Genomic DNA, 100,943 nt, shown 5'->3' on the forward strand with positions numbered 1-100,943 from the left:
AATGACGGAGCCTGCCGGGGCGACTAGCCCGCGCCCCGAGTCGCCGGTCGAGATGAACAGCATCGTCGCGAACGCGAGGAGCCCGATAGTTGCCAACACGACCACCACAACGCGGCTTCGTGTCAGAGACAACATTCCCCTCAATCTGCCGGGTGCGGTTCGCAAGCAGGATAAGACACACCGCAAAAGTAGTTGTGCAAATTTGCTTACCTGTTTCTCGGCCATTACGGCGCTGAACGGGAGCAGGACACCGCACCAGGTCCAATGGCCAGGGAAGCCTCCCTTTGAGAGGGTGGGCGTATGAACGAGACCCGAAACCGCGTACTCCTGCCCACTTTCGCCGCATTGCGGTTTGCGACAGGCCTGAGCGCATGGCTTGCTCCCAAAAAGACAGCGGCTCTGATCGGCCTGGGTTCTGACCGTCAACAGCCGCTGACCACTCAACTGTTCGGTTCTCGCGAACTAACGCTGGCCATTGCCATCATGGACACCGCCTCACCTCGGCTGCGCACGCGCGCTCTGCAACTGGGCCTTTTAGTCGACACCTTGGACGTCGTCGCAGCCGTCCACGGCCTGCGGCGCCAGACGTTGTCGCCGGCTGGCGCGATCGCATGCGGGGGTGGCGCGGCGCTCTTCGCCGGTCTCGGTGTGGCTGCGCTGACCGGCTAAAGACGGCAAGCGCGACAGTGACTGAGAACGCGGACCCGCCCTCGGGGTTTTCGCTATTGTTCATGTCTGCGGCCGTGCTACCGCCAAGAAGAATGGAAGGGAATCGAATGCCCTCACCTCGTTGGCTGGCCACCCTCACCATCCCCGTGATGGCCGGAGCTGCCCTGGTTAGCAGCGCCGCACTTGCGGCTGCCACCCCACAAGACGACGCATACCTCGCACAACTGCGCGCCGTCGGGCTCAGCTGGCCGCCCCAGACGGAAGAGGCGCTCATCGGGGAGGCGCACCTCATCTGCTACGACCTCACCTGGGGTTGGACGCCACAACAAATTGCCGACGACGTTCACGCCCACTTGAACGCGAGGGGCGTGACGTTGTTGGACGTCGGCACCATGGTCGACGCTGCGCACTCGACCTATTGCCCCGGCAACGTGTGCGACGCCCCCAGCCTCTGCACCTGACGGGTAGGCGCAGGGCTACCGCCGAGGGACAAGTCAACTGGCTGTAGCGTGACGGCCGTGAAGTCCTCCCTGGTGTATTCCTCCGTCGCGGCCTGCGTCGCGGCAACCGTTGTGACCCTCGTCGGATCCGGCACGGCAACCGCGGCCGGCTCGTGCCCGACAGCACCCGCACAGAATGGTGGAACGCCGGACTGGACGCTGGCGGGAAGCACCGGCAGCGTGGCGGTTACCGGATCCACGGATACGACGGCACCGCGCGTGGACGTGACGGTACCGTTCAGCGTGACCCAGACCCAGGTCCACACGCTGCACGCGGGAGACGGACCTGTGGTCCCCGCCGCGGCCAGGGTTTCCGTCTGCTACATGGGCGTCAACGGACGTGATGGGTCGGTGTTCGACAACAGCTACGAACGGGGCGCCCCGGTTGACTTCCCGCTCAACGGCGTCGTGCCCGGATTCCAGAAGGCCATCGCGGGGCAAAAGGTCGGATCGACGGTGGGCGTCGCGATGACTTCCGCGGATGGATACCCCAACGGCCAACCCAGCGCTGGAATCCGGCCGGGCGACTCGCTCGTGTTCGCGATCAAGATCCTCAGCGCATCCGGCTAGCTCCGCGCACCAAATCCCCTGTCGCTCAACTGCTCAGCGGCACAAACATGAGCGCCGGATCAATGCCGAGCTGCTGAGCGACATGGGTGGTATCCCAATACTCGCGCCAGGAAGTGATCGAGCCGTCGCGGACACCGAAGAACGCCGTGACGTAGAACGTGACGGCGACACCGTTCATGGCATTCACATCGACGCGCTCGACGACGACGGTGTCACCGTCGGACAAGACGGTGTGGATCTCGCTCGGCGTTGACGCCCGGCACCCGTCGTCGCCGTCGCGCGAAGCGGCCTACATGGGTCCGGGAAGCTCGCCAAGGTCGGAGAGTTCGGCGTGGACAGAGGTGATAGCCGCCCGGTACTGCTCCTCGGTCAGCGTTTTGGCGTAGTAGCGGTTCATCCGCAGCTGGTATTGCAGATCCCGCAGTTGCCGGACGCGGTTCAGCCTGGCGATGTCGCCCTGGGAGAACTTCAATTGCTCAGCCGTGATCTGGCCGGCCATGACTTGTTCGATCGGCGAGAGCCGATAACCGCAGCCGGCGAGGTATTCGAAGTAGGGCTTGAGATATGGGCGTCCGCCGGCCTGCCAGCTGCCGTAGGCCGTATGCCATTCGAACGCCGCAACCACCATCGCCAGGGTCACCATCGCCGGGCGGGCGTCGATATCGATTGTCGAGCTGAGGCTTTCGTATCGCGCTTCGTCGGACCCCAGCAGTTGCGCGGCCACATCCATGCTGGCTGGGCAGTGTAGGTCGGCCAAGTAGTGGAAATTGCGGGCAATGAAAATGTCGGTCCCGGCGGGTGGCGTGCTCCCCGCGATGATGTTTGCGCGAATCCAGTTGCGGCGAGCCGCAGCGACCTCGGCGGCGCGACGATCCAGCTCGCGCGTGAAGACCCAGTCCGTATTGGCTTGTGCCTCGGCCTCGGATTGCAGCTTGGTCGGCTGGGCGCCGGTATAGGCGGGGCCGGCCGTCACCTCGCTCAGCGCGAGCGGCCGTCCCATGTCCCGGGTCAGGTACCGGGCGTACACATCAAGATCGGGCACCTTTGCCAACCGGGCAAGATCGCCCAATGTTGTGTTACCGGCCGTCAATCGGCAGATCTGATCCTCTTGCCTGAGGTCATCGCGCGTGTAGATAATGCCGAGGTCGCGTCGGCGTACCCGGTCACCGGTATTGACGTCGACAAGCCACCCGGCCGGTCCGGCAATCCCCGGCACGTAGCGGGAGACTTCGACGAGCAAATCGTCGACGGTGGCCGAGTCGGGGAAGACCCAGAAGACGCGATGGGACTCGACGTCGTCGCCCATCGCCACGCTGGCGCGATCCAACGTGATTTTTACCGTGTCGGCCATGCTGGGGATTATGTCCCGAGGTCAGGCGCGCACGCCATTCACTAGAAGTTGAGCCCCGAGAACATGATTCGGCTGGGATCGTACTTCTGGCGCACGGCGGTCAGCCGGGACAGGTTCGAGCTGAAGTATCGCGAGGCCGGTTGGTTCGCCTCGATGTAGTTCACGTAGCCGCCGACCGAGTACGGCTGAACGGCCTGGTGTGCAGTGTTGAGCCAGTTGGTCGCCGCCGCCGCGTCGCCGGTTTCGACGTACCACTGCACCAGCGCGTACTGGCGACGCCACGGGAAGGCGGTTGCCCCAGGCGCCACATCGGCGAGGGCGCCGTCCAGCGCATGCATGATGGCCAACATGCGGCCGGCTCCACGCGGAAAGGTGTCGACCGCCTTGGCGATGCCCTGGGCGGTGGCCGCGTTGACGACGGGCAGCACGTCGGATCCGCCGACGTATCCGAGCGGTGACGGGTTGAGGTTCCCGACGGCCAGGTACCGCACCAGGTCGAGATAGTTGAAGGTGTGGTTCTCGGTCCCAGTCGGTTGCACCCCAACGGCTTTGGTGATGGCCGCCCCTACGCTGCCCCCCGATCCGACCGGGCAGGTCGCCATGATGCGGCAATGCGTGCCCATTCCATCGACGGTGGCGTCCGCCAGCGCCCAGCTGTTCCGGTCGGCGGTGCGCAGCCAGTTCTGCCAGCCGACCAGTACTTGCGCTAACGCCTCGGGGGGAAAGTTGAGGTTCACCACGTCAAGATCCGTGGTGGGAAAGGTGGCGAAGGTCAGCGAAGTGGTCACGCCGAAGTTGCCGCCGCCACCACCGCGCAACGCCCAGAACAGGTCGGGATTGCTGGCGCTGGACGCGGTCACGGCCTGACCGCCGGGCAGCACTACCGACGCCGACAGCAATTGGTCACAGAGCAGCCCCGCGTGGCGCGAATTGGCGCCCAATCCCCCGCCCAGGGCGTGCCCGGACGCCCCGACCGACGGGCAGGTACCCGTCGGGATGCCGCGGCCGGCGCCTGCCAACGTCTGGTGCATCGCGTACAAGCTGGTCGCGGGCGTCACCGTGATGTTCCCCGTACCGGCGTCGTAATTGATTCCTCCGGGCAGCTGACGCAGGTCGAGCACCATGACGCCGTTCGCCGTGGAGGCGCCGATGTAGGAATGCCCGCCGCTGCGCGGCGCCACCTTCAGGTTGTGAGCGGCGGCGAACGCCATGGCCTTCTGCACGTCAGCCGGCGACGTCGGGGTCACGATGGCAGCGGGCGTCGAGCCGTTGTAGTTGGTGTTGAAAACCTGCTTGGCCGACCCGAAAGCGCCGTTGTCCGGTAGCAGCACTTGTCCACCGATGGCGGTGGACAGACCCTCCCACCCGGTGGGGTTGGGGGCGGCGGTGGCCCGGGCGGAGCCGAAAACCGCACCCGCGGCCAACGCTCCGGCGGTCCCCCGCAGGAACGTCTGGCGTGAGATTTCACGCGCCACCGTCGGGCTCCCGCGTCTGCCTCATGTCCGGCATTGTCAAACGCCTGACAACCAAAACCTCGGTGCCCCATGCCGTGTGACCGGATCGAAACCGATACGAGCCGCCCCGGTGATGCACCCGCCGAGTACGGCGGGCGCCGCCTCAAACGGACACGCCGCTCTGCGGCTCGTATTGTCTGCAGCATGATCGCCGCTTTGATGTGCACGCCCGGCCAGTCCAGTCGGTAGCCGGGGTTCAGGCGCGTGGGTCCTCTTGTGCTGGCGCTTGCGGGCCTGGCGTTTCTCGATTCGTTGAACGTCCTCAATCTGGGCGTCGTCTCGGCCGTCATTTTCGACAGCCGGTTGAATCGCCGGTCGCCGATTCCGGGTGCCCTGAGCTTCATCGCGGGCGTGTTCGCCGTCACAACCACATTCGGGCTGTGCACGGTACTGGGCCTCAGCTTCTTGACCCATGTCGTCCATTTCCACGTGACGCCGGCCATCCGTTTTCGAGGCGAGCTGGTGCTCGGCCTCGTGCTGACCGGCCTGGCGTACTTCCCGTTGACCGCCCAATCATCGGCTCCGGGCTGGGCGCTGGCGGCGATGCGCGAACGGCCATGGCTGCTCGGGTTTCTCGGATTGGCCGTCGGTAGCGGGCAGGCGCCAACCGCAATCCCCTATCTCACGGGCCTGGCCATGCTCGCCGCCCTGCACCCGAGGCCACCGTTCTGGCCCTTGGCGATCGTCGCCTATTGGGCGATCGCACTTTCCCCACCATTGCTGATCCTTGCCCTTTCGATGCGACGAACCATGCGCGCCAAGCGCATTCAGCGCAGGCTTGTCCGCGCCCTGACCCGCTACGGCCCGATGTCGGTCCGGCTGTTGTTCCTGGTCTTCGGAATCGGACTGGTGGCCGACGCGCTCGTCAATCACAGCGCCCTGTGGTGACGCGGCACTCTTTCTCATCTCTTGCATAGCGAGCCGCAATATCTTGTTGCGTGTGACTGATCGCCAAGAGCGCGCGACTTCCTTCGGCTCGATCGCCGAGCACTATGACGGGTTGCGCCCGCACCCCCCGCAGCAAGCCGTGGACTGGCTGGTGCCACCCCATTGCGGGGTGGCTGTCGACGTGGGCGCGGGCACCGGGCTGTTCACCCGCACACTCGTGGACAGGGTAGCGACGGTCATCGCCGTGGAACCCGATGCGCGCATGCGGGCCGTACTCACCGAGCGGTCTCCCGGGGTTCGTGCCATCGAAGGCACTGGGGAGTCGATTCCGCTTCCCGACCTTTCCGCCGACGCGGTGTTTGTTTCGTCGGCGTGGCACTGGATGGATCCCAACCGGGCCGTTCCGGAGATCGGCCGGGTACTGCGCGACGGCGGGCGGTTCGGCCTGATCTGGACCAGTCGAGATCGTGACGTGGATTGGGTGCGCGACCTCGACCTGCTGCCGGGCGAAGACACACCCGAGGCTGAATCGCCCGACCGCTTCCGCCGGCGCCACGAAAACGTTGTGCTCCCCGACCCGCAGATCTTCCACAACCTCGCCCGCGAAACATTCACGTTCGCGCGGACGATGAGCATCGACGACGTCGTCGCAATGGTGGGCACCTACAGCCGGGTGATCATCGCGTCTGCGGATGAGCGCGCCGAGCGACTCGCCAATGCCCGCGCTGCCCTGACTGAGCGATTCCCCCGGGCCGAAGCGATCGAGGTCCCGATGAAGTCCCGGTGCTGGCGCGCCGACCGGATCCCCCGCGGTGTCGGACGCTAGGCGCTACGCCTCAGGCCTGCGGGCCCTCCGACGGCGGCCAGTGCGATCCCGGCGACGCCTCGCCTGGTCCCTCGTATTCGCCACGTGCGAGCGGCACCCACCGCTCGCTCGGGGCGGGCTGCTCGGACGATGGGAAGTCCCGCAGCTGGCCCGACGGCTTGGCATCCCATTTAGCGAAGGTCAACGGCGTCTGCAGCCAGGTGTGCAGCAGGCAGTACGCCGCCTGCAGCGAATCCAGATGAGTGCGCTCCCAACCGTGGCTGCCGTCGAGCCCGAAGCCGACGAGCGCCGCGCGAGTGCCCGCGCCCGCCTCGATCGCCGCGGCGGCGTCGGAGCGGTAGAAGCGGAACACGTCCCGCGCACATGGGATTTCCTGCTCCTGCGCGAGCCGGCACAGCTTCCGGGTCAGGTGGTAATCGAACGGACCGTGCAGATCGGCCATCGGTATAGTCACGCCGTCCTCGATGGAGTGCTGGCCGGGTGCACACACCGCGTTGTCCACCGAGACCAATTCGGCGACGTCGGCGGGCAAGCCATGGCTCGCGCCGTGGCCGACCTCCTCGGTGATGGTGATCATGACCATGGTGCGGTGCGGCAGCACTAATTTGTTCTCGGCGAAATTCTTGGCAAGGGCCAGCGCGATCGCGACGCCGGCCTTACCGTCCAGGTGGCGGGAAACGATGTAGCCGTCGGCGGTCAGCTCGGGGCTGGCGATGAAGGCGACGAAGTCACCGATCTGCAGGCCCAGCCGGACCAAGTCCTCCCGCGAGGACACCTTGCGGTCGACGCGGACCTCGACGTGTTCCCAGTCGGTGGGCTGCAGGTCGATCTCGTCACCGAAGGCGTGCCCACTGGCCTTGAGCGGCATGACTGTGCCGGTGATGAATTCGTCGGGATCGTCGGAAAAGATCCGCACCCGGGCGCCCGCCGCGAACCGGGCCGAGAACGTGCCGACCGGAATGACCTCGAGACGGCCATTGTCTTTGAGCCGACGCACCATGCAGCCGATGGTGTCGGCGTGAACGACAAGCGCGCGGTCGATAGTCGCGGAGTCCCCTGGGAGTTCGGCGGTCAACGCGCCGCGGCGCGTCAACGAGAACGGCACCCCGAAGTCATCGAAGATGTCGCCGATCAGCTGCATCACCGCATCCGTGCGCCCCGCCGGACTCGGCGTCTGCAGCAGCGCGAGCAGCGTGTCAACCATCCACGTGCGGTCGGCCTCGGCCATGGCCGCGCTGTGACGCACGGTGTCTCCTCTCGAGTCGTCCGGAACCGCGTTCAACCTACCGCGTGGTCACCGTCGACTCACCGGTACGGGCGGGCGCCCGCGCCGAAACCGGGCACCCCTGTCCCCCCGCCATCACGGTAGAGCACGTGGTGTCCGGACGCCCGTTGGCGCAACCGGATTCGCTCGCGCAAAGGCGACGGGCTTAGCTGATCCAATGTTACGGGTTGACGTTGGGACACACCTGCTTGATCCAGGCGGTAAGCGCGTCCCGGTTGGCGTTGAGGTCGGGATCGTTGGGCTGCGCGCCGACGGTGGTGACGAAGTGCTCGATCGCGGCCTTGACCGATTCGGGCGGCCCGTACTTTTCCAGCGTGTCGGCGAACCTGCGCGCATCCTCGGGTTTCTGGGTCACCATCAAGTTGTCTTTGGTGAACGAAATGTCCAAGCAGGTGGATTGATCGAAGGAGCCGCCTTGCGTGGAGGACGAGGGTGGTGTCGTCGTCGGCGGTGCCGAGCTGGGCGCCTGGGAGCCCGAGGCCGCCGACGGGCTTGACGACGAGCCCGACGATGACGTGCCGTTCGAGCATCCCGCTGCGACGATCGCGATGGCGACGACTCCCGCGATCTTGGTTCGGTCCAGCCGCATCGGAGGCTCCTCTGTTCCAAGAATGGCGTTTGCTGAATGCACCTTACCGGCAACTGGCATACCCCCGGCGCGGTTTTAATTCGCATTTGAATCCGAGACGCGCTGCGGCGCCTGCGTCGGTGGACGGCACCGCCCGATTTTGTTGCCCTAGGAAACCCTTGATCTGCGAATGATTCCCGGTTGCGGGCCGCCGAGCGGGCCGATCCGTCGGTCTTGGCCCGGTCGGCGCGCTACGCGAGCGACATGAATCCCGAGTTTCGAACGACGGTTCATCGAACACTTTGCGACGAATCACGCAATTTGCTGTCCGAGCGGTTATGCTTCCGTCCACCTCGTTAGCTTGGTCGTGGATGCGTCTGGTCGCGCGGAGGCTTGCAGAGCTGAACGCGACCGTGAAAGGTGAGCAATACATGCGCCGACTGTCAGCCGCGATCTCGTTCGCGACCATCGGATTACTGGTTGCCGCGTGCGGCGGTAGCAATGAAGGTGGCCCCGGCTCGTCGACGACGACCTCGACGCGTCCGCCGGTCGCGCAGGCGGCGCTGTCGGGGCTCTTGCTCGGTTCGGCGGAGATCGACAGCGCGCTGGGTGTGACCGGATCGAAGAGCAAAGAAAAGAACGACAAGCTCCAAGACGACAACGCGAAGCAGCCTTGGCCCGCGGGCTGGAAATTCCCCGACGACTGCATCTATGCCATCGGCCCCGGTCAGGCTCCCGTCTATGCGGGTAGCGGTTACACCGCGGTCAGCGGCGACGACGAGGTCGCGTCCCTTCCCCCGAATTCCAATGAGCCGGATCCCGAGGTGGGCCAGGTACTGGTGCTGTTCCCGTCTCCCAAAGAGGCGAACGCCTTCTTCAGTAGCTCGGCGCAGCGCTGGCCGGCCTGCGCGAACCGCCAATTCACCACTCCCGCCGGACAGGACACCCCCGAGACGGGGTGGCAGGTGGGACCGGTCTCCAACGCCAACGGGATGTTGAGCACCACCCTGACGATGACAGTGCGCGACAACGGCAACGTCCTGCTGACCATGACCTGCCAGCGCGCGCTGACCGTGCGCAACAACGTGGCGATCGATGTCGGTGTGGTCCGCAAGGAACCGGCGGACTTGGCGGTCAAACTCGCCGGCCAGATCGCCGGCCGAGTCGACAAGCAATGAGCCCGTACGTCTAGGAGGCGGACGCCAGTTCCGCGATGAGGTCCGCGAGCGCGAGGATGCGCTCGGCGTTGCGGACGTGCAGGCTCTCGACCATCCGACCGTCCACCGTGATGACACTGGTCCCCGCGGCCCGCGCTTCCTCATAGGCCGCGACAACCTTGCGGGCGTCGGCGACTTCCTGCTCCGACGGACCGAACAGGTCGTTGGCTGGGCCGATCTGAGACGGATGGATCAAAGTCTTGCCGTCGAAACCCATTTCGCGGCCCTGCCGAGCCTCGGCGCGAAATCCGTCTTCATCGGTGATGTCGTTGAACACGCCGTCCAAAATCACCTTTCCGGCCGCCCTGGCTCCCAGCACCGCCAACGACAACGCGGGCACGACCGGCGTGCGGCCAGGCACGTGCAACGCGTGCAGATCGTTCACCAGGTCGTTGGTGCCGATCACCAGCGCGGCCAGTCGGTCACTGGCCGAAGCGATCTCCTCGACCCTCAGGAAGGAGCGCGGCGTTTCGATCATCACCCACAGCCGCAACGACTCCGGGGCGTCGAGCTTGGCCAGCGTCGCGGCCAGCGCTCGGACCTGATCGCCCGACTCGACTTTCGGCACCAGCACGCCGTGGGCGGCCGAACCCGCCACCGCGGCCAAGTCCTCGTCGTGCCACTCGGTGTCCAAGCCGTTGATGCGCACCACGACCTCCCGGGGCCCGTAGCTGTCCGGGGAGATCGCGTCGCACACCGCGGCCCGCGAATCGGCTTTGGCGTCGGGTCCTACGGCGTCCTCGAGGTCGAGGATGACCACGTCCGCGGGCAGCGATTTACCCTTCTCCAATGCGCGGGTCTTGTTGCCGGGCAGATACAACGCCGAGCGGCGCGGGCGCAGAGTCGGTGCCATCCAGTGATTCGCTTCCTGTCTCGAGCTCAGCGGGGGCTTGGTGAGCGCGGCTTAGGCAGAAAGTACCCTTCGATCTCAGGTGGTATGGCCGCACAGTCCGTTGGCGGCGAACATCCGGACTCCTGCCGCCGCGGCGGGCGAATCAAAGGAGGGAGCGGCGAGTGTCATCACTTGGTTCGGCGCGCACCGAGGGCGACAGCTGGGATTTGGCTTCCAGTGTTGGGGCTACCGCGACGATGGTCGCCGCGTCCCGGGCGCTGGCCTCCCGCGAGCCCGATCCGCTGCTGGATGACCGGTTCGCCGAGCCGTTGGTGCGCGCGGTCGGGCACCCGTTCTTCGTCCGCATGCTCGACGGCCAGATCCCGCTCGAAAACGACGACATGCCCGTGACCCTGCAGCAGCGTCGCGAGCAGATCGCCGTACGCACCAGGTTTTTCGATGATTTCCTCACATCGGCGTCCAGCGCCGGGATACGTCAGGCCGTGATCTTGGCCGCCGGGCTCGACGCCCGGGCCTATCGCTTGGCCTGGACGGCGGGCACGGTGGTTTACGAGGTTGATCAGCCCGAGGTCATCGCCTTCAAAAGCGAAACGCTGGCCCGGATCGGTGCCGAACCGACCGCCGAACGCCGAACGGTAGGCATCGACCTGCGCGAGGATTGGCCAACCGCGCTGCGTGGCACGGGTTTTGACCCGACGGCACCGACGGCCTGGATCGCCGAAGGCCTGCTCCCCTACCTGCCGCCGCAGGCACAGGACCGCCTCCTGGACAACATCACCGCGCTCAGCGCACCGGGCAGCCGGCTGGCCACCGAGAACATCACCGACATGGCCGTGTTCACCAACGAGCGCGCCCGGGCGATGCGCACCACGTGGCGTAAGCACGGACTGGACATCGACGTCGCCGATCTGGTGTGGGAGGGGGTGCGCCAACCCGCCGGAGAGCACCTGGCCGCGACCGGCTGGATCGTCGCCCCCCACCCCACCGACCAGCTATACGCCGAGCACGGCTTCGTCGTTCCTGACAACGAAATGCTCAAGGAATTTCGGCACGCCATCACCTACATCAGCGCCGAACTGGGCTGACCGCGCCGGCTAGGAGTCAGGCCTGGCGTCGCGCCATTCCCGCTCGAAGGGCAACCGCCACGCATTGGGTGCGATCAGTTGATGGATGGCGTTGGGACCCCAGGTGCCCGGCTGGTACATCTTCGCCGGCGGGGGGTCGTCGAGCAGCTCCTGCGAACGCTCCCACAACGATTCGATGCCCTCCGCGGTGTTGAAGAGCGTGTGGTCACCCCGCATGGCGTCGAGGATGAGCCGTTCGTAGGCCTCCAGCACGTCCACGACGGTGTCGATCTCCTGCGAGGAGAACTGCATGGACAACTTGTCCAGCTTCATGCCGGGGCCCGGCCGCTTGCCGTAGAAGGACAGCGAAACCTTCGAGTTGTCGGCGAGGTCGAACGTCAGGTGGTCGGGACCCTGAGTCCCGACCCCCGAGCCGGGCGGAAACATCGTCCGGGGCGCCTCCCGGAATGCGATCGAGATGATGCGGATGCCCTCGGCCATCTTCTTGCCGGTACGCAGATAGATGGGCACGCCCGCCCAGCGCCAGTTGTCGATGCCGACCTTGAGGGCGATGAACGTCTCGGTGTCGGAATCCTTTGCCACGCCTTTCTCTTCGCGGTAGCCGTTGTATTGGCCGCGCACCACGTTGGAGGGTTTGACCGGCAGCATCGAGCGGAACACCTTGTTCTTTTCTTCGCTGATGGCAAAAGGTTCGAGCGCCGTGGGCGGCTCCATGACGACGAACGCCATCACCTGGAACAGGTGGGTCACGACCATGTCCTTGTAGGCGCCGGTCTCCTCGTAGAAGTTCGCCCGCTGATCCAGGCCGAGAGCCTCGGGGATGTCGATCTGGATATGGTCGATGAAGTTGCGATTCCAGATCGGCTCGAACAGTCCGTTGGCGAAGCGGAACGCCAGAATGTTCTGTGCTGCCTCCTTGCCGAGGAAGTGGTCGATACGGAAAATCTGGGATTCCTCGAACGTTTCGTGCACGAAGTCGTTGAGCGCCACCGCGCTGGCCAGGTCGGTTCCGAACGGCTTCTCCATCACCACCCGCGAGCGCTCGACGAGCTTGGCGTCGCTCAGCATGGTGATGACTTCGCGCGCGGCTTTGGGGGGCACCGACAGGTAATGCAGCCGCTTGACGTTGGAGCCCAGCTCGGCTTCGGCTTCGGCGACCGCCGCCGCCAGCGCTTCCGGTCCCTTCCCCTGCGGGACGTAGGTGATGATCTTCGCGAAATTGGCCCACTGTTCGGACGTGAGCTTGTGCCTGCCGAACGACTCGATGGCATCTTTGGCGATATCGCGGAAATCGTCATCACTGAGGTCTTCCAGCGACGTCGCGACGATCTGGATGTCGGGCGCAAGCTCGGACTGGTCCAGATAGGCCAAGCCGGGGATCAGCCTGCGTTTCGCCAGATCCCCGGTCGCACCGAACAGAACGATGACGTGGGGATCGAGCGGCTCGGTTTCGTGGCGGCGCGGACGCCTGTCGGCCGCCGGGTACGAGATGGTCTGCGGTTTCTTATCGGCCACCCCTGCGATACTTCCACCGCTGCGGCGTAATGTCGCGTCCGTCACTGCTAGCTCGGCCAACGCGGCCACTTCACCGCCATGTTGAGGATCACAAGACCCGGCCGGTTACCAGCCGGCGGATGGGGTACTGGAAAGCGACGGGCGCTGCCCGACCACAGTCGATGGAAAGTGATATGACGAAACCCGACAAAGATCTCCGGGGCCACTCTCAGGAGCTGGAAGACATCGTCGACCAGCTCGAGGAGAAGGTCGCCGACGACCGGGAGGCCGAAGGCGTTGCCGGCAAGCCCAGCGACCGGAAACGCGCCCCCACCCTCGGCTCGGGCGACGAACCGCCGGATTAGCCCCTAAGGGCCGGGCGGGGCGCCGCACCACGCCGTGAGCGCGTCGCCCAAGCCGTCACTCGTGCCAATTCCGACCCAGGCCACGTGCCCGTCCGGACGAATCAATACCGCGTCGGGAGCCGTTACCCTGCCGACTGCCGGAAGTTCCCAGTTACCTCCGTATTCCGCGTCGACCAGCTGGACCCTGTCCGCCCGGGAAGCCAGGTTGAATCGGCCCGCTTCGCCGAGGTTGAGCAGCACCGGTCGGGCCTGGTGTAGCAGCGTGAAAACCCGCAGCGGCCCCTCGGCGGTGACCAGGTCAAGGTCGGGCATGCGCCGTCCGAGCAGCGGGTGTGCGTCGCCCAGGTCGTAGCGGATGTCCAGGCCGGACATCATGGCGGCGAACCGTTGGCGAGGTTCTTCCATGGCGAGCAGGTCGCCAATCGTGTCGCGCAAGGCCTTGGTTCGGTCGTCGGGGCGAAGAAGCGCCATCTGCGCCATCGCGTTGCGCAGCACGCGCGCGGCGACCGGGTGCCGTTCGGTGTGATAGCTGTCGAGCAGGCTGCCGGGCGACGTGCCGTTGACCACTTGTCCCAGCTTCCACCCCAGATTGACCGCATCCTGCACGCCGGTGTTGAGCCCCTGGCCGCCCACCGGGTGGTGGACATGCGCGGCGTCCCCGGCCAGCAGGACGCGCCGGTCGCGATAGGTTGCGGCTTGCCGCGCCGTGTCGGTAAATCGGGAAAGCCAAGCGGGACTGTGTATCCCGTAGTCCGTTCCGTATACGGCGATCAGCGCCTCACTCAGGTCGCCTAACGTGGGTTCGCTGCTTGGCCCGAGACGCCGCTCGGTGACCATGACTCGCACCGGCCCGCCCTCCTCAAACGCGGAAAGGGAATGCACCCCGAGTGCATCGTGGCGGATGCCCCATACCGGCGAATCCCCTGTGCCGAAATCCATTTGGACCTCGCCGAGCAGGTAACTGGTTGTCGGCTCCCAGCCGGGGAAATCGATGCCGGCGGCTTTACGGACCACGCTGCGCCCGCCGTCGCAGCCGACGACGTATGCCCCTCGCAGGGATCGGCCATCGGACAACGCCACGTCGACACCCCTGCGGTCCTGGGCGATGCCAATCGCCTCATGTTCGCGATAGAACCGCACCTCCAACTCGTCCACCCAGTCGGCGAGTATGCGTTCGATCTCGTTCTGCCACAACGCGAGACCGTAGGGATGCCGGGTGGGAAAGTCGCTGATGTCGAGCCGAATCTGGGAGAACCCGGCGACCTGGGCAACCTCGCCCCGGGCAAGAAACCGATCGGCGATGCCCCGCTGATCGAGGACCTCGATGGTGCGCGCGTGCAGACCCCCGGCGCGCGCACCGATGAGGTCCTGGCCGGCGCGCCGCTCGACTATCGCCACATCGACCCCCGCCAACGCCAATTCACCGGCCAACATCAGGCCCGTCGGGCCTCCTCCGGCGATCAGCACCGCGTGGTCGACGTTCTCGTGTGATAACACTCCCAACCCCCTGATAAGAGCGAAAATCGGCTTCGGCCAGCGATTGTGCGGCATCACCCCGCCCTTGCCGCAAGCCCCCCGGTGCGCTATACGTTGAGAGTGGGAGGGCAATAATTCACGTACGGTCGCGTAGCGCGTCGATCGCTCGGTAGATCCGCTGCTCGCTAACCGGCCGCGGGGTGCCCAGCTGCTGGGCCCAAAGGCTCACCCGTAATTCCTCGATCTGCCACCCAAGTTCGCGGACGTCGGACGCCGCCTGCCGCGCTGGTGGCAGCGACTGTGTCAGATCGTCGTAGGCGCGCTGCACGGCGCGCACCCGCTGCATTCGCTCCCGGTCCCCGTCGATCCCGTGCGGCAGCCTCTCGAGGCGCCGGCGGATTGCGCTCAGGTAGCGGATGAGATCGCCCAGGTGGGCAGTTCCGGTGGCGGCGACGAACCCCGGCACCAACAGTCGATCCAGCTGAGCGCGAACGTCGGCGATCGCCTCGGACTGCGCGGGCGGCGGCCGGCCGGGCAGGGCGAGTTGCACGTCCTGCGCGGCGTCCAACACTTGCTCCACGCGGGCCACGATGTCGGCGGTCGCGGACACGAGCGCCTCGCCCACCCGCTCGCGTAGCGCGGCGAACTCGTCGTGGGTCCACACCGGCCCGGGCGCCAGCGCGCCCGTCGCGGCATCGGCGCAGTCCTCGAGCAGCGCGGTCAGCGAGCCGTCCGGGTTCGCGCCGAGCGCCAGGCGGGTTCGTGAGCTCAGTTGTCGCTCAACCGCTTTGACCGGCGACGCCACGCTCAGCCCGACCAATCGCCGCATTCCCGGCCCCAGCGCGTTGTCCCGCTCCGCCTGCGTCGCAAAGACCCGCAGGTCGACCGCGCTGCCCGCGTCGACGAAGCCCGGAAAGCCGCGCACGGCGCGGCCGTCGACCGTTCGCTCGACGACACGCGGCAGCGCGTCGAGGTCGTCGGGCCAGGTGCGCAGGCCCGTCCGTTCCAGCCCGCCGGCGACCGCCCCCGCCACGGCCTGACGAGCGGGCGCGGCCAGCCGTAGTTGCAACGCGTCGAGGTCCTTTCCGCGGGCGACCTCGGTACCGTCGGGGGACTCGACGGCGAAGGTCACCCGCAGATGCGCCGGTAACTTGTCGAGGTCGAATGCTTCGACGGGCACCAGAATGCCGGTGCGACGGCGCAATTCGCGCTGCAGCGCCTCCAGCAACGACTCCTCCGCCGCGTCGATCCCCGTCAGCACGGCTCGGGCGGTGTCGGGGGCGGGAACGAAGTTGCGGCGCAAGTCTTTTGGCAGTGAGCGGATGAGCGCGGTCACCAGCTCCTCGCGCATCGCCGGCACCTGCCAGGCGAACTCGTCACCGCCCAACCGCGCGAGCACGTCGATCGGCACGTGCACCGTGACGCCGTCGTCGGGGGCACCCGGCTCGAACCGGTAGGTCAGCGGCAGCGTGACGTCGCCCGAATGCCAGGCGGTCGGCCGCTCGGCGTCGGCGGTGTCGGCGGTGCGCAACAGATCGTCCCGAGTGAAGGTCAGCAACTCCGGTGTCTTGTGTCGCTGCTTCTTCCACCACCCGTCGAAGTGCCGCGCGGAGACGACTTGGGCCGGAATGCGGGCATCGTAGAGCGCGTAGACCTCGTCGTCACCGACGAGGAGGTCGCGGCGGCGGGCACGCTCCTCCAGCTCCTCGAGGTCGGCGCGCAGCCGCGCGTTGTCGCGAAAGAAGTGGTGGCGGGTCTGCCAGTCGCCCTCCACCAGCGCGTGCCGGATGAACAACTCCCGCGCCACCGTCGGCTCCACCCCGGCGTAACCGACGCGGCGGCGCGCAACCAGCGGCAGGCCGTAGAGCGTCGCCCGCTCGTAGGCCATCACCTCGCCGCGCCTGGCGTCCCAGTGCGGTTCGCTGTAGGTGCGCTGCACGAGGTCGCCCGCGATCCGCTCGACCGCCTCGGGCTGGATGCGCGCGGCGGTGCGCCCGTACAGGCGGCTGGTTTCGACCAGCTCGGCCACGACCACCCAGCGGGGTGGGCTTTTGGTGAGCGCTGAGCCCGGTGCGAGGACGAAGTGCGAGTTGCGCGCGCCTAGAAACTCACGGCCGTATTCGCGTCCGCCCTCGCGGCGCATGCCTACGTGCGACAGCAGCCCGGCCAACAGCGCCGCGTGCACCTGCTCCGGGTCGGCGGGCGCATCGGATGCGGCACCTTCAACGATGCCCAGGTCGCGCGCGATGCCACGGAGTTGCCCGACCAGGTCCTGCCACTCGCGGATGCGCAGGTAGTGCAGAAACTCATCTCGGCACATGCGGCGAAATCCGTTGCCCGTCAGGGTATTCCGCTGTTCGCTTAGGTAGCGCCAGAGGTTGAGGTAGGTAAGGAAGTCGGAGTTCTCGTCGGCGAAGCGAGCATGCTTCTGACGGGCGGCCTCCTCGCGGTCGGTGGGCCGCTCCCGCGGGTCGTGGATGGTCAGCGCCGCGGCCAGCACCAGCACCTCCCGCACGCATCCCTCGGTGTGAGCCCGCAGGATCATCCGGCCCAGGCGGGGGTCGACCGGCAGGCGGGCCAGGCGGCGGCCGAGGTCGGTGATGGTGCCCTGGGCGTCGAAAGCTCCCAACTCCTGCAGCAGCTGCACGCCGTCGCGGACACTGCGCCGGTCCGGCGGGTCGAGAAATGGAAAGTTCTCCACCTCGCCGAGCCGCAGCGCGGCCATCTGCAACAGCACCGCGGCGAGGTTGGTCCGCAAGATCTCGGGCTCGGTGTAGCGCGGACGGGCCGCGAAGTCCTCCTCGGAGTACAGGCGGATGCACACGCCGGCCGCGACCCGGCCGCAGCGGCCCGCCCGTTGGGCGGCGGAGGCCTGCGAGATCGGTTCGATCGGCAGCCGTTGAACCTTCAAGCGGCGGCTGTAGCGCGAGATACGGGCGTTGCCGGGGTCGACGACGTAGCGAATACCCGGCACCGTCAGCGACGTCTCGGCGACGTTGGTTGCCAGCACGACCCGGCGCCCGGTGTGGGGCGCGAACACCTTCTGCTGCTCAGCGGTCGGCAACCGGGCGTACAGCGGAAGCACCTCGGTGTTTCTCAATCCGCCCAAAGCCTCGGCGGTATCCCGGATTTCGCGTTCGCCCGAGAGGAACACCAGGACGTCCCCGGCTTGTTCGGCCTCGAGCTCAGCGATCGCGTCGACGATCGCCTCGACCTCGTCACGGGTCTCGGTGCGCACGATCTCGTGATCTGGGTCGTCGGGATCATCCTCCCGGCCGCTTGACACGGGGAGTTCCAGCGGCCGGTAGCGGATCTCTACCGGGTGCGTCCGCCCGGACACTTCGAGGATCGGCGCACCGCCGAAGTGGTCCGCGAACCGTTGCGGCTCGATGGTCGCCGAGGTGACGATCACCTTCAGGTCGGGGCGGCGCGGCAGCAGCTCGCGCAGGTAACCCAGTAGGAAGTCGATGTTCAGGCTGCGCTCGTGGGCCTCGTCGAGGATCAGTGTGTCGTAGCGCAGCAGCCGGCGGTCCCGCTGAATCTCGGCGAGCAGGATGCCGTCGGTCATCAGCTTCACCAGGGTGCGGTCGCTGACCTGATCGGTGAACCGGACCGTGAAGCCGACGGTCTCGCCGAGCGGGCCGCCCAATTCGTCGGCGATGCGTTGCGCGACCGTGCGGGCGGCCAGCCTCCGGGGCTGGGTGTGCCCGATGGTTCCGCGGACGCCCCGGCCGGCGTCGAGACAGATCTTGGGCAGTTGGGTGGTCTTGCCCGAACCAGTTTCACCGGCGACGACGACGACCTGGTTGTCCCGAATCGCGTCGGCGATCTCCCGCCGCTGCGCGCTGACCGGGAGATCGGGATAGCTGATGGCCGGCACCGCGGCTTGCCGCGCGGCGACGAGCGCTTCGGCCTGCGTGATCTGCTCGGCGAGCTGCCGCAGCTGGTCGGGTTTGGCTCCGCGCAGATTCTTCAGGCGCCTGCCGAGGCGTGCGGCGTCGCGGGTTGTCAGACCGTCGAGTCGGGTGCGCAGTTCCGCGACGGACAGTTCGGCCACTCGGGCCAGGGTAGGCGTGCCCGCTCGCGGACATCATCGGGTCGGGCGACGGTGATTCGCGCGCAATCGGCCCGGGTAATCCACGGCGGCGTCCGGAATATCCGAAGCCGGCAGCGTTTTCGCGTCTCGCGCAGGCGGCCGACTACACCAATCCCCTGTGGCGGATCTCGTTGATGCGGGGCGCCATCCCGATCGCCGTCGAGCTGCTCACCGTCGTGGCGTTGGTTTACGCGATCGGATGGCGAGGGCGCCGCTGGCGGGTGTTGTCGGTGCCGGCGGGGGCGGTTATGGGCGTCCTGTTCGGCGCGCTCATTCACTGGCATTACGAAACGCTCGGTCTGGCCAGCGAGCCGGCGCCGTGGCCGATGTGGCTGTGGGTCTCGCTCACGGGATTCTCCGTGGTGATCGCGGTAGTCGGCTGGCATGGCGCCGGCTGGTGGCGGCGCAACGCCGCTGTGTTCGCGGCGTCGTTTTGCCTGCTGAGCACGGGATTGACGATCAACGGCTGGCTGGGTTACTTCCCCACTGTCTACGCCGCCTGGGGCCAACTGACCAATGCGCCGTTGCCGGGCCAAGCCGACTGGGATGCCGTTGCGGCGATGCGGCACAAAGGCGTCAAGCCGTCACGCGGCGTGGTCGTCGCGGTGGACTCCGGCGACCAAGCGTCGGGTTTTCGCCACCGCGGCGAATGGGTCTACCTGCCACCGGCCTGGTTCAGCAGCACACCACCAGCGCGGCTGCCGGCGGTGCTCATGCTCGGCGGGGAATTCAACACACCGGCCGACTGGATTCGCGCCGGCGAGGCCGTCAGCACCCTCGACGCCTTTGCCGCGACGCACGCCGGCAACGCGCCCATCGCCGTCTTCGCCGACGCGACCGGCGGATTCGGCGTCGACACCGAGTGTGTGAACGGGTCGCGCGGCAACGCCGCCGACCACCTGACCGCCGATGTCGTTCCCGCGATCAATGCCCAATTCGCGGCGGCGAGGTGGGGCGTCGTCGGCTTCTCCTCCGGCGGTACCTGCGCGGTCGATTTGGCCGTCATGCATCCCGGCACGTTCGGCGCCTTCGTCGACGTCGGCGGTGACCTCGCGCCCAACGCGGGCACGCGATCCCAAACCGTCGACCGGTTGTTTGGCGGCGACTCGGAGGCCTGGTCGTCGTTCGACCCCAGCACGGTCATCGCGCGCCACGGCGCCTACTCCGATCTGTCCGGTCTGTTCGCGGTTCCGGGTGGGCATGGCGGCCGGTCGCAGGCGGTCGGTCAGGCCGCCGCGGAATCGCTCTGCGGTCTCGGTGCCGCCCATGGCATCGACTGCAGCATCGTCGAACTGCCCGGGAAGCACGACTGGCCCTCTGCCGCAACAGCATTCGCCGCAACGCTGCCCTGGCTTGCCGGACGGCTGCAAACCCCAGGTGTCACCGCGACCTGCCGTACTTAGGGGGTCGGGCCGTGGGCCGTTCGCCGAGCGTGGGGCCGATGGACGAATTCGAGTCAGTTTTCATCCGTAGGGCCCACACTCGGCGCCCTAGGGTGAACCCATGAGTCTCGTCACGTATGAGCTGGACGACCACGTCGCTACCATCACCCTCAACCGCCCCGAGGCTCGTAACGCCATCAACGGGCCTCTCCGTCAAGACTTGAACGCGGCGTGGGAGCGGTTCCGCGACGACCTGGACGCGTGGGTCGCGATCCTGACCGCCAACGGCAGCGTCTACTGCGCCGGCGGCGACCTCAAGGACGGCGAGGGCTCGGTGGGCACCTTCGGCGGCACCTTCTGGGAGAAGCCGACGATCAACTCCTTCGAGTCGGGGATGGAGCTGTTCAAGCCGACCATCGCCGCCGTGCACGGGCCCTGCATCGGCTATGGAGTGACCGGCGCGCTCTTCTGCGACTTCGTCATCGCCAGCACCGAGGCGACGTTCTGTTTTCCCGAGGTGTCGATCGGCGTGCCCACCATCGTCGGGGCCATCCGGCTACCCCAGCGGGTGGGCTGGGCCCACGCCATGGAACTGCTCCTGACCGGCAAGCCCATGAGCGCCGTGCGGGCCAAGGAAATCGGTCTGGTGTGGAAGCTCGTCGAGCCGGACGACTTGCAGGCCGAGGCCCGGGCCTGGGCCCGGACCCTGACCGAGGCCGCTCCCCTGGCCCAGCGGGCGACCAAGGAAGTGGCGTGGCGGACGGCGGACATGGGCTGGATCGAGGCCGTTCGCTTCGGGGAGACCATGCGCAAGGTGGCCGGGGCGACCGAGGACGTCGCCGAGGGCCTCCGGGCGTGGGCCGAGAAGCGCAAGCCCCAGTGGCGCGGCCGCTAGGAATGGGTGGGCGATTGCGTGCCGAGCTGGGCCGGGTCCGTGACGGCGGCGGGCCCGGCGCCGACTATGCCGAGATCGCGCTCGGGGACGGGCCGATCAGGCGGCGACTCGAATCGTCGATCCGCGCGCTGGCCGAGCACCGCGGCTCGCGGAGCAGCATCTGCCCGTCGGACGCGGCCCGGGCCGTGGGTGGCGAGAACTGGCGCGCGCTGATGCCCGAAGCACGCGACGTCGCGCGGCAGCTCGCCAGATCGGGCGACGTGGAGATCACGCAGCGCGGCTCCGCTGTCGATCCCGAGGGCGACTGGACCGGCCCCATTCGCATCCGGACTACCGCCGACTGAGAGCTTCCGTTGCGCCGCAATATGATTCGGCTGTATGCGTTCGCTTCCCCGACCCAGCGTCAACCGGCAGGACCGCCGCGGTCGATGATGTGACAGGATTTCGGCATGAGTGCACGCAGATTTGGTCGCATAGTTGGTGTGTCGGTGGCGACGACCTGGGCTGCGCTGAGCATCCCCGTCTGGGACTCGTCAGCCCTGCCCTCCGCTGCCGCCGACGCATGCTCCGACGTCTCGGTGGTGTTCGCCCGCGGCACTCATCAGGAGCCCGGTCTGGGCAACATCGGGCAGGCGTTCGTGGACTCGCTCACCTCGCAGCTCGGAGGCAAGTCCGTCGACGTCTACGCCGTCAACTACCCGGCCAACGACGACTACCACAACAGCGCCAACGCCGGATCCAATGACGCAAGCACACATATTCAAGACACGGTGGCCAGCTGCCCGAACTCGAGGATCGTCCTCGGCGGATACTCGCAGGGCTCGACGGTGATCGATCTGGCGACCAACGCGATGGCGCCCTCGGTCGCCGACCACGTCGCCGCGGTGGCCCTCTTCGGCGAGCCCAGCAGCGGATTCTCATCCATGTTGTGGGGCGGACAACCGCTACCGACGATCAACCCGGCGTACGGATCCAAGACCATCAGCCTGTGCGCCCCCGACGACCCGATCTGCTCCGGAGGCGGCAACATCATGGCGCACGTCTCCTATATCGACGCCGGAATGACCGCCCAGGCCGCGACGTTCGCGGCCAACAAGATCAACCAGGGGCCGGCGCCGCGCGTCTGAGGCGCGCGGCCGTCAGTCGTTCGCGCGTTCTTCTTGCCGCTGCCGCTTCTCGGCGGCCGCCAGTTGCGCGACGCGGTCCGCCTCGGAGCGCTTTTCGGCGGCGTCGCCCAGCTTGTCCTCGGCCTCGTCGATCTTCGCCGCCGCGGCCTTGGAGGCGGCCTTCTCGGCGGCCTGAGTCCTGGTCTCCACCTGGCGTTTGGCCGACTCGACCGTCCGCTTCTGCCTCTCCGCCGCCTCGTCGGCGCGCCGCTTCGCCGCGGCGCTCTGCTGCTGGGCCGATTGCGCGGCTTCGCGTTTGCGTTGCTCGGCGGCGTTGCGGGCCTCGGTGATCTCCTGCTGCGTGGCCGCCTGCGCTTCCTGCCGGTCCGCGATCGCCTCGTCGCGGGCGCCCTTCAGCTTCGCGTCGGCCTGCTCCTTCCTGGCTACGGCCTTCGCGTCCAGCTGCGCCGCGCGGCCCAGCGCGTCGCTGCGTTCAACGAGTGCCGTCCCCCGCTCGACCAGCTTCGGATCATCGAGCACATTGCCGACCGTGGTGTCCAGCATGCCGAGCGAGCGCTCGAACAGCAGCCGCGCGGGCGCTTCGGTCGGGATTCGGGTGACAACCCGATCCTCGATGACCTGCAATGGGAAACGGGCCAGCTGGTAGTGGAACCGCAGAACGGCGAACGGGACTTCGGATATTCTCATCAACTTCTCCTGTGTGTGACCCGCCGTCAGGGCAGGTCGGCTTCGTCGGTGACGTTCTGGGCTTGACGTCGCAGGCGGTCGGCCTCCGACGCCTCGTTGTGCGCCACCTGGACCGAGGTCTGGTGCTCGGCGACGGCGTCGATGATGTCCTCCGACGCTTCACGGATCTCGGCGCGCTCTTCGGCTTTCGCTCGCTGCGCTTCACGCTGCGCGTCCAGCTCGGCCTGGGTCTTCTCGGCGGTCGCCCGCTGCCGCGCGGCCTCCTCGGCGGCCCGTTTCTGAGCCGCCTCCTGGGCTTCGATCGATTCTTCGGCGGCGACGGCTTGCGCGTTCGCCGCGACCCGCTGTTGGGCGCCCTGGACCCTGGCTTCGGCCGCGGCGTCCTGCGCCTGCTTGGCCTGCGCCTCGGCGACGGCCTCCATCGCGTTCGCTTCCTTGCGCTCGTGCGCCTGGGTCTGCTCGAGTTGCCCCTCGGCGGTCAGCGATTCGTTGCCGGTAACAGCCCCGAACACCTCTTTGGCTTTGCCTTTCACCGAATCGATCAGGCCCCGCCGGGCCTCGTCGGCTTTGTTCTGCTCGCTCATCGAAAATCTCCTTGCGGCGGTTAGCCAAGAATTGCGTTCGCTCGTGTACGCCCAGTGATTCCACCGATGAGGGCGATCAAACCCGCATGTGACCTGCGTCACCCACGCGTCGGACCGGATCGATGTACCGGGGGTGAATCAATTCGCCAGCGCTGCAGAGTAATTCGCGTGCAATGCGGTCGTCGAGGATGGGCGACTGTCATCGTGACACCGGCGCGGCCGCGCCATCGGCTACCGTCGACCGTATGTCCAAAGCCTCCGGCAACGACCTCATCGACGACGTCACCCCTGGCGACATCATCGCCGTCGACCGTGGCTCGGGCGAACAGCCCTACAAGGTGGTGTTCAAAGACTCCACCGACACCGGTTACACCGTCACCTTCCAGGACGACGACGGGGAGACCTTCCAGCTCGACCTGCCCGCCGGCACCACGGTGAGCAGGTCGCTGGAGTCGAAGTGGGAATCCGCACAAAGCCCCACTCCGCACGCGGAATCCTAGACACCGGCTTCCAGCCGCCTGATGCCGCTCATTTGCCGGGCGGACGCTGGCTGATCGGGCCGTAATCGCAGCACCCCGTTTGGGCGCGTTCTGGGCGGGAATGCAACGGCGCAATGGCGTGCGCGGGTGGCGAAGCGACCCGGGACGGACGCCGGCGCGAGCGAGACACCGAAAGCCCAGGAAAGGACGGGCGTCAGCGATGACAGCACAACCCCCTAATCCCGACCCGGTGCAAACGCCCGGGCTCGAGGCCGGTGGCGGCGTCCCCCCGGGATCCACTCCCCCCGCGGCACCGCAGACGTCGGGCGTGGGCGAGCGCCAACCGCCGGCGACCGGGCGATTCACCCCCAGCTCCGTACTCACGGTGACCGCCGTTTGCGTCTTCGTCGTGGTCTTCCTCGCGGTAGCGGTGCTGCTCGTCATGAAAATGGTTGGGGCGACTTAGGATGACCGTCACCGCTGACGATGTCCGGCGGCTACTCGACTGCCAGGATGAGCACGCCGCGCTGGTCGCGATCGAGGGCCGCATCGACGTCGCCTCGCCGGCAGAGTTGGATGCACCGGATTACCGTGGCGCACTGCAGATCGCGACGCGCCGAGAGGTGCTGGACCGGGCCGGGGGCAGGCAGCTGTCGGAACGTGAGCTGGCCGAACAGGCCGAGGAGCTCGACACTGCGCTCCGCAACTTGGGTGCCTGATATCCCTGCGCTGCGACCGCTGCGCAGCGAATCTCCGTGATCTTTCGTAGCCGACAGCCGCGGCGAAGTAGTCTGCCCGCAAGGGGGCTGGTAGCCGACGGGCGGAAGGTCGGAGTATGCGGCTGGTCGTCGATCTCAACAAGTGTCAGGGCTACGCGCAGTGTGTCCCTCTGGCGCCCGACGTGCTGCGGCTTGTCGGCGAAGAAGCGTTAGCGTACGACCCCAACCCGGACGATTCCCAGCGTCTGCGCGTATTGCGCGCGGCGGCCTCCTGCCCGGTGCAGGCGATCATCCTCGAAGTGGATCCGCCCGCCGACCGGGACACCCCGTGAGCACCGCTTCCCTCGTCGGCCAGCTCGTCGAATCGTTCAAGTCCGACGGCCGAATCGTCATCGTCGGCGCCTCACTGGCCGGCCTGCGCGCCGCGGAAACGCTGCGGCACAAAGGGTTTCGCGGCTCGCTCACCATCGTCGGTGATGAGCCGCACGAGCCCTACGATCGGCCGCCCCTGTCCAAGCAGGTATTGAAGGGTTGGGTGCCCGCCGACCACACGAAGCTGCCCCGCCTGCAACCCGTCGACGCGGACTGGCGACTGGGCGTCGCGGCGGTGGGATTGGACCGGTCCAACCGTCAAGTGTTGCTGGCCAACGGCGAGAGGCTCGACTACGACCGGCTGCTGATCGCCACCGGGACCAGGGCCCGCCCGTGGTTCAATTCGGATGAGGCCGCCCTGGCCGGGTTATTCACGGTGCGCACGTGTGACGATGCCGCGAGATTGGCCGCCGCGCTGAAGGACCGACCCCGCCGGGTCCTCATCGTCGGGTCCGGTTTCGTGGGTTCCGAGATCGCGTCGGTGTGCCGGGACCTCGGCCTGCCGGTGACCGTCGCCGAACGTGGCAAGGCTCCGCTGGTCGGCGCGCTCGGCGGCGTGATCGGCGATATCGCCGCACGGATGCAGATCGAGGCCGGCGTCGACCTGCGTACCGGTGTGGCGGTCGACGGCCTCGACGGCGACGCCGACGGCCGCGTCCGCGCCGCCCGCCTTTCGGATGGCACCGTGCTCGACGTCGATGTGGTGGTCGCCTCGCTGGGCTCGATCCGCAACGTGGAATGGCTGGACGGCGCTCAGCTGGCGAGTGGGTTCTGGGGAGTGGCGTGTGACGCCGGCTGCCGCGCCTTCGACATCAATGGCGTGGTGACCGACAACATCTTCGTCGCCGGCGACGTGGCCCGCGCCCCGCACGTCCTCTACGAATACCAGTTCATGTCCCAAGAGCATTGGGACAATGCCGCTTTCGGCGCCGAGGTGGCGGCCAACAATATGATCAGCCTCGAGCTGGGGCGTCGACCGCACCTGCCGCTGCCCTCTTTCTGGTCCGGCCAGTTCGGCGTGAACATCAAGAGCGTCGGGGTGTGTTCGTTCGGCGACGAGATCGTCTTCACCCAAGGTTCGATCACGGAACGCCGCTTCGCGGCCGCCTACGGCTACCGGGGCCGAATCGTGGGGGCGGTGACGTTCAACCATGGCAAGTGGTTGCCGTATTACGCCTCCCTCATCGAGCGGTCGGCGCCCTTCCCCCCGCCCCCGCCGGGATACGACCGTCCGGTCATCTTCGAGCCGATGCCGGCCCGGTTCCCCGATCCCCGCGAACCGACCGCCATGCCCGACGTGGTGCTGACCGGACACGACCCGACCTCACGTGGCGCCGAATTCCGGCCCCGGGTCCGCTGACGGTAGGAGACGACGATGGACGCCGCAACCGCTTGGGCCGAAGCGATGAAGTTCGGGAACCGCCCGAACCCCTACCCGTATTTCGAGGAGCTGCGCAGGACGCCGGTGGCCAAGGTCGCCGACAACACCTACGTCGTCACCGGCTATCCGGAGTTGCTTGCGCTGGCCCACGACCCGCGGATCAGCTCCGACATCAGCCGAAGCCCAGCAGGCCTCGGCGGCGGCAAAAGCGAGCCCGAACCCGGCGGCGAGCACATGCAGGCCTACGGGCGCGAGGCCAGCATCATCGTCACCGACCCGCCCGACCACGACCGCGCCCGCCGCCAGGTGATGCGCCACTTCGGCCCGCCGCACTCCCCCGACCTAATCCCGAGCATGGAGCCGTTCGTCGTGCGACTGGCCGGTGACCTGCTTGACAGGGTCAGGGCCCGCGGCGGCACCCGCCTGGACGTCGTGGAGGACTTCGCGTACCCGATCCCCGTGGCGGTCATCTGCAAGATCCTGGGCGTGCCAGTCGAACACGAGCAGATGTTCCACGCATGGATCTTCGACTTCATGATGGGCACGGACCTGGGGCCCGAGGGTGATACCGACGAGGGGCGCGCCCTGGCCGAGAAGGGCCGCGCAAGCACCGCGGCGTTGCTTGACTACCTCGGTGGCCTCGTGGACGGGTACGCGAAGGCCCCCGGCGACGGGCTGCTGTCCAAGCTGCTGCATGACGACGGACCCGACGGGCCCATGTCGATCAAGCAGGCCACGTCCAACGCCATGCTCTTGCTGGTCGCGGGCCACGACTCCACCGTCAACACCATCACCAACTGCGTGATGACACTGCTGCGCAACCCCGGCTCATGGGATCTGATGCGCGACCGACCCGAGTTGATCCCGCGCACTATCGAGGAAGTGCAGCGGCTGCAGTCAGCGGTGCAGTTCTTCCCCAGCCGCAGCGCCACCGCTGACATCGAGGTCGGCGGAACCGTGATCCCGGCGGGGTCGGCGGTGCACCTCGTTTACGCGGCGGCCAACCGGGACCCGCGCCGGTTCGAGAGTCCCGATCGCTTCGACCCGCTCCGCGACGACAACGAGCACTTCGGTTGGGGCAGCGGCATCCACACCTGCATGGGTGGGCCGTTGGCCCGCCTGGAGGTCAACCTGGCCCTCGAGACGTTCCTACGGCGCGTCGATTCTCCGGAGTTGGTGGTCGACCCGCCGCCCTACCGGCACAATCAGGTGTTCCGCGGGCCGCGCCATCTCTGGGTGGATTTCGCGGCGATCGCCGATTGAGCCCTCACCGACCGAGGGTGACGCGGTCACCCACGCGAATGACGCCTTCTGTCACCACCGCGAGATAAGCGCCCGCGCACGGCTGAGCACCGTGACCGCCTGTGTCCCAACGGTTCTCGGCTGCGGGGGTGCGGAGCGCCTGCGGAGCCCGCGGCAGTGGGCCGTGTTCGAGCGTCGGCACGACGCACCGTGATGTGGCGGTCAGCACCCGCAGACGCGCGTCGCCGACGGCGATTTCCCCGCCGACCCAATCGTTTTCGCCGTAGGGCGGGTAGCCCGGCGGCGTCGTGATCACCAGGTTGGGCCGGTACCGTAGCGCCTCGACGCCGATGTGCTCGAGCGTGGCGGTGGTGATCGCGTGCAGTGGCGCCTCGTCGGTGAACGCGTCGCCCGGGGTCGCCTTTGCGATCTCGAGAATGCGGCCGCTGACCTCGGCGTCCAAGCCCAGCTCGAGCAACTTCTCCGGGTCCGGGCGAACCAGCGTGGCACCCTCTGGGCGCTGGGCGATCAATCGAACCGGTCGCCCCATCAGCCGCGAAAGCAGATCGTCGATGCCCGGGTCGTCGGCCGTCACACTGGTGCCGTCGGGCAGCCCGATGCTCACCCGACCGGCGTCTGCATTCGCGGTGCACTTCAGCAGACCTCGCCACAACCGGGCGTTCTTGGCACTGGCTACATGCCCGGTCGTGGCGTCGAGCAACGCCAGCCGCCGGTCGCTTTCGGCGCCGTGCTCGTCGACGAACATGCTGGGCACGGCTTCCCCGAGCATCGACTTCACCGGGTAGCGGAGCAGGCTGTGCACCTGCATGTCCACCGCGGCGAAATCTGAAAAGGCCGTCGATTCCTCCACTGCTCATCCCCACTCGGCGAGACCGCACCAACTATCCCGCAAAGCGTATGCGGGAGGGGCGCGAAAACCGATGGTGGGTCAGGGAGCGGTCAGCCCGGGCAGTAGGTCGACTCCGCCGCACTGACCCAGCCGGTCATATCCGCGAACGAGAAGCCCTTCGAGCTCATGCTGGAGTGCAAATCGGCGGCGATCGCATCGGGAGTTTTTCCCGCCATCCGGTCGGCGCAGACCGCGTGTCCCATTGCGATCATGTCGGAGTCACTCCCCGACGGCCAGCTGAATCCCAGGTTGTGCAGTTTTGCGATGTACGCGTCGTCCGTGCTGTCGGCCGAGGCAATCGCGGTGGTTGCGGTGAGGGCAGCGCCAACCATGACGGGAATTGTCAGTTTGGCCAGCCAACGCGGTGCAAGCATTTCGTGCCCTTCTTTTCTTGTCGGTGTCGAGGTGGGGCCAGTATATGAGTGAGCGATGCCGCGAATATTAAAACTAGGAAAATTGCTGCGGTCTGTGGTAATCGGCGGCGGGGATCCATTTCCGCGAGGTCGATGTGAGTATTGATCGCACCCGCAGGGCCGGCCCGTCTGCCCGGGAAAGCCGGCACTCAGCCAGGACTCGCGGTGACCACAATCGATTCCTGTCCGGTTTGCCAGCCGGTCACGAAGGTCGGGATGGTGACCTGTTCGTCGGGGTGATCGGCGCCGGGGTCGTTGAGGTGGACGATCTCCCTATTGGTATCGATACCGGTGACGACCAGGAAGTGATCGGCCTTGGTCCGCTGATCGCTGGTGTTCCAGATGACGGCGGAGTTGACCCAGGCGATCACTTTGCGATTACCGGCGAGGTACCGCTCCAATGCAGGCATACCGGTCTGTTCCGGATGGGCCGCGTAAGTCACCTCCGATTTGATGCCGTAGTGGTCGAGTAGCACTACCGCATCGGCCATTTCGATGCCGCCGTCGCCGTTGGCGTGGCTCGGGTCGTCGCGCGGTGCGTAGATGGGCCCCGGATTGGTTTGTGAGGGCGTCGACTCCGCCAGCTTGATCATCTGCTGTTCCGTAGGTGCGTGGCCGGTGATCTCGCCGACCACGTCGGCCACCGAGATCAGCCCGCAGTTGTCCTCCAGGGACTGTGGCTGCCAATACTTTGCGGCCGCGACGGGATCGCCGTAGATGCCGTCTTCGATCGGCGGATGCGCGCCGGCCGCCTGCGTCGGCGTGGGGTTGCTGGGGGCGCTGCTGACGATTGCCGACGACGCGTTCGCCTGCGGCGCCGACGGCGGCGCCGGGCGGCACGATGAAACCAGGCAAACACCGACGACGCCGACGCACGCGGCCACCAGTGCGGCCCGGGGCATGGACGCCGTCGTGGAAGTGAACATGGGCGCTCGCGAAGTTCGATCAAAAAAGCTTGGCAGCGTGCAAACGGTAACACTTCCGCTCGCCCTTATAGGCGACTAATGCCGCGCCGCTACGTACTCAGCAATTCAAAGGTTTCGGTCGATATCAATCGCGAAATGTCGCCCCAACATACAAAAATCATACGAAACAATTGCCTGCGACATCTGTCGATATTGGACGCCTTTCTGAGAGCGCCAGTGAACGGAATGCGATCAGCTATCTCCATTTTCTGGGAGTCAGTGTGGGAGCAGGCGTTGCTTTTGCTCGTTGAATTCGTCCTCAGTGATGATTCCCGCGTCGCGCAGGGATGCCAGCTCGCGCAGCTCGGCGGCGATGCTGGTGATCGGGCCACCCGCCGGAACCTGCGGCGCCGCGGTGCCATCCTGCGTCGCCTTTTGCGTTGCGGCCCTGAGCCGTTCCGCGCGGCCGGCAACGCCCGCGCCTGCCGTACCGGCCATGGCGCGCCCGGCCATGCTCGCCGCGGCCATTTCCCCGAACAGGCTTCCGGAGCCGCTGGACGAGGCCTGCGCGGCGGCGCCGACCGTGGTGGCGGGCAAGGCCAGGGCGGCGGGGCGTACCGCAGGGGCGGCCGCCGCCCAGCCAGGCGGAACCGACAAACCGCCGACCGTGTTCGCCTGGCCCAGGCTCGCCGTCGCGGCCGACCCGCCCGCCAGGTTGGTGATCACCGGGAAGGGCGTGGGGGGCACGGGCGCCGACCCGGGCCAGGCCTGGATGCCCGCCCAACCGCTGACAATGTCATCGGTGTGGAAACCGGTCAGGGCGCCGGAAACGTCGTAGGGCAGCGCAACGACGGCGGCGGCGAGCCCCGCCGTCCCGACTTCTGGGTCGACGAACACCGCGCTCAGGTCGGCGGCCAGGCCCAGCAGGTCGCGTCCGCCGAAGCCAAGGTCGAGGGGGCTTGCGAGGTTGAGCAGCGCGTCGGGCGTCGCGTTGAAGGCCTGCTGGGTCGGCGAGAGGGCGCTTTGCACCTTGCCGGCCGAGGTGGTGGCGGCCTGGTTCAGGGCGGCCGCTTGCCGTACCGACCCGCCCGAATCACTGCTCTCTTGCGGCGAGGCGAACGGTGTCAGCCGTGCCGCCGCCGCCGACGACGCCGCGTAGCCGTACATGGCCCCGGCATCCTGGGCCCACATCTCCGAGTACTGCGCCTCGGTGGTCGCGATCGCCGGCGTGTTCTGCCCCAGGATGTTCGTCGCGATCAGGGACATCAGGAGGCTGCGGTTGGCCGCGATGACGGGCGGCGGTACGGACTCCGCGAACGCCGCCTCGTAGGCTGCGGCCGCGGCTTTGGCCTGGCCGGCGGTCTGTTCGGCCTGCGCGGCGGCGGTCCGTGTCCACGCGACGTACTCGGCGGCCGCGGCCGACATCGCCGCCGCCGATGGCCCCAGCCAGGGCCCGCCCGTCAACGCCGTCACCTCCGCCTGATACGAGTCCGCCGCTGAATGCAACGCGACGGCCAGCGCGTCCCAGGCCATCGCGGCGGCCAGCATCGGCGCCGCCCCTGGCCCGGTATACATCCGCCCGGAGTTGATCTCCGGAGGTAGTGCTGCGAAATCCATGAGTCGTCTCCTCGGACGGTTCAACGGTGGCCACAGTGTTAACGGCTCGTTGCTGGCCGTAGTGGGATTGCCCAACGGACAGCAAACAAATCTCGATCCTTTAAGTAGTACAGGTACCGCGACGACCGACAACCGAGCCCTGCCCCCTGGCCGCGGAGCTTTCGCGGCAGGCGCTCGAGCATCGGCGGTGACCAGGGATTCAACGACATAGGGATGTCCCAGAGCACCGATAAGTTACCTCCGCATCACGGCGAAACCCGTCAACCGCACCGGACGCGCCATGCCTGAATCGCGCGGTGCCGGCGGGGTCCCGCCCGGCGGTCCCGACCTGGCAGGTCTGCTTGGATCGATACCGTCACCGCGAGTTAGGTCGGAGTGGATGAAATTCGTACTGGCAAGCTACGGGGGGCGGGGCGACATCGAGCCCTGCGCCGCCCTCGGCCGGGAGTTGTCGCGCCGGGGTCACGACGTGCGCCTGGCAGTCCCGCCGGACAAGGTCGGCTTCGTCGAGTCGGCGGGGCTGCCCGCGGTCGCCTACGGGCCGGATACGCAACGCTCGATGAATGCGGCCTCGGAATTTCTTGGCCGCTTTCAAAACGGGCTCGGCGCGCTTTCTCAAGCCACCGAGCGTGTTAGCCGGATCTGGGCGGAGAAGAGCGCGACGCTGACATCGCTGGCCAAGGAGGCCGACCTGCTCCTGGCGCACATGAACGACCAGGCGCTCGCGGCCAATGTCGCCGAATATCACGGGATTCCGCTCGCCGCGCTGCACGTCTTCCCGGCGCGGATCATGCCGTCGAGCGAGTTGTATTCGGGCATCACCAGGGAGGCCGGAGCCGCCCAACGCCGTGCGCTTGGCCTGCCCGAGGTGGCCGCATCGGCGGGGCACGAAGACGGATCGCTCGAACTCCAGACTTACGACGAGATCTGCTTGCCCGGGCCGGCCGCCGAATGGGTGGAGCCGGGCGGTCGACGTCCCTTTGTCGGGTCGCTGACCTTGGAGTTGCCGACGGATGCCGACGATGACGTCTTGTCCTGGATTGCGGCCGGCACGCCGCCGATCTACTTCGGGTTCGGCAGCACACCGATCGACTCTCCCGCCGAGACCGTCGCCGTCATCAGCGCCGCCTGCGCGCGGTTGGGTGAGCGGGCGTTGATCTGCGCCGGCGCGAACGACTTCGGCGGCGTTCCACGGTTCGACCATGTCAAGGTGGTGGATGCGCTGAATTACGCGGCCGTCTTCCCCGCCTGCCGCGCTGTGGTCCACCATGGTGGCTCGGGCACCACCGCGGCGGGCCTGCGCGCAGGAGTTCCCACGCTCATCCTCTGGACGGTATGGGATCAGCCGATGTGGGCGGAGGCCGTCGACCGTCTGAAACTCGGTGCGGGACGGCGCTTTTTGGACAGCACCTTGGACTCGTTGGTCGCGGACCTGCGTTCCATCCTGACTCCGGAATGCGCCGCCCGCGCCCGCGAGGTCGCCGCACAGATGAGCAAGCCCGCCGAGAGCGTCGCCAAGGCCGCCGACCTCCTGGAAGACGCCGCCCGCTCGGACTGATCGACGCATTGGTCCGATCAGTGGTGCAAAGCGGCCGGGTCGTGTAGAAGGTTCTGGTGCAAGATCCGCCTCCTGGCCCTTTCGACCCGCCGATGCTCTACGAAGCGATGGTTAGGCGGTGGTATCGCCGGACGTCGGCCGAGGGGCACATCAGGGTGCCGGCCGTCCCGAGCCTGATCGACGAATACGTACAGTTGTGCGGCAACCTCTGCGCCACGCTGGGTGTCTGGCACACGCCCGAACAGTCCGCGCAGCTGCGGATCTCGCTCGAGACCGAGCTGGCGAAGGGCTTCAAGGCCTCTCCCCGCTCGGACATCCTCATCTCGTTCAACGCGTACTTCGGGACGAGCGTCAACATCCGCGTCAAGGCCGAGTGGCGGACGCTCGAGGCGGACTACGACGAATGGGTGGCCGTGCGCCCGGCGCCGCTGTTCGGCACCGAGCCCGACGCGCGGGTGTTGGCGCTGGCCGCCGAAGCGGCCGACCCGACGACCTACCGCGTGCTGGATGTCGGAGCGGGAACCGGGCGCAACGCCCTGGCCCTGGCCCGCCGCGGCCACCCGGTGGACGCGGTGGAGATGGCGGCCAAGCTCGCCGACGTCATGCGCTCGGAGGCGGAGAGCGAATCGCTGGGTGTGCACGTGATTCAGAGCGATGTCTTCACCGCGATGGAAAGCGTGCACGAGGAATACCAGCTGATGGTGCTCTCCGAGGTGGTCCCCGACTTCCGAACGACCCGCGAGTTGCGCGGCGTGTTCGAGCTCGCCGCCGAATGCCTGGCTCCCGGCGGGCGTTTGTTGTTCAACGCGTTCTTGCCCCGCGAAGGCTACGTCCCCGACGACGCTGCGCTGCAACTCGGTCAGCAGTGCAACACGATGATCTACACGCGCGATCAGATGGCGACCGCGGCCGCGGGGCTGTCCCTCGAGCTGGTTGCCGACGATTCCGCCTACGAATACGAGAAGGCTCACCTGCCCCAGGACGCCTGGCCGCCAACGGGCTGGTTCGAGGGGTGGGCCAACGGCCTCGACGTGTTCGACGTCGACCGTGAGCATTCGCCGGTCGAGTTGCGCTGGCTGGTCTACCGGAAGACGGAGTGAGCCCTTCGTGCCGAACGTGCGTTGACAGCGAGAGTTCGGCCGATTTTCCGCGTCGAGTGCACGCTCGGCGCGGGATCTAGGCGGTCAGATCGCGGGTGGCCGGCCCCTCGAGGAGGGTGCCGTCCGGGGCGAAGCGCGACCCGTGCAGCGGGCATTCCCACGCCTGGTCGGCGTCGTTCCAGTTCACGATTCCCCCGAGGTGGGGGCACACCGGCGACACTCGATGCTCGGTGCCGTTGACGCGGCAGCGTGCTTCCAGGTGCCACGGCGGCCCGCTGACCACACCGCCCTCGTCGGTCCCGGGGCTGCGCCGACCGGTGCGCAGCAGCGGGGTGACCCAGCCCTTGGCCAGGTCGAAGCCCACCTCCAGGTTGGCCTGCATGGCGGTCGGCAGGCCGGACAACTCGTGCGGGCTCCAGCTGGCGAACGCGTTGGCCCAGTCCATCCGTCCACCCAGGATGCGGCTGGACAGCGCCAGCGCCGCGGCGGCGCCGTTCGTCATTCCCCACTTGTTGAATCCCGTTGCCACGAAAATGGTTTCGCTCCTGGGCAGGATGGGCCCGACGTAGGGCAGCTGGTCGATGGGCGTGTAATCCTGCGCCGACCAGAAGTGCGTCTGCTCGGCGCCCGGATAGTGCTTGCGGGCCCACGACGCCAGTTCCTCGAGCGCCTTCGACGGGCTCTTCTTGCGTCCCACGGTGTGGCCGGCCCCGCCAACGATCAGCCGTTCGCCGTCCGCGACGGGCGCGTAGCGTACCGAGCGGGTCGGCGAGTCGGTCGAGATCATCATCGGCCGCGTGATGTTGCCGGGGACCTTGAAGGCCATGCAGTAGGACCGGCTCGGCTTGACGCGCGCGAAATATCCGCCGCGATCCAGGATCGGGATGCCGGTGGCGAGAATCAGTTGCCCGGCTAGGAGCTCGACGTCGCGCTGGGCGGCGTCGTTGACGTGTACGCGCACGCGTTCGCCGCGGCTCGACACCCGCCGGACCCGCGTGTGCTCGACCAGCCGCCCGCCGCGGTTGAGCAGCTCGGTGGCCAGCGCGTCCAGGAACGGCATGGGGTCGAACTGCGCCTGGTCGGGAAGCCGCACCCCGCCGTGATACGGGAACGGCACGCCGGCGTCGTCGTCCCAGACGGCGGGCAGCCCCACTGCCTGGCACGCTTTGAGCTCCAGGCGCGCGGACGGCACCCCTTTGGGGGATTGGGCATAGGTGTAGGCGTCCTCGCGCTGCACCGGTATGCCGTGCGACTCGCAGTATTCGAGCACCCAGTCCTGGCCTTCGCGATTCCCGTCGACGTAGGCGCGGGCCAATTCCCTGCCATGCCTGGGCAGGATCTTCGACAGGTGGGTGCTCTGCAGCAGGCTGATCTTCGCGGTGGTGTTCCCGGTCGCGCAGGCTCCCACCGTGCGCGCTTCGAGCACCAGTACGTCCTTGCCGGCGCGGGCCAGCAGAACCGCGGTCATCAGCCCGGTGATGCCGGCGCCCACCACGATGACATCGGCCGACCGGGAACCCTCGTCAAGCTTGCTTGCGGCCCAAGGCTGTTCGGCCCGATCGGCCAACCATAAAGACGTCACGGGGGGCTTAATACCCCGGCTGGACTCAGGGAAACACCGACGCGGCCCGACGGATGCTGTCAGCCCCGCTTCAACTGCGCTTTCGCCTCCTTGACTGATTCCCCCGCGGCGCGGCTGGCTTGCTCGGCCCGCTCGTAGTGCGCTTCGGCGTGTTCGAGTTCGCGCTCGGCGGTTCGCAGAGCCGCGAGCGCGTCATCACGGCGGTGCCGGGCCGCAGCGCGCTCCGCCCGGCGCTCCGAGAGCCTGGCCTCGGCGCCGGCCTGCTCGCGCTCGGCGGCTGTCACGGCCGCAGTCAGTTTCTCGAGTCGGCGCCGCGCGGCCGCGTCATGCGCGGGCTGCTTCGCCGGCTGTGCCCGCGACGGCGCGGACCGCTGGTTCGCCTTCCCGGCCCGCTCAGCCGTCACGGGCGCCGCGGCGCCGAATTCGCCGAAACCCGACCACTGCTCGGGCCGGGCCAGCCGGCCGAGGCGCTCCCTCACCTCGGGGTCGGCGATGGCCGCTTGCAGCGTGCTGACGATGTCGTCGCGCACCGCCGAGGATGGGTTGCTGACGTCGGCGGCCCGCAGTGCGGCTCGGGTGAGCTCACCGACGAGCCGGTGCTGCTCGGCGGACAAGTCCCGGATACGCGCGCCGTCCATCGCGGCGTGCGCGGCGCGCAGCCGGTCGCCCAAGTCGGTCAGGCGCCGTTTGGTGTCGGCATCGCGCAGCGCGAGCCGGTTGACGATCCACGCCGCGGTGGTCGGTTTGTTGGCCGCGGAAATCCGCTTGGCGCCGGCGTCGTCCCCCCGGCGCTTGGCCGCTGCGGCTAACTTCGTGCGCTGCGCCGTGAAATCCTTCGGCGGCGCCGCATACAGACTGTCCAGTTCGTCGTCGGCCATGACGCCATGATCCCCGCCCCGGCGCCGGCCGGTTTAAAAACCGCACGTCCGTGGCACCTGATGGACAACCTCGTCCTGCTGGGCAGTGATTCGACCCGGCATCCAACAGAACGCAAGGATCCGACAGCTCAATGATGTCCAAGACCAGTGACCGGTCCGTCCGCCGGATCCTCGCAGATCGCAAGGCCCGCCGATTGCTGATCGCCGCGCTGGTGGTTGTCGCGGTGGTGGGCGCCGTCGTCGTCGCGGCGTCGCTGGACTGCTTCAGCGGTGGCTGCGGTCACCGCAGCGCCTCGTCGAAAACCTCCGGGCCGGCGCAAGTCACGGTCACGCCGGGGCCCGATGCGCACGACGTCGATCCGCTCGCACACGTGATGGTCAAGGCCGACGCGGGAACGCTGACCGACGTCCGCATGGTCAACGAGAGCGGCAAGTCGGTGCAGGGCGTCATGACGCCGGATAACACCGTATGGAAGCCCACCGTCCCGCTGGGCTATGGCCGCACCTACACCCTGACGGTCACCAGCCGGGGCCCCAATGGCGTTGCGTCGACGCAAGTTTCGTCCTTTTCGACGCTGAAGCCGTCCAACCAGACCAAGGTCTCGTTCACCACCACGTCGGAGGCCGCCCTGAAAGACGGCGGGACCTACGGCGTCGGGATGGTGGTCGTGGCACACTTCGACGAGCAGATTGCCGACCGCGCCGAAGCCGAGCGGCATCTGGCGGTGACCACCGATCCCAAGGTGGAGGGGTCGTGGTTCTGGGTCGACGACCAAACCGCCCACTGGCGCCCCGAGCATTACTACGCGCCGGGCACTTCCGTCACCGCCGAAGCCAAGATCTACGGAGTCGCCTTGGGCGGCGGACTGTTCGGGCAGGACGACACCAAGGTGTCCTTCCGGATCGGCGATGCGCACGTCTCCATCGCCGACGACGCGACCCATCAGGTCAGCGTCTTCAACAACGGCGCCCTGGTCCGCACCATGCCCACCTCGATGGGGATGGGGGGCACCGAAGACGTCGGCGGCAGAAAGATTTCGTTGTGGACCCCGTCCGGCGTCTACACCGTGCTCGACAAGGGCAACCCGGTGGTCATGGACTCCTCGACGTTCGGGCTGCCCAAGAACTCCCGCCTGGGCTACCGCGAAACGATCAACTACGCCACCAAGATCAGCACCGACGGCATCTATCTGCACGAGCTCGACGCCACGGTGTGGGCGCAGGGGCATCAGGACACCTCGCACGGATGCTTGAACCTGAACGCGGACAACGCGAAATGGTTCTACGACTTCTCCGTGCCCGGTGATGTGGTGGAGGTCCGCAACAGCGGCGGCCCGCCGTTGACATTGGCGCAGAACGGCGACTGGACGATCAGCTGGGACGACTGGCGCAAAGGCAGCGCGCTGAAGCCAACCTGAAATCAGCGTGATGTGGCTCATTCGTCACCGGCAGTTGTGCCCCACTTCACAGTAAACTCTTGACTCGTTCCAGATAAGTGCGTCATATTGGTGCGGTGTCATCGACGGCCGATTACGCGGAACGACTGCGGATGGCCGATCTCCGGGTGACCCGCCCCAGGGTCGCCGTGCTGGAGGCAGTCGACGCCCACCCGCACTCCGACACCGAGACCATCTTCTCGGCGGTGCGCGTAGGCCTGCCAGACGTCTCCCGCCAGGCCGTGTACGACGTTCTCAACGCGCTGAGCACGGTGGGTTTGGTCCGCCGGATCCAGCCCTCGGGGTCGGTCGCCCGCTATGAGTCGCGAGTCGGCGACAACCACCACCATGTCGTGTGCCGGGCCTGCGGCGTCATCGCCGACATCGACTGTGCGGTGGGTGAGGCGCCCTGCCTCACACCGTCTGACGACAACGACATTCTGGATGGCTTCGTCTTGGACGAGGCCGAGGTCATCTACTGGGGCGTGTGCCCCGACTGTTCGACTGCAGGTTCCTAGAACGCAGCCCAATCACCCCTAAGAAAGGAATGCTGTGCCATCCGATATCTCCGAAGGTCGGCCGCCCCATGACGACAGCAAGACGGCTAGCACCAGCGAAAGCGAAAACCCCGCAATCGCCTCCCCCAAGCCGAAATCGAACGCACCCCTGACGAACCGGGACTGGTGGCCCGACCAGGTCGACCCGTCGATGCTGCAGCCGCACAACCCCCGGTCCAACCCGCTGGGCGACGACTTCGACTACGCCGCCGAGTTCGCCAAACTCGACGTCAACGCGCTCAAGGCCGACGTGATCTCGGTGATGACCACCTCCCAGGACTGGTGGCCCGCCGACTACGGCCACTACGGCGGCCTGTTCATCCGGATGAGCTGGCACGCGGCCGGCACCTACCGCATCTTCGACGGCAGAGGCGGCGGCGGCCAGGGCATGCAGCGGTTCGCCCCACTCAACAGCTGGCCGGACAACGTGAGCCTGGACAAAGCCCGTCGGCTGCTGTGGCCGGTCAAGAAGAAGTACGGCAACAAGATCTCCTGGGCGGACCTGATCATCTTCGCCGGTAACTGCGCCCTGGAATCGATGGGATTCAAGACCTTTGGGTTCGCGTTCGGCCGCGAAGACGTCTTCGAGCCCGAGGAAACCCTCTGGGGCGAGGAGGACACCTGGCTGGGCACCGACAAGCGGTACTCCGGCGAGCGCGACCTCGCCCAGCCCTACGGGGCCACGACGATGGGTCTGATCTACGTCAATCCGGAAGGGCCCGAAGGCAAGCCGGATCCCATCGCCGCAGCGATCGACATCCGCGAGACGTTCGGCCGCATGGCGATGAACGACGAGGAGACCGCCGCACTCATCGTCGGCGGGCACAGCTTCGGCAAGACCCACGGCGCCGGCAGTGGCGATCTGGTCGGACCCGAGCCCGAGGCCGCTCCGATCGAACAGCAGGGGCTGGGCTGGAAGAGCTCGTATGGCACCGGCGTTGGGAAGGACGCCATCACCAGCGGCCTGGAGGTGGTCTGGACGCCGACCCCGACTCAGTGGGACAACACTTTCCTGGAGACGCTGTACGGCTACGAGTGGGAGCTCACCAAGAGCCCCGGCGATGCTTGGCAGTTCGTCGCCAAGGACGGCGCCGGTGCCGGAACCATTCCCGATCCGTTCGCCGGGCCGGGTCGGGCGCCGACGATGCTGGTCACCGACATCTCGATGCGCGAGTCCCCGATTTATCGGGACATCACCAGGCGCTGGCTGGACCACCCCGAGGAGTTGACCGAGGCCTTCGCCAAGGCCTGGTACAAGCTGCTGCATCGCGACATGGGACCGATCAGCCGCTACCTCGGGCCGTGGATTCCCGAGCCGCAGCTCTGGCAGGACCCGGTACCGGCCGTCGACCACGAGCTGGTGGACGAAAAGGACGTCGCGGAGCTGAAGAGCAAGGTCCTCGGGGCGGGCCTGTCGGTTCCCCAGCTGGTGAAGACCGCTTGGTCGGCGGCCGGGAGCTACCGCAACACCGACAAGCGCGGTGGCGCCAACGGGGCGCGGTTGCGCCTGGAGCCGCAACGGAACTGGGAGTGCAACGAGCCCTCCGAACTCGACAAGGTGTTGCCCGTGCTGGAGAAAATCCAGCGGGACTTCAACGACGCGGCATCGGGCGGCAAGAAGATCTCGCTGGCCGACCTGATCGTGCTGGCGGGCTCCGCGGCGGTCGAGAAGGCGGCGAAGGACGCCGGCTACGAGATCTCGGTGCACTTCGCGCCGGGGCGCACCGACGCCTCCCAGGAGAACACGGATGTGGAGTCGTTCGCGGTGCTCGAACCGCGGGCCGACGGCTTCCGCAACTACATCCGGCCCGGCGAGAAGGCTCCCCTGGAGCACCTGCTGATGGAGCGGGCATACCTACTCGGTGTGACCGCCCCGGAGACGACGGTGCTCGTCGGCGGCCTGCGTGCGCTCGGCGCCAATCACGGCGGCACCAAGCACGGGGTGTTCACCGACCGGCCCGGCGCGTTGACCAACGACTTCTTCGTCAACCTGCTCGACATGGGTACCGAGTGGAAGCCGTCGGAGACCGCGGAGAACGTCTATGAGGGCCGCGACCGGGCCTCGGGCGCGACCAAGTGGACCGCGACCGCGAATGACCTTGTGTTCGGGTCGAACTCGGTGCTGCGCGGGTTGGCCGAGGTCTATGCCCAGGACGACAGCCAGGGGAAGTTCGTGGAGGACTTCGTCGCGGCCTGGGTCAAGGTCATGAACAACGACCGGTTCGATCTGAAGTAACACCCGGATACCGAGTGGCGCCCCGCGGGCCATGGGCGCGGGGGGCGCCCTCAGGTCAGGGCGCGGTCGTTTCCGCGACACATAACCTATGCAGATGACACGCGGCAAACCGTCGCACTCGGTTATGCCTCGTGACGTCGACGGGGCTCAGCGCGCGAAATCCCACTGGCCGAAGTCGGGCGCCAGGACCTCGTCGATGTCCACGTTGATCCCGCCGAGCAGCGGGCTGGGGTTGCTCGGGCTGTTGACCACGGACTGGTAGAGCACAGCCGCGGGTTCGCGCTGTCCATGCGACCACGACTTCGTCTGCCACGCCCACCGGTGCCCGGGCGTGGTCGAGTTTCCTATGACGCCGTCGCGGATCGCCCAGCCGCACGCGCCGGCATGGCCGTAGATGCCGGTGCGACCCACGCCCAGGACCGAGTTGATTCCGCGAAACCATTGGACGGCAACGCTATTCCAGGTGTTGACGTCGATGTCGTCGTCGATGCTGAAAAAGATCGGGGCCGAGCCCGGGCCCCCGGCCGCGGCGTGCAGCCGCGATGCGGTCTGCGCATCGGCCACGCCGCCGTCGTAGCCGCGCGTGCAGTCCGAAGGGTCGGGCCACCCGGGTTTGCCGTACTGGAAGTTACTGACGATCTGGAGACCCGCCGCGCGCAGCGCGTCCGCGTACTCGCGCGTGATGGGCTTTGCCTCGAAATTGGCCCCCGGCCGTGACTCCGACACATAATTCACCACCCCGCCATAACCCGCGGATTTGATCTCGTCCGGGGCAATCCTGCGCTCGGCGAAATCGATCAGCCGCATGTCGGCGGCGAATGCCTTTGGCCCCGCGGTGTTGGTGGCCAGCGTTGCGAGGCCGAGTAAAGCCGGCGCGGCGGCAAATTTCAGGGCGTCGCGCCTCGACACCCATCGCGGCGCGCCGCGTTCGCCTGCTGCAGCCGAATCCTGCACCGCGCGATGGTAACAAATAGCGCCCGACCTGGGCGAACTGCGGCGCGGGCGCACCGGCTGGCCCCGGGCACGTCGACGAAGCCATCGGCCGCCGACCCGAGCGCCCCGCTCGCCCCGCCATGGCGTCGGAGCTGTGCTCCCGCCGGCGCCCACCGGCTCATCACCTGCGGCTGGGTATAGCGTCGAATACCTCGTGCCGCGCGGGGGCCCGGCCGAACGGTTCAATCCCGTTCGGGGCCGAATGGCATGATCTTTGGGTGCCGGATTTCCGTCAGACCGTTTACCCGGGAGCCGGTGACGCCCGAGCTCGTTGCGCTCGATTAGGTGATCGAACTATAGTCTGGACACATGTCCAGTTTGCTGTCGCGGGGTTCGGGAGCCCGTTGACCGCGATGGATTCGGCGCCATTCCGCGGCCATTCACCAGCAAAGAAGAGTTGAGTATGCGAATTGCCCTGCTGTCCTACCGTAGTAAAACCCATTGCGGCGGACAGGGCGTCTACGTGCGCCATCTCAGCCACGGTCTGGTGGAACTGGGTCATGACGTCGAGGTGTTCTCCGGCCAGCCCTACCCCGACCTGCTCGACCCGCGGGTGCGGCTGACCAAGGTGCCGAGCCTCGACCTTTACCGCGAACCCGACCCCTTCCGCGTGCCAAGGCCCAGCGAGATTCGCGACTCGATCGACCTGTTGGAACTGCTCACCACGTGGACGGCTGGTTTTCCGGAACCCCGGACGTTCACCATGCGCGCCGCGCGGTTGCTGGCGGCCCGGATGGCCGACTTCGACGTCGTCCACGACAACCAGAGCCTGGGCACCGGGCTGCTCACCATCGCGGGTGCGGGACTGCCTGTGGTGGCCACCGTGCATCATCCCATCACCCGTGACCGGGTGCTCGACCTGGCGGCCGCGCGATGGTGGCGAAAGCCGTTGGTGCAGCGCTGGTATGGATTCCTGGCGATGCAGCAGCAGGTGGCGCGCCAGATCCCGGACCTGCTGACGGTCTCGTCGTCGTCGGCCGCCGACATCGTGAGCGACTTCGGGGTCTCGCCGGACCAGCTGCATGTGGTGCCGCTAGGCGTGAACACCGACTTGTTCAAGCCGGGATCCCTTCCCCGGCAACCTGGGCGGGTCATCGCGATTGCCAGTGCCGATACGCCGCTGAAGGGTGTGCGCACCTTGCTGCATGCGGTCGCTCGGCTGCGTACGAGCAGGGATCTCGAGCTGCGGCTGGTCGCCAAGGTGGAACCCAACGGGCCCACCCACAAACTCATCGCCGAGCTCGGAATCTCCGACATGGTCCACATCACCAGCGGGCTTTCCGACGCCGAGCTGGCCGCGTTGTTCGCCTCGGCCGAAGTCGCCTGCATTCCCTCACTCTACGAAGGGTTTTCGCTACCGGCGGTGGAGGCGATGGCCAGCGGAACGCCGATCGTCGCGAGTCGGGTCGGTGCGCTCCCGGAAGTCCTCGGCACCGACGGCGCGTGCGCCGAACTGGTACCGCCCGCCGACGTCGACGCGCTCACCCGTGCCCTCGGAGACCTGCTGGACTCGCCGGAGAAGCGACGGAGCCTGGGCAAAGCGGGACGAACCCGCGCGGTCAACGTGTTCAGCTGGGAAGCCGTGGCCGCCCAAACCGTGCGGGTGTATGAGCGGGCGATCGCACGCAACGCCGCCTCGGCCACTCCCGAAGGGGAAACGCAATGCTGACAGTCGATTTCGACCGGCTACGGGTGGGGCCGGCGACGAAGGTCATCGACGTCGGCTGCGGAGCAGGCCGGCATGCCTTCGAAGCGTACCGGCGCGGTGCCGACGTGGTCGCGTTCGACCGCGATGAGGCCGAATTGCGTTCGGTGGATACCATTTTGCGCGCGATGGCCGAAACCGGTGAGGCGCCTGCCGGTGCGTCGGCGAAGGTGGTGGTCGGTGACGCCCTGAAGTTGCCGTACGCCGACGAGACGTTCGACTGCGTGATCGCGTCCGAAATCTTGGAGCACATACCGCACGACGACGCCGCGATCGCCGAATTGATCAGGGTGCTCAAGGCCGGCGGCACTCTGGCGGTCAGCGTGCCACGCTGGCTTCCGGAGCGGGTGTGCTGGCTATTGTCCGACGAATACCACAGCAACGAGGGCGGCCACGTACGCATCTACCGGGCCAGCGATCTGCGCGCCAAGATCTCGGATGGCGGAATGGAATTGACGCATTCCCACCACGCGCACGCACTGCACTCCCCCTTCTGGTGGTTGAAATGCGCTGTGGGCGTGTCGAACACCGATCACCGAGCCGTGTCGGCGTATCACCAACTCCTGGTATGGGACCTGACGCAACGGCCGAAGATCACGCAGCTGGCGGAATCGCTGCTCAATCCGCTGGTCGGCAAGAGCGTGGCGATGTATTTCGTCAAACAACCGCCGGCCGAAAGCCAGGCGACGGTGGGATATTCAGTTGCGTCGGTCTAACCCACCATCGGTCCCGGGCGTCCTCAGTCCCGAGCAATGCCGTCGCACCGCGCTGTCGATCGCGGCCATGCAGGAGCCCACCGGGGCCATCCCCTGGTCTGAGGGGGGCCACACCGACCCGTGGGATCACGTGGAGTGCGCGATGGCGCTCACCGCCGCCGGGCTGCTGGAATCGGCGCGCGCCGCGTTCGAATGGAGCCGTCGCACGCAGCGGCCGGACGGCTCCTGGCCCATCCAGCTCCGCGCGGGCGTCGTCGAAGATGCCAACAGCGACAGCAACTTCTGCGCCTACATCGCCACCGGCGTCTGGCATCACGTGCTCGTCACCGGCGACCGGCGCTTCGCCGCTCAAATGTGGCCGGTCGTGCACAAGGCGATCGACTTCGTCATCGACTTACAGGTCGGCTATGGCGAAATCTGTTGGGCCCGTGGTGAAGCCGGCCCTTTGAACGAAGCGCTGCTGACCGGTTGCGCAAGCGTCTTTCACAGCATGCGGTGCGCCTTGGCGCTCGCGGCCCTGGTCGGCGAGCCTCAGCCGGAGTGGGAACTGGCGCTGGGCCGACTGGGACACGCGTTAGCCGCGCACCCCGAGGCGTTCACCGAGAAGGACCGCTACTCGATGGACTGGTACTACCCCATTCTCGGTAGCGCGCTGCGGGGGCCCGCGGCGGCCGCGCGCATCGAACAGCGCTGGGACGACTTCGTGGTCGGCGGACTGGGCATCCGCTGTGTGGTGGACCGACCCTGGGTAACCGGCGCCGAGACCTGCGAGCTGGTGATGGCGCTGGACGCCATCGGTCAGCGGTCCGCCGCCCATCGCCAGTTCGGCGCCATGCAGCATCTCCGCGAGGAGGACGGCTCTTACTGGACGGGTTTGGTGTTCGCGGACGGGAAACGCTGGCCCGAGGAGCGCACCACTTGGACGGGAGCGGCGATGATCCTCGCCGCGGACGCGCTGTCGAACACCACTGCGGGCGCCGGGATTTTCCGCGCCGAGGGATTGCCGATGGGTCTGCAGACCGACTTCGACTGCGAATGCGTCTCCACAGGTCCCGGCTGGTGACGTGAGTCCGGCTAGATCTGCTCGCCCGGCTGACCGCTGACACGTTCCAGGACCCTTAGCGATCCGGTGGCGGAAACCTCCCGGAACTGTCCGGAATCGATAGCGCGACAGTAGATGTAGTAAGGGGGCCGTCCGCCGTCCCTGGGGTCCGGGAAGACGTCGTGAATAGCCAGCGCGCCGCCGACGGCCACCCACTTCGCCCATCCGTCGAAGTCCTGGTTCGCCGCGGCCTCACTGTGGCCGCCGTCGATGAACAAGACTCGCAGCGGTGACCGCCACCCGGAGGCGACGATCGGCGACTTGCCCACGACGGCGACGACGTGGTCGTCCAGCCCCGCCGCATCGAGCGTGCGCCGGAAGGTTGGCAGGGTGTCGAACAGCCCCGTGACCTCGTCGACCAGCGCGGCATCGTGGTATTCCCAGCCGGCCTGGTGCTCCTCGGAGCCGTGGTGGTGGTCGATCGTGTAGAGCACGCCCGCGGTTTGTTGGGCCGCGGCGCCGAGCAACAGGGTGGATTTGCCGCAATACGTGCCGATTTCGACGGCGACGCCGCCGTCGAGATACCGCAGCGCGGCTTCGTAGAGCGCCCGTCCCTCGTCGGCGGGTAGGAAGCCCTGCACCTGTTCGGCCAGCGCGAACAGGCGTTCGGGCGCACTCGCGTCGACGTGACTCATCAGCTGAACCTATCGTTCGCGCCACCGGTGCCCCCACGGTGGTCGGGGTCGCCGCCGCGCGACCGGACTGAGGTCGCTTTGCCTAAGCCCAGCGGCCGGGCCGGGACCGCTTTACCATCATGCTGTGCTTGCCCGCAGACTCCGTGACATCAGCCTGGCGGCGGTCCTCATCGCGGCCGCACCGGCGTTGCCCGCTGCCCTCCCGGCGTCCGCAATTCCCAGCGCCGCGGCCGCCACCTGCCCCCAGGTGCAGGTGGTCTTCGCCCGCGGACGGATGGAGTCGCCGGGACCGGGGGTGTTGGGCAACGCGTTCATCAGTTCGCTGCGATCCAAGGTCAACAAGAACATCGGCGTCTATGCCGTGAATTACCCCGCCGACACCGAGGTTGCTCAGGGTGCCAACGACATGAGCCACCACGTTCAGGACATGATCAACAATTGCCCGAATACCCGGCTGGTGCTCGGCGGCTACTCGCTCGGCGCGGCGGTGACCGACGTGGTCCTCGCGGCGCCCATCGGCGCGTTCGGCTTCGACAGCCCCCTGCCGCCGGGCGCCGACCAGCACATCGCTGCCGTGGCCCTCTTCGGCAACGGCAGCCAGTGGGTCGGTCCGATCACCAACTTCAACCCGACCTACAACGACCGGACCATCGAGTTGTGCCACGGCGCCGACCCCATCTGCAACCCCGCCGACCCGAACACCTGGAACGCGAACTGGCCGCAACACCTCGCCGGTGCGTACATCGACGCGGGCATGGCGAATCAGGCGGCCGACTTCGTCGCCGGCAAGCTCTGAGCGATCCGGCGCGCCGGATCCGAGCCGGAAGGCCCAACGCGGCTTCCGCCTGAAAAGCAGGTCACAGGGCGACGGCGAAGGCCTTTGTTTGTGAGCAATCAGTCTGAGGCACTTGCTGTTTGGTGCTTGTCGCGGGAGTGGTGGTCAAGCCAGCGGTAAGCTATGAGCTTGATCCGGTCGTTGAAGAGGAACCACACCACCGAGTAGCCCCAGACGATGCCTGCCCACCGCCACCCCAGGGGCGTCATCGCCACGCCGTAGACAGCGATCAACGTGGCAGTGCTTTGCGCCGTGATGACAGCGCCGAGCAGCAGTGGTGCCGGCGCCGGCCGAGACCAGAACGGGCCACGGGAGCGGGTGAGGAAGATGGTCAGCTGCCCCGCGACTGACAACTTCAGGTAGATCATGGTGCGGATGAAGTCACGGCTGAGCCCGAACACACTATCGGCGATGAAGAACAGCGTGAAGCTCGCGACGACGCCGATCACACCCAGCACGGTGGCGATGGTCAGCACGGCGCGCATGTCCCACCTGACGGGCCTGGGTGAGCCGCGCACATGGTCGTATGCGATTGAGAGGATCGCGCCGTCGTTGAGCAGCGCCAGGAACACGATCATCGCGGCGGTGACCGGGAAGAAGTTCATCGACACGACCGCCAGGGTGATCAACAGCAGCACCCGGATGGTCTCTGCGATGCGGTAGGTGGCGTAGCTGGTCAGCCGGGCGAAGATCTCGCGGGCCAGCCCGATGGCGGACACGATCACTGACAGCCCCGGCGCCAGCAGGACCACGTCGGCGGCCGCGCGGGCCGCGTCGGTGGCCCCAGAGACCGCGATGCCGGCATCGGCCTGCTTGAGCGCGGGGGCGTCGTTGACGCCGTCGCCGGTCATGCCGACGATGTGGCCGCGATCCTGCAATAGCCGCACGATGTGGTACTTGTGCTCGGGAAACACCTGCGCGAACCCGTCGGTCGCCTCCACCCGGTCGCCCAGAGCGTCGTCGTCAGCGGTGCCGTCGAGGATGGCGGCATCGAGGATCTGGTCGCCGAGGCCGACCTGGCGGGCGATCTCCCGGCCGATGGCGACCTGGTCGCCGGTGACCATCTTGACGTCGATGCCGAGTTCCTTGGCGGCGGCGATGGTTGTCGCGGAGTCCTCGCGAGGCGGATCGGCTAACGCCAGCACACCCATCAGCCGCCAGGAGCCGTCTCCGGCCGTCTTCGCCACGCCGAGAGCCCGGTACCCATGGCTGGCGAACCGTTCGACCACACCGGCGACCTCAGCGGACGCGCCGTCACCGTCACATAAGGCGGAGATGATCTGCGGTGCGCCCTTACTGACCCGAAAGCTCTGCCCCTCCGCGTCGCGCACCCGCGCTTCGGTGCGTTTGCTGACCGGATCGAAAGGAACGAACTGCTCGACCCGCCCCGCCGGTGGTTGCTCCACGGCAGCCAGCACCACCAGATCGATGAGGTCGTTGTCCTCGGCGCGCGAAGCCTGTGCGGCCGCGGTGAGCAGTTCATCGTCACTGACGGCGGTGGCGGTCCAGCGCGCAGCAAGCGCGAGGCGGTTCCGGGTCAGGGTGCCGGTCTTGTCCGAGCACAACACGTCGATTCCGCCGAGTTCTTCAACGGCCGGCAGGTGGCTGACGACGGCCTCATGACGCGCAAGCTGGCGTGCGCCGATGGCCATCGTCACCGACAGCACCGCCGGCAGCGCCACCGGGATCGAGGCGATCGTGACCACCAGGGCGAACTCGAGGGTCTGCAGCACCGGGTTGCCGCGCACCAGCGAGACCGCAACCGTCAACGACACCAGGGCGAGCGCGATCACGATCAAATAGTTGGCGATCCGCAGCACCGCGCGCTGAAAGTGGCTGACCGTGCCCGCGCTTTCCACCAGCGCGGTGGTCTTACCCATGTACGACGACGCTCCGGTGGCGTAAACCAGGGCGTCGGCCTCCCCCCGCACCAGTACGGACCCCGAAAACAGGTTTTCTCCTCGCCCGCGGCTGACGGCCAGCGACTCGCCGGTCAGCGCGGACTGATCTACCTGGAGGGCGACGTCGTCCAGCACCCGCAGATCGGCGGGAACCACGTCACCGAGGCGTACTCGCACGACGTCGCCGGGCACCAACTCGCGCACCGGAAGCGTCACCCATTCACCGCCGCGCAGCACCCGCGCCGAGGTCGCCAGCTGCTGTTTGAGTGCAGCGATTGCGTTGGCCGCCTGGTGTTCCTCGAAAAACGCCACCAACCCGTTCATCGCCAGCAGCACCCCGATGATCACCGCGTCCGTCCAATGCCGCACGGCAAGCGACAAGGCCAGAGCGACCTCGATCATCCACGGTATCGGCGCCCAGAAATAACCCAAGAATTCCAATACCGGATTGCGGTGTCGCTCGGCTATCTCGTTGGGACCGTAACGCTCCAGTCGCTGCTGCGCCTCGGCGGATGTCAAACCCGTTGGGTTGCCCGTCAATTCGCTGGAGTGTGTCAACCCCACCTCCCCGGATGTTGGCGATGTCCGGCGTCCACCATCGCACCTTCACTGCGTGGGAAGTAGGGCCAAACGACCCCCAATATCGCGCGCCTTGTTCGCCGACGGGCAACCCGCGACCCGGCCCGTTGGTGACTTCAGAATCCGATTACGCATGCGATGGCGGATTCGCTTATCAGGTCGAGGGTCGCAGCGGTTACCCGTTCTATCGGTATCTCCGTGTGATCCGACACAGGCCGGCCAGGCAAGCGGGCGGCCGCAATTCGGGGAAATCGGGATGAGACGGCTGATCCCATCGGACTGCGCCGCCAATGGCCAACTCGCGGAGTTCCCCAAACAGACACGGAGCGATCGGAAACGCCTTTGCGGCCCAATTAACGCGTCCGGCAAGCCCGTGCCCCGGACGCCTTTGGCGCAATTTGCGCGCCGAAATGGTCAGGCCGGGGTGTTGGTGCTGGAGTAGAGCTTGAAGTCGCGGATCAGCGGAATGACCTCGCCACCGGCCACCGCGGCACGCTGGCTGGCGCGGAAAGCGGGATGACGGCGCATCGCCTCACGGCGTTCGCGTTCCTGGCGCCGAGCCGCAGCCCATACCGGGTGGGACTGAAGGGAAATAACCGTCGCTCCCGTTGAATTCGCCACGATCGTTAACTCCTCCCAGTGCAACCCGCAAAAACTACGCCTTGTGGTTATCGGCTTGTGATCTCAGGATGCCCGGCCGATCCTGAGACCAAACCATCCACGAAGTTGAGAATTAGCCATGAATTTCGACTAATCCTTTAGCCGCTACCGCGCCGCCGTCCGTGCTGGCCCACCGGCGATTCGAAACGTTAGCGGCGAGCACCGACAGATTTCGGAGTTCGGTCGAGACGGCGGTGGCTGCTATCGTCCCCGCGTATGCCCAAGATGGACCGCCGCCGCATGATGTTGACGACCGGGATCGGCGTGCTGGCAGCCGCGCTGCCTGCGCCGGTGGCCCTGGCCCGCCCGGGTCGCACACCCGCCCCCGCCGCTCCCAGCGGCCAAACCGGCACCTACATTTTTCACGACGAATTCGACGGACCCGCCGGCTCGGCGCCGGATTCGTCGAAGTGGACGGTGGCGAAGGCCCGGGAGACCATCAAGGATCCGACATATTGGGAGCTGCCCGAACATATCGGGCAGTACCGCGACGATCGTCGCAACGTCTTCCTCGACGGCAATTCCAACCTGGTTCTCCGCGCCGCCAAGGACGGCCCCAGCTACTACAGCGGCAAAGTCCAAAGCCTCTGGCGGGGCGGCGTCGGCCATACCTGGGAAGCCCGTATCAAGCTCAACTGCCTGACGGCCGGCGCCTGGCCGGCCTACTGGCTGGGTAACGATGACCAGGGCGAGATCGACGTGATGGAGTGGTACGGCAACGGCAGTTGGCCCTCGGCCACCACCGTGCACGCGAAAGCCAACGGCGGCGAATGGAAGACGCACAACATTGCGATGGACAGCGCCTGGCACACCTGGCGCACGCAGTGGGACGAGGCCGGCATCCGGTTCTGGAAGGACTACTCCGACGGGGCCCAGCCCTATTTCGACGTGCCGGCGAGCTCGCTGCCGGATTGGCCGTTCAACGGACCGGGTTACACGGTCTACCCGGTGTTCAATCTGGCGGTGGCAGGTTCCGGCGGCGGCGATCCAGGACCGGGCACCTATCCCGCCGACATGCTCGTCGACTGGATCCGCGTCTGGTAGGCGGGTTCAGTGGGTGAGCAGGGCGACCGCACTCGACGATTTGCCGCCCGGACGGCGCAAATCCGGCCGAGGCAGCCAGGCAAGCGGACGCATCCAGATCGGTAGGCGATGCAATCGGTGGGCGGCCACCAGTACCGACTCAGCCTCGACGGTCCGCCAACCAAGGTCTTCGAAAAAGGCCAGGCCGTTGTCGGGTGCGAATTTGAACGGCGCGTTTTCCGAGATGCCGGCGACGTTCTTGTTGATCCGCTTCTTCAGGCCCGGAAAGGCGAAATCGAGCATCCACCACGCGACCTCGGGGCGCTTGATCGCGTCTGAAAGCCCGACGACGGCGGTGGGCTCGAGGTACATCGACAGGCCCTCGGTCAGCACGAAGGCCTTCGCCGCACCATCCAGCGCGTCGTTGAAGAACGTGTCTCGGGCGCGCGGGTCGGCGAGGTCAACCGCTATGCGTCGGAGCCGGCAGCGCGGGGTCTGATCGCCGAGTACTTGCGTCTTTTCCTCGAGCAACTTGGGCAGATCGGCCTCGACCCAGGTGAGATCGGGTGGGAGGTCTAAGCGATAGGGCCGGGTGTCCAGACCGGCGGCCAGATTCAGCACCCGGTCGCAGCCGTTCGCGAGCGCGTCGGCGATGGCGTCGTCGATGAGCTTGGTGCGCGCGACCAACCAAAAACCGCTGCGATCGGTCCAGCGAACGTTGTCGACGATCGCGCGGCCGTGTTCGCCGGCGAGACGCTCCGCCAGCGGGTCGCTGAACAGCGCGTCGGGGCGGGCCGATTCGGTTGCCCGATGCAACGCCGTCCACCGGGCCGTATCGGAAACATGGGTGATCGTTTGGCCTGGGCGTGACATACGTTGCGTTATAGCAAGCCCCGCTGCCGCTCTACTGACCGGCCTTGCCGCCGGCGAGCCACGCTTCCGTCACCCCGCGGGTCTGGGGCGGTGGGTAGACGGTGTCCGGTCGGCCGATTTGGCCGACCTTGACCGTCCACGCCGATGATGAGCGGTCGATGCAACTCCCGGCGCCCTGGCTGGGCAGCCACAGCACCGCGGTATTGCCACCGCCGCCGGTGCCGCACCCGTACACCGGGACATACCCGTCGGCGCGACCGCCCCAGGCGCCACCGTTGCGGAACAGGCACCGCGTGCCGTCGTCGAGAGTCAGCGCGAACGGGTCCGGGGTTGTGGGTGCCTGCACGGGCGGCAGCGGGCCGTCGTAGTTCACCCGATGCATGCGCTTGTCCCAGGGATTGTCCACGCACAGCAGCGATCCGGGTGTCGAGGGCCAACAGGTGAGGGCGCCCGCCGCGGTTGGCGAGCAGGAGTAGACGTTGTCGGCCAGCGCCGACGGCGACGGTGAAGAGCACTCGCTGGCCTGGCCGACGTTGCCCGGTCCGGACGCCACCTGGTAACCGTTCATCGGTTGGCCATCGGGCCCGACGGCCACGACGGTGATCTGCTGGGTGGGCGGCGGATCCGCGGCAGCCGGCCCGGGCGGCGACAGGATCGTCGCTGTCAGCACCGTCAGCGCGGCGACGGGGACACCGGCGATTCGCGACATCACGTTCACCGCGCAAAACCTTTCGTACGGCGGCCCCCTTGTTGAAGGGTACGGTGCGCATATGTCCGATCGAAACCGTCGTTTTCTGCTCCGCGAACGCCCCACCGGCCGCATCGGCCCGGACACCTTCGAACTGAGCGAGGAGGCGGTGCCCGAGATCGGCGACGGCGAGGCGCTGGTGCGCGTCGACTGGATCTCGCTCGACCCGACCAACCGCATGTGGATCAACGACACCCCGACATACCTCCCCCCGGTCGGGCTCGGCGAGGTCATGCGCGCCGCCGGGATCGGCGAGGTCGTCGCGTCCAAGAGCTCCACCTACGCGGTCGGACAGCAGGTGCAAGGCCTGCTCGGCTGGCAGGAGTACGCGGTCCTCACGGACACGGCGATGGTGAACCCGGTGGACGTGGCACCCGGCATCTCGCCGAGCGCCTACCTGGGTGCGCTCGGGATGACCGGGCTCACCGCGTGGATCGGGATCCGTGAGATCGGCAAGCCGCGGCCGGGCGAGACCGTCGTCGTCTCCGCGGCCGCGGGTGCGGTCGGGTCGGTCGCCGGCCAACTCGCCAAGGCCGCCGGCGCTCGCGTCGTCGGGATCGCCGGCGGGCCCGAGAAGTGCGCGCTACTCACCGACCAGCTCGGCTTCGACGCGGCCGTCGACCACCGAGCCGACGACTGGGCCGCCCAGCTGGCGGCGGCGACGCCCAAGGGCATCGACGTCGACTTCGAAAACGTCGGCGGCGACCTGATGGACGCCATCTTCGCGCGCCTCAACATCGGCGCCCGCGTCGCGCTCTGCGGCCTGATCTCCGGCTACAACGCGGAAGACCCCCCGCCGGGCCCCCGCGCATTCGGCAATCTGCTCATCCAGCGCGCCACATTGCAGGGTTTCATCGTCCTCGACCACTTCGGGCGCGCGCCGGAAGCGATCGGCGAGATCGCGGGCCTGATCGAGGCGGGAAAGCTCACCCCGCTCGAGACCCTCGTCGAGGGCTTCGAGCAGCTGCCAACGGCGATCAACATGCTCTTCGACGGCAAGAACGTCGGCAAGCTGGTGGTCAAGGTCGGCTGATCCTCAGCCGAATTCGAGTAGGGCGAAGACGCCGCGATAAGGCTTCGCGGGCGGAAAGCGCCAGAACGCGGGGTATAGCTTGCCGAAGAAGAAGCCCCGCCCCGCGGGCATCGGTACATCGTGCACGGCACGGATGCCGGGCACGCCTTCCGCCAGCTTCGCCAGTTGACGCACCGAGAGGCTGAAGGGCATCGGCGGTACCCGGTAGCGCTTGGACGATCGCAGCCCCCTTCGCGCGACCTTCTTGACGATCGTCGGCGGCAGGTCGAAGAACATCCGGCCGCCGGGAAATCGCTTGGCGCACTGGGTGATCAGTCCCAGCGCCTCGTTGGGCTGAAGGTACATCAGCAACCCTTCGGCGGTGACGAACACGCCGTTGCCGGTGTCGACCTTGTCCATCCAGCTGTAGTCGAGTGCGGACTGCGCGAGATGAGTGATCCGCGTGGATTGCGGCAGCAGCCGCTGCCGAAGGTCGATGACCTGAGGCAAATCCACCGAAAGCCAACTGAATTGCGCGCCGGGTAGGGCGCGGTCCAGGCGCCAGAAAGACGTCTGGAAACCTTCGGCAAGCGCGACCACGGTCGCCCTGGGATGCGCGGTCAGGTAATCGATTGCGCACCGATCGACGGCCAGCGAACGCAGCGCCATCTCCTGGCCCCTGCGCCCGAACTTCTCGAAGTCGAAGTCGAAGGACTCCACCAGCCTGACGGCCATCGGATCGTCGATGATCGGGTCCGGGCGCCCGGCCTGATATGCCCTGCCGTAGAGGGTCAGCAGCGCCGTTTCCGAAACACCGGTCAGCAGCGTGGCATCCACCTTCTGGCTGTCTTGATTCGTCATCACGCCAAACCGTAACCGGCTCAGCGCCGAACGTAGGTGCCTACGCGCCGTCTCATGTCGAGCGGCTAGGCCGGTGCGGAAGCCGGATCGATCGGAATCGCGATCTCGTTGCGACGCCGCATCGGCAGCGTCCAGGGCGGATCGTAGAACCAGGCCTCGGCCTCTCCGGTGGTCTTGATCCCGTTGTCCCGCAATGTTTTCCTGAGCTCATCGGTGCGAGACGCGACCGCCTTGGGGCTGCGGTCACCGCTGAATCGCAGCACGGCTACGGTCGCGGACGGCACGGTGACGAGGCGGACCTGATCGTCTTTGGGCGCGGGAAGGGTCTCCATCGTCCACTTCTCGGGCATGAAAAACCGGATCACCCAGCCACTCTCGGCGCTGGCGGACTGTACGACGGGCGCGGTCATCGCGATCTGCTGGCCACGACGGCCCGGCTGCTGGCTGACGGGTGCCGTCATCGAGATCGATTCGTTGCCCCGATTGCCGCCGAATATGTATCCCGCCAGTCGTCGGAACCCCACGTCACGAGCGCGGTTTTCGTCGGCGTCGACTGTAGTCTCGGCGGCAATCCGCGGACCGTAGCGGCGTATCTCGACGGTGCCGGTGAGCGGATGGCGCGTGTACTTCGGTTCCTCGAGGCCAACGCGAATGCCGCCCACCGCCAGAACCGATTCGGCGACCTGCTCGGCGAGCTTGATCGGGTTCATCATCAAAACCATTTGACCCACCAGGCCCCGATGACGCAAGTGCGGTCACTCCCCAACGACGGTGTCACCCGACCCTTGTCTTTCGTCGTGGGCGAGGGTAACGCGCGTCCTCCCCGGTGGCGGGTTGGGATCGGTAGCCGACCCGGGGATCTGTACTTGGCGCAACGACGACGCCAGTCCGGCGCCGCCCCACGAAAGGAAGTCAGAAATGAAGATCGTCCCGGCCAGCATCGAAGAGCAGATCAACCGGGTGGACCGGCAGCGCAGCCTCTACATCGGGCTCAGCGCCGGCGCCGTGGCGCTGTGGAGCGCTTTCCGGCTGATCTGGGCCCTCTACATCGGGATGACATTCGGCTGGTTCTTGGGGTCGATGGTCTTCCAGTTGGTGCTGTGGGGCGTGATCGGTGCGGTCTCGGCGGTTGCGGCCGCTGGGTTCCTGACCCGCTACGCCAAGGGCTCTTGACTCGTCCGTAGCAGCGCGAAGTTCCGAACCTCATGGAGGTTCGGAACTCTTGCGTTCGAAGGCTAGAGCTGGGCCCAGACCGACTTCGTCTTCAGGTAGGCCTCGATGCCCTCACGCCCGAACTCGTGACCCCAGCCGGACTGCTTGTAACCGCCGAACGGTACATCGTGGTCGAACACCAACTGGCAGTTCACCTGAACGCTGCCGGCCTGCAGCCGCTTGACGATGCGGTGGGCGCGGCCGAGGTTCTCCGTCCAGGCCGTGGCCGCCAGGCCGTAGGTGGTGTCGTTGGCCATGGCCACGGCCTCGTCCTCATCGTCGAACGGCAGGACACTGACCACCGGCCCGAAGATCTCCTGCTGATACAGCCGCATGCCGGGGTCGACGTTGGTCAGCACCGTCGGGTGCACGAAGTAGCCCTTGCGGTCCAGGCGGTAGCCGCCGGTCACCACTTCGACGCCGTCACTCTTGCCCTCGTCGATAAAACCCATGACGCGGGTCAGCTGCTTCTGGCTGATCAACGGTCCGCTGACGCAGCCCTCTTCGCTGGGCGCGCCCAGCTTGAACGTGTCAGCCATCAGCGCAATGCCTTCCACCACGCGGTCGTACACCCCACGCTGCACGAAAATCCTCGAGCCACATACGCATCCCTGCCCGGAGTGCACGAAGATGCCCAACGACGCCATCATGATCGCCTTGTCCAGGTCGGCGTCGTCGAAGATCAGCACCGGCGACTTCCCGCCGAGTTCGAGCATGACCTTCTTCAGGTTGCCGGCCGAGGCCCGCACGATCTCCTTGCCGACCTCGGTCGACCCGGTGAAGGCGACCTTCTCGACGTCGGGATGCGCGGTGATCGCCGCACCGGCGGTATGCCCGTAACCGGTCAGCAGGTTGACCACTCCCTCGGGGACACCGGCATCGTGAATCAGCCTGTCCAGCAAGACCGCCGACAGCGGGGTCTCCTCCGCGGGTTTGACGAGCATGCTGCACCCGGCCGCCAGCGCGGGCGCCAGCTTCGCGCTGGCATTGAAGATCGGGCCGTTCCACGGGAAGATCAGCCCCACCACGCCGAAGGGCTCCTTGAGCGTGTAGGCATGCATGTTGACGAAGGCGTCGGTGGCGATGCCGTCCGTCTTCACGTCATACGCGACGCCGTTGAGCTTGGAACACCAGCCCGCGTAGTAGCGGAAGAACTCCGAGCAGGTCGACATCTGCAACTGCGCCTGCATCAACGGCATGCCGGTGTTGAGCGAGTCGAGTTGGGCGAACTCTTCGGCATGCTCGTCGATCAAATCCGCGATACGCCACATGATCTTGGCGCGCTCGCGGCCCGGCAGCTGGGACCAGGCGCCCGATTCGAAGGAAGCCCTCGCCCGCGCGGCGGCACCGTCGACCGCCGCTTCCCCACAGTCGGTGAACTCGGTGATCGTCTCCTCGGTGGCGGGGTCGATGACCGCGATGACCTCGCCCGTTCCCGGGCGGTTTCGGAGGTCCTCCAATACCGTCTGCAGCGTCATCCGATCCCTTCCGTATCGCGGTGCCGTTCGGCCGGCACACAATGCTGAGCACTTGCTTAGCATTGTGTGTGCAGCCGGTCAAGGCCGCGTTCACGGATCAGACCGCGGCGCCGTGCCGCGAAAGCGGTTGGTATCGATTGGCTAGCGCAGCACTCAGCGCAGTTCCTGGATGCGGATCAGGTTGCCCGCGGGATCGCGGACCGCGCAGTCCCGCAGTCCGTACGGCTGTTCTGTCGGCTCCTGGACGATGTCGACGTCGTTGGCCTGCAGCTGCTCGAAGGTGCGGTCGAGGTCCTTGGTCGCCAACAGCAACGTGGCGTAGCTGCCCTTGGCCATCATCTCGGCGATGGTGCGCCGCTCGTCATCGGTGATGCCCGAGTTGGCGGCCGGCGGATTCAGGACGATCGACGTGTCGGGCTGGTTCGGAGGTCCCACGGTGATCCACCGCATCTTGCCCTTTCCGACGTCAAGGCGGACTTCGAAGCCGAGGGTGTCGCGGTAGAAGGCGAGCGAGGATTCCGGGTCGTCGTGTGGCAGGAAGCTCGAGTGAATCGTGATATCCATGGGGTCAGGCTAAGCGCGGCCCGGTGACCGATGCTTCTCGATTCCTGATCGGTCTGGTCACCTGTTTGGCCACGCAGGGCGGCATTCCGGCCAGCGTGTCCACCCCCAGGCGCCGGTAGGTGCTCGGCGGCACGCCGACCAGTTCGGTGAAGCGAGTGCTGAAGGTGCCCAACGAAGAGCAACCGACCGCGAAACACACATCGGTGACGCTCAGGTCGCCACGCCGCAGCAGCGCCATCGCGCGCTCGATGCGCCGCGTCATCAGATAGGAGTATGGCGACTCGCCGTAGGCACGGCGGAACTCGCGGCTCAGGTGGCCGGCGGACATGTGCACGTCACGCGCGAGCGCCTCCACGTCCAGCGGCCGTGCATACTCGCGATCGATCCGGTCCCGGACGCGGCGGAGCAGCGTGAGGTTGCGCAGGCGCTGCGCCGCGTCGGCTCCTTGGCGCACCGGTAATCCCTACGCGCCGACCAACTCTGGATGGAACTTGGTCGCCATCCGGCGCAGCCCGTCACGCCAGTCGACCGTCGTGCCGCCGATCAGCTCGTGCATCCGGACGCTGTCCGTGGGATTGCCGCGCAGCGCCTGAGCGCTCACCTCGAAGACCGGCTCCTTGCCCACCAGCGAGCCCAGGTAGCCACACCACTCCTGGATGCTGACCGTTTGGTCACCGCACCAGTTGACCGTGGTCGCCGGGACCGACGCCACCTCCAGCAGCTTCGGAATGGTCGCGATGATGTCGTCCTCGTGAATCGGGTTGTAGCGCGCGGGTTCCCCGGGCGGGACCGGGATCGGGATGCCCGCCAGCAGCATCTCCATGTGGTAGAACGGCCACCCGCCGTTGTCGCCGTATGGGACGTTGAGCCGGGCGACGGTGGTGGGCACTCCGAGGGCCCGCGCCATCGAACGGGCGACGACCTCCCCGGCGATCTTGGAGATGGAGTAGGTGGGGAACAGGCACTTGTGGTTGTCGCCCAGGGCGGCGGCCTCGGTTCGCGGATCGTCGCCCGGCGGGTCATAGACGGCGGCGGACGAACAATGCAGAAACGCCTTGGCATCGCGGCAGTGCGCCATGAGCAGACCCACCGACTCCGCATTGGCGGCGAGGTCCTTGTCCCAGTTCCCGCTCTTGGCCACTGCCAGGTTCAGGACGTACTCGAAATCGGTTGGCAGACTGGCGAAGTCACCTGCTGCCAGGTTGACCTTCTCGCATCGGACGCCAGCCTTCTCCAGGCCCTCCCGGGCCGCCGGATCGGTGAAGCGGGCAATGCCCCACACCTCGTTGTCGGCCGCGAGCGCCCGCGCAATGGGGGTTGCGATTTGACCGGTCGGACCGGTGATCAGGATCTTCGAGCCGCGCATGCGCTGATAGTAGCGACTCACAGCCCTGGTTGGTCGTCGATGATGCCGAGCCAGATCTGCGCGACGTCGATGGCGACTTTCTCGCTGATGAAGGCATGCTGCGTCCCGGTGTAGATGTCCCGGAAAGCGCGCTCCAACCGGGTACCCTCCCGGATCGAGCTGGTGCCCGCGACCAGGTGCGCCCACTCGGCGCAGCTTCGGGCCGTGTCGGTCGCAAAGACCGCCGCCACGCGCATGTCCGCGCGCAGCAACGGTGTCAGCTCCTCCCCCGACGCGACCGCGGCCTCGGCGGTGGTGAACGCGTCGAGCACCAGCAGCCGAGCGGCGCGCCAGGCCGCGCGGTGGTGCGCCAGCCCCTTCTGGAAGGTCGGGCGGCTGGCCAGCGACGCCATGTCACTCATCCGGAACTTCGTCGCCGCCAACTCCTGGACGTCGTCGAGCATGCTCTTGGCGACGCCCAGGGCCCACGACGCGTGACCGGCGGCGGTCACCGGCATCAGCCCCATCCGGGTGGCCGGCGACGTCCCGCGATACGGCTGACGCACAAAGAGCTCGAAGGTGCGGCTCGCCGGTACGAACACCTCCTGGGCGCTGTAATCATAGGACCCGGTTCCCTTGAGCCCCTGGACAAACCAGCCGTCGTTGAAGCTGATCTGATCCCGGGGAATCACCGCGACCCGCATCTCGGGGAAGCCCTCACTGATCCAGCGCATTTCGCCGTTGTCCATCGGAAGGAACCCGGCGGCGACGTACTGGGAATGCCCGATGCCCGAGCCGAAGTTCCACGACCCGCTCACCAGGTAGCCGCCATCGACGGCGGATCCCTGCCCGTTGGGGAAGAATTGGCCGCCCATCGTGACGCGGTTGTCGTGCGCCGTGAACACCTCGGCAAAACCCTCGTCGGGCAGATACGCCGCGACGGCGAAGGAAGATGGCAGGTTGGCGATGCCGACCCACCCGAAAGAGCCGTCCTGCCAAGCCATTTCGATCCAGGTTTCGATCATCTCGGTGAACGACGGCTCCGTACCGCCCGCCGGGGCCGGGTTGAACGCGGACATCAGCCCGGTCGCCCACATCTCGTCGACGATCGCCGGGGTAAGGGTGCGCATCCGCTCGGATTCTGCGGCCTCGGCGCGCACCAGGTCGCGCATTCCGCGGGCGAGCGAGACAACCCGGTCATCGGTGTCGGCTATCGACGTCATCCACCTGTCCCATCATCGCGACGGCATCAGCGGGAAACTGATATCGGTGACCGTACCAACCGCTTAGCGCTGAAAAGAATGAATCGCGGGACACGGGGCCGGAAGCGGTACGCCGAAATGTCGCCTTACCGTAGGGGCGTGCGCTGGATCGTTGACGGCATGAATGTGATCGGGAGCCGCCCGGACGGGTGGTGGAAGGACCGCGGTCGCGCCATGGCCGCATTGGCCGACCGCCTCGACCGATGGGCCGCCACCCAAGGCGACCACGTGACGGTTGTGTTCGAACGGCCGCCGTCGAGCGCCATTCCCGCGGCGGCGATCGAGATCGCGTACGCGCCCCGGGCGGCCGCCAACTCGGCCGACGACGAGATCGTCCGGCGCGTCCAGGCCGACCCCCGGCCGCACGACATTCGGGTGGTGACGTCGGACAAAGGGCTGAGCGACCGCGTGCTGAGCCTGGGCGCCTCGGTCCACCCCGCTGCAAGCTTCCGCGACCTCATCGACCCCCCGGGGCAGCGGGCCCGATGAACACCAGCCGCAACCGGGTCTGTGCATCCGCCGGGGTCGACATCCCGATCATCCAGGCGCCGATGACCTATATCGCCGGCGCCCAGCTGGCCGCCGCGGTGTCCAACGCGGGCGCGCTGGGCGTCATCGAGACCACATCCGAGCAGGGGCGGGCCGACCTGCGGCGCGTCCGTGACCTCACCGACCGTCCGGTGGGCGCGAACATCGCGCTGATCATGAACCGCGACCCGGCCACCGTGGATCTCCTGGTAGCCAACGACATTCGCTTCGTCACCACATCGGCCGGCGATCCGGCGCTGTTCATCGGACGGCTCCACGATGCCGGGATCACCGTGTTCCATGTGGTGGGCACCCTCGCGGCTGCCCGGAAAGCCGTGGACGCCGGAGTGGACGGGCTCGTGGTCGAGGGCGTCGAGGGCGGCGGGTTCAAGAACCGATTCGGTGCGTCGACCATGGTGCTGCTGCCGCTGGTGGCGGCGCAGGTCGACGTGCCGATCGTGGCGGCTGGAGGGATCTGCGACGCGCGCTCGATGGCGGCCGCGTTCGTCCTCGGAGCCGAGGGCGTGCAAATGGGGACGCGGTTGCTCGCCTCGGCGGATTCCCCGGTGCACGGCAACCTCAAGCAGGCGGTCGTCGCGGCCGATGAAACCTCCACCGTGCTCCTCCCCCTCGACGGCAAACGCATGATGCGGGTGATCCGGACGGCCGCCGCCGAAAGGCTGGACACCGCGATGTCTTCCGGCGACGGCGCCGCGGCGCTGCAACGGGTGCAGCGGCTGTATTTCGACGGGGACATGGACGCCAGTGTCGCCAACACCGGTCAGGTGGCCGGGCGGATCGAGGACATCCCGCCGGCGGCCGACATCATCAAGCGGATGTGGGCGGGATGCGGCGAAGCGCTGGCGGCCACCGCGGACCTGTTCGGGCCGCCGGGGCTTAGCTTGGGCGACTCTTGACGTCGAAGACGACCTGCTCGCCTTCGACTTTGGTGATGCGCATGTGCGCGGTGTAGCCCTTGCCCTCCGGCCCGGTGAAGTGACAGTCGAACTCTTGGCCCACCTTGGCTTCGACACCGGAGGGACAGCTCACGTCGGTCGGGTGGAATCCCGTCTGGCGCGAGACGACGTCGACGACGGATTGCGCCGCGCCGTCGGGTTTGACCGTCGACTTCGCGCTGCATCCGGCGACCTGGAGGGCCACCAGAGTCGCCAGCACGCCCGCGACGACCGGAAATCTGCCGCAATCCATAGCCGGTCAGGCTAACACGCAATCGGCGCGTTAGAACAGCTCACAGCGACGGACATTGTCAGCTCGCAAACGAGCGACGGGAGGCCCGCGCCTGGGGGCAACCGCAGTCGGCGGATCGGGTCAGCCCGCCGCGGCCAGTGCCGCGTCGTAGTTGGGCTCCTGGGCGATCTCGGGGACCAACTCCGTGTAGCTGACCTTCCCGTCGGCGCCGACCACGACGATCGCCCGGGCCAGCAGACCGGCCATCGGCCCGTCGTTGATGGTGACGCCGTAGTCCTCGCCGAAGCTGCTGCGGAACGCCGAGCCCGTCTTGACGTTGTCGATGCCCTCGGCGCCACAGAATCGGGCGAACGCGAACGGCAGGTCCTTTGACACGCACACCACCGTGGCTCCGCTCGCGGCGGCGCGCTCGTTGAAGGTCCGTACGCTGCTCGCGCACACCGGCGTGTCCACGGACGGGAAGATGTTGAGCACCACGGCTTTACCGCCGAGCTGGTCGCTACTGACCGCCCCCAGATCGCCGCCAGTCAGGCTGAATGCCGGCGCCGGGGATCCGACGGCAGGCAGCTCGCCGACGGTGTTGATCGGGTTTCCACGCAACGTTATCTGTGCCATGCGGACAGTCTGCCAAGCGCGCCTTGGCCACCATGGGTCAGGTCCCATGTCCTAATTGGTGGGTTGCAGGGCGTAGACGACATGTGGCTGCGTGCCGAACACTTGAGTCCATGACTCGCAAGGTCGTCATCGCCGGTTTCCCCGGCGTGCAGGCGCTCGATGTGGTGGGCCCGCACGATGTCTTCACCGGCGCCTCGCTGCTCACCGGGGGCGGGTACGAGGTCGTCGTGGGCTCGGTCGGCGGCGGCCCCGTGGCCACCCCGACCGGGCTGGCCTTCGTCGCTGCGCCGCTGCCGGCCCCGAACGACCCCAACGAGAAGATCGACACGGTCGTGCTGCCGGGCGGCGGAGGTGTCGAGGCGGCCCGGTCGGATACCGAGCTGATCGGCTGGATCAAGGCCGTCGCCGGAACCGCCCGCCGCGTGGTCACCGTCTGCACCGGCGCGTTCCTGGCGGCCGAGGCCGGGCTGCTGGACGGGCAGCGGGTCACCACGCACTGGGCCTTCGCCGGGCGGTTGGCCCGCGAGTTCCCCGCGATCGAAGTCGACGCCGATCCGATCTTCGTCCGCACCTCGGACACCGTATGGACGGCCGCCGGAGTCACCGCGGGGATAGACCTGGCGCTCTCACTGGTCGAGGATGACCACGGCACCGAGGTTGCGCAGACGGTCGCCCGCTGGCTGGTGCTGTATCTGCGCCGGCCGGGCGGACAGACGCAGTTCGCGGCGCCGGTGTGGATGCCGCGCGCGAAACGCAACGCGATCCGCGCGGTGCAGGAGGCGATCGAGGCCCAACCCGGTGGCGAGCACAGCATCGACGAGCTGGCCCGTCGCGCGGCGATGAGCCCGCGGCACTTCACCCGTGTGTTCACGGCCGAGGTAGGCGAGGCGCCCGGCCAATACGTCGAACGCGTCCGCACCGAGGCCGCGCGCCGGCAGTTGGAGGAGACCGACGACACCGTCGTCGCGATCGCCACCCGCTGCGGCTTCGGCACCGCGGAAACCATGCGGCGCAACTTCCTTCGCCGGGTCGGCATTCCGCCGGACCAGTACCGCAAGGCCTTTGCCTGAAATCGAAAGGACGACACCATGACCCAAATCGCAATCGTGACCTATCCGGGATTCACCGCGCTCGACATGATCGGCCCCTATGAGGTGCTGCGCAATCTGCCGGACGCCGAGGTGCGGTTCGTCTGGCACGAGCCCGGGCCGATCACCGCGGACTCCGCTGTGCTGGTCATCGGGGCCACCCACGCACTGGCCGAAACACCCTCGCCCGACGTGGTTCTGGTGCCGGGCGGCCCGTCGACCCCGGTGCATGCCCGCGACGAGGCGCTGCTGGACTGGCTGCGCCGGGCGCATCGGACCGCCCGATGGACGACGTCGGTGTGCTCCGGGTCGGTGATCCTGGCGGCGGCCGGACTTCTCGAAGGGCGGCGGGCCACGTCGCACTGGCTGACCATTCCCGCGCTGAAGGCCTTTGGCGCTGTCCCGGTGGCCGACGAACGCGTCGTGCATGAAGGCGACATCGTCACGAGCGCGGGCGTCTCCGCGGGACTCGATCTCGCGTTCTGGCTGGCCGCGCAGATCGGCGGCGAAAGCCGCGCCAAGGCAATCCAACTCGCGCTCGAATACGATCCGCAGCCGCCGTTCGATTCCGGCCACATGTCCAAGGCGTCGGCCGCCACGAAGGCGGCTGCGACCGCGCTGCTGTCCAGGGAGAGTGTGAAGCCGGCCAACGTGAAGGCGGCCACGATGCTGGCGTGGGAGGAGGCGTTGGCGGCCGTGCGGTCGCGGCGGCGGGGGCGACAGCCGGTGACCAGTTAGTCAGGCGCCCGGCTGCAGGATTTCGTCGGACTCGAGCCGGCCGCCGGCCTGTAGCCAGGCGGCCACCACACCGGGCGCGTCCCGGTTGGGGTTGTAGATGTCCTCCTCGCTGGAGAACAGTCCGTCCCCGGCATAGACCAGCCGGGTCCAGTTCGGAAACCAGAAGGGTTCACCCTTGGGGTCCGTCGGATGGTCGAGCAGATTCTTGATCATCACGACGACCGCGTCGTTGTCCTCGTCGTAGGCGGTCCAGTCGGACGGAAATCGCATGTGCGGGAACGGTGCCATGACGGCGACGATCCAGTCCCGCACTGCCTCGCGGCCATGGAACACCCCGTAGTGATGTTCGGTGTAGACGACATCCTCGGTGAAGAGATCGGCGAAAGGTCGCCAGTCGCCCGACGCGCTGCACCCCTCCACTACCCGCGTGTAGTTCTCGACGGCTTGCTCGATTTCTGCCCTGGTGAATTTGCCCATGGCGGACACACTAGAACGTGTTTCGGTTAGAGGAAGCTCGTCTGGATAGGGATATGGCATGAACGTCTTGAAGTTGTTTGATCTGCGCGGCAAGCGGGCGCTGGTGACTGGGGCATCCAGCGGCATCGGCAAGAAAGTGGCGCAGGCATATCTGCAAGCGGGTGCCGACGTGGCCATCGCGGCGCGGCGAGCCGAGGGTCTGGAACAGGTGGCCCGGGAGATCGCGGCGGACGGCGACGGCAAGGTCGTGCCCGTCGCCTGCGACGTGACCCGACCCGATCAAGTCACCGAGATGCTGGAGCGGGTGACCGCGGAGTTGGGCGGCGTCGACATCGCGGTGTGCAACGCCGGCATCATCACGGTCAACGGGATGCTGGACATGTCGCTCGAAGAGTTCGAACGCATCCAAACCACCAATGTGACAGGCGTTTTCCTCACGGCGCAAGCGGCGGCCAGGGTCATGGTCCGGCAGGGCCGGGGCGGCGCCATCATCACGACGGCCTCCATGTCGGGCCACATCATCAACGTGCCGCAGCAAGTGGGCCACTACTGCACGTCCAAGGCGGCGGTGATTCACCTGACCAAGGCCATGGCCGTGGAGTTGGCCCCGCACAATATTCGGGTCAACAGCGTCAGCCCGGGTTACATCCTGACCGAACTCGTAGAGCCGATGACGGAGTATCACCGGTTGTGGGAGCCGAAGATTCCGCTCGGGCGGATCGGCCGGCCCGAAGAACTGACCGGCCTGTACCTCTACCTGGCGAGCGACGCTTCCAGCTATATGACCGGTTCGGACGTCGTGATCGACGGCGGATACACCTGCCCGTAGCTCATGCGACGACGATGCGGCGGCCGAAACGGGCTCGCACACCGGGCGAGAAGAGCGCGCGCAACGGCTCGCCGGCGCGCCGAACCATGCTGGCCGCCACCAGGTCGTCGTGGAGCTCGACGATGTCGGCCGCGTACAGCGGCCAGGTCTCGTGTTCGTTCGGTACCCACCAGGTGCGGCCGGCCGTGCGGGTGTGCGCACCCCATCGGGCCGTCAGCCAGATTTCCAGCGGTGTCGGTTTCACCGGCGCGCCGATGGCGACCTCGATCCGGCTGCGCAGACCGCGGCGGGGCCACCGCCGCACGCTGTCGTACGTGACGCGGTCGCCGTGCCGGTTCGTCCGCATTTTCGCCCAGGTGTAGGGAACGCCGAGGCCGACGCGGGTGACGGGCACGACCGCGAGCCGCGCCGTTGCCAGCGACCGGAACAGCACACCGTGCCGGCCGGCGTCGTCGACCGAATACAGCCGGACGTTTGTCTCCGGGAAGCTGCCGAAGTACGGAAGTCGCAGCACGGAGCCGACTTTGGTGCTGCCCATGACGAACGAGACCAACCCGACGTAGGTCATCCCGTCGGCGAAGACGTCGGGCCGGGTGCCGGGCGGGTACATCGTCTCGACGGTGTCGGGCCGCACCGGCCAGTGGATGAAGGTCAGTTCACGCCAGCACTGATCGAAGGTGACGGGACCGCGAAGCGGCGGCGGGGTGAGCGGGTATCCCTCGAGCCCCCGGCCGCCGCCCGGTTCGGGCGTCGGCGACTCGGGAGTCGCGGTCATCCCTCCAACTCCCCGAAGACCTTTCGTTCGATGCCGGCTTGCGTGGTGGCCGGCAAGACGACGAGCCCCTCGAGTTCCTGGCGCGCCAACTCATAGGCCTGCCGGCGTTCCTGCCCTGTCGCGGCGGAATCCGCCGCGACCCGTAGCAGGTTCTGAGCGCGCGCGATCCGCTGCTGGTCCGCTCGAGAGAAGTCGCTGCGCCGCCTGCGTATCGCTTCCGTCTCGGCGGCGTGGAAGGCGGTCAGGTAGTCCTCGACGGCGGTCCGGTACTGCGCGGCCGTTTCGCGGTCGTCGAGGAGGTCTTCGGCTTTGGCGGGGCGCAGGAAGTCCGCTCGGAGCTTGGCTTTGTGGAAGGCGACCGTGAGCGGGTCGCGCATGTCCGTCATGAGCGGAAAGTCGAGCAACTTGGCGACGTCGAGTTCGTATTCGAGCCAGCGCGCGTCGGTGCGGCTGTGCTCCTCGAGGACGCGGCGCAGCGACCGCCACTGGGCGATGTGGTTGTCGGCGGTGTCCGGTGATTCCGTCCGATCGATCTGCGGCGGTGGTTCGGCCGGCCGGCGGTTGGCGCTGAATGCGCGCACCGCGGCGATGGTGGCCCCAGCCAGGGGCAGGATGACGATCAACAGCTCCGCCAACCGGATGAGTAAACCCACACGGCCAGGATGCCACCCGCGGCCGGCCAAGACGGACGTCGAACGCGGGGACCGAGGACGAATCCAGTGCCGGGCCCGTACACAGGGCCCACAGTCGGCGACCCAGGGAGCGGCGATGTCACGTCTGCGGTCGCACCCCGAGGACGTCGCGAAACAACGCCTGCCGCAAGGCGAGTTCGCGCGGGTCACTCCACAGGTGAAAACCCAGCCGGTTCATCACGTAGGCGAAGCCGACGCCGGTGTCCGGGTCGGCGCAGCCGAAAGAGCCGCCGAAGCCGGGAGTCCCGAAGGCCCGGCCCGAAGAGCCGAAGGCAAAGTGCGGCACGGGTTTACAGAAGCCGAGGGAATACTCCACGTCGACATTCATCACCTTGTCGCGAACGCCCCGGCTCGGCGAGAGCGCCGGTGCCGCCAGAGCTTCGACGGTGTCGCCGCCGAGGCCGAGCTCGGCTCCCCCGGTTGCCGCGCTGCCATATATGCGCGCCACCGACCGGGCGGTGCCGATGCCGTTGGCCGACGGGATCTCGACCGTCCGAACGTCCTCGCGGTTGTAGTCGCCGTTGAACGGGTTGACGCCCCGCGGGACCGCGATCGCGCGGGCGGTCAGGCCGACCGGGTTGAGCGAGGCAGCCACGAATCCCCGGGGCATGACGTTCAAATGCAGCAGCGTTTCGGGGCGAACCCAGTTGTGGATGTGCGCGACCCGCTCACGGTTGACCGAATCCGGCAGGCCGATGTGCAGGTCGAGCCCGAGCGGCCGGACGATCTCGTCGGCCATGAAGCGGCCCAGCGTGCGGCCGGCCGGGTCCGTCCGGCGGATCAGCTCGGATTCGTACCAGCCCAGCGTGATCGCGTGGTAACCGTGCCGCGAACCCGGTCGCCACGCCGGCGCCTGGGCCGCCAGGATGGGCGAGAGCCTGGCCGGGTCGGCGACGTCAACCAGCGCCGGCTTCGGTTTGAGCGCGTACAGCCCGGCCTGATGCCCCAGGAGTTGGCGGACCGTCACGTCGCCCTTGCCCGCCCGCGCGAATTCCGGCCAGTAATCGGCCACCCTGGCGTCATAGGAGATGAGTCCGCGGGACACCGCGACGGCCACGACCAGGGCGGCGACCCCTTTGGTCGTGGAGAACATGTTGACCATGGTGTCGGCCCGCCAGGGTTGTCTCGCCAACCCGTTCCGGTAGCCGCCCCACAGGTCGACGACCTTGACCCCGTCGCGGTAGACGGCGACGGCCGCGCCGACTTCCGCGCCGTCGCGGAAACTGGCGCGGAAGGCGTCGGCGACCTTTCCGTAGCCGGCGTCCACGTCGCCGCCGATCAGGTCCGCCGACACCGCAACCTTGAGCACCATCGTCACGCCTCCGAAAGGAGACTAAGCCAGCGCCGGACGCGAGCAGCGCTTTTCGGGCCGTCTCAGCCCGGCCGGGTCAGTGGCCACCCAGGCTGCCGTTCAGGTACTGGGCGCGGCAGGCCCGCCGCGCCAGCTTGCCGCTGGTGGTGCGCGGAATGGCGCCGGCCGGCAGGAAACACACCTCGGCGACCGGCAGCCCGTGGCGTCGCAGGACCGCGGCGCCGATGGCCTCGATGGCCGGCCGCGGGTCGGCGCGGCTGGTGCCCGTCGCCCGCTCGGCGATGATCACCAGTCGCTGTTCGGTATCCTCGCCGGGCACGTCGAAGGCGGTCACGTATCCGCGCCGCACCAGGGGGGACGCTTCGGCGACGGTCGCCTCGATGTCCTGTGGGTAGTGGTTGCGGCCGCCGATGGTGACCATGTCGACGATCCGGCCGGTGACGTACAGCTCGCCGTCGAGATAGGTACCCAAGTCCCCGGTCCGCAGCCACGGGCCATCGAGCACCGAGCCCTCGGCGTGGCTGCCGTCGGCGAATCGCGATCGCAACCGGGCGCCGAACGCTCGCCCGGTTTCGCCGGGCAGTCCCCAGTAGCCCCCGCCGACGTTTTTGCCCTGCACCCAGATCTCGCCGACCTGACCGTCGGGCAGTTCCGTCCCGGTGGTCGGGTCGACGATGACGGCCCATTCGCTGCGGCCCACCTGGCCGCAGGAGACCTGCGCCACGGCCTCGGGGTCGCCCGCCGCAACCCGCACCGCGCGGCCGGCGCCCAGCTCCTCGCGGTGGAAGTAGGCGGCGGTCGCCTCCGCGGCGGGCGCGATGGTCGCAACGAACAGGGTGGCCTCCGCGATGCCGTATGACGGCTTGAACGCGGTCGGCGGCAATCCGTACGGGGAGAACGCCTTGTTGAACGCCGTGATCGCCTCGATGCGGACGGGTTCGGACCCGATGATCAGCACCACGTTGCTCAGGTCGACATCGTCGCCCGGCGCGGGCAGTCCCCGCTGGGCGGTCCATTCGTAGGCGAAGTTCGGCGCCGCGGTGACTGCCCGGCCCGTCTGGGCCGACAATGCCTTGATCCAGCGCAGCGGCCTGCGGACGAACGCGGCGGGCGACATCAGCGTGGAGTGCCCGCCGTATACCGCCGGGAAGCCGATCATCGATAGCCCCATGTCGTGGTAGAGCGGCAACCAGCTCACGCCGTGCGTGTTGCGGTCAAGCAGGTCAATGGAAAGGATCATCTGCACGAGGTTGGTGCCGACCGCCCGGTGCGTGATCTCGACGCCGACCGGGGGCCGCGTCGAACCCGACGTGTACTGCAGGTGAGAGATGTCGTCATGGCGTAACTCATTGGGGGCGAATGAATCCCGCGCCGAGTCGGGGATCTCGTCGATCACGATGACCCGTGGCCGGTGCCGTTGCGGGAGGGTGCTCAGAAAATCCTCGACCGCGTTCCTGGCCGCCGATGTGGTCAACACGGCCGTCGGCTGCGAATCGCGCAGCGCAGTGTCCAGGCGTTCGGCGTGGCCGGGCAACTCGGGCGCGAACAGCGGCACCGCAATGGTTCCGGCCTTGATCGCGGCATAGAACCCCATCACGTAGTCGAGGCTCTGCGGCGCCAGGACCGCGACTCGATCGCCATGGCCGGCGGCCTGTTGGACGCGCGCGCCGATGGCTTCCAGCCGGACACCGAACTGGTTCCACGTCACCTCTTCGACATGGCCGTCGGCCGAACGGTTGTAGTCCAGGAAGCGGTACGCCACGGCGTCACCGACATTGGCGATGTTGCGATCGACGAGCGAGATCAGCGTGACGTCGGGCGGCACCAGGATGTTGCCCGCGGCATCCAGGCAGTCCTCGATCTCGAGCAGGCCGGGGACGGGCCTGGTGTGCTGCCGCGAAACGAACTCCATGGCCCTACTGTAGGCAAGGGGATGCCGCAGCAGCCGCGCCGCGAAGAGTTGTCGGGACGCCCCGCGCGAAGGGCTTTCGGAGGGAATCGAATTCGCCAGTCGGCGCCGGCCCGTCGGCGACCGTTGTGCGCCCTCGTCACGGTGACCACGGCGTGGGCGGTAGCCTACGCGCGAGCGGCGTGCAGGGTCGTCGATGATCGCACCGGGAGTTGGCCATGTCAGGCAGGACGTTTTCATTCGAGATCAACCGCACCAGCACCGCGCCCGCCGCGACGCTGTTCCGGCTCGTGACCGACGGCGCCAACTGGTCGAAGTGGGCCAAGCCCATCGTCGTTCACTCGAGCTGGGCCCGGCAGGGCGATCCCGCGCCCGGCGGAATCGGGGCCGTCCGCAAGGTGGGGATGTGGCCGGTGCTGGTGCAGGAGGAGACCGTCGAGTACGAGCAGGACCGCCGGCACGCCTACAAGCTCGTCGGCCCCCCGACTCCGGCCAAGGATTACTCGGGCGAGGTGGTCTTCACGCCGAACCCGGCGGGCGGAACCGACATCCGCTGGACCGGCTCGTTCACCGAGGGAGTGCGCGGGACGGGCCCGGTGATGCGGGCCGCCATGGGCGGAGCGGTTCGGTTCTTCGCCGGCCGGCTGGTGAAGGCCGCCGAGCGGGAATCGAACGCCGGGCGGTAGCACCGGGCGCATGACGGCCGCGGGAGGCGGCCGCCGCGCTTTCAGGCAGGGTCTACGGGTTGTTGGCCTGTTGCTCGTCCAGCTGAGCCTGCTGCATGCTCTGCTCGAACTGCTGCTGGGCCTGTTCGTTCTGTTGTTCCGCCTGCTGCATGGACTGTTGCAGTTGCTGCTGGGCGAGCTGCTGCTGCAGTTGGGCTTCGTCGTCGCCGTCATCGGCGGCAAAGCCGCCGGAGAAGTTGGGCGGTGTCTGGGGCGATACGGCCACGTCGGTCAGGCGCACCGGTCCCTGCGCCGTGCCGAGGAGGGAGAGCAGGGCGACGGCCGCGGCTCCCGCGAGAAGGAGCCGCACCATTCGTCGCCGGCGGTGGTCAGGGGCGCGGGTAGTCATCTTTCAGTTATGCGCCGAGACCCTAGCTACCGCCTGGGCGGCGGCTGTTCGGCGAATATGAAGTCCGCCCGCTACTTCGCGTCGACCTCGTCCTGATACTTCTTCGTCATGTGCGCGACCGCGTCCAACTGCGACTGCGCCAAGCTGTCCCGGGCCTGCCCGGCGCGCGCGGCGGCGTCCAGCGTCGGTTGTGCCTGGCCCTGGAAATGCGGCATGACTTCGGCGGCGAACAATTCGGCGGACCGTTTGGTGGCGGCCGGGTTGGCCCACTCGTGGCCCATCTGCAGCATGCAGCCGAACCCGCCGGATTGATCCCACAGCCGCTGAACCTGCCCGCGCGCCCGCTCGGGCGTGCCGATCACGCCCGCCCCGTTTTCGTTGATGACGTCGATCATCTCGTCCAGCTGTTCGCCGGGCATCGTCATCTGCGGGAAGGCGGCCACCTTCTGGAAGTACCGGAACCACGGCTCGATGCCGAACTTGACCTCTTCCCGGGCCTGCTTTTCCGTTTCGGCAAGGTGGAACAGTCCGACCAGGCTCCAGTTCCTGCGGTCGACCTGCGTGCCGAAGGTCGCCGCGCGCTCCTCAACGATGCCCCAGTGATACGAGAGCGCGTTGAAGCCCTCGACGGTCAACGTCGCCCCGATGGAGAGCAGGCCGATGCCGTGTTTTCCGGCCAGCCGTGCACCGGTCGGCGAGGCGACCGCGGCGACCGACAGCGGGATCCCGCCGTCCGAGTACGGGGCAAGCTGCAGCTTGGCGTCGAACAGTTGGTGCGTGGCCGTCTTGGCGCTCACGGTCTCCCCCGCCAGCAGCCGCACCACGATGTCGAGATTCGTTTCGAGCAGTTCGCGGGTGTCGGTGGGCGTGAGCCCGATCATGGACGAGTCGCTGGGCAGGGAGCCCGGCCCCACACCGCCGATGATGCGGCCATGGGTGAGGTGATCCAGCAGCATCAGCCGGTCGGCGACCCACAGCGGGTTGTGGTACGAGAGCGAAATGACCCCGGTGCCAAAGCGAATGCGCTTGGCGCGCTCGGCCGCGGCGGCGATGAATACCTCGGGCGAGCTGATGATCTCGCTGCCGGCCGAGTGGTGTTCGCCCATCCACACTTCGTCGAAGCCGAGTGCGTCGAGGTGCTCGATGAACTGCAAGTCGCGCTGCAATGCGAGCGTGGGATTTGTGCCCGCCCGATGGAACGGGGCGATGAAGTATCCAAACCTGAGCTTCGTCATTGAGGCTCCCTTGCATCCGATTGGCCTGAACCATAACTCGCATGCGGTGTTCGGCCTAGGCCGTCACGGAAGAACGCTCGGCAAGGAGCGGGTTTTCAGCCGGCGGGGCCAGGTGATCCCGGCCCCGCCGACTAAGGGAGCAAGTCTTTGTCGCGGTGCGCTACGGCGAGCTCAGCGCGTGAGGTCAGTAGCCGCCGCAGACGTTGCCGACGCATCCGCCGCCGCCGCCCGGGCCGCCGCCGCCACCCCCGACGCCGGGGATGCTGCCGCCTCCGCCGCCCGGGCCGCCGCCACCCGTGGGGCCGCCGGGAACGCCGCCGCCACCGCCACCGGGGCCGCCACCGCCGGTGGGGCCGCCCGGAGCGCTGCTGCCGCCGCCGCCAGGTGTGGACGGAGCCACGCTGGACGACGGCGTGGTCGTCGGGGTGGTGCTGCTGCTGCTCGGCCCTTTGTTGCCGCCGCCGCAGCCGACCGCGAACACGAGCATGGCCGCACCGCCGAAGAGCGCGACCGACGTCCTGCCTGCAGATCTCATCGAAGTCCCCAATCCCCACTTGCGCCACGGCAACTGGTCCACTTCTCCTTACCCCGGCTCGTGCCCCTGCAAACGGGATTCGATGCGGGACTTCTGCCCGGAAACGGCGATGGCCCATCCGCCGGGATGGGCCATCGGTACAAGCGGCGGGCGCGGCTGGCGCCAAGCATTAAACGCAAGGGAAGCGAGTGCGTTGGGAGCCGATGGCCCATCTCGGGCTAATGGGCCATCGGCGAGCCAAATCGTATCCCCGGACAACTGTTGCTATGCGGGAATTTGCTACATAGGTAATAAGAAATTTTCTTATTCGTAAATTGGATACCGCGTCCGCGCCGTGAGCCCGCATCAGCAGCAGCGTTCAGACCTGCGTCCGCTCCCTAGGCTTCCTTGGTGATCAGCTTGCGCAGCGCCACCCGGTCGGGGGTCAGCAGCTCGGCGATGCGCGGCTTGTTCACCTCGGCGACAATGATCTCGCCGACCTCCTGGTAGACCTCGCTGAAGATCCCGTGGGACTTCATCTTCTCGGTCTGATAGAGGTTGTCCTCGGTCGGCGTCACGTAGTAAACCGCGTCGGCCTTGAACCGGTGCACCAGCCAGAGGTGAATCAGCGTCATCAGGCGCTTCTGGCGCAGCTTCTCGGCGAAGGTGTTCTGGTCACGGACCTGCAGGATGCTGCGGCCGTGCCGGTCCTTGATGGGATCGACGACGACATTGGCCAGCTGCTCGTTTCCGTTGCCGTAGATGCCGAGCTCGAGAACGTCCGAACCGGCGCGGCGGGGCCGCAGGGTCACCCGCAGCTTTTCGCCGAGCTGGTAGTTCTCGCTCCACAACGCCAGCCACTCCTCCAGCAGCTTCTTGGGCACCTCGGTCTGCGCGAGGTGCTGATGCTGGGTCGAACCTTTGCCCATCGCCTTGGTGGTCGCCGTGCGCCCGGACGACGCCTGCAGCGCCGCGTCGCTGCGTGGCCCGCCGACCAGGGTCTGCGGGGTGCGGTAGGGCGACTCGACCAGGCGCATCTTGCGCTGCAGCCGAGCCAGCGCCAGCATGCCGTCCTGCTGCAGCGACGTGGCGAACTCCTCGGCGGCGACGCCGTCGATCTGGTGGCCGCCGTAGGTGATGAAGTTGAAGACGAAGCCCATCTTGCCGAGCTCCTCGGGGAAGCGCTTCATCTCCTCGTCGGTCATCCCGGTGGTGTCCCAGTTGAAGGACGGAGAGAGGTTGTAGGCCAGCATCTGCTCCGGGAATTCGGCGTGGATCGCGTCGGCGAACTGACGGGCGTCGGCGAGATCGGCGGTCTTCGTCTCCATCCAGAGGATGTCGGCGAACGGTGCGGCCGCGAGCGACTTGGCGATGGCGTACGGAATGCCGCCGCGGATCTGGTAGTAGCCCTCCGGCGTCTTCGACAACTCCGGGTCCCACGGCGGATCGACGCCCAGTTCCTTCGCCTTCTCCCGCGCGGCGTAAAGCGATGCGCGGGCCGCGAACTGGCGCCACTCGTCGGGGGTCATGCTCGGTGACTCGTCTTCGGTCTCGTCGAACGAGAGCACCTCCGCGACGGCCTCGCTGTAGGTCATCAGCCCGGCATCGTCCTCCCACGCCGCCACGAATCGCGACTCGACCTGGTCGAAGAGGTCGTCGATAGAACCTTGCCCGTCCTCGCGCCGGGCGTTCACGGCGTCGGAGATCAAGCCCTGGATGCCCTGGCGCTCCAGCCAGGCGGTGGCGGCGGTGTACTGCGAATCGGGCAGAGCGTAGAGCAGGTGGCCGTTGAGCTCCTTGATCCCCAGCTCGTGGAAGCGCCGGACCATCGCCAGGAAACACGCCTTGTACGACGGGATGTCGAGGTTGGTGGCGCCGAGCAGGAACGGCTGGTCACGTTCGTCGGCGCGGCTGTCGATGAGGTTGGCCGCCTCGGCGTCGGTGCGGGCGACGATGATGCCGGGCACCTTCATGACGTCGAGCTGGAACCGGGCCGCATTGAGCCGCTTGATCTGTTCGTCCGACGGCACCAGCACCTTGCCGCCCTGGTGGCCGCATTTCTTGGTGCCCGGGCGCTGGTCCTCGATGTGGTAGCCGGCCACGCCGACCTCGACGAAGCGGCGGACCAGGTTGCGCACGTGCGGGTCACCGCCGTGGCCGGTGTCCGCATCGGCGATGATGAACGGGCGGTAGTCGTACGCGGGTGTGGTGGCGCGCTGCCGTTCGGTCATGTTGAGGCGCTGGTACTGCTGGTTGCGGTCAGCGGTGAGCAGGGCGCGCACCAGCACCGCCGCGTCGTCGGGCACCTGGCTGAGGGGATAGCTGGCGAGGTCGGGACCCGGGTCCTCGGTGGTGGAGCCCTTGGCCGAGGTGGCCCAGCCGCCGAGGTAGATGCCCTCGATGCCCATCCGCTTCATGGCCACCGCCTGGCCGGGCGAGTAGGGGCCGAAGGTCGTGATGCTCTTCTTCGCGGCGTACAGCTCGCGCAGCCGGTCGTAGAAGGCGGCGGCCGCGTTGCGTGCCACCGGGTAGTCGGACGGGATGGTGCCGCGCTGCTCGACTACCTGGCGGGCCGTGTAGAGGCGCGTGATGCCGGCGAAGCGCGGGTCGTCCATGTACCGCTGCGTGGCGGCGATGTCGTCTTCGAACGATGTCCGGACTTCGGTGTCCGAGTCAATGATGGCCATGGCCCTACGCTCCTCTTCGGCATGATTCCCCTGGACGGAGTCTATCCCCGGAGATGACCTTTCAATCAGGGGTCGAAAGACCCATGCCAAAACTGTTGCCGGACGCCTGTATCCACCAGCCGGCGCCGGCACGGCACGGCCGCGGGGCGCCGGGCGCACGGCCTCGGTGTGCACCGCTTGCGGCGCAACACTCTTCGCACGCAAGGTCGGATCAGTTGGGGCCGCCGGCCGCGCGCCGGGTCAACCACTCCCGCTGGCGACGGACGAACTCTGCGTCGACGACCCTTCCGTGGCCTGGCACGTAGACCGCGTCCGTGCCGCCGACCTCGAGCAGCCGATCGAGTGTGGCCGGCCAGGCCGCCAGATCCGAGTCGGCGTCGATCGCGGGTTCGGCGGACTCTTCGACAAGGTCGCCGGTGAACACGACGACCGGATCGTCGGCTCCCCCGGGAGCGACCACCACCAGATCGGAGGTGGTGTGGCCACGGCCCAGGTGGGCGATCGTCACGGTGCGGTCGCCGAGGTCGATGGTGGCGTGAAAGACCCCCCGCCGCGGGGGTCGCAACGCCGCGATCGCTCGGTCTATCTCTGCGGCGTCGGCGCCGTGGTGCAACGCGTCGTCACGCATCCGGTCGGTTCCGGACGACAGGTATTCGACCACCTCGGGTGCGCAGTAGACATTCGCGTCCGCAAACGCCGAAGAACCCAAAACGTGGTCAAAATGCTTGTGCGTCAAGACGATATCGCTGACAGGGCGGCCGGCGAGCCGTCGCACTCCGGCGTCGATTGCGGCCGCCTCGGACAGCGTCGTGCCGGCGTCGACCAGCAGTGCCCCGGTGCGGCCCCACACCAGTCCGACGGTGACATCGCAGAACGGCAGCCGGCAGCGATGCACGGTGGCCGTCAACCGTTCCCACGCGAGGTGCACACGAGCAAGGTAGCGCCCGGGGCTGGGCCGAACAGGTCGGACATAGTTGACACGTTGGCAACGGCCGGAGAGAAGGTATTCGCGATGCGCGCAGTCGTCATCACCAAGCGTGGCGGTCCGTCGGTGCTGCGCGTCCAGCAGCGGCCCGACCCCCCGCCGCCGGGTCCGGGGCAGCTGCGGGTGGCGGTGCGCGCAGCGGGCGTGAACTTCGCCGATCACCTCGCCCGCGTCGGCATGTATCCGGATGCGCCGAAGCTCCCGGCGGTCGTCGGCTACGAAGTCGCCGGGACCGTCGAGGCCGTCGGCGACGGTGTCGATCCCGGCCGCGTCGGCGACCGGGTGCTGGCGGGTACCCGCTTTGGCGGCTATGCCGAGATCGTCAACGTGGCCGCGAGCGACTCGGTGCCGCTGCCGGCCGCAATGAGCTTCGAGGAGGGCGCCGCCGTCCCGGTCAATTACGCGACCGCGTGGGCCGCGCTGCACGGGTACGGGTCGCTGCGCGCCGGGGAAAGGGTGCTGGTGCACGCCGCGGCCGGCGGGGTCGGTATCGCGGCCATCCAGTTCGCGAAGGCCGCCGGGGCCGAGGTGCATGGCACCGCGTCGCCGGCGAAACACGAGAAGCTGGCCGAACTGGGGGTGGACCGGGCGATCGACTACCGCCGTGACGGCTGGTGGCGTGGCATGGATCCCTACGACGTGGTGCTCGACGCGCTCGGTGGCACGTCGCTGCGGCGGTCCTACGCATTGCTGCGGCCGGGCGGACGGCTGGTCGGGTACGGGGTGTCGAACCTGCAGCATGGCGAGAAGCGCTCGCTGCGGGCGGCCGCCCCGCACGCGTTGGCGATGCTGCGCGGGTTCAACCTGATCGATCAACTCTCGGAGTCCAAGGTGGTGATCGGCCTCAACATGTTGCGGCTGTGGGACGACCGCGGCACGCTCGAGCCGTGGATCACTCCGCTGGCCCAGGCGCTCGCCGACGGAACGATCGCTCCCGTCATCCACGCGGCCGTGCCGTTCGCCGACGCGCCGGAGGCACACCGCATCCTGGCGGCCCGGGAGAACGTCGGCAAGGTAGTCCTGGTGCCGTGAGTTTTTAGCGGCGCTGCAGTGGTTATCTATCTCCCATGGCTGTCACCGAATCCCGCGAGGTCGTCATCGAAGCGACACCGGATCAGATACTGGATGTGCTGTTCGACATCGAATCGCTGCCCGAGTGGTCCTCGGTTCACCAGAAGGTGGAGGTTCTCGAGCGGGACGATCAGGGCCACCCCACCAGATCGAAGCAAGTGGTCAAACTCGTCGGTGTCAGCGACGAGCAGGAGTTGGCGTACACCGTTCACGACGACGGTGTCAGCTGGACTCTGGTCAGCGCCAAACAGCAACGCGCGCAAGACGGTCGCTACACGCTGACGCCCGACGGAGACTCCACGCGGGTGAACTTCGATCTCACCGTGGACCTGTTGATGCCGGTGCCCGGGTTCTTGATCAAGCGAGGCTCCAAGAGCCTCATGGACACGGCCACCAAGGGATTGCGTAAACGGGTCCTGGAGCGCAAGGGCGGCAAGTAACGGCACCCAGGCCGTCTGAATCGGGCGCTTTCGGATGGGCGCCGCGCGAGCGACACTGTCCATATGAAACCGAAACCCGTGAGCAACTTTCGACGGGTCGCATCGCTCGCCGGTGCGTTGGCGATCCTCGGCGCGGCGGCCGGCTGCGGCGGCCACGGTGACACCCGCATGACGGCACCGTCGACGCCGAAGGTCACCACCCTTGGGCGGACCGTCCCGGCCGCCCCCGCCGACGGGCCGTTAACCATCAGCAGTCCGGCGTTCCGCGACGGTGCGCCGATCCCCGTGCAGTACACGTGCAAGGGGGCGGACACGGCCCCGCCGCTGACGTGGTCGGCGCCGTTGGGTGCCGCACTCGTGGTCGACGACCCTGACGCCGTCAACGGTCTCTACGTGCACTGGGTGGTGGTCGGCATCGGCCCCGGTTCCGGCAGCACCGCCGACGGTCAGACGCCGGCCGGCGCGACCACCTTGCCGAACACCGCCGGCGAGCTCGCATACAAGGGACCCTGCCCGCCGGCCGGTACCGGCACGCATCATTACCGGTTCACCCTCTACCAGCTTCCCAACGACTACCGGCTGCCCGACGGGCTCGCCGGCGTGCAGGCGGCGCAGGCGATTGGCGGCGCCGCGAACGCGCAGGCGCGACTGACCGGAACCTTCGGAGGCTGAGGATGCGCTTTCAGGCCATGTCTTCGAGCGCCTGATAGCCGGCGTTATAGCCGGGCGTGAACGTGATGCCGGGCCCACCGTGGCATCCCGCACCGCCGAGGTAGAGCCCCGCGATGGGAATCGGAAAGTCGAGGAATCCCTTGGGGCCGGGGCGGTTCGGGCCCATCAAGTCCGGATGCAGCAGCCCATGGCAGAAGTCGCCCGCGGGCGCACCGAACATCGTGTTCATGTGGTAGGGCGCAAACGTGATGTGACGGATCACGATGTCCTTGAAATTCGGGGCCAACCGGGTGATCTTGTCGATAACACGCTGTGCCATAACATTTTTGAGTTGCCCATGATCGTGGCGGTCGACTTCGACCGGGAAGGCGTAAGCGTAGGCGCTCGCGGCGTGTTTACCGGGCGGCGCCATCCCCGGATCATGCACGGACGGTATTTGCATCCCCATCGACGGGTTGTCCGGGACGATGCCCCGACGGCAGTTCTCCCAATGCAGCTGTTGTTCTTCGGGATCGCCGAAGATCCCGACCGACTGCTGCATGCCTTCCTCGTTCAAAAACTCGTAGGGCGGCGCGAATTCGGGCAGCCCGTCGAGGGCGAAGTGGATCTGCACGAAGGAGGCACGGTGGTCTCGTCCGACAAGACGTGAAATGAGCTCCCCCGGCACATGTTCGGGGGCGATCAGCTCGGTGAGGGTGACGTCCGGCGCGAGGTTGGAGACCACGATCGGGGCGGTGATCGTCGAGCCGTCGCGTAACCGCACGCCGGTCACGGTGCCGTGGTCGACGAGGATTTGCTCCACCTTGCTGCGGAAGCGGATCTCACCGCCGTGGGAGACGAAGAGCTCCCGCAGGTGTTCGGTGAGCGCGCCGATGCCGCCCTTGAGTTTGGTCATCATCGCCGTGCTGTCGTCCGGCACCGCCAGAGCGAATGCCAGGCAGGTGGCACTGCCCGGCGTGTAGGGGCCGCGGTAGGTGGAGTTGACGGCCAGGAACGCGAGCATCCCCCGCATGACCGTGTGCTTGTCTTTGTCGGGCAGGTAGCGGTCGATGACGTCCATCGCCGACCCGAACAACATCTCGTGAATGGCCCGTCGTTCGGCGTCGTTTGCCGCGCAGGCGTACATCTCGTCGAGGGTCTTGGGCGGTGTGCGAACGTCGAAGCGGCCCAGTGCCTTTGCGGGTCCCTGGCTCCACCCGATCAGTTCGGCCATGCCGGTGACGGCCTCCATGCCGTGCTTCTCGGCCAGGTGCGTCATCAGCCGCATCGGGTCGCGGTAGAAGATCATCGGCTCCTCGCCGTGGTCGCCGATGTTGGTCGACATCACGTCCGGCTCCACCGTGGGCAGGGTGTCCAGCCCGAGATCCTTGGTGATCTGGCTCGCGGTCGGAAACTGGACGGAGCCGGCGATCTCGTACCGGAAGCCGTCGATCAGTTCGACGGTCGCCGCCATGCCCCCCGCATAGGTATTGCCTTCCAGGCACAGCGTCCGCAGGCCTGCGCGCTGCAGTACGGCGGCCGCGGTAAGTCCGTTGTGGCCCGCTCCCACGACGATCGCGTCGTAGTCAGACATGGCGTTCCTCCCTCGATTGGCGCGTGACAAGGATATGTCAGTACTGACATGATTGGAAGATGTCAGTTCTGACAAATTCTGGCCGGCTGGGATACCATTCCGGGGGGATGAACGCGCCGACGAACCGTCATGAGCTACGCCGACGATCGACGCACGAGGCGCTGCGCCAAGCGGCATTGAAAAGCTTTGCGCGCAAAGGGTTTACCAACGTCACCGTGACCGAGCTGGCCCGGGAGGCCGGCGTAACCGAGCGGACTTTCTTTCGCCACTTCCCCACCAAGGAGGCGGTGCTCTTCCAGGATTACGAGACGCAGCTGGCGTGGCTGGCCGAGGCGCTAGCCGACCGTCCCGCGTCCGAGTCGCTGTTCGATGCGGTGCTGGCGAGCGTCGCGGCCTTCCCGCACGACCTCGAAGTGGTCCGCCAGGCCGCGACGGCCCGCGCGGAGTTGATCAGCGCGGAGCGCATCGCGAGCCACCTGCGCGTCGTGCAGTCGTCGTTCGCCCAGGTGCTGACCGATTTCGTCAGGGATCGAAACCCGGGTGTGGCGAACATCGATCTGCTCGCCGAGGTAACCGGCTCCGCCCTGGCCGCCGCGCTCGTTGTCGCAGTGGAGAATTGGGGCCGCAACGGCTGCAGGGGCGACCTCGGCGAACTCGTCGCGGCCAGCCTGGAGCTGCTGCGCTCGGGCTTCGTTTTCCCTGCTTGAGTGTGCGTCGAGGGCGACGACACGCCGGATAACCCCGCCGTGGGCTCAAACACTTTGCGCGCTCTCCACGGCCGCCTCGACGAAGCGGCGCAGCACGGCGTTGCGGGCGCGCGGCAAGAACGCTATCGAGACCGAGCTCGCGGGGGCTCCGCGCAGCGCGACGAACCGGACGCCGGGGTGGATGTTGCGCCGTACCGCGACGTCGGGGATCACACCGATGCCGCGATCGGCCGCGACGGATTCGAGCCATTCGTCGAAGTTGGTTGTCTCAACGACCGTTTTCGGTCCCTCGCCCGCCGGCCATGACCAGGGCCCGGTGGTCCCGCTGGCGGTGTTGACGACCAGCGGCCACTGCGGGACCTCGGCCCAGTCCAGTTCGGATCTGGTGGCCAGCGGCGAGTGGACCGAACACACGGCCACGCGGGCCTCGTCGAACAGGTGCACCATCCGCACCTGAGCGGCCGTCACCTGGCCGCGGACGACGGCGACGTCGACCCTGCCCTGCTGTACGGCGCTCAGCGCATCGTCGGTGCGGACCAGCCTGACCGTGGTCCCGGTGGCCCGCTCGAAGCGGGCAACGGTGTCCTGCGCCCACGGATCGGGCAGCAACCAGCTGAATCCGAGGCCGACGCTCGCCTGCCGGCGTACGGCGCCGAACGCCTGGTCGAGCTCGGCGAGGATCCGCGCGACGTGGTCGAGGAACGTCCGCCCGGCCTGGGTGGTCTCGACGTGTCGCGAGGTGCGATCCACCAGGGTCACGCCGAGCGCATCTTCCAGTTGGCGAATGGTGCGGCTGAGCGCCGGTTGGGTGATGCGGAGTTCGTCGGCGGCCCCGGTGAACGACTGCAGTCGCGCCACCGCCTCGAACGCCCGGAGGTGGCGCAACTCGATTCGACCGCCCGCCAATGCGCCCATGCCTGACAAGCATAGATCGATTACAGCAGGCATTTCACAGGCCGTCTCGACGGACCTAACGTCGTTGCCAGGACAGAGATCTTAAGGAGCCGAAATGCCGCTGCTATACATCGACCTCATCGAGGGCCGCACGCCGTCGGAGGTCGGGGCCCTGCTCGACGCGGTTCACGAATCCGTCGTCGAAGCGTTCGGGGTGCCGCCGCGCGACCGCTATCAAGTGGTGCGCACCCATCCCGCCCACGAAATCGTCGCTTTAGATACCGGTCTCGGCATCAGCCGCTCGTCGCACCAGGTGATCGTCAACGTGGTGAGCCGGCGGCGCACGCGGGCGATGAAGGAGAAATTCTACGAGCTGCTGGCGACCAACCTGGCCGAGCGGTGCGGTCTCGACCCGGCCGACCTGATCGTCTCGATCACCGAAAATGGCGACGAGGATTGGTCTTTCGGCTACGGCCGGGCACAGTTTCTCACCGGCGAGCTGCCATGAGCCTCGACACCCGGCTCACGGAGTCCTTCGGCATCCAACACCCCATCGTGCTGGCCCCGATGGCGATGATCTCCGGTGGCCGGCTCGCGGCGGCGGTGACGTCGGCCGGCGGCCTGGGCCTCATCGGCGGCGGCTACGGCGACGCGGAATGGCTGCGGCGCGAATTCGACCGGGCCGACGGGGCTGACGTCGGCTGCGGGTTCATCACCTGGAGCCTGGCCCGCCAACCTGAGCTGCTCGACGAGGCCCTGGCCCGGCGGCCCGCCGCGATCATGCTGTCCTTCGGTGACCTGCAGCCCTTCGCCGACCGCATCCGCGCCGCCGGCGTCCCCCTGATCGCGCAGGCGCAGACGCTCGACCACGCACGCCAGGCCCTGGACGCCGGCGCCGACGTGGTGGTGGCGCAGGGCGGGGAGGCCGGCGGCCACGGCATGACCGTCCGGTCCACCTTCACGCTGGTGCCCGACGTCGTCGACCTGGCCGCCGAACGCGCACCGGACACGCTGGTGCTGGCCGCGGGCGGGGTGACCGACGGGCGTGGCCTGGCCGCCGCGCTGGCGCTCGGCGCCGACGGCGTGCTCGTGGGCACCCGGTTCTGGGCGTCGCCGGAGGCGTTGGTGTCGCCCCGCGCGCACGAGCGGGCGCTGACGGCCGGCGGTGACGACACCGTTCGCACGCGCGCCTACGACCTGGTGCGGCGGCTGGATTGGCCGGCCGGATACAACGCGCGGGCGCTCGGCAACGCCTTCCTCGACACCTGGCACGGCAACGAGGATGAACTGGCCGCGTCGCTGCCCGAAGCGATAATCGACTACGAAAAGGCCGTCGCGGCAGAGGATTTCGACAGTGCCGCCATACTGGTCGGTGAGGGGGTGGGGCTCGTCCGGCGAGTTCGGCCCGCGGCCGACATCGTGGCCGACATGGTCGAGCAGGCCGGCCGCATCCTGAATCGCGCGACCGGGCCGGACTCAGTACAGCGGTGACCAGTCCGAGGTCCGCAGCAGGCGGCTCTGCCACTGGTCGCGGTACTGCAGGGCGTCGAACATGTAGCTGCCCGGCGCCCGGTGCTCCGGCGGGATCTCCTTGGTCAGCAGATGGACCAGCGCCGCGTAGTTGTTGGAGTCATCGATCTTCTGCCAGAGCATGGCCTCTCGGCGCCGATTGCTCCCATGCGCCACCTGGAAGCACGCCTGGATGTCGAGGATGCGCATTCGGGCCGGCGCCTGGGACAGCGGCCGGTAGTAGATCTCGTCCCAGGACCGGATGTAGTCGTCGAGCGGCGCGTACGGCCAGCCGGTGTCCTCCATGAACATCGTCAGCGGGTGCGTCTCGCCCGTGGTCGGCACGCCGGCCAGGTCGAGGGTCTGCAGCGGTGACCAGCTAACCGGCAGCAGCAGCTTGCCCGTTACCTCGTGGCGCAGGTCGTCCAGTTCACGCATCCACGGGCGCAGGTCACCACTCTGGGTCCGGCGCGCCAGCCTTTCCCAGGCCGCGCCGTCGGCGATGCCGGTGATGGTGACCACGTTGTAGGACAGCCCCGAGCCGTGGGCGTGATTGGTGTACCAGAGCAGCCGGGCCTCGTCCCCCTGGGCCAGCGTGGGCATCCAGCCCTCGCGGTATGCGGCCTCGAATTCGTCCTGCCGCGCGCCGACCACTTGGTGGGTTTCGTGTAGGAACAGCATCGGAACTCCTTGCTGTCAAGCGTCTTTGGCGATCAGCGCGGCGAGCTCGCGGCGGTTCACCTTGCCGGTCGAGCTGTACGGGATCTGCTCGACGATCGCCAGCCGTTCGGGCAGTTTGAAGTAGGCGATCAACTCGCGACAGTGCGCTCGCAGCTGTTCGAGGGTCACCGGCGCGCAAGCCGTCACGGCCACCCCCACACGTTGGCCGAGCTCGTCGTCGGGGATTCCGGCGACCGCGACGTCGCGCACCGCCGGGTGGGAACGAAGCGCTTCCTCCACCTCGATCGGCCCGAACTTCTCGCCGCCGCGGTTTATGGTGTCGCTGAGCCGCCCGCTCGGGAAGAGGTAGCCGTCGGGGTCTTGGCGGGCGAGGTCCCCGGTGCGCAGCCAACCTTCGGTGACGTTCTGGGCGGTGTTGACCCACAGTTCGCCGACCGTTCCCGGCTCGACGTCCTTCCCCGTCTCGGGGTCCACCACTCGCACGTCGACACCGGGCAGCGGCCGGCCGACCGATCCCGCGCGGGCCGGATCGCGGTGATCGGCGGGCAGCAGCGTCGTGTAGGCGCCGAGGGTCTCCGTCTGCCCGAATACGTTGGCGAACGCCACATGTGGGAGGGCGTCCATCGCCCGGCGCACCAAACTGATGGGCGCGGCGGCGGCGCCGTAGGCGACGGCGACCAGCGACGACAAGTCGGCGGCGGCGAAGTCGGGATGGTCGAGGATGCGCTGAAGCATCGCTGGAACCAGGAACGTGGTGCTCACCCGATGCTCGGACACCAGGCGCAACCACTCGCCCGCGTCAAATCGTCGCTGTACCACCGACGTATTGCCCGAGTACAAACTGCCGAGCGTGCCCAGCGCGCCCCCGACGTGGAAGAACGGGACGCACATCATCCCCACCGAGGGTCTGGCGTCGGCCCGGAACGGTGCCGCCATCCCCTTGATCCGCCTTGTCAGTTGCCGGCCGCTGATACCGACGGCCTTCGGGAGTCCCGTTGTCCCGCTGGTGAACAAGACCAAGGCGTCGCGGTCGGCGTCGTCGCCGGACGGCGGCGCTGACCCGCCGGCGCCGTCCAGCAGATCGCTGCTCGTGACCACCGTCGGCGCACCGGCCTCGCGGAGCCGCTGCCCGTACGGCTCCCCCGCTACCGCCACCTCGGCACAGCCCGCGCTCGTCAAGAGCCCGTGCAGTTCGGGCGGGGTCAGCGCGGGGTTCATCAGCGCCGCCGCGGCGCCGACGCGGGCCGCCCCCAGCACGGTCGCGATCGAGAGCACGCTTCCGCCGTCGACGACGGCGACGCGTTGGCCGGCCGCCACGCCGCGGGCGGCCAGGCCGGCGGCGCACCGGTTCACGATGGTCGCCAGCTCGCCGTAGCCGATCGAGCGCCCGTCGACGATGAGCGCAACGCGGGCGGGATCGCCCTCGGCGGCGGCCTCGAGCATGGTTCCGATATTCATGGGCGGCTCAGTACAGGGGTGACCATGGGGAGGTGCGCAGCAGCCGGCTGGTCCACTGGTCGCGCAGGTCGAGCGCGTCGTGCATCCAGGTGCCCGGGGCGCGGTATTCGGCGGGAATCCGCGACTGGAGCAGCCCGAGCAGCTGGTCGGGCCGCTGGATGCGCTGCATCAGGACGACCTCCCGGCGCAGGTGGCTGCCCAGCGCGGGCTGAAAAGCCGCCTGGATCACCAGCATTGACGACGGCCGCTGCAGGCTTTGGGCGTACACGTCGCCGCTGCGATCGATGTATTCCTCGAACTTGTCCGGGTAGGGCCACATGGTGTCTTCCATGTAGAGGCTGAGTTCGTGCTCCCGGCCGTCGACCGGCACCTCGCGCGACGTGATCTCCTGCAGCGGCGACCACGGCAGCGGCGCAAGCAGTTTGGCCTCGACGTCGTAGCGCAGGTCGTCCAGCTCGCGCATCCACGCCTGCAAATCACCCTGTTGCACCCGGATCGCGAGGCGCTCCCACGCCGCCCCGTCCCGAACGGCGGTGATGGTCACGACGGTGTAGGACGGTCCGCTGCCCTGGGCGTGGTCGGCGTACCAGAGCAACCGGGCATCGTCACCGGCGGCGAGCATGGGCATCCAGCCCTGTCGGAACGCGGCCTCGAAATCGTCTTCGCAGCGGCCGCGCACCTTGTGCACCTCGTGCATGAACAGCACGCCGAGACGGTAACTCCGAACGCGTTGTCGGGTCTACAGCTGCGCGATTACGCCCTGGACAGCCGAGTTGCGAACTGGTTTGCTCGACTCAGTAATTAACTCACCGGGCAGGAGTCGCCGATGGCCCGTCTCAACGTGCCGGATGGCCCCGGCGGCGAAGCCGCCATGATCTGGACGCTGCGGCCGCAGCTCGGCGACATGGTGGAGCGGATGATCCGCGGCGCATACCAGCAGAGCGTTCTGCCGGCCGACGAGCGCGAGCTGGCCAGGATGCGCATCGCCCAGATCAACGACTGCGTCGCATGCTCGGGCTTTCGGGCCCAGTCGGTGCTGGACGCCGGCGTCACGGCGGAGCTCTACGAGAACGTCGCGGCCTACGCCAGCTACCCCGGCTACACGCCGCGCCAACGGCTTGCCATCGAGTACGCCGAGCGCTTCGCCACCGACCATGCCTCCCTGGACGACGCCTTCTTCGAGCGGCTCCGCGAGTCGTTCTCCGACCCCGAGATCCTCGATCTCACCCTCTGCGTCGCGGTATTTCTGGGCTTGGGACGCTCGTTGACCGTGCTGGGCGTCGAGCAGTCCTGCGCAATCGATCTCTAGTAAGGAACCGAATGGACCTGGCGACCGTCGACGAACTACTGACGACGACGCGGTCGGTGCGAAAGCGCCTCGACTTGGACCGGCCGGTCGGCCGCGAGGTGATCCTCGAGTGCATTCGGCTGGCGATGCAGGCGCCCACGGCGAGCAACGCGCAGGACTGGCGCTGGCTGGTGATCACCGACCCCGACAAGCGCGCCGCTATCGGCGAGATCTATCGCACCATCGGCGCCGAATACCTTGCTTACGCGACCAAACAGGCGTCCGATCCGCAGACCCAGCGCGTGTACGCCGGCGCGCTGGCCCTGACCGACACGCTGGATAAAGTCCCCGTGCACGTGATCCCGTGCCTGGCGAACCGCATCGACAACTCGACTCTGCTGACCGCCGCGTCGGCCTGGGCGTCGATCATCCCGGCCGGCTGGAGTTTCCTGCTCGCCCTGCGGTCGCGGGGGCTGGGATCGGTGTGGACGACGATGCATCTGGCCAAGGAACGGGAAGTGGCCGAATTGCTCGGTATCCCGGACACGGTGACGCAGGCCGCGCTGTTTCCGGTGGCCTACACGATCGGCACCGACTTCCGGCCGGCCACCCGCCCGCCCGCGGAAACCGTGACGTTCTGGGATCGCTGGGGAGACGGCTGATGCAGTCCTACACCGTGCGATTTCACGTCGACGCACCGCCGGCGAAGGTGTGGCGGGTGCTGCATCCGCCCGCGCCGCCCAACGCGCCGCGCCCCCGAGTCCTCAAATGGCCCACCGGCAGCATGGAGATCCTCAACGAGGGCAACGAGGCCGGCGAGGGCCTGGTCCGCACCTGCGTCTACCCGGTGCCCAAGTACCTGCTGTCTGGGGGCCGGGCGCGGTCGTGGGAGACGGTCACCGAAGCCGAAACCAACAAGCTGTCACGCTATGTGGCCGTCGGCGCGCCGCTGTGGTCCCGGGCCGAGGGCTATCACCGGCTTGAGGAGCAGCCCGACGGCACCACCGTGCTGACCTTCCACGAGACCTATCACGCCTACAACCCGCTGCTGCGGTTCTTCCTCGAACGCCCGGTGCACGCGAAGATTTCCCGGGACAACCTCGACACGTACGAGCACGCGCTCGGCTACGCCGGCCGCGTGCGACGGCTCCCCTAAGGGGTTCGTTGGGCGCCGTGACCATGGGTTACGCATCCCGGGGCGCCGGCCGGCGGATGCCGCTTTACGTGAATTCGGCTGCTCAGCCCGGTACGCTGACGTGCTATGGGGATTGAGGCTGGTGTATTTACGGCCGGACGGTTGGCCGTCGCGGGGTTGATGATCGCGGGCTGGGCAGCGTCGGTGGGCGTCGCGGGGGCCGACCCGGACCCGACGGGACCCGCACCCGGACCGCCACCGTCGTCGGCCTCACCGGCACCTTCTCCCGCCGCCTCGTCGGCGCCCGCACCGGCCGCCTCCCCCTCGCCGTCCGCTGGGGCCTCGCCGGCCGCCTCACCGGCACCGGGACCGAAGACGAGCATCGACAAGGACGGCATCTACAACGTCGGGTCCGACATTGTGCCGGGCATCTACAGCTCCGGGGGGCCGCTCGACAACGGCACCTGCTACTGGAAGCGGATGAGCAATCCGGACGGCAACATCATCGACAATTCGATGAGCAAGAAGCCCCAGGTGGTGCAGATCGACCCGACCGACAAGGCGTTCAAGACCTCGGGTTGCCAGCCGTGGCAGCTGACCCCGGACGCCGCCCTGCCGCCGACTACACCGCCGGCCGGTGTGCAGAGCACGCTCGGCCTCCTCAACGGCCTGCTCGGCGGCGGCCAGGGCGGACAACAGCCGTCCTCGCCCGCTCCCCACAACTGACGGTTCCTGACGGGCCGTGGCCAGTGCGCAACGAGCTGTCGTCGTCGGCGCCGGTGTCAGCGGTCTGACGTCGGCCGTGTGCCTGGCCGAGGCCGGCTGGTCGGTGCGAGTCTGGACGGCCGCCACGCCACAACACACGACCTCCAAGGTGGCGGGCGCGGTATGGCTGCCGCCGCGGCCGGCGGAGCGTGCAAGCGGCACGCTGGATTGGACCGAGCACTCCCTGCGGGTCTTCCGCGAACTCGCGGACGACGCCGACTCCGGCGTTCAACTGTCGCCCGCGATGGCGGTCGGTGAACTGACTGCGGCCGAGGCGATGTCGTCCGCCGCGGCGTTGATTCCCGACCTGCGCCCCGCCGACCCCACCGACCTTCCGGCCGGCTTTGACAACGGATTTCGCGCCACGTTGCCGATGATCGACATGCCGCACTATCTCGACTACCTGACCCGCCGGCTGGCCGCGGCCGGCTGCGCAATCGAGGAGCAACCGGTGCGGTCACTGGCCGAGGTCGCCGACGCCGCGCCGACCGTAGTCAACTGCGCCGGTCTGGCCGCGGGATCCCTGACCGGTGACGACACGCTGCGCCCGCTGTTCGGCCAGCACGTCGTGCTCACCAATCCCGGCCTGCGGCAACTCTTTCTGGAAATCAACGGCGGGCCGGAATGGACCTGCTACTTCCCCCACCCACAGCGCGTCGTTTGCGGCGGCATCAGCATCCCCGGCCGCCGGGACACCACCCCGGACCCCGACGTGACCGAACGAATCCTGCACCGCTGCCGCCAGATCGAGCCACGGCTCGCCGAAGCCGAGGTGATAGAGATCATCACCGGGCTGCGTCCCGACCGCCCCTCGGTGCGGGTGCAGGCCGAGCCGCTGGGCCGGGCCCGGTGCATCCACAACTACGGCCACGGCGGCAACGGCGTGACCTTGTCATGGGGTTGCGCGCGCGACGTGGTCCGCCTCGCCGGTCAGCGGGAGGCGCGGTGAGCATCGACTACGCGCTGGACGCCCACATCGCCACCATCACGATCAACCGTCCCGAGACCCGCAACTCGTTGGACATGGAACACTTCCGCGACCTGGCCCACGCGTGGGCGGCGTTCCGCGACGACGCCGGCGCCTGGGTGGCGGTGATCACCGGTGTCGCGCAAGACTTTTGCACCGGCGCCGACCTCAAGAAGTTCATCCCCGAACTCACCGGCGACCTGCCGCAGCCCGAAGGCTGGAACAAGGACGACGCCATCCACGCCGTCCTGCACCACTTCCCCGTCTACAAACCGATCATCGCCGCGGTCAACGGCACTTGCGTCGCGGGCGGCTTCGAGATGTTGAGTTCCACCGACATCCGCGTCGCCGTGCCCGCTGCGCGATTCGCGGTGATGGAGCCCAAGCGGGGCCTTTTCGCCGGCGGCGGAAGCACCGTGCGGCTGCCGCGTCAGATGCCCTATCCGCTGGCGATGGAGCTACTGCTGACCGCCGACATGGTCGACGCGGACCGCGCGCTGGCGATGGGGCTGATCAACCGCGTGGTCCCGCCGGAACGGCTGATGGATACCGCGTACGACTACGCCGAGCGCATCGCGGCGAACGCGCCGCTCGCGGTGTTCGCGACGAAGCAGTCGGCCGTCGAGGGTCTGGCGCTCGACCTCGCGTCGGCGTACGACAACGAAACCCGGCACAGCGACCGCATTTTCGAGACGCAGGATGCCAAGGAGGGGCCGCGGGCCTTTGCCGAGAAGCGTCCGCCGCGGTGGCAGGGCCGCTAACGTCGGCTGACGTCCCGAATGATCAGCGACAGCACCCAGCTCACGATGGACAACACGATCGCCGCCCAGATCGCCGTCCACCAGAAATGGTCGATCTGCAAACCCCAATGTGTGGTGTGCTCGGTGATCCGGGCGGTGATCCACAACATCAGCGCGTTGACGACGACGTGGAACAGCCCCAGGGTCAGGATGTACAGCGGGATCGACAAGAACTGGACGATCGGCTTGATGAACGCGTTGACCAGACCGAAGATGACGGCGACGACGAAGATGATGCCGACCCGTTCCAGCTTCGTGTCACCGCCGACGAACGTGATCCCATGGACGAACTTGGTGACCAGCCATAGCGCGAAACCGGTCAGTGCGGCGCGAAGCAGGAAAGGGCCCATGCCCAAGATCCTCTCACCAGGCGTGCGCGAAAGGCAGCCTGTTGAGTTGACTGCCGATATTCCTCGCTAAGCGTCGCCGCGCTGCGACGCCAGGTACTTCACCATCTGGCACAGGTTGACGACGGCCGCGCTCAACTTATAAATGGTGGCGTCCCGATCCGCCACACACGATTGCCAATCGGGGAACTCCTGCGGGGCTTTGTGGTTGTCGGCGTTGAGGTGCATTTTCTGCTCGATCTGGTCGCACAGATCGGCGAGGGTCAACTGCCCCGGCGCGCTGCTATCGGAGAACCATTTGTCAGTCATCTTCGGATCGTCGCCTCTCAAAAATCCCCGCTTTCTCCTCAGGCTATCGGGCCGACTGCCACGAGGATTGCGCGGCCGCTCAATTCAAATTGTAGAAGCGCTGGGCGTTTAGCCCGCCGATCTTTTCGCGGGCCATTTCGGTGATGTCCGGACGGGTCCGCAGGTGCTTGGTGCTCTCCGGCCATTCACCGTCCCAGTGCGGGTAATCGCTGGCGAACATGATGAAGTCGGCGCCGAGCACGTCGATCACCCCGGGCAGGATCGGTTCCTCCGGCTCGCACGTCACCCAGATGTTGCCCGCGGACAGGTACTCGTGCGGGTCGCGCCGCCAGCCGCGTTCGACCCAGTCGCCGCGCTTCTCGTAGTGCTCGTGCAGGCGATCCATGAAGAAGGGGACCCAGCCCGCACCGGCCTCGAGGAAGGCGACCCGCAACCGCGGGTGCCGCTCGAAGACGCCGCCGGAGACCAGCGCCGTCATGGCCGTCATCTGATCGAACGGGAAACTGATGCAATGCACCTGAATGTAATTGGTGAAGCGGTCAACACCGATCTTCGGCAGGTGGATGCCCGGGGCGCCGTGAATGCCCAGCGGCATGTCGAGGTCGACCGCGGCGGCGTAAAAGGGGTCCAGGTCGGGATGGTCGAGATTACGCGTCTTGAGTGCCGGCGGAACCAGAGTTGCCACCAGCCCAAGCTCTTTCGCTTCGGTCATGACGTCGATCGCCGCCTGGCCGTGCTCGATGGGGGTTACCGCGACGCCGCGCAGCCGTCCACCCGACGGGGCGCAATAATCCGCGATCCACTGGTTATAGAGCCGGGAGAATCCCGCCCCGAACTCGGGATCCTCGAGCGTCGGGGCGCACAGCCCCAGGCTGGGGTACAACACCATGGTGTCGATGTGGTCGCGGTCGGCATCCCCCAGCACGCCTTCGGTCGACCGGCAGTTGATGTCCGGCGCCTTGCTGATGCCGTGCTCGGGCGGACAGCCGGCGCCCGGGCCCTGATCCTCCGGATAGTTGCGGCCTTCGAACGTCAGCCGCAGCCGCCCGTCGGTGCTGGGCTTGACGTGCTGCGGCCAGCGTTTGATCGCTTCGATTGCCAACGAGGGGTTCTCGGCAACGTGTCCGTCCGCGTCGATGATGCGCATGTATTCGCAACTTACTCTCGCGCCATCGCGCTCGGTACTGCACGATGCTGACGTGACAACTCAACGGTTGACCGCCGATCAGCGAAACTCATTCATCGCGGCGTTGTTGGGCTGGACGATGGACGCCTTCGACTACTTCATCGTCGTGCTTGTCTACGCCGACATCGCAAAGACTTTCCACCACAGCAAGGCGGAGGTCGCCTTCGTCACCACGGCCACCCTGATCATGCGTCCCGTCGGCGCGCTGCTGTTCGGGTTGTGGGCCGACCGCGTCGGCCGGCGGCTGCCGCTGATGGTCGACGTGATGTTCTACTCCGTGGTCGGCTTCCTGTGCGCGTTCGCCCCCAACTTCACCGTGCTGGTGATCCTGCGCCTGCTGTACGGCATCGGCATGGGCGGCGAGTGGGGTCTTGGGGCCGCGCTCGCCATGGAGAAGGTGCCCGTCGAGCGACGCGGGTTCTTCTCGGGGTTGCTGCAGGAGGGTTACGCGTTCGGCTACCTGTTGGCGAGCGTCGCCTCGCTGGTGGTGATGAACTGGCTGGGGCTGTCCTGGCGGTGGCTATTCGCGCTGAGCATCGTTCCGGCGCTGGTCAGCCTGATCATTCGCTACCGGGTGGAGGAGTCCGAAGTCTGGGAGGCCGCGCAGGACCAGATGAAGCTCACCAGCACCAGGATCCGCGACGTGCTGCGCGACGGGGTGATCATCCGCCGGTTCATTTACCTGGTGCTGCTGATGACGGCCTTCAACTGGATGAGCCACGGCACCCAGGACGTCTACCCGACCTTCCTGACGTCGACCGCCAACCACGGCGCCGCACTGTCCAGCGCGACGGTCAAGTGGATCGTCATCGTCTACAACCTCGGTGCCATCATCGGCGGCCTGTTCTTCGGCACGCTGTCGCAGCGATTCAGCCGTCGCTACACCATCATCTTCTGCGCGCTGCTGGCGCTGCCGATCGTTCCGCTGTTCGCCTACTCGCGCGCCGCGGCGATGCTGTGCCTCGGCTCGTTCCTCATGCAGCTGTTCGTGCAGGGCGCATGGGGGGTGATTCCCGCCCACCTGACCGAGATGTCGCCGGACGCCATCCGCGGCCTGTACCCCGGCGTCACCTACCAGCTCGGAAACCTGCTGGCCGCGTTCAACCTCCCCATCCAGGAACGGCTGGCCGAGTCGCACGGCTATCCCTTTGCCCTGGCGGCGACGATCGTGCCGGTGCTGATCGCGGTGGCGTTCCTGACGCTGATCGGCAAGGACGCCACCGGAATTCGTTTCGGCACCGCCGAAAGCGCTTTCCTGCCAACCGAAGTGACGTGAGTCAGTCCGAATGGTTCAGCAGGCGCAGCAGCAGGTGCATCGCCACTGTCGTCGAGCGCTCCCGGATGTCCGAGCGGTTGCCGGGCAGCCGCAACGTGCGGGTGTCCGTGCGGCCGTTTGAGAGCTCCACCGTGAAACACACCGTGCCAACCGGCTTTTCGGGAGAGCCTCCGCCGGGGCCGGCGATCCCGGTGATCGCGACGGCGGTGTCGGCGCCGAAACGGCGTAGCGCCCCGGCCGCCATCGCCTCGGCCACCGGCTCGGACACCGCGCCGTGGGCCTCGATCAGCGCCGGATCGACGCCCAGCAGTTCCGCTTTCGCATCGTTCGAATAGGCCACCACCCCGCCGGCCACATACTCCGACGATCCGGGCCGGTCGGTCAGTCGCGCCGCCACCAGCCCCGCGGTGCAGGATTCGGCCGTCGCGATCCGACGACCGGCCAGCGCTTGGCCGACCAGATCGTCCACGGTCGAACCATCTTCGGAGAACAGCTGCTGTGCGTGTCGGTCACGCACCAACTGGATCAGCTTCGCGTAACTGGCGGCGGCGTCCGGCTCGTAGCGCGTGACCATCTCGACCTCGCCCCGCCGCAAGCAGGTGGTGATCTCGAGCGACTCGAAGCCCGGCACCGACGCCTCGGCGTCGCGCAGGGTCTCGGCCAGGCCCGACTCGGGCAGCCCGAACATGCGCACGGTTTCCTGCCGATAGAGCGTTCGGCCGGCGATCGCCTGCTGGGCGGCGGGCGTCTCGATGGCCCGGTGCCACATCGGCTGCAGCTCGCGGGGCGGCCCCGGGAGCACGATGACCGTCGGCTTGCCGGGCACGACCACGCCGGGCGCGGTGCCGACCGGGTCGAGCACCTGCGATCCGGCGGGAATCATCGCCTGCTTGCGGTTGGCGGCGCGCACCGCCTCGAAGTCCACGCCCTCGAATCGCGCCATCAGCTTCTTGAGGATGTTCGCGATCTTGTTCTCGGTCTCGTCGTCCAACACCAGCTCGCGGTTGCAGAACCGGGCCACCACCTCCACGGTCATGTCGTCGGCCGTCGGTCCAAGGCCACCGCTGGTGACGATCAGGTCCATGCCCTGGTCCGCCATGAAGCGCAGCTGCGCCTCGATGTCTTCCGGGCGGTCGCCACAGATCGTGATGTGCGCCAGCTCGACGCCCAGCTCCAGCAGGCGGTCGGCGATCCAGGGTCCGTTCGCGTCCTGGACGCGCCCGGTGAGGACTTCGGTTCCGGTGACGACGATTCCTGCGCGTGCGCTCACCGCCATGAGCCTACTGGCAGGGCTGAGAGACAATGGGCCGATGACCGAGCTAGAGGTCTTGCAGGCCGACGTCACCAAGCTCGAAGTCGACGCGATCGCCAATGCGGCCAACACGCAACTGCGGCACGGTGGCGGTGTCGCCGCGGCCATTGCCCGCGCCGGCGGCCCGGACCTGCAGCGGGAATCGACCGAGAAGGCGCCCATCGGGCTCGGGGATGCCGTCGAGACGACGGCCGGCGACATGCCGGCGCGCTACGTAATCCACGCCGCGACCATGGAGCTCGGCGGCCCGACGTCGGCGGAGATCATCGCGCGGGCCACCGCTTCCACGCTGCGGAAGGCCGACGAGCTCGGCTGCCGCACCCTCGGCCTGGTGGCCTTCGGCACCGGCGTCGGCGGCTTCCCGCTGGATGAGGCGGCGAGGCTGATGGTCGACGCCGTCCGGCGACACGAGGCGAAATCGTTGGAGAAGGTGGTGTTCGCCGTTCACGGCGACGCGGCCGGGCGCGCGTTCCGGGACGCCGTTGCCGGCTAATCCTCTTCGAGGTAACGCTCGACGGAGGCGACCTTCTGCGTCATCGCGTCGCTGACACCGGCCCGCCAGTCCGCCTTGATCACCGTGCTGACCCGGGGCGCGCGAGCGGCCACCGCCTCGACCGCTCGCTGCACGACCGCCATGACTTCTTCCCAGCTTTCACCCTCGATCACGGTGAACATCGAATCGGTCTTATTCGGCAGGCCGGAATCGCGCACTACCCGAACCGCTTCGGCGACGATCTCGCCGACACCCTCGCCCACACCCATGGGCGTGACGGAGAACGCGACAAGCACAGACACTCAACGAGCCTACCCAACCATTTGAGTGTCGGCCTGGCAGCATCAAGGCCCATGCGGGTTTTGGTGCAACGGGTCGCTTCGGCGACGGTGTCGGTCGGCGGCGAGGTGGTGGGCGCCATCCGGCCCGCCGGTCAGGGCCTGCTGGCCTTCGTCGGCGTCACCCACAGCGACGATGCCGACAAGGCGCGACGGCTCGCCGAAAAGCTCTGGAATCTACGGATTCTCAGCGACGAGCGGTCGGCCGCCGACGTCAACGCGCCGATCTTGGTCGTCAGCCAGTTCACCCTGTACGCCGACACCGCCAAGGGCCGACGACCATCCTGGAATGCGGCCGCTCCGGGCGCGGTCGCCGAGCCCTTGGTGGCGGCATTCGCCGACGCGTTGCAACGGCTGGGCGCCGAAGTCCACAGCGGGGTGTTCGGCGCGAACATGCAGGTCGAATTGGTCAATGACGGCCCGGTCACGGTGCTACTGGAGCTCTGACCCGCGATTGCAGGTACGTTGGGACAGGCCGATTTTTCGTGACCGATCGTTGACGGGAGGGGCGACCATGACCGCGACGCCCGAGTTTGGCTCGCTCCGTTCCGACGATGACCATTGGGACATCGTCAGCAGCGTGGGCTACACCGCCTTGCTGGTGGCCGGATGGCGTGCGCTGCATGCCGTGAGCCCGCAGCCGCTGGTCCGCGACGACTATGCCAAGGTATTCATCGAGGCCTCGAAAGACCCGTATTTGGCGGGCGTGCTCGCCAACCCGGGGACCTCCGAGGACGAGATGGCCTTCCCCCGTCTCTACGGCGTACAGACCCGGTTCTTCGACGACTTCTTCGTTGCCGCCGGCGCCGCGGGCATACGACAGGCGGTGATCGTGGCCGCCGGCCTGGACTCCCGCGCATATCGACTCGAATGGACACCGGGCACAAGGGTTTTCGAGGTCGACCTGCCGAAGGTGCTGGAGTTCAAGGCACACGTGCTCGCGCAGCACGGCGCCAAACCCAAGGCCCCCAGGGTAGAGGTTGCCGCCGATCTGCGCGCCGACTGGTCGCGGGTTCTGGAGGCCGCCGGCTTCGACGTGGAACGCCCCAGCGCCTGGTCGGTGGAGGGAGTGCTGCCCTACCTGACCGACGAGGCCCAGAACACGCTCTTCACCCGGATCAGTGGACTCAGTGCGCCCGGCAGCCGGATTGCCATCGGCGCGTTGGGATCCCGTTTGGACCACGACCAGCTCGAGGCCCTTGAGACGGCGCACCCCGGCGTCAACATGTCCGGCGACGTCGATTTCTCCGCGCTGACCTACGAACCCCAGACCGACCCCGCGGAACGGCTGGCCGCGCACGGGTGGACCGTCGAGCCCGTCCGCAACACGCTCGACCTGCAGGCCGGTTACGGGATGACCCCGCCCGATGTCGACGTCAAAATCGACAGTTTCATGCGGTCCCAATACATCACGGCAACGCGGTAACAGACCTAGGGCGTCAACAGGATTTTCACGTCGTCGCCCGAGCGCGACGCCGCGGTCGCGTAGCCCTTGGACGCCTCCTCCAACGGCAGCGTGGTGGTGAAGATGCCGTCGACGTCGAGCCGCCCGGACTGCAGCAGCGGGATCAATTCCGGCCAGGTGCGCTGCACCGGCGCCGTCGTCATCCGCAGCGTGATGCTGCGGATCAGGCAACCCAGGGCGTTGAGCGGGAACGGATTCATGTCGTGTACACCGACAACCGAGACCGTGCCGCCCGGCCGCACCGCATTGAGTGCATCGGTCAAAGACGCGTCCGTGGCGACGGCGTCGATCACCGCATCGGCGCCACGTCCCCCGGTGGCGGCGAGGATGGCCTCGACCGCCGGCGCCTTGAGGGGCGTCGCGCCCCACTGGGCGGCCCGATCCAGCCGGCCCTGCACTTGGTCCACCGCGAAAACCGTTGCGGCTCCTTGAAACAGCGCGCTGCGCAGCGAGCACAGCCCCACGGCGCCCAGACCGATGACCGCCACGGTGCCGCCGAACGGAATATCGGCGCGTTGCGCCGCCGCCCAGCCCGTGGCGAGGTTGTCGGTGAGGAGTAGCGCCTGTTCGGTGCTGATGCCTTCCGGCACCTTGAGCAACTGGAAGTCGGCCGCGGGCACGGCCAGCAGGTCGGCCTGCGCTCCCCCGAGCAAACCCCCGCCGAAGATCTGAAAGCCTCTGTGGCACATGACGGGATCGCGGGTGGCGCAGCCGGCGCAGGCGCCGCACCCGGTCACCGAGGACACCATGACGAGGTCGCCCACCTTGACGGTGCGTACCTCCGGCCCCGCCTCCAGGACGGTGCCGAGCGCCTCGTGGCCCAGCGCGATCGGGTCGGGCATCGGAAAATCGGCCTCGTAGAAGTGCAGGTCGGATCCGCAGATGCCGGCGGCGGCGACGTCGACGATAGCCCCGTCGGGTCCGGGGAGGGTGGGATCGGGCCGCGTGTCGACCCGGATGCTGTGGGGTCCGTCGACGACTACCGTACGCATAGTGGCCTGCTCACTTCCTTTGCCGCACAACAAATTGTGACCAGTCGGGCTCACGCACCGCGGCCCAGTACTCGTTGAGGCGCCACGGACTGACGGTGTGGATCTCGCCGTCGGCGTTCTTGAAGTAGGAGTGTTTGACCGCGGGGTGCGCCCACACCATCTTCTTGATCTGAGTCTGCGTCCGGTCATGCCAATCGGTGGCGGCATCGGGCCTCGGCTCCAGCGAATGCACCTCTGGGTCGGCCAGCCGCGCCAGACACTGGTCTATGTAGCGCATCTGCAACTCGGACTGGAAGATCAGGCTGCCGCCGTGGGCGAGGTGGGTTCCGGGCCCGTAGATGATGAACAGGTTGGGGAACTTTGGAACGGTGATGCCGAGGTAGGCGTACGGCCGGCTCCCCCACATCTCGCGCAGGTCCACCCCGTCGCGGCCGGTGATCTTCAGCGGCCACAGCACTTCGGTGTGCCGGAAGCCGGTGGCGTAGACGATGACGTCGACGTCATGCGCCACGCCGTCTTCGGTGACGATGCCGCGCGGGGTGATCCGCCGGATGGGCGTGCGCACCAGCTCGACGTTGTCTCGCTGCAGTGTTTGCAGCCAGCTGCCGTTGTCCTGCAGGGTCCGTTTACCGCAGGCGGGATAGTCGGGCATCACCTTGGCCAGCAGGTCGTGCCCTTCTCCGACCTGGCTGGTGATCCACTGGGAGAACATCATTTGGGCGGCGGCGTTGATGTCGCTGACCGCATGCTCCTGGTCGGCGTAGTTTGGGTCGCCTTCCGCGGCGTCGAGTCCCTTGTCGGACCCCGGCCAGAGGACGAGAAAGCGGTACCACCGCCCGTAGAACGGCAGGTGGCGCATGGCCCAGCGCATGCCGTCGCCGACCTCGTCGTGATACATCGGGTTGGGGAACATCCACTGCGCGGTCCGCTGAAACACGGTGAGGTGCTCGACATCCGGGGCAATCGCGGGTGCGATCTGGAAACCGCTGGCGCCGGCGCCGACGAGCGCGACGCGCTTACCGCTGATGTCGACGGAGTGGTCCCAGGCCGCGGAGTGGAACGACGGGCCCGCGAAGCTCTCGGCGCCGTCGAAGTCGGGAATGTTGGGCCGGTTCAATTGACCGACCGCGGTGATCAGGGCACGGGCGCGCACCGTGCTCGTCTGGCCGTCGACACCACGCAGCCGGATGCTCCAGGTGGCGTCGTCGTCGACCCATTCGGCGGCGAGAACCTCCGTATTCCACCGCACGTGCTCGGCCAGGTCGTGCTTCGCCATGACCTGGGTGAAGTAGTCCTGCAGCTCGTGCTGTTCGGCGAAGAAATGGGTCCAGTCGTTGTTGGGTTCGAAACTGTAGCAATAGAAGTGGTTGGCCACGTCGACGCGGGCGCCGGGATAGCTGTTCTCCCACCAGGTTCCGCCCGGACCGGGGTTCTTCTCCACGATGGTGAAGGGAATGTTGGCCTGCTTGAGCCGGATTCCGGCCAGGATGCCCGATTCGCCGCAGCCGACGACGAGGACCGGAATATCGGCCGCGCTGTCGGCCGGCACGGTCGGCGGGCGGCGTGGATCGACCCCGTCGAGGTCCATCTCTTCCAGCACCAGGCGCAGGTAGTCGTCGGTCACGTGCTCGCAGGCCGCCCAGTCCATCATTTCGCGAATGAGGTCGAGGCTCAGCGGCTTCGGCTCGGGACAACCGCGGTCCCGATATTCGGTGATCACCGGCAGGGCTGCCGCGCGGGCCCGCGCCTTGTCCTCCTCGGACATGAAGCCCTGAATCTCGTTGAGGAACACACCCATCTGCTTGAAGTCGCGGATGAAGCGCGGGTCGCCGGTGATGTGCACGAGTGAAAGCAAGAGTGTCGGGATGCTGACATCGGCGAGGGCGGCCTCGATCTCCGCCGTGGACGTGGTGAAGGGATCGCCGGCATAGGCGCTGCGCATCGAGCCGATCCTCTCGGGTGAACGGGGTCCCCCAATTACGCTACTGACCGTGTCGTAATTGGCAGCACTACGCTACCCGCTGGCGAGGGAGGGGATCAATAGCCTGACTGCTATGGCGCGTCGTCCTCGTCGTTTTGCCCCATCGTCTTTTCGGGGTGGTGGAAGGTATTGACGCGGGGCTGCCCGCGATCCAGGTGCGGTGGTGGGATCCATTCGGTGTCGCCGTTGGCGCGTTTTCGGGTGGTCCAGCCGTTGTCGAGGAGGCGGTGGTGGGGTCCGCAGGCCAGGGTGAGTTGGTCGATGTCGGTGCGGTGGGTGCTGGCCCAGTCCTGGAC

Annotated in this window: 107 protein-coding genes and 1 pseudogene (1 of these 108 only partly in view); 52 read left to right on the top strand and 56 right to left on the bottom strand. The window is 67.5% G+C overall.

Annotation, left to right across the window (positions count from 1 at the left end):
- On the bottom strand, window positions 1–135 hold the beginning of the coding sequence (locus A5773_RS07870) for a bifunctional diguanylate cyclase/phosphodiesterase (RefSeq protein WP_197505320.1). Its footprint begins 2,169 nt before the window's first position; 135 of the gene's 2,304 nt are visible here — the first part of the coding sequence; its start codon is at window positions 133–135; its stop codon lies off the left edge, out of view.
- 165 nt (window positions 136–300) lie between these two features.
- Between A5773_RS07870 and A5773_RS07875 the strand changes: the two genes are divergently transcribed.
- The 3 genes from A5773_RS07875 to A5773_RS07885 all read left to right on the top strand — a co-directional run bounded on the left by A5773_RS07875 (window position 301) and on the right by A5773_RS07885 (window position 1,739).
- Window positions 301–669 carry a hypothetical protein gene (locus A5773_RS07875; protein ID WP_066948621.1) on the top strand — a complete coding sequence of 123 codons (369 nt, stop codon included), beginning with the start codon at window positions 301–303 and terminating at the stop codon, window positions 667–669.
- Window positions 670–818: 149 nt separating this feature from the next.
- Complete coding sequence (locus A5773_RS07880) at window positions 819–1,130, top strand: DUF732 domain-containing protein (protein WP_082948153.1); 312 nt, start codon at window positions 819–821, stop codon at window positions 1,128–1,130.
- A 48-nt stretch (window positions 1,131–1,178) separates the two neighbouring features.
- Window positions 1,179–1,739, top strand: coding sequence for an FKBP-type peptidyl-prolyl cis-trans isomerase (locus tag A5773_RS07885; protein ID WP_066948618.1), 561 nt, complete (start codon window positions 1,179–1,181; stop codon window positions 1,737–1,739).
- A gap of 25 nt (window positions 1,740–1,764) precedes the next feature.
- Here the strand turns inward: A5773_RS07885 and A5773_RS07890 are convergent, their stop codons facing one another.
- Genes A5773_RS07890 through A5773_RS07900 form a run of 3 tightly spaced genes read right to left on the bottom strand, consistent with a single transcriptional unit; the run spans window position 1,765 to window position 4,565 of the window.
- Window positions 1,765–1,977 carry a limonene-1,2-epoxide hydrolase family protein gene (locus A5773_RS07890; protein WP_255377470.1) on the bottom strand — a complete coding sequence of 71 codons (213 nt, stop codon included), beginning with the start codon at window positions 1,975–1,977 and terminating at the stop codon, window positions 1,765–1,767.
- 51 nt (window positions 1,978–2,028) lie between these two features.
- Complete coding sequence (locus A5773_RS07895) at window positions 2,029–3,090, bottom strand: hypothetical protein (protein ID WP_067260783.1); 1,062 nt, start codon at window positions 3,088–3,090, stop codon at window positions 2,029–2,031.
- Between the two features lie 41 nt (window positions 3,091–3,131).
- Window positions 3,132–4,565, bottom strand: a complete 1,434-nt coding sequence (locus A5773_RS07900; RefSeq protein ID WP_067260785.1) for an FAD-binding oxidoreductase — start codon at window positions 4,563–4,565, stop codon at window positions 3,132–3,134.
- A 243-nt stretch (window positions 4,566–4,808) separates the two neighbouring features.
- On the opposite strand from A5773_RS07900, the gene A5773_RS07905 reads away from it, so the two are divergent.
- Both A5773_RS07905 and A5773_RS07910 read left to right on the top strand, forming a co-directional pair.
- The gene (locus A5773_RS07905; protein ID WP_066948606.1) at window positions 4,809–5,492 is read left to right on the top strand and encodes a GAP family protein; all 684 of its coding nucleotides are present in this window, start codon (window positions 4,809–4,811) and stop codon (window positions 5,490–5,492) included.
- A 52-nt stretch (window positions 5,493–5,544) separates the two neighbouring features.
- Entirely contained in the window at window positions 5,545–6,318 is a 774-nt protein-coding gene (locus A5773_RS07910) for a class I SAM-dependent methyltransferase (RefSeq protein WP_066948602.1), read from the top strand.
- Window positions 6,319–6,328: 10 nt separating this feature from the next.
- Here the strand turns inward: A5773_RS07910 and A5773_RS07915 are convergent, their stop codons facing one another.
- Both A5773_RS07915 and A5773_RS25945 read right to left on the bottom strand, forming a co-directional pair.
- Window positions 6,329–7,564 (bottom strand): osmoprotectant NAGGN system M42 family peptidase, encoded by a 1,236-nt coding sequence (locus A5773_RS07915; RefSeq protein ID WP_156659259.1) that lies wholly within the window; start codon window positions 7,562–7,564, stop codon window positions 6,329–6,331.
- A gap of 199 nt (window positions 7,565–7,763) precedes the next feature.
- The gene (locus A5773_RS25945; RefSeq protein ID WP_156659257.1) at window positions 7,764–8,192 is read right to left on the bottom strand and encodes a hypothetical protein; all 429 of its coding nucleotides are present in this window, start codon (window positions 8,190–8,192) and stop codon (window positions 7,764–7,766) included.
- Window positions 8,193–8,602: 410 nt separating this feature from the next.
- Here A5773_RS25945 and A5773_RS07930 point away from each other — a divergent pair, with 410 nt between their 5' ends.
- Entirely contained in the window at window positions 8,603–9,349 is a 747-nt protein-coding gene (locus A5773_RS07930) for a sensor domain-containing protein (protein ID WP_066949108.1), read from the top strand.
- 10 nt (window positions 9,350–9,359) lie between these two features.
- On the opposite strand, the gene A5773_RS07935 is transcribed toward A5773_RS07930, so the two are convergent.
- Window positions 9,360–10,241, bottom strand: coding sequence for a CoA ester lyase (locus tag A5773_RS07935; protein ID WP_066948590.1), 882 nt, complete (start codon window positions 10,239–10,241; stop codon window positions 9,360–9,362).
- 161 nt (window positions 10,242–10,402) lie between these two features.
- Here A5773_RS07935 and A5773_RS07940 point away from each other — a divergent pair, with 161 nt between their 5' ends.
- Window positions 10,403–11,326 (top strand): class I SAM-dependent methyltransferase, encoded by a 924-nt coding sequence (locus tag A5773_RS07940; RefSeq protein ID WP_066948587.1) that lies wholly within the window; start codon window positions 10,403–10,405, stop codon window positions 11,324–11,326.
- Between the two features lie 9 nt (window positions 11,327–11,335).
- Here the strand turns inward: A5773_RS07940 and zwf are convergent, their stop codons facing one another.
- Entirely contained in the window at window positions 11,336–12,841 is a 1,506-nt protein-coding gene (zwf, locus tag A5773_RS07945; protein WP_066948583.1) for a glucose-6-phosphate dehydrogenase, read from the bottom strand.
- Between the two features lie 161 nt (window positions 12,842–13,002).
- On the opposite strand from zwf, the gene A5773_RS07950 reads away from it, so the two are divergent.
- The gene (locus A5773_RS07950; protein WP_066948580.1) at window positions 13,003–13,185 is read left to right on the top strand and encodes a hypothetical protein; all 183 of its coding nucleotides are present in this window, start codon (window positions 13,003–13,005) and stop codon (window positions 13,183–13,185) included.
- Between the two features lie 3 nt (window positions 13,186–13,188).
- Here A5773_RS07950 and A5773_RS07955 read toward each other — a convergent pair whose 3' ends face one another.
- On the bottom strand, window positions 13,189–14,682 hold the full coding sequence (locus A5773_RS07955) for an FAD-dependent monooxygenase (protein ID WP_255360741.1): 1,494 nt from the start codon (window positions 14,680–14,682) through the stop codon (window positions 13,189–13,191).
- A gap of 115 nt (window positions 14,683–14,797) precedes the next feature.
- On the bottom strand, window positions 14,798–18,718 hold the full coding sequence (gene hrpA / locus A5773_RS07960) for an ATP-dependent RNA helicase HrpA (protein ID WP_066948577.1): 3,921 nt from the start codon (window positions 18,716–18,718) through the stop codon (window positions 14,798–14,800).
- A gap of 173 nt (window positions 18,719–18,891) precedes the next feature.
- Between hrpA and A5773_RS07965 the strand changes: the two genes are divergently transcribed.
- The 4 genes from A5773_RS07965 to A5773_RS07980 all read left to right on the top strand — a co-directional run bounded on the left by A5773_RS07965 (window position 18,892) and on the right by A5773_RS07980 (window position 22,161).
- Complete coding sequence (locus A5773_RS07965; protein WP_066948573.1) at window positions 18,892–20,160, top strand: alpha/beta hydrolase family protein; 1,269 nt, start codon at window positions 18,892–18,894, stop codon at window positions 20,158–20,160.
- A gap of 100 nt (window positions 20,161–20,260) precedes the next feature.
- Window positions 20,261–21,034 (top strand): enoyl-CoA hydratase/isomerase family protein, encoded by a 774-nt coding sequence (locus tag A5773_RS07970; protein ID WP_066948570.1) that lies wholly within the window; start codon window positions 20,261–20,263, stop codon window positions 21,032–21,034.
- A gap of 14 nt (window positions 21,035–21,048) precedes the next feature.
- On the top strand, window positions 21,049–21,378 hold the full coding sequence (locus A5773_RS07975; protein ID WP_231989090.1) for a DUF3253 domain-containing protein: 330 nt from the start codon (window positions 21,049–21,051) through the stop codon (window positions 21,376–21,378).
- 105 nt (window positions 21,379–21,483) lie between these two features.
- The gene (locus tag A5773_RS07980) at window positions 21,484–22,161 is read left to right on the top strand and encodes a cutinase family protein (protein WP_066948567.1); all 678 of its coding nucleotides are present in this window, start codon (window positions 21,484–21,486) and stop codon (window positions 22,159–22,161) included.
- A gap of 12 nt (window positions 22,162–22,173) precedes the next feature.
- Here the strand turns inward: A5773_RS07980 and A5773_RS07985 are convergent, their stop codons facing one another.
- Both A5773_RS07985 and A5773_RS07990 read right to left on the bottom strand, forming a co-directional pair.
- Window positions 22,174–22,848, bottom strand: coding sequence for an IF2 family translation initiation factor (locus A5773_RS07985; protein ID WP_066948564.1), 675 nt, complete (start codon window positions 22,846–22,848; stop codon window positions 22,174–22,176).
- Window positions 22,849–22,874: 26 nt separating this feature from the next.
- Entirely contained in the window at window positions 22,875–23,432 is a 558-nt protein-coding gene (locus tag A5773_RS07990; protein WP_066948561.1) for a CsbD family protein, read from the bottom strand.
- 245 nt (window positions 23,433–23,677) lie between these two features.
- Between A5773_RS07990 and A5773_RS07995 the strand changes: the two genes are divergently transcribed.
- The 6 genes from A5773_RS07995 (at window position 23,678) to A5773_RS08015 (ending at window position 27,646) form a co-directional block, all read left to right on the top strand.
- Window positions 23,678–23,932, top strand: coding sequence for a hypothetical protein (locus tag A5773_RS07995; RefSeq protein ID WP_066948558.1), 255 nt, complete (start codon window positions 23,678–23,680; stop codon window positions 23,930–23,932).
- A gap of 199 nt (window positions 23,933–24,131) precedes the next feature.
- The gene (locus A5773_RS25480) at window positions 24,132–24,377 is read left to right on the top strand and encodes a DUF6480 family protein (RefSeq protein WP_082948147.1); all 246 of its coding nucleotides are present in this window, start codon (window positions 24,132–24,134) and stop codon (window positions 24,375–24,377) included.
- Window position 24,378: 1 nt separating this feature from the next.
- Window positions 24,379–24,630, top strand: coding sequence for a hypothetical protein (locus tag A5773_RS08000; RefSeq protein ID WP_066948550.1), 252 nt, complete (start codon window positions 24,379–24,381; stop codon window positions 24,628–24,630).
- A 116-nt stretch (window positions 24,631–24,746) separates the two neighbouring features.
- Window positions 24,747–24,962: a ferredoxin gene (locus A5773_RS08005; RefSeq protein ID WP_066948546.1), complete on the top strand. Its 216-nt coding sequence runs from the start codon at window positions 24,747–24,749 to the stop codon at window positions 24,960–24,962.
- Complete coding sequence (locus tag A5773_RS08010; RefSeq protein ID WP_067260791.1) at window positions 24,959–26,362, top strand: NAD(P)/FAD-dependent oxidoreductase; 1,404 nt, start codon at window positions 24,959–24,961, stop codon at window positions 26,360–26,362. The genes A5773_RS08005 and A5773_RS08010 overlap by 4 nt, the downstream gene beginning before the upstream one ends.
- Window positions 26,363–26,377: 15 nt before the next feature.
- The gene (locus A5773_RS08015; protein ID WP_066956740.1) at window positions 26,378–27,646 is read left to right on the top strand and encodes a cytochrome P450; all 1,269 of its coding nucleotides are present in this window, start codon (window positions 26,378–26,380) and stop codon (window positions 27,644–27,646) included.
- Between the two features lie 4 nt (window positions 27,647–27,650).
- Here the strand turns inward: A5773_RS08015 and A5773_RS08020 are convergent, their stop codons facing one another.
- From A5773_RS08020 to A5773_RS08035, 4 genes are all read right to left on the bottom strand, one after another.
- Window positions 27,651–28,454, bottom strand: coding sequence for an MOSC domain-containing protein (locus tag A5773_RS08020; protein WP_156659728.1), 804 nt, complete (start codon window positions 28,452–28,454; stop codon window positions 27,651–27,653).
- A gap of 131 nt (window positions 28,455–28,585) precedes the next feature.
- The gene (locus tag A5773_RS08025) at window positions 28,586–28,867 is read right to left on the bottom strand and encodes a DUF732 domain-containing protein (RefSeq protein ID WP_231989091.1); all 282 of its coding nucleotides are present in this window, start codon (window positions 28,865–28,867) and stop codon (window positions 28,586–28,588) included.
- Between the two features lie 230 nt (window positions 28,868–29,097).
- A complete protein-coding gene (locus tag A5773_RS08030) occupies window positions 29,098–29,874 on the bottom strand; it encodes a C39 family peptidase (protein WP_066956733.1) in 777 nt (258 codons plus the stop codon).
- A gap of 255 nt (window positions 29,875–30,129) precedes the next feature.
- Complete coding sequence (locus A5773_RS08035) at window positions 30,130–31,470, bottom strand: PPE domain-containing protein (protein WP_066956729.1); 1,341 nt, start codon at window positions 31,468–31,470, stop codon at window positions 30,130–30,132.
- 379 nt (window positions 31,471–31,849) lie between these two features.
- On the opposite strand from A5773_RS08035, the gene A5773_RS08040 reads away from it, so the two are divergent.
- Together A5773_RS08040 and A5773_RS08045 are read left to right on the top strand one after the other, a co-directional pair.
- Window positions 31,850–33,028 (top strand): glycosyltransferase, encoded by a 1,179-nt coding sequence (locus A5773_RS08040; protein ID WP_066956725.1) that lies wholly within the window; start codon window positions 31,850–31,852, stop codon window positions 33,026–33,028.
- Window positions 33,029–33,084: 56 nt separating this feature from the next.
- Window positions 33,085–34,128, top strand: coding sequence for a bifunctional 2-polyprenyl-6-hydroxyphenol methylase/3-demethylubiquinol 3-O-methyltransferase UbiG (locus A5773_RS08045; RefSeq protein WP_066956723.1), 1,044 nt, complete (start codon window positions 33,085–33,087; stop codon window positions 34,126–34,128).
- A gap of 76 nt (window positions 34,129–34,204) precedes the next feature.
- On the opposite strand, the gene A5773_RS08050 is transcribed toward A5773_RS08045, so the two are convergent.
- On the bottom strand, window positions 34,205–35,710 hold the full coding sequence (locus A5773_RS08050) for an FAD-dependent oxidoreductase (RefSeq protein WP_067260794.1): 1,506 nt from the start codon (window positions 35,708–35,710) through the stop codon (window positions 34,205–34,207).
- Window positions 35,711–35,769: 59 nt separating this feature from the next.
- Window positions 35,770–36,588 (bottom strand): hypothetical protein, encoded by an 819-nt coding sequence (locus tag A5773_RS08055; protein ID WP_067260799.1) that lies wholly within the window; start codon window positions 36,586–36,588, stop codon window positions 35,770–35,772.
- 131 nt (window positions 36,589–36,719) lie between these two features.
- Between A5773_RS08055 and A5773_RS08060 the strand changes: the two genes are divergently transcribed.
- From A5773_RS08060 to katG, 3 genes are all read left to right on the top strand, one after another.
- On the top strand, window positions 36,720–38,006 hold the full coding sequence (locus A5773_RS08060; protein WP_066956714.1) for an Ig-like domain-containing protein: 1,287 nt from the start codon (window positions 36,720–36,722) through the stop codon (window positions 38,004–38,006).
- A 95-nt stretch (window positions 38,007–38,101) separates the two neighbouring features.
- Window positions 38,102–38,542 carry a Fur family transcriptional regulator gene (locus tag A5773_RS08065; protein ID WP_066956712.1) on the top strand — a complete coding sequence of 147 codons (441 nt, stop codon included), beginning with the start codon at window positions 38,102–38,104 and terminating at the stop codon, window positions 38,540–38,542.
- Window positions 38,543–38,576: 34 nt separating this feature from the next.
- On the top strand, window positions 38,577–40,817 hold the full coding sequence (gene katG / locus A5773_RS08070) for a catalase/peroxidase HPI (RefSeq protein WP_067260804.1): 2,241 nt from the start codon (window positions 38,577–38,579) through the stop codon (window positions 40,815–40,817).
- Between the two features lie 147 nt (window positions 40,818–40,964).
- Here katG and A5773_RS08075 read toward each other — a convergent pair whose 3' ends face one another.
- Window positions 40,965–41,771: a DUF1906 domain-containing protein gene (locus tag A5773_RS08075; RefSeq protein WP_066954530.1), complete on the bottom strand. Its 807-nt coding sequence runs from the start codon at window positions 41,769–41,771 to the stop codon at window positions 40,965–40,967.
- Between the two features lie 442 nt (window positions 41,772–42,213).
- Between A5773_RS08075 and A5773_RS08080 the strand changes: the two genes are divergently transcribed.
- Genes A5773_RS08080 through A5773_RS08090 form a run of 3 tightly spaced genes read left to right on the top strand, consistent with a single transcriptional unit; the run spans window position 42,214 to window position 45,294 of the window.
- Entirely contained in the window at window positions 42,214–43,479 is a 1,266-nt protein-coding gene (locus A5773_RS08080) for a glycosyltransferase family 4 protein (protein ID WP_066954527.1), read from the top strand.
- Window positions 43,473–44,231 (top strand): class I SAM-dependent methyltransferase, encoded by a 759-nt coding sequence (locus A5773_RS08085; protein ID WP_066954524.1) that lies wholly within the window; start codon window positions 43,473–43,475, stop codon window positions 44,229–44,231. Before A5773_RS08080 ends, A5773_RS08085 begins: the two co-directional genes overlap by 7 nt.
- Entirely contained in the window at window positions 44,218–45,294 is a 1,077-nt protein-coding gene (locus tag A5773_RS08090; protein WP_066954521.1) for a prenyltransferase, read from the top strand. The genes A5773_RS08085 and A5773_RS08090 overlap by 14 nt, the downstream gene beginning before the upstream one ends.
- 11 nt (window positions 45,295–45,305) lie before the next feature.
- Here A5773_RS08090 and A5773_RS08095 read toward each other — a convergent pair whose 3' ends face one another.
- Window positions 45,306–45,968, bottom strand: coding sequence for a class I SAM-dependent methyltransferase (locus A5773_RS08095; RefSeq protein ID WP_067790437.1), 663 nt, complete (start codon window positions 45,966–45,968; stop codon window positions 45,306–45,308).
- A gap of 124 nt (window positions 45,969–46,092) precedes the next feature.
- Between A5773_RS08095 and A5773_RS08100 the strand changes: the two genes are divergently transcribed.
- Window positions 46,093–46,764 (top strand): cutinase family protein, encoded by a 672-nt coding sequence (locus A5773_RS08100; RefSeq protein ID WP_066954515.1) that lies wholly within the window; start codon window positions 46,093–46,095, stop codon window positions 46,762–46,764.
- A 98-nt stretch (window positions 46,765–46,862) separates the two neighbouring features.
- Here the strand turns inward: A5773_RS08100 and A5773_RS08105 are convergent, their stop codons facing one another.
- Together A5773_RS08105 and A5773_RS25950 are read right to left on the bottom strand one after the other, a co-directional pair.
- On the bottom strand, window positions 46,863–49,262 hold the full coding sequence (locus A5773_RS08105) for a plasma-membrane proton-efflux P-type ATPase (RefSeq protein WP_232001816.1): 2,400 nt from the start codon (window positions 49,260–49,262) through the stop codon (window positions 46,863–46,865).
- Between the two features lie 435 nt (window positions 49,263–49,697).
- Window positions 49,698–49,904 carry a hypothetical protein gene (locus A5773_RS25950; RefSeq protein WP_156744782.1) on the bottom strand — a complete coding sequence of 69 codons (207 nt, stop codon included), beginning with the start codon at window positions 49,902–49,904 and terminating at the stop codon, window positions 49,698–49,700.
- Between the two features lie 255 nt (window positions 49,905–50,159).
- Between A5773_RS25950 and A5773_RS08110 the strand changes: the two genes are divergently transcribed.
- Window positions 50,160–50,987: a family 16 glycosylhydrolase gene (locus tag A5773_RS08110; RefSeq protein ID WP_067790444.1), complete on the top strand. Its 828-nt coding sequence runs from the start codon at window positions 50,160–50,162 to the stop codon at window positions 50,985–50,987.
- Between the two features lie 6 nt (window positions 50,988–50,993).
- Here A5773_RS08110 and A5773_RS08115 read toward each other — a convergent pair whose 3' ends face one another.
- Together A5773_RS08115 and A5773_RS08120 are read right to left on the bottom strand one after the other, a co-directional pair.
- Complete coding sequence (locus A5773_RS08115) at window positions 50,994–51,839, bottom strand: SAM-dependent methyltransferase (RefSeq protein ID WP_066954509.1); 846 nt, start codon at window positions 51,837–51,839, stop codon at window positions 50,994–50,996.
- Window positions 51,840–51,870: 31 nt separating this feature from the next.
- Window positions 51,871–52,557, bottom strand: coding sequence for a hypothetical protein (locus A5773_RS08120; protein ID WP_066954506.1), 687 nt, complete (start codon window positions 52,555–52,557; stop codon window positions 51,871–51,873).
- A 52-nt stretch (window positions 52,558–52,609) separates the two neighbouring features.
- Here A5773_RS08120 and A5773_RS08125 point away from each other — a divergent pair, with 52 nt between their 5' ends.
- On the top strand, window positions 52,610–53,620 hold the full coding sequence (locus A5773_RS08125; protein ID WP_066954503.1) for an NADP-dependent oxidoreductase: 1,011 nt from the start codon (window positions 52,610–52,612) through the stop codon (window positions 53,618–53,620).
- Between the two features lie 3 nt (window positions 53,621–53,623).
- Here A5773_RS08125 and A5773_RS08130 read toward each other — a convergent pair whose 3' ends face one another.
- Both A5773_RS08130 and A5773_RS08135 read right to left on the bottom strand, forming a co-directional pair.
- On the bottom strand, window positions 53,624–54,460 hold the full coding sequence (locus A5773_RS08130) for a class I SAM-dependent methyltransferase (protein WP_066954500.1): 837 nt from the start codon (window positions 54,458–54,460) through the stop codon (window positions 53,624–53,626).
- 65 nt (window positions 54,461–54,525) lie between these two features.
- Window positions 54,526–55,182 carry a heme-binding protein gene (locus A5773_RS08135; protein WP_066954497.1) on the bottom strand — a complete coding sequence of 219 codons (657 nt, stop codon included), beginning with the start codon at window positions 55,180–55,182 and terminating at the stop codon, window positions 54,526–54,528.
- A 196-nt stretch (window positions 55,183–55,378) separates the two neighbouring features.
- Between A5773_RS08135 and A5773_RS08140 the strand changes: the two genes are divergently transcribed.
- Entirely contained in the window at window positions 55,379–55,633 is a 255-nt protein-coding gene (locus A5773_RS08140) for a hypothetical protein (RefSeq protein ID WP_066954494.1), read from the top strand.
- Window positions 55,634–55,695: 62 nt separating this feature from the next.
- Here the strand turns inward: A5773_RS08140 and A5773_RS08145 are convergent, their stop codons facing one another.
- The 5 genes from A5773_RS08145 to A5773_RS08165 form a co-directional block, all read right to left on the bottom strand.
- On the bottom strand, window positions 55,696–57,150 hold the full coding sequence (locus A5773_RS08145) for an aldehyde dehydrogenase (RefSeq protein ID WP_066954491.1): 1,455 nt from the start codon (window positions 57,148–57,150) through the stop codon (window positions 55,696–55,698).
- A gap of 153 nt (window positions 57,151–57,303) precedes the next feature.
- On the bottom strand, window positions 57,304–57,714 hold the full coding sequence (locus A5773_RS08150) for a VOC family protein (protein ID WP_066954488.1): 411 nt from the start codon (window positions 57,712–57,714) through the stop codon (window positions 57,304–57,306).
- Window positions 57,715–57,718: 4 nt separating this feature from the next.
- Window positions 57,719–58,168 carry a helix-turn-helix transcriptional regulator gene (locus A5773_RS08155; RefSeq protein WP_066954485.1) on the bottom strand — a complete coding sequence of 150 codons (450 nt, stop codon included), beginning with the start codon at window positions 58,166–58,168 and terminating at the stop codon, window positions 57,719–57,721.
- A 9-nt stretch (window positions 58,169–58,177) separates the two neighbouring features.
- Window positions 58,178–59,080 carry an NAD(P)-dependent oxidoreductase gene (locus tag A5773_RS08160; RefSeq protein WP_066954722.1) on the bottom strand — a complete coding sequence of 301 codons (903 nt, stop codon included), beginning with the start codon at window positions 59,078–59,080 and terminating at the stop codon, window positions 58,178–58,180.
- A 17-nt stretch (window positions 59,081–59,097) separates the two neighbouring features.
- Window positions 59,098–60,282 carry an acyl-CoA dehydrogenase family protein gene (locus A5773_RS08165; RefSeq protein ID WP_066954481.1) on the bottom strand — a complete coding sequence of 395 codons (1,185 nt, stop codon included), beginning with the start codon at window positions 60,280–60,282 and terminating at the stop codon, window positions 59,098–59,100.
- A 138-nt stretch (window positions 60,283–60,420) separates the two neighbouring features.
- On the opposite strand from A5773_RS08165, the gene A5773_RS08170 reads away from it, so the two are divergent.
- Window positions 60,421–60,810 (top strand): NYN domain-containing protein, encoded by a 390-nt coding sequence (locus A5773_RS08170; protein WP_066954478.1) that lies wholly within the window; start codon window positions 60,421–60,423, stop codon window positions 60,808–60,810.
- Window positions 60,807–61,766 carry a nitronate monooxygenase family protein gene (locus A5773_RS08175; protein ID WP_066954475.1) on the top strand — a complete coding sequence of 320 codons (960 nt, stop codon included), beginning with the start codon at window positions 60,807–60,809 and terminating at the stop codon, window positions 61,764–61,766. The genes A5773_RS08170 and A5773_RS08175 overlap by 4 nt, the downstream gene beginning before the upstream one ends.
- On the opposite strand, the gene A5773_RS08180 is transcribed toward A5773_RS08175, so the two are convergent.
- Together A5773_RS08180 and tpx are read right to left on the bottom strand one after the other, a co-directional pair.
- Entirely contained in the window at window positions 61,747–62,058 is a 312-nt protein-coding gene (locus A5773_RS08180) for a DUF4333 domain-containing protein (protein ID WP_066954472.1), read from the bottom strand. The genes A5773_RS08175 and A5773_RS08180 overlap by 20 nt on opposite strands.
- A gap of 120 nt (window positions 62,059–62,178) precedes the next feature.
- The gene (gene tpx, locus A5773_RS08185) at window positions 62,179–62,673 is read right to left on the bottom strand and encodes a thiol peroxidase (RefSeq protein WP_066954469.1); all 495 of its coding nucleotides are present in this window, start codon (window positions 62,671–62,673) and stop codon (window positions 62,179–62,181) included.
- 110 nt (window positions 62,674–62,783) lie between these two features.
- On the opposite strand from tpx, the gene A5773_RS08190 reads away from it, so the two are divergent.
- Window positions 62,784–63,743, top strand: a complete 960-nt coding sequence (locus tag A5773_RS08190) for a GlxA family transcriptional regulator (protein ID WP_066954466.1) — start codon at window positions 62,784–62,786, stop codon at window positions 63,741–63,743.
- A gap of 66 nt (window positions 63,744–63,809) precedes the next feature.
- Window positions 63,810–64,499 carry a DJ-1/PfpI family protein gene (locus A5773_RS08195; protein WP_231989099.1) on the top strand — a complete coding sequence of 230 codons (690 nt, stop codon included), beginning with the start codon at window positions 63,810–63,812 and terminating at the stop codon, window positions 64,497–64,499.
- On the opposite strand, the gene A5773_RS08200 is transcribed toward A5773_RS08195, so the two are convergent.
- Window positions 64,500–64,976, bottom strand: a complete 477-nt coding sequence (locus tag A5773_RS08200) for a nuclear transport factor 2 family protein (RefSeq protein WP_066954460.1) — start codon at window positions 64,974–64,976, stop codon at window positions 64,500–64,502.
- 58 nt (window positions 64,977–65,034) lie between these two features.
- Here A5773_RS08200 and A5773_RS08205 point away from each other — a divergent pair, with 58 nt between their 5' ends.
- Window positions 65,035–65,805, top strand: a complete 771-nt coding sequence (locus tag A5773_RS08205) for an SDR family oxidoreductase (protein ID WP_067790447.1) — start codon at window positions 65,035–65,037, stop codon at window positions 65,803–65,805.
- 1 nt (window position 65,806) lies between these two features.
- Here the strand turns inward: A5773_RS08205 and A5773_RS08210 are convergent, their stop codons facing one another.
- The 4 genes from A5773_RS08210 to A5773_RS08225 form a co-directional block, all read right to left on the bottom strand.
- Window positions 65,807–66,580: a YqjF family protein gene (locus A5773_RS08210; RefSeq protein ID WP_067790450.1), complete on the bottom strand. Its 774-nt coding sequence runs from the start codon at window positions 66,578–66,580 to the stop codon at window positions 65,807–65,809.
- Window positions 66,577–67,233 carry a hypothetical protein gene (locus tag A5773_RS08215; protein WP_066954451.1) on the bottom strand — a complete coding sequence of 219 codons (657 nt, stop codon included), beginning with the start codon at window positions 67,231–67,233 and terminating at the stop codon, window positions 66,577–66,579. The genes A5773_RS08210 and A5773_RS08215 overlap by 4 nt, the downstream gene beginning before the upstream one ends.
- Before the next feature lie 118 nt (window positions 67,234–67,351).
- A complete protein-coding gene (locus tag A5773_RS08220) occupies window positions 67,352–68,584 on the bottom strand; it encodes a serine hydrolase domain-containing protein (RefSeq protein ID WP_067790483.1) in 1,233 nt (410 codons plus the stop codon).
- Between the two features lie 76 nt (window positions 68,585–68,660).
- Entirely contained in the window at window positions 68,661–70,496 is a 1,836-nt protein-coding gene (locus A5773_RS08225) for a fatty acyl-AMP ligase (protein ID WP_067790453.1), read from the bottom strand.
- A gap of 215 nt (window positions 70,497–70,711) precedes the next feature.
- Here A5773_RS08225 and A5773_RS08230 point away from each other — a divergent pair, with 215 nt between their 5' ends.
- The gene (locus A5773_RS08230) at window positions 70,712–71,179 is read left to right on the top strand and encodes an SRPBCC family protein (RefSeq protein ID WP_066954445.1); all 468 of its coding nucleotides are present in this window, start codon (window positions 70,712–70,714) and stop codon (window positions 71,177–71,179) included.
- A 52-nt stretch (window positions 71,180–71,231) separates the two neighbouring features.
- Here the strand turns inward: A5773_RS08230 and A5773_RS08235 are convergent, their stop codons facing one another.
- The 5 genes from A5773_RS08235 to A5773_RS08255 form a co-directional block, all read right to left on the bottom strand.
- A complete protein-coding gene (locus A5773_RS08235) occupies window positions 71,232–71,567 on the bottom strand; it encodes a hypothetical protein (protein WP_156659573.1) in 336 nt (111 codons plus the stop codon).
- 71 nt (window positions 71,568–71,638) lie between these two features.
- Complete coding sequence (locus A5773_RS08240; protein ID WP_066954439.1) at window positions 71,639–72,802, bottom strand: LLM class flavin-dependent oxidoreductase; 1,164 nt, start codon at window positions 72,800–72,802, stop codon at window positions 71,639–71,641.
- A gap of 184 nt (window positions 72,803–72,986) precedes the next feature.
- The gene (locus tag A5773_RS25955; protein ID WP_067790456.1) at window positions 72,987–73,337 is read right to left on the bottom strand and encodes a hypothetical protein; all 351 of its coding nucleotides are present in this window, start codon (window positions 73,335–73,337) and stop codon (window positions 72,987–72,989) included.
- A 377-nt stretch (window positions 73,338–73,714) separates the two neighbouring features.
- Window positions 73,715–76,003 carry an isocitrate lyase ICL2 gene (aceA, locus tag A5773_RS08250; protein WP_066954435.1) on the bottom strand — a complete coding sequence of 763 codons (2,289 nt, stop codon included), beginning with the start codon at window positions 76,001–76,003 and terminating at the stop codon, window positions 73,715–73,717.
- A gap of 211 nt (window positions 76,004–76,214) precedes the next feature.
- Entirely contained in the window at window positions 76,215–76,931 is a 717-nt protein-coding gene (locus A5773_RS08255; protein WP_066954432.1) for an MBL fold metallo-hydrolase, read from the bottom strand.
- An 84-nt stretch (window positions 76,932–77,015) separates the two neighbouring features.
- Here A5773_RS08255 and A5773_RS08260 point away from each other — a divergent pair, with 84 nt between their 5' ends.
- From A5773_RS08260 to A5773_RS08270, 3 genes are all read left to right on the top strand, one after another.
- Window positions 77,016–78,020 (top strand): zinc-binding dehydrogenase, encoded by a 1,005-nt coding sequence (locus A5773_RS08260; protein ID WP_067790459.1) that lies wholly within the window; start codon window positions 77,016–77,018, stop codon window positions 78,018–78,020.
- 35 nt (window positions 78,021–78,055) lie between these two features.
- Entirely contained in the window at window positions 78,056–78,499 is a 444-nt protein-coding gene (locus A5773_RS08265) for an SRPBCC family protein (RefSeq protein ID WP_066954426.1), read from the top strand.
- Window positions 78,500–78,562: 63 nt separating this feature from the next.
- On the top strand, window positions 78,563–79,171 hold the full coding sequence (locus A5773_RS08270) for a YbhB/YbcL family Raf kinase inhibitor-like protein (RefSeq protein ID WP_067260840.1): 609 nt from the start codon (window positions 78,563–78,565) through the stop codon (window positions 79,169–79,171).
- A 10-nt stretch (window positions 79,172–79,181) separates the two neighbouring features.
- Here A5773_RS08270 and A5773_RS08275 read toward each other — a convergent pair whose 3' ends face one another.
- Window positions 79,182–80,744, bottom strand: a complete 1,563-nt coding sequence (locus tag A5773_RS08275) for an NAD(P)/FAD-dependent oxidoreductase (RefSeq protein WP_067260842.1) — start codon at window positions 80,742–80,744, stop codon at window positions 79,182–79,184.
- Between the two features lie 107 nt (window positions 80,745–80,851).
- On the opposite strand from A5773_RS08275, the gene A5773_RS08280 reads away from it, so the two are divergent.
- Entirely contained in the window at window positions 80,852–81,451 is a 600-nt protein-coding gene (locus tag A5773_RS08280; RefSeq protein WP_066954417.1) for a TetR/AcrR family transcriptional regulator, read from the top strand.
- A 45-nt stretch (window positions 81,452–81,496) separates the two neighbouring features.
- On the opposite strand, the gene A5773_RS08285 is transcribed toward A5773_RS08280, so the two are convergent.
- Window positions 81,497–82,366: a LysR family transcriptional regulator gene (locus A5773_RS08285; protein ID WP_067260845.1), complete on the bottom strand. Its 870-nt coding sequence runs from the start codon at window positions 82,364–82,366 to the stop codon at window positions 81,497–81,499.
- A gap of 94 nt (window positions 82,367–82,460) precedes the next feature.
- On the opposite strand from A5773_RS08285, the gene A5773_RS08290 reads away from it, so the two are divergent.
- Both A5773_RS08290 and A5773_RS08295 read left to right on the top strand, forming a co-directional pair.
- A complete protein-coding gene (locus tag A5773_RS08290) occupies window positions 82,461–82,853 on the top strand; it encodes a tautomerase family protein (RefSeq protein ID WP_066954410.1) in 393 nt (130 codons plus the stop codon).
- Window positions 82,850–83,836, top strand: coding sequence for a nitronate monooxygenase family protein (locus tag A5773_RS08295; RefSeq protein ID WP_067260849.1), 987 nt, complete (start codon window positions 82,850–82,852; stop codon window positions 83,834–83,836). The genes A5773_RS08290 and A5773_RS08295 overlap by 4 nt, the downstream gene beginning before the upstream one ends.
- Here A5773_RS08295 and A5773_RS08300 read toward each other — a convergent pair.
- Genes A5773_RS08300 through A5773_RS08310 form a run of 3 tightly spaced genes read right to left on the bottom strand, consistent with a single transcriptional unit; the run spans window position 83,822 to window position 86,690 of the window.
- Complete coding sequence (locus A5773_RS08300) at window positions 83,822–84,535, bottom strand: hypothetical protein (RefSeq protein WP_067260856.1); 714 nt, start codon at window positions 84,533–84,535, stop codon at window positions 83,822–83,824. The two genes, A5773_RS08295 and A5773_RS08300, sit on opposite strands and share 15 nt — an antisense overlap.
- Before the next feature lie 15 nt (window positions 84,536–84,550).
- Window positions 84,551–85,993: a class I adenylate-forming enzyme family protein gene (locus A5773_RS08305; RefSeq protein WP_067260857.1), complete on the bottom strand. Its 1,443-nt coding sequence runs from the start codon at window positions 85,991–85,993 to the stop codon at window positions 84,551–84,553.
- A 7-nt stretch (window positions 85,994–86,000) separates the two neighbouring features.
- Window positions 86,001–86,690: a hypothetical protein gene (locus tag A5773_RS08310; protein WP_231989100.1), complete on the bottom strand. Its 690-nt coding sequence runs from the start codon at window positions 86,688–86,690 to the stop codon at window positions 86,001–86,003.
- A gap of 129 nt (window positions 86,691–86,819) precedes the next feature.
- Between A5773_RS08310 and A5773_RS08315 the strand changes: the two genes are divergently transcribed.
- The 6 genes from A5773_RS08315 (at window position 86,820) to A5773_RS08340 (ending at window position 90,909) form a co-directional block, all read left to right on the top strand.
- The gene (locus A5773_RS08315; protein ID WP_067260860.1) at window positions 86,820–87,302 is read left to right on the top strand and encodes a carboxymuconolactone decarboxylase family protein; all 483 of its coding nucleotides are present in this window, start codon (window positions 86,820–86,822) and stop codon (window positions 87,300–87,302) included.
- Window positions 87,303–87,313: 11 nt separating this feature from the next.
- On the top strand, window positions 87,314–87,943 hold the full coding sequence (locus A5773_RS08320; protein WP_067260862.1) for a nitroreductase family protein: 630 nt from the start codon (window positions 87,314–87,316) through the stop codon (window positions 87,941–87,943).
- Window positions 87,943–88,437, top strand: coding sequence for an SRPBCC family protein (locus A5773_RS08325; protein ID WP_066954387.1), 495 nt, complete (start codon window positions 87,943–87,945; stop codon window positions 88,435–88,437). Before A5773_RS08320 ends, A5773_RS08325 begins: the two co-directional genes overlap by 1 nt.
- Before the next feature lie 105 nt (window positions 88,438–88,542).
- Window positions 88,543–89,142 (top strand): hypothetical protein, encoded by a 600-nt coding sequence (locus A5773_RS08330; RefSeq protein WP_197505321.1) that lies wholly within the window; start codon window positions 88,543–88,545, stop codon window positions 89,140–89,142.
- A gap of 16 nt (window positions 89,143–89,158) precedes the next feature.
- Window positions 89,159–90,130, top strand: a complete 972-nt coding sequence (locus tag A5773_RS08335; RefSeq protein ID WP_067260863.1) for an FAD-dependent oxidoreductase — start codon at window positions 89,159–89,161, stop codon at window positions 90,128–90,130.
- On the top strand, window positions 90,127–90,909 hold the full coding sequence (locus tag A5773_RS08340; RefSeq protein ID WP_067260864.1) for an enoyl-CoA hydratase/isomerase family protein: 783 nt from the start codon (window positions 90,127–90,129) through the stop codon (window positions 90,907–90,909). Before A5773_RS08335 ends, A5773_RS08340 begins: the two co-directional genes overlap by 4 nt.
- On the opposite strand, the gene A5773_RS08345 is transcribed toward A5773_RS08340, so the two are convergent.
- From A5773_RS08345 to A5773_RS08355, 3 genes are all read right to left on the bottom strand, one after another.
- A complete protein-coding gene (locus A5773_RS08345; RefSeq protein WP_067211000.1) occupies window positions 90,906–91,298 on the bottom strand; it encodes a phage holin family protein in 393 nt (130 codons plus the stop codon). The genes A5773_RS08340 and A5773_RS08345 overlap by 4 nt on opposite strands.
- Window positions 91,299–91,364: 66 nt before the next feature.
- On the bottom strand, window positions 91,365–91,604 hold the full coding sequence (locus A5773_RS08350) for a hypothetical protein (RefSeq protein ID WP_067260865.1): 240 nt from the start codon (window positions 91,602–91,604) through the stop codon (window positions 91,365–91,367).
- Between the two features lie 79 nt (window positions 91,605–91,683).
- Complete coding sequence (locus A5773_RS08355) at window positions 91,684–92,751, bottom strand: amidohydrolase family protein (RefSeq protein WP_066954370.1); 1,068 nt, start codon at window positions 92,749–92,751, stop codon at window positions 91,684–91,686.
- 52 nt (window positions 92,752–92,803) lie between these two features.
- Between A5773_RS08355 and A5773_RS08360 the strand changes: the two genes are divergently transcribed.
- The gene (locus A5773_RS08360; RefSeq protein ID WP_197507860.1) at window positions 92,804–94,066 is read left to right on the top strand and encodes a sialate:H+ symport family MFS transporter; all 1,263 of its coding nucleotides are present in this window, start codon (window positions 92,804–92,806) and stop codon (window positions 94,064–94,066) included.
- A 1-nt stretch (window position 94,067) separates the two neighbouring features.
- On the opposite strand, the gene A5773_RS08365 is transcribed toward A5773_RS08360, so the two are convergent.
- Complete coding sequence (locus A5773_RS08365) at window positions 94,068–95,342, bottom strand: competence/damage-inducible protein A (RefSeq protein WP_067790465.1); 1,275 nt, start codon at window positions 95,340–95,342, stop codon at window positions 94,068–94,070.
- A gap of 34 nt (window positions 95,343–95,376) precedes the next feature.
- Here A5773_RS08365 and A5773_RS08370 point away from each other — a divergent pair, with 34 nt between their 5' ends.
- Entirely contained in the window at window positions 95,377–95,871 is a 495-nt protein-coding gene (locus tag A5773_RS08370) for a macro domain-containing protein (protein WP_082948149.1), read from the top strand.
- Here the strand turns inward: A5773_RS08370 and A5773_RS08375 are convergent.
- A complete protein-coding gene (locus A5773_RS08375) occupies window positions 95,868–96,173 on the bottom strand; it encodes an MTH1187 family thiamine-binding protein (RefSeq protein ID WP_066954365.1) in 306 nt (101 codons plus the stop codon). The genes A5773_RS08370 and A5773_RS08375 overlap by 4 nt on opposite strands.
- A 51-nt stretch (window positions 96,174–96,224) precedes the next feature.
- Here A5773_RS08375 and dtd point away from each other — a divergent pair, with 51 nt between their 5' ends.
- Window positions 96,225–96,656, top strand: coding sequence for a D-aminoacyl-tRNA deacylase (gene dtd, locus A5773_RS08380; RefSeq protein WP_066954362.1), 432 nt, complete (start codon window positions 96,225–96,227; stop codon window positions 96,654–96,656).
- A gap of 67 nt (window positions 96,657–96,723) precedes the next feature.
- Window positions 96,724–97,635 carry a class I SAM-dependent methyltransferase gene (locus tag A5773_RS08385; RefSeq protein ID WP_067790468.1) on the top strand — a complete coding sequence of 304 codons (912 nt, stop codon included), beginning with the start codon at window positions 96,724–96,726 and terminating at the stop codon, window positions 97,633–97,635.
- A gap of 5 nt (window positions 97,636–97,640) precedes the next feature.
- On the opposite strand, the gene A5773_RS08390 is transcribed toward A5773_RS08385, so the two are convergent.
- From A5773_RS08390 to A5773_RS26250, 3 genes and pseudogenes are all read right to left on the bottom strand, one after another.
- A complete protein-coding gene (locus A5773_RS08390; protein ID WP_066954357.1) occupies window positions 97,641–98,666 on the bottom strand; it encodes an alcohol dehydrogenase catalytic domain-containing protein in 1,026 nt (341 codons plus the stop codon).
- Window positions 98,667–98,676: 10 nt separating this feature from the next.
- Complete coding sequence (locus A5773_RS08395) at window positions 98,677–100,608, bottom strand: NAD(P)/FAD-dependent oxidoreductase (protein ID WP_067790471.1); 1,932 nt, start codon at window positions 100,606–100,608, stop codon at window positions 98,677–98,679.
- Between the two features lie 110 nt (window positions 100,609–100,718).
- Window positions 100,719–100,943, bottom strand: a pseudogene (locus tag A5773_RS26250) (hypothetical protein); the annotation flags it as partial.

Source organism: Mycobacterium sp. 852014-52450_SCH5900713, assembly GCF_001667075.1.
Lineage (GTDB): Bacteria > Actinomycetota > Actinomycetes > Mycobacteriales > Mycobacteriaceae > Mycobacterium.

Coding starts and splice junctions, on each gene's coding strand:
- A5773_RS07875 (WP_066948621.1), top strand. CDS start 301: ATGAACGAGACCCGAAACCGCGTACTCCTGCCCACTTTCGCCGCATTG.
- A5773_RS07880 (WP_082948153.1), top strand. CDS start 819: ATGGCCGGAGCTGCCCTGGTTAGCAGCGCCGCACTTGCGGCTGCCACC.
- A5773_RS07895 (WP_067260783.1), bottom strand. CDS start 3,090: ATGGCCGACACGGTAAAAATCACGTTGGATCGCGCCAGCGTGGCGATG.
- A5773_RS25945 (WP_156659257.1), bottom strand. CDS start 8,192: ATGCGGCTGGACCGAACCAAGATCGCGGGAGTCGTCGCCATCGCGATC.
- A5773_RS07930 (WP_066949108.1), top strand. CDS start 8,603: ATGCGCCGACTGTCAGCCGCGATCTCGTTCGCGACCATCGGATTACTG.
- A5773_RS07935 (WP_066948590.1), bottom strand. CDS start 10,241: ATGGCACCGACTCTGCGCCCGCGCCGCTCGGCGTTGTATCTGCCCGGC.
- A5773_RS07950 (WP_066948580.1), top strand. CDS start 13,003: ATGGAAAGTGATATGACGAAACCCGACAAAGATCTCCGGGGCCACTCT.
- A5773_RS07965 (WP_066948573.1), top strand. CDS start 18,892: ATGCGGGGCGCCATCCCGATCGCCGTCGAGCTGCTCACCGTCGTGGCG.
- A5773_RS07970 (WP_066948570.1), top strand. CDS start 20,261: ATGAGTCTCGTCACGTATGAGCTGGACGACCACGTCGCTACCATCACC.
- A5773_RS07980 (WP_066948567.1), top strand. CDS start 21,484: ATGAGTGCACGCAGATTTGGTCGCATAGTTGGTGTGTCGGTGGCGACG.
- A5773_RS07985 (WP_066948564.1), bottom strand. CDS start 22,848: ATGAGAATATCCGAAGTCCCGTTCGCCGTTCTGCGGTTCCACTACCAG.
- A5773_RS07990 (WP_066948561.1), bottom strand. CDS start 23,432: ATGAGCGAGCAGAACAAAGCCGACGAGGCCCGGCGGGGCCTGATCGAT.
- A5773_RS07995 (WP_066948558.1), top strand. CDS start 23,678: ATGTCCAAAGCCTCCGGCAACGACCTCATCGACGACGTCACCCCTGGC.
- A5773_RS25480 (WP_082948147.1), top strand. CDS start 24,132: ATGACAGCACAACCCCCTAATCCCGACCCGGTGCAAACGCCCGGGCTC.
- A5773_RS08000 (WP_066948550.1), top strand. CDS start 24,379: ATGACCGTCACCGCTGACGATGTCCGGCGGCTACTCGACTGCCAGGAT.
- A5773_RS08005 (WP_066948546.1), top strand. CDS start 24,747: ATGCGGCTGGTCGTCGATCTCAACAAGTGTCAGGGCTACGCGCAGTGT.
- A5773_RS08015 (WP_066956740.1), top strand. CDS start 26,378: ATGGACGCCGCAACCGCTTGGGCCGAAGCGATGAAGTTCGGGAACCGC.
- A5773_RS08020 (WP_156659728.1), bottom strand. CDS start 28,454: ATGCAGGTGCACAGCCTGCTCCGCTACCCGGTGAAGTCGATGCTCGGG.
- A5773_RS08025 (WP_231989091.1), bottom strand. CDS start 28,867: ATGGTTGGCGCTGCCCTCACCGCAACCACCGCGATTGCCTCGGCCGAC.
- A5773_RS08030 (WP_066956733.1), bottom strand. CDS start 29,874: ATGTTCACTTCCACGACGGCGTCCATGCCCCGGGCCGCACTGGTGGCC.
- A5773_RS08035 (WP_066956729.1), bottom strand. CDS start 31,470: ATGGATTTCGCAGCACTACCTCCGGAGATCAACTCCGGGCGGATGTAT.
- A5773_RS08040 (WP_066956725.1), top strand. CDS start 31,850: ATGAAATTCGTACTGGCAAGCTACGGGGGGCGGGGCGACATCGAGCCC.
- A5773_RS08055 (WP_067260799.1), bottom strand. CDS start 36,588: ATGGCCGACGACGAACTGGACAGTCTGTATGCGGCGCCGCCGAAGGAT.
- A5773_RS08060 (WP_066956714.1), top strand. CDS start 36,720: ATGATGTCCAAGACCAGTGACCGGTCCGTCCGCCGGATCCTCGCAGAT.
- A5773_RS08080 (WP_066954527.1), top strand. CDS start 42,214: ATGCGAATTGCCCTGCTGTCCTACCGTAGTAAAACCCATTGCGGCGGA.
- A5773_RS08085 (WP_066954524.1), top strand. CDS start 43,473: ATGCTGACAGTCGATTTCGACCGGCTACGGGTGGGGCCGGCGACGAAG.
- A5773_RS08095 (WP_067790437.1), bottom strand. CDS start 45,968: ATGAGTCACGTCGACGCGAGTGCGCCCGAACGCCTGTTCGCGCTGGCC.
- A5773_RS08110 (WP_067790444.1), top strand. CDS start 50,160: ATGCCCAAGATGGACCGCCGCCGCATGATGTTGACGACCGGGATCGGC.
- A5773_RS08115 (WP_066954509.1), bottom strand. CDS start 51,839: ATGTCACGCCCAGGCCAAACGATCACCCATGTTTCCGATACGGCCCGG.
- A5773_RS08125 (WP_066954503.1), top strand. CDS start 52,610: ATGTCCGATCGAAACCGTCGTTTTCTGCTCCGCGAACGCCCCACCGGC.
- A5773_RS08130 (WP_066954500.1), bottom strand. CDS start 54,460: ATGACGAATCAAGACAGCCAGAAGGTGGATGCCACGCTGCTGACCGGT.
- A5773_RS08135 (WP_066954497.1), bottom strand. CDS start 55,182: ATGGTTTTGATGATGAACCCGATCAAGCTCGCCGAGCAGGTCGCCGAA.
- A5773_RS08140 (WP_066954494.1), top strand. CDS start 55,379: ATGAAGATCGTCCCGGCCAGCATCGAAGAGCAGATCAACCGGGTGGAC.
- A5773_RS08145 (WP_066954491.1), bottom strand. CDS start 57,150: ATGACGCTGCAGACGGTATTGGAGGACCTCCGAAACCGCCCGGGAACG.
- A5773_RS08150 (WP_066954488.1), bottom strand. CDS start 57,714: ATGGATATCACGATTCACTCGAGCTTCCTGCCACACGACGACCCGGAA.
- A5773_RS08160 (WP_066954722.1), bottom strand. CDS start 59,080: ATGCGCGGCTCGAAGATCCTGATCACCGGTCCGACCGGTCAAATCGCA.
- A5773_RS08165 (WP_066954481.1), bottom strand. CDS start 60,282: ATGACGTCGATAGCCGACACCGATGACCGGGTTGTCTCGCTCGCCCGC.
- A5773_RS08175 (WP_066954475.1), top strand. CDS start 60,807: ATGAACACCAGCCGCAACCGGGTCTGTGCATCCGCCGGGGTCGACATC.
- A5773_RS08180 (WP_066954472.1), bottom strand. CDS start 62,058: ATGGATTGCGGCAGATTTCCGGTCGTCGCGGGCGTGCTGGCGACTCTG.
- tpx (WP_066954469.1), bottom strand. CDS start 62,673: ATGGCACAGATAACGTTGCGTGGAAACCCGATCAACACCGTCGGCGAG.
- A5773_RS08190 (WP_066954466.1), top strand. CDS start 62,784: ATGACTCGCAAGGTCGTCATCGCCGGTTTCCCCGGCGTGCAGGCGCTC.
- A5773_RS08195 (WP_231989099.1), top strand. CDS start 63,810: ATGATCGGCCCCTATGAGGTGCTGCGCAATCTGCCGGACGCCGAGGTG.
- A5773_RS08200 (WP_066954460.1), bottom strand. CDS start 64,976: ATGGGCAAATTCACCAGGGCAGAAATCGAGCAAGCCGTCGAGAACTAC.
- A5773_RS08205 (WP_067790447.1), top strand. CDS start 65,035: ATGAACGTCTTGAAGTTGTTTGATCTGCGCGGCAAGCGGGCGCTGGTG.
- A5773_RS08210 (WP_067790450.1), bottom strand. CDS start 66,580: ATGACCGCGACTCCCGAGTCGCCGACGCCCGAACCGGGCGGCGGCCGG.
- A5773_RS08220 (WP_067790483.1), bottom strand. CDS start 68,584: ATGGTGCTCAAGGTTGCGGTGTCGGCGGACCTGATCGGCGGCGACGTG.
- A5773_RS08225 (WP_067790453.1), bottom strand. CDS start 70,496: ATGGAGTTCGTTTCGCGGCAGCACACCAGGCCCGTCCCCGGCCTGCTC.
- A5773_RS08230 (WP_066954445.1), top strand. CDS start 70,712: ATGTCAGGCAGGACGTTTTCATTCGAGATCAACCGCACCAGCACCGCG.
- A5773_RS08235 (WP_156659573.1), bottom strand. CDS start 71,567: ATGACTACCCGCGCCCCTGACCACCGCCGGCGACGAATGGTGCGGCTC.
- A5773_RS08240 (WP_066954439.1), bottom strand. CDS start 72,802: ATGACGAAGCTCAGGTTTGGATACTTCATCGCCCCGTTCCATCGGGCG.
- A5773_RS25955 (WP_067790456.1), bottom strand. CDS start 73,337: ATGAGATCTGCAGGCAGGACGTCGGTCGCGCTCTTCGGCGGTGCGGCC.
- aceA (WP_066954435.1), bottom strand. CDS start 76,003: ATGGCCATCATTGACTCGGACACCGAAGTCCGGACATCGTTCGAAGAC.
- A5773_RS08260 (WP_067790459.1), top strand. CDS start 77,016: ATGCGCGCAGTCGTCATCACCAAGCGTGGCGGTCCGTCGGTGCTGCGC.
- A5773_RS08265 (WP_066954426.1), top strand. CDS start 78,056: ATGGCTGTCACCGAATCCCGCGAGGTCGTCATCGAAGCGACACCGGAT.
- A5773_RS08270 (WP_067260840.1), top strand. CDS start 78,563: ATGAAACCGAAACCCGTGAGCAACTTTCGACGGGTCGCATCGCTCGCC.
- A5773_RS08275 (WP_067260842.1), bottom strand. CDS start 80,744: ATGTCTGACTACGACGCGATCGTCGTGGGAGCGGGCCACAACGGACTT.
- A5773_RS08280 (WP_066954417.1), top strand. CDS start 80,852: ATGAACGCGCCGACGAACCGTCATGAGCTACGCCGACGATCGACGCAC.
- A5773_RS08285 (WP_067260845.1), bottom strand. CDS start 82,366: ATGGGCGCATTGGCGGGCGGTCGAATCGAGTTGCGCCACCTCCGGGCG.
- A5773_RS08290 (WP_066954410.1), top strand. CDS start 82,461: ATGCCGCTGCTATACATCGACCTCATCGAGGGCCGCACGCCGTCGGAG.
- A5773_RS08295 (WP_067260849.1), top strand. CDS start 82,850: ATGAGCCTCGACACCCGGCTCACGGAGTCCTTCGGCATCCAACACCCC.
- A5773_RS08300 (WP_067260856.1), bottom strand. CDS start 84,535: ATGCTGTTCCTACACGAAACCCACCAAGTGGTCGGCGCGCGGCAGGAC.
- A5773_RS08305 (WP_067260857.1), bottom strand. CDS start 85,993: ATGAATATCGGAACCATGCTCGAGGCCGCCGCCGAGGGCGATCCCGCC.
- A5773_RS08310 (WP_231989100.1), bottom strand. CDS start 86,690: ATGCACGAGGTGCACAAGGTGCGCGGCCGCTGCGAAGACGATTTCGAG.
- A5773_RS08315 (WP_067260860.1), top strand. CDS start 86,820: ATGGCCCGTCTCAACGTGCCGGATGGCCCCGGCGGCGAAGCCGCCATG.
- A5773_RS08320 (WP_067260862.1), top strand. CDS start 87,314: ATGGACCTGGCGACCGTCGACGAACTACTGACGACGACGCGGTCGGTG.
- A5773_RS08325 (WP_066954387.1), top strand. CDS start 87,943: ATGCAGTCCTACACCGTGCGATTTCACGTCGACGCACCGCCGGCGAAG.
- A5773_RS08330 (WP_197505321.1), top strand. CDS start 88,543: ATGGGGATTGAGGCTGGTGTATTTACGGCCGGACGGTTGGCCGTCGCG.
- A5773_RS08345 (WP_067211000.1), bottom strand. CDS start 91,298: ATGGGCCCTTTCCTGCTTCGCGCCGCACTGACCGGTTTCGCGCTATGG.
- A5773_RS08350 (WP_067260865.1), bottom strand. CDS start 91,604: ATGACTGACAAATGGTTCTCCGATAGCAGCGCGCCGGGGCAGTTGACC.
- A5773_RS08355 (WP_066954370.1), bottom strand. CDS start 92,751: ATGCGCATCATCGACGCGGACGGACACGTTGCCGAGAACCCCTCGTTG.
- A5773_RS08365 (WP_067790465.1), bottom strand. CDS start 95,342: ATGGCGGTGAGCGCACGCGCAGGAATCGTCGTCACCGGAACCGAAGTC.
- A5773_RS08370 (WP_082948149.1), top strand. CDS start 95,377: ATGACCGAGCTAGAGGTCTTGCAGGCCGACGTCACCAAGCTCGAAGTC.
- dtd (WP_066954362.1), top strand. CDS start 96,225: ATGCGGGTTTTGGTGCAACGGGTCGCTTCGGCGACGGTGTCGGTCGGC.
- A5773_RS08385 (WP_067790468.1), top strand. CDS start 96,724: ATGACCGCGACGCCCGAGTTTGGCTCGCTCCGTTCCGACGATGACCAT.
- A5773_RS08390 (WP_066954357.1), bottom strand. CDS start 98,666: ATGCGTACGGTAGTCGTCGACGGACCCCACAGCATCCGGGTCGACACG.
- A5773_RS08395 (WP_067790471.1), bottom strand. CDS start 100,608: ATGCGCAGCGCCTATGCCGGCGATCCCTTCACCACGTCCACGGCGGAG.